General features: G+C 58.0%; 99 protein-coding genes, 1 tRNA gene, 1 CRISPR repeat array and 1 riboswitch (2 of these 102 running past the window's edge). Of the genes, 50 read left to right on the top strand and 50 right to left on the bottom strand.

Annotation, left to right across the window (positions count from 1 at the left end):
- Positions 1-250, bottom strand: the 5' end (the start) of a protein-coding gene (locus tag GBCGDNIH1_RS21270; RefSeq protein WP_050748553.1) for a GspE/PulE family protein. Its footprint begins 1517 nt before the window's first position; 250 of the gene's 1767 nt are visible here — the first part of the coding sequence; the start codon lies at positions 248-250; its stop codon lies off the left edge, out of view.
- Positions 251-365: 115 nt separating this feature from the next.
- Complete coding sequence (locus GBCGDNIH1_RS21265) at positions 366-2066, bottom strand: ArnT family glycosyltransferase (RefSeq protein WP_011632457.1); 1701 nt, start codon at positions 2064-2066, stop codon at positions 366-368.
- A gap of 122 nt (positions 2067-2188) precedes the next feature.
- Between GBCGDNIH1_RS21265 and GBCGDNIH1_RS21260 the strand changes: the two genes are divergently transcribed.
- From GBCGDNIH1_RS21260 to atzF, 11 genes are all read left to right on the top strand, one after another.
- On the top strand, positions 2189-3511 hold the full coding sequence (locus GBCGDNIH1_RS21260; protein WP_043454260.1) for an RsmB/NOP family class I SAM-dependent RNA methyltransferase: 1323 nt from the start codon (positions 2189-2191) through the stop codon (positions 3509-3511).
- 134 nt (positions 3512-3645) lie between these two features.
- Positions 3646-5364, top strand: a complete 1719-nt coding sequence (locus GBCGDNIH1_RS21255; RefSeq protein ID WP_011632455.1) for a heparinase II/III family protein — start codon at positions 3646-3648, stop codon at positions 5362-5364.
- Positions 5365-5374: 10 nt separating this feature from the next.
- The gene (locus GBCGDNIH1_RS21250) at positions 5375-6490 is read left to right on the top strand and encodes a glycosyltransferase family 4 protein (protein ID WP_011632454.1); all 1116 of its coding nucleotides are present in this window, start codon (positions 5375-5377) and stop codon (positions 6488-6490) included.
- Positions 6491-6772: 282 nt separating this feature from the next.
- Positions 6773-9133: an ATP-dependent Clp protease ATP-binding subunit ClpA gene (gene clpA / locus GBCGDNIH1_RS21245; RefSeq protein WP_025287135.1), complete on the top strand. Its 2361-nt coding sequence runs from the start codon at positions 6773-6775 to the stop codon at positions 9131-9133.
- Between the two features lie 286 nt (positions 9134-9419).
- Positions 9420-9533: riboswitch (guanidine-I (ykkC/yxkD leader) on the top strand.
- 110 nt (positions 9534-9643) lie between these two features.
- Positions 9644-10717, top strand: coding sequence for a putative urea ABC transporter substrate-binding protein (locus GBCGDNIH1_RS21240; RefSeq protein ID WP_011632452.1), 1074 nt, complete (start codon positions 9644-9646; stop codon positions 10715-10717).
- Between the two features lie 29 nt (positions 10718-10746).
- On the top strand, positions 10747-11574 hold the full coding sequence (locus tag GBCGDNIH1_RS21235) for an ABC transporter permease (protein WP_043452964.1): 828 nt from the start codon (positions 10747-10749) through the stop codon (positions 11572-11574).
- Positions 11571-12368 (top strand): ABC transporter ATP-binding protein, encoded by a 798-nt coding sequence (locus tag GBCGDNIH1_RS21230; protein WP_011632450.1) that lies wholly within the window; start codon positions 11571-11573, stop codon positions 12366-12368. Before GBCGDNIH1_RS21235 ends, GBCGDNIH1_RS21230 begins: the two co-directional genes overlap by 4 nt.
- Before the next feature lie 100 nt (positions 12369-12468).
- Positions 12469-13203: an urea amidolyase associated protein UAAP1 gene (locus GBCGDNIH1_RS21225; RefSeq protein ID WP_011632449.1), complete on the top strand. Its 735-nt coding sequence runs from the start codon at positions 12469-12471 to the stop codon at positions 13201-13203.
- Between the two features lie 3 nt (positions 13204-13206).
- Positions 13207-13851 (top strand): urea amidolyase associated protein UAAP2, encoded by a 645-nt coding sequence (locus GBCGDNIH1_RS21220; RefSeq protein ID WP_011632448.1) that lies wholly within the window; start codon positions 13207-13209, stop codon positions 13849-13851.
- A 16-nt stretch (positions 13852-13867) separates the two neighbouring features.
- Positions 13868-17461, top strand: a complete 3594-nt coding sequence (gene uca, locus GBCGDNIH1_RS21215) for an urea carboxylase (RefSeq protein WP_011632447.1) — start codon at positions 13868-13870, stop codon at positions 17459-17461.
- 1 nt (position 17462) lies between these two features.
- The gene (gene atzF, locus GBCGDNIH1_RS21210) at positions 17463-19241 is read left to right on the top strand and encodes an allophanate hydrolase (protein WP_011632446.1); all 1779 of its coding nucleotides are present in this window, start codon (positions 17463-17465) and stop codon (positions 19239-19241) included.
- 126 nt (positions 19242-19367) lie between these two features.
- Here the strand turns inward: atzF and GBCGDNIH1_RS21205 are convergent, their stop codons facing one another.
- Genes GBCGDNIH1_RS21205 through GBCGDNIH1_RS21195 form a run of 3 tightly spaced genes read right to left on the bottom strand, consistent with a single transcriptional unit; the run spans position 19368 to position 22117 of the window.
- A complete protein-coding gene (locus tag GBCGDNIH1_RS21205) occupies positions 19368-20279 on the bottom strand; it encodes a polyphosphate kinase 2 family protein (RefSeq protein WP_011632445.1) in 912 nt (303 codons plus the stop codon).
- Positions 20276-21034 (bottom strand): SDR family NAD(P)-dependent oxidoreductase, encoded by a 759-nt coding sequence (locus GBCGDNIH1_RS21200; protein WP_011632444.1) that lies wholly within the window; start codon positions 21032-21034, stop codon positions 20276-20278. The genes GBCGDNIH1_RS21205 and GBCGDNIH1_RS21200 overlap by 4 nt, the downstream gene beginning before the upstream one ends.
- A 36-nt stretch (positions 21035-21070) precedes the next feature.
- A complete protein-coding gene (locus GBCGDNIH1_RS21195) occupies positions 21071-22117 on the bottom strand; it encodes an endonuclease/exonuclease/phosphatase family protein (RefSeq protein WP_050748457.1) in 1047 nt (348 codons plus the stop codon).
- A 259-nt stretch (positions 22118-22376) separates the two neighbouring features.
- Here GBCGDNIH1_RS21195 and GBCGDNIH1_RS21190 point away from each other — a divergent pair, with 259 nt between their 5' ends.
- On the top strand, positions 22377-23624 hold the full coding sequence (locus GBCGDNIH1_RS21190) for a porin (protein ID WP_025318681.1): 1248 nt from the start codon (positions 22377-22379) through the stop codon (positions 23622-23624).
- A 64-nt stretch (positions 23625-23688) separates the two neighbouring features.
- On the opposite strand, the gene GBCGDNIH1_RS21185 is transcribed toward GBCGDNIH1_RS21190, so the two are convergent.
- From GBCGDNIH1_RS21185 to GBCGDNIH1_RS21175, 3 genes are all read right to left on the bottom strand, one after another.
- Positions 23689-24843: a GNAT family N-acetyltransferase gene (locus GBCGDNIH1_RS21185; protein WP_050748456.1), complete on the bottom strand. Its 1155-nt coding sequence runs from the start codon at positions 24841-24843 to the stop codon at positions 23689-23691.
- Positions 24844-24936: 93 nt separating this feature from the next.
- Positions 24937-25401, bottom strand: a complete 465-nt coding sequence (locus GBCGDNIH1_RS21180; protein ID WP_011632440.1) for a RidA family protein — start codon at positions 25399-25401, stop codon at positions 24937-24939.
- A 110-nt stretch (positions 25402-25511) separates the two neighbouring features.
- Positions 25512-27140 carry a hypothetical protein gene (locus tag GBCGDNIH1_RS21175; RefSeq protein WP_025318683.1) on the bottom strand — a complete coding sequence of 543 codons (1629 nt, stop codon included), beginning with the start codon at positions 27138-27140 and terminating at the stop codon, positions 25512-25514.
- Positions 27141-27245: 105 nt separating this feature from the next.
- On the opposite strand from GBCGDNIH1_RS21175, the gene GBCGDNIH1_RS21170 reads away from it, so the two are divergent.
- The 14 genes from GBCGDNIH1_RS21170 to GBCGDNIH1_RS21105 all read left to right on the top strand — a co-directional run bounded on the left by GBCGDNIH1_RS21170 (position 27246) and on the right by GBCGDNIH1_RS21105 (position 43706).
- Complete coding sequence (locus GBCGDNIH1_RS21170) at positions 27246-27689, top strand: NADH:ubiquinone oxidoreductase subunit NDUFA12 (RefSeq protein ID WP_095206539.1); 444 nt, start codon at positions 27246-27248, stop codon at positions 27687-27689.
- A gap of 146 nt (positions 27690-27835) precedes the next feature.
- Entirely contained in the window at positions 27836-28384 is a 549-nt protein-coding gene (mlaD, locus tag GBCGDNIH1_RS21165; protein ID WP_011632437.1) for an outer membrane lipid asymmetry maintenance protein MlaD, read from the top strand.
- Positions 28385-28432: 48 nt separating this feature from the next.
- Positions 28433-28675: a hypothetical protein gene (locus tag GBCGDNIH1_RS21160; protein WP_011632436.1), complete on the top strand. Its 243-nt coding sequence runs from the start codon at positions 28433-28435 to the stop codon at positions 28673-28675.
- Positions 28665-29396: a DUF2155 domain-containing protein gene (locus tag GBCGDNIH1_RS21155; RefSeq protein WP_157692022.1), complete on the top strand. Its 732-nt coding sequence runs from the start codon at positions 28665-28667 to the stop codon at positions 29394-29396. The genes GBCGDNIH1_RS21160 and GBCGDNIH1_RS21155 overlap by 11 nt, the downstream gene beginning before the upstream one ends.
- Positions 29397-29507: 111 nt before the next feature.
- The gene (gene otsB, locus GBCGDNIH1_RS21150; RefSeq protein ID WP_011632434.1) at positions 29508-30266 is read left to right on the top strand and encodes a trehalose-phosphatase; all 759 of its coding nucleotides are present in this window, start codon (positions 29508-29510) and stop codon (positions 30264-30266) included.
- Positions 30263-31597, top strand: coding sequence for an alpha,alpha-trehalose-phosphate synthase (UDP-forming) (locus GBCGDNIH1_RS21145; RefSeq protein WP_011632433.1), 1335 nt, complete (start codon positions 30263-30265; stop codon positions 31595-31597). Before otsB ends, GBCGDNIH1_RS21145 begins: the two co-directional genes overlap by 4 nt.
- Positions 31598-31658: 61 nt before the next feature.
- Positions 31659-32297: an ANTAR domain-containing response regulator gene (locus GBCGDNIH1_RS21140; protein WP_011632432.1), complete on the top strand. Its 639-nt coding sequence runs from the start codon at positions 31659-31661 to the stop codon at positions 32295-32297.
- A 29-nt stretch (positions 32298-32326) separates the two neighbouring features.
- Positions 32327-33586 carry a CmpA/NrtA family ABC transporter substrate-binding protein gene (locus tag GBCGDNIH1_RS21135; protein WP_198353659.1) on the top strand — a complete coding sequence of 420 codons (1260 nt, stop codon included), beginning with the start codon at positions 32327-32329 and terminating at the stop codon, positions 33584-33586.
- Positions 33587-33923: 337 nt separating this feature from the next.
- Positions 33924-35168 (top strand): MFS transporter, encoded by a 1245-nt coding sequence (locus GBCGDNIH1_RS21130; protein WP_050748551.1) that lies wholly within the window; start codon positions 33924-33926, stop codon positions 35166-35168.
- 22 nt (positions 35169-35190) lie between these two features.
- Positions 35191-37659, top strand: coding sequence for a nitrite reductase large subunit NirB (nirB, locus tag GBCGDNIH1_RS21125; RefSeq protein WP_011632429.1), 2469 nt, complete (start codon positions 35191-35193; stop codon positions 37657-37659).
- Between the two features lie 6 nt (positions 37660-37665).
- The gene (nirD, locus tag GBCGDNIH1_RS21120) at positions 37666-38013 is read left to right on the top strand and encodes a nitrite reductase small subunit NirD (protein WP_011632428.1); all 348 of its coding nucleotides are present in this window, start codon (positions 37666-37668) and stop codon (positions 38011-38013) included.
- A complete protein-coding gene (locus tag GBCGDNIH1_RS21115) occupies positions 38010-40742 on the top strand; it encodes a nitrate reductase (RefSeq protein WP_011632427.1) in 2733 nt (910 codons plus the stop codon). Before nirD ends, GBCGDNIH1_RS21115 begins: the two co-directional genes overlap by 4 nt.
- Before the next feature lie 121 nt (positions 40743-40863).
- Positions 40864-42123: an HlyD family secretion protein gene (locus GBCGDNIH1_RS21110; RefSeq protein ID WP_011632426.1), complete on the top strand. Its 1260-nt coding sequence runs from the start codon at positions 40864-40866 to the stop codon at positions 42121-42123.
- Complete coding sequence (locus GBCGDNIH1_RS21105; RefSeq protein WP_011632425.1) at positions 42120-43706, top strand: DHA2 family efflux MFS transporter permease subunit; 1587 nt, start codon at positions 42120-42122, stop codon at positions 43704-43706. The genes GBCGDNIH1_RS21110 and GBCGDNIH1_RS21105 overlap by 4 nt, the downstream gene beginning before the upstream one ends.
- Positions 43707-43754: 48 nt before the next feature.
- Here the strand turns inward: GBCGDNIH1_RS21105 and hemF are convergent, their stop codons facing one another.
- Entirely contained in the window at positions 43755-44654 is a 900-nt protein-coding gene (gene hemF / locus GBCGDNIH1_RS21100) for an oxygen-dependent coproporphyrinogen oxidase (protein WP_011632424.1), read from the bottom strand.
- Positions 44655-44929: 275 nt separating this feature from the next.
- On the opposite strand from hemF, the gene GBCGDNIH1_RS21095 reads away from it, so the two are divergent.
- On the top strand, positions 44930-45817 hold the full coding sequence (locus tag GBCGDNIH1_RS21095) for an S-methyl-5'-thioadenosine phosphorylase (protein WP_025318694.1): 888 nt from the start codon (positions 44930-44932) through the stop codon (positions 45815-45817).
- A 64-nt stretch (positions 45818-45881) separates the two neighbouring features.
- Here GBCGDNIH1_RS21095 and GBCGDNIH1_RS24885 read toward each other — a convergent pair whose 3' ends face one another.
- The gene (locus tag GBCGDNIH1_RS24885) at positions 45882-46151 is read right to left on the bottom strand and encodes a hypothetical protein (protein WP_125911031.1); all 270 of its coding nucleotides are present in this window, start codon (positions 46149-46151) and stop codon (positions 45882-45884) included.
- 453 nt (positions 46152-46604) lie between these two features.
- Complete coding sequence (locus GBCGDNIH1_RS21085; RefSeq protein ID WP_011632421.1) at positions 46605-46757, bottom strand: DUF3309 family protein; 153 nt, start codon at positions 46755-46757, stop codon at positions 46605-46607.
- A gap of 172 nt (positions 46758-46929) precedes the next feature.
- Here GBCGDNIH1_RS21085 and GBCGDNIH1_RS21080 point away from each other — a divergent pair, with 172 nt between their 5' ends.
- A complete protein-coding gene (locus GBCGDNIH1_RS21080; RefSeq protein WP_043454224.1) occupies positions 46930-47136 on the top strand; it encodes a DUF4169 family protein in 207 nt (68 codons plus the stop codon).
- A gap of 33 nt (positions 47137-47169) precedes the next feature.
- Here GBCGDNIH1_RS21080 and GBCGDNIH1_RS21075 read toward each other — a convergent pair whose 3' ends face one another.
- The 10 genes from GBCGDNIH1_RS21075 to GBCGDNIH1_RS21030 form a co-directional block, all read right to left on the bottom strand.
- Entirely contained in the window at positions 47170-47646 is a 477-nt protein-coding gene (locus tag GBCGDNIH1_RS21075; RefSeq protein ID WP_025320251.1) for a YbaK/EbsC family protein, read from the bottom strand.
- A gap of 2 nt (positions 47647-47648) precedes the next feature.
- Complete coding sequence (locus tag GBCGDNIH1_RS21070) at positions 47649-48605, bottom strand: GDP-mannose 4,6-dehydratase (protein ID WP_025318697.1); 957 nt, start codon at positions 48603-48605, stop codon at positions 47649-47651.
- A 5-nt stretch (positions 48606-48610) separates the two neighbouring features.
- Positions 48611-49132 (bottom strand): RNA pyrophosphohydrolase, encoded by a 522-nt coding sequence (locus GBCGDNIH1_RS21065; protein WP_025318698.1) that lies wholly within the window; start codon positions 49130-49132, stop codon positions 48611-48613.
- A 17-nt stretch (positions 49133-49149) separates the two neighbouring features.
- Positions 49150-50565, bottom strand: a complete 1416-nt coding sequence (locus GBCGDNIH1_RS21060) for a S41 family peptidase (protein WP_011632416.1) — start codon at positions 50563-50565, stop codon at positions 49150-49152.
- A gap of 79 nt (positions 50566-50644) precedes the next feature.
- Entirely contained in the window at positions 50645-51937 is a 1293-nt protein-coding gene (locus GBCGDNIH1_RS21055) for a murein hydrolase activator EnvC family protein (RefSeq protein ID WP_050748454.1), read from the bottom strand.
- Positions 51938-52044: 107 nt separating this feature from the next.
- Complete coding sequence (gpmI, locus tag GBCGDNIH1_RS21050; RefSeq protein WP_043452960.1) at positions 52045-53583, bottom strand: 2,3-bisphosphoglycerate-independent phosphoglycerate mutase; 1539 nt, start codon at positions 53581-53583, stop codon at positions 52045-52047.
- Between the two features lie 103 nt (positions 53584-53686).
- A complete protein-coding gene (locus tag GBCGDNIH1_RS21045) occupies positions 53687-54160 on the bottom strand; it encodes a 23S rRNA (pseudouridine(1915)-N(3))-methyltransferase RlmH (protein WP_011632413.1) in 474 nt (157 codons plus the stop codon).
- A 40-nt stretch (positions 54161-54200) separates the two neighbouring features.
- Complete coding sequence (rsfS, locus tag GBCGDNIH1_RS21040; RefSeq protein WP_025318702.1) at positions 54201-54653, bottom strand: ribosome silencing factor; 453 nt, start codon at positions 54651-54653, stop codon at positions 54201-54203.
- Positions 54654-54823: 170 nt separating this feature from the next.
- Positions 54824-55510, bottom strand: a complete 687-nt coding sequence (locus GBCGDNIH1_RS21035; RefSeq protein ID WP_011632411.1) for a nicotinate-nucleotide adenylyltransferase — start codon at positions 55508-55510, stop codon at positions 54824-54826.
- A 3-nt stretch (positions 55511-55513) separates the two neighbouring features.
- The gene (locus GBCGDNIH1_RS21030; protein WP_050748453.1) at positions 55514-56779 is read right to left on the bottom strand and encodes a glutamate-5-semialdehyde dehydrogenase; all 1266 of its coding nucleotides are present in this window, start codon (positions 56777-56779) and stop codon (positions 55514-55516) included.
- Positions 56780-56976: 197 nt separating this feature from the next.
- Here GBCGDNIH1_RS21030 and GBCGDNIH1_RS21025 point away from each other — a divergent pair, with 197 nt between their 5' ends.
- Positions 56977-57165, top strand: coding sequence for a hypothetical protein (locus tag GBCGDNIH1_RS21025; protein ID WP_011632409.1), 189 nt, complete (start codon positions 56977-56979; stop codon positions 57163-57165).
- A 12-nt stretch (positions 57166-57177) separates the two neighbouring features.
- On the opposite strand, the gene proB is transcribed toward GBCGDNIH1_RS21025, so the two are convergent.
- The 4 genes from proB to rplU all read right to left on the bottom strand — a co-directional run bounded on the left by proB (position 57178) and on the right by rplU (position 60113).
- Entirely contained in the window at positions 57178-58323 is a 1146-nt protein-coding gene (gene proB, locus GBCGDNIH1_RS21020) for a glutamate 5-kinase (protein ID WP_011632408.1), read from the bottom strand.
- Entirely contained in the window at positions 58320-59351 is a 1032-nt protein-coding gene (gene obgE, locus GBCGDNIH1_RS21015; protein ID WP_011632407.1) for a GTPase ObgE, read from the bottom strand. The genes proB and obgE overlap by 4 nt, the downstream gene beginning before the upstream one ends.
- A 164-nt stretch (positions 59352-59515) precedes the next feature.
- Positions 59516-59785 (bottom strand): 50S ribosomal protein L27, encoded by a 270-nt coding sequence (gene rpmA, locus GBCGDNIH1_RS21010; RefSeq protein ID WP_011632406.1) that lies wholly within the window; start codon positions 59783-59785, stop codon positions 59516-59518.
- A 13-nt stretch (positions 59786-59798) separates the two neighbouring features.
- Positions 59799-60113, bottom strand: coding sequence for a 50S ribosomal protein L21 (gene rplU / locus GBCGDNIH1_RS21005; protein WP_025287092.1), 315 nt, complete (start codon positions 60111-60113; stop codon positions 59799-59801).
- Positions 60114-60460: 347 nt separating this feature from the next.
- Here rplU and GBCGDNIH1_RS21000 point away from each other — a divergent pair.
- Positions 60461-60551, top strand: a tRNA-Ser gene (locus GBCGDNIH1_RS21000).
- Positions 60552-60570: 19 nt separating this feature from the next.
- Positions 60571-62245: direct repeats of the CRISPR family, unit length 28 nt; unit sequence GGTCTATCTCCGCGCACGCGGAGGAACC.
- Positions 62246-62304: 59 nt separating this feature from the next.
- Here the strand turns inward: GBCGDNIH1_RS21000 and cas2e are convergent.
- From cas2e to GBCGDNIH1_RS20965, 8 genes are all read right to left on the bottom strand, one after another.
- Complete coding sequence (gene cas2e, locus GBCGDNIH1_RS20995) at positions 62305-62601, bottom strand: type I-E CRISPR-associated endoribonuclease Cas2e (RefSeq protein WP_011632401.1); 297 nt, start codon at positions 62599-62601, stop codon at positions 62305-62307.
- Positions 62598-63497, bottom strand: coding sequence for a type I-E CRISPR-associated endonuclease Cas1e (cas1e, locus tag GBCGDNIH1_RS20990; RefSeq protein ID WP_011632400.1), 900 nt, complete (start codon positions 63495-63497; stop codon positions 62598-62600). The genes cas2e and cas1e overlap by 4 nt, the downstream gene beginning before the upstream one ends.
- A 3-nt stretch (positions 63498-63500) precedes the next feature.
- Positions 63501-64244 (bottom strand): type I-E CRISPR-associated protein Cas6/Cse3/CasE, encoded by a 744-nt coding sequence (locus GBCGDNIH1_RS20985; protein WP_011632399.1) that lies wholly within the window; start codon positions 64242-64244, stop codon positions 63501-63503.
- Complete coding sequence (gene cas5e, locus GBCGDNIH1_RS20980) at positions 64244-64981, bottom strand: type I-E CRISPR-associated protein Cas5/CasD (RefSeq protein ID WP_232449638.1); 738 nt, start codon at positions 64979-64981, stop codon at positions 64244-64246. Before cas5e ends, GBCGDNIH1_RS20985 begins: the two co-directional genes overlap by 1 nt.
- The gene (gene cas7e / locus GBCGDNIH1_RS20975) at positions 64948-66108 is read right to left on the bottom strand and encodes a type I-E CRISPR-associated protein Cas7/Cse4/CasC (protein WP_011632397.1); all 1161 of its coding nucleotides are present in this window, start codon (positions 66106-66108) and stop codon (positions 64948-64950) included. The genes cas5e and cas7e overlap by 34 nt, the downstream gene beginning before the upstream one ends.
- Positions 66101-66673 carry a type I-E CRISPR-associated protein Cse2/CasB gene (casB, locus tag GBCGDNIH1_RS24880; RefSeq protein ID WP_011632396.1) on the bottom strand — a complete coding sequence of 191 codons (573 nt, stop codon included), beginning with the start codon at positions 66671-66673 and terminating at the stop codon, positions 66101-66103. The genes cas7e and casB overlap by 8 nt, the downstream gene beginning before the upstream one ends.
- Positions 66660-68225 carry a type I-E CRISPR-associated protein Cse1/CasA gene (casA, locus tag GBCGDNIH1_RS20970; protein WP_011632395.1) on the bottom strand — a complete coding sequence of 522 codons (1566 nt, stop codon included), beginning with the start codon at positions 68223-68225 and terminating at the stop codon, positions 66660-66662. Before casA ends, casB begins: the two co-directional genes overlap by 14 nt.
- Before the next feature lie 162 nt (positions 68226-68387).
- Complete coding sequence (locus tag GBCGDNIH1_RS20965; RefSeq protein ID WP_025318711.1) at positions 68388-70937, bottom strand: CRISPR-associated helicase/endonuclease Cas3; 2550 nt, start codon at positions 70935-70937, stop codon at positions 68388-68390.
- Positions 70938-71197: 260 nt separating this feature from the next.
- Between GBCGDNIH1_RS20965 and GBCGDNIH1_RS20960 the strand changes: the two genes are divergently transcribed.
- Complete coding sequence (locus GBCGDNIH1_RS20960) at positions 71198-71854, top strand: LysE family translocator (protein WP_011632393.1); 657 nt, start codon at positions 71198-71200, stop codon at positions 71852-71854.
- 12 nt (positions 71855-71866) lie between these two features.
- On the opposite strand, the gene GBCGDNIH1_RS20955 is transcribed toward GBCGDNIH1_RS20960, so the two are convergent.
- From GBCGDNIH1_RS20955 to GBCGDNIH1_RS20935, 5 genes are read right to left on the bottom strand one after another with little or no spacing between them, the layout of a single operon-like run.
- On the bottom strand, positions 71867-72613 hold the full coding sequence (locus tag GBCGDNIH1_RS20955) for a prepilin peptidase (RefSeq protein ID WP_011632392.1): 747 nt from the start codon (positions 72611-72613) through the stop codon (positions 71867-71869).
- A 28-nt stretch (positions 72614-72641) separates the two neighbouring features.
- Positions 72642-73073, bottom strand: a complete 432-nt coding sequence (locus GBCGDNIH1_RS20950) for a hypothetical protein (protein WP_011632391.1) — start codon at positions 73071-73073, stop codon at positions 72642-72644.
- Positions 73070-73864 (bottom strand): FAD:protein FMN transferase, encoded by a 795-nt coding sequence (locus GBCGDNIH1_RS20945; protein ID WP_011632390.1) that lies wholly within the window; start codon positions 73862-73864, stop codon positions 73070-73072. Before GBCGDNIH1_RS20945 ends, GBCGDNIH1_RS20950 begins: the two co-directional genes overlap by 4 nt.
- Entirely contained in the window at positions 73851-74384 is a 534-nt protein-coding gene (locus GBCGDNIH1_RS20940; RefSeq protein WP_011632389.1) for an FMN-binding protein, read from the bottom strand. Before GBCGDNIH1_RS20940 ends, GBCGDNIH1_RS20945 begins: the two co-directional genes overlap by 14 nt.
- Positions 74385-74427: 43 nt before the next feature.
- Complete coding sequence (locus GBCGDNIH1_RS20935; protein WP_011632388.1) at positions 74428-75318, bottom strand: DUF6662 family protein; 891 nt, start codon at positions 75316-75318, stop codon at positions 74428-74430.
- A 425-nt stretch (positions 75319-75743) separates the two neighbouring features.
- Here GBCGDNIH1_RS20935 and rpsP point away from each other — a divergent pair, with 425 nt between their 5' ends.
- The 8 genes from rpsP to katG all read left to right on the top strand — a co-directional run bounded on the left by rpsP (position 75744) and on the right by katG (position 84027).
- The gene (rpsP, locus tag GBCGDNIH1_RS20930; RefSeq protein ID WP_025318714.1) at positions 75744-76088 is read left to right on the top strand and encodes a 30S ribosomal protein S16; all 345 of its coding nucleotides are present in this window, start codon (positions 75744-75746) and stop codon (positions 76086-76088) included.
- A gap of 37 nt (positions 76089-76125) precedes the next feature.
- A complete protein-coding gene (rimM, locus tag GBCGDNIH1_RS20925; protein WP_011632386.1) occupies positions 76126-76686 on the top strand; it encodes a ribosome maturation factor RimM in 561 nt (186 codons plus the stop codon).
- The gene (trmD, locus tag GBCGDNIH1_RS20920) at positions 76683-77480 is read left to right on the top strand and encodes a tRNA (guanosine(37)-N1)-methyltransferase TrmD (RefSeq protein ID WP_011632385.1); all 798 of its coding nucleotides are present in this window, start codon (positions 76683-76685) and stop codon (positions 77478-77480) included. The genes rimM and trmD overlap by 4 nt, the downstream gene beginning before the upstream one ends.
- A 28-nt stretch (positions 77481-77508) precedes the next feature.
- Complete coding sequence (rplS, locus tag GBCGDNIH1_RS20915) at positions 77509-77898, top strand: 50S ribosomal protein L19 (RefSeq protein ID WP_011632384.1); 390 nt, start codon at positions 77509-77511, stop codon at positions 77896-77898.
- Positions 77899-78252: 354 nt separating this feature from the next.
- A complete protein-coding gene (gene leuC / locus GBCGDNIH1_RS20910) occupies positions 78253-79668 on the top strand; it encodes a 3-isopropylmalate dehydratase large subunit (RefSeq protein ID WP_011632382.1) in 1416 nt (471 codons plus the stop codon).
- On the top strand, positions 79668-80294 hold the full coding sequence (leuD, locus tag GBCGDNIH1_RS20905; protein WP_011632381.1) for a 3-isopropylmalate dehydratase small subunit: 627 nt from the start codon (positions 79668-79670) through the stop codon (positions 80292-80294). Before leuC ends, leuD begins: the two co-directional genes overlap by 1 nt.
- Positions 80295-80375: 81 nt before the next feature.
- A complete protein-coding gene (gene leuB, locus GBCGDNIH1_RS20900) occupies positions 80376-81485 on the top strand; it encodes a 3-isopropylmalate dehydrogenase (protein WP_025318718.1) in 1110 nt (369 codons plus the stop codon).
- 376 nt (positions 81486-81861) lie between these two features.
- Entirely contained in the window at positions 81862-84027 is a 2166-nt protein-coding gene (katG, locus tag GBCGDNIH1_RS20895; protein WP_172823015.1) for a catalase/peroxidase HPI, read from the top strand.
- Positions 84028-84119: 92 nt separating this feature from the next.
- On the opposite strand, the gene GBCGDNIH1_RS20890 is transcribed toward katG, so the two are convergent.
- Together GBCGDNIH1_RS20890 and hmpA are read right to left on the bottom strand one after the other, a co-directional pair.
- Complete coding sequence (locus GBCGDNIH1_RS20890) at positions 84120-84521, bottom strand: DUF3597 domain-containing protein (RefSeq protein WP_011632377.1); 402 nt, start codon at positions 84519-84521, stop codon at positions 84120-84122.
- 99 nt (positions 84522-84620) lie between these two features.
- The gene (hmpA, locus tag GBCGDNIH1_RS20885) at positions 84621-85847 is read right to left on the bottom strand and encodes an NO-inducible flavohemoprotein (RefSeq protein ID WP_011632376.1); all 1227 of its coding nucleotides are present in this window, start codon (positions 85845-85847) and stop codon (positions 84621-84623) included.
- Between the two features lie 133 nt (positions 85848-85980).
- Here hmpA and GBCGDNIH1_RS20880 point away from each other — a divergent pair, with 133 nt between their 5' ends.
- Positions 85981-86406 (top strand): RrF2 family transcriptional regulator, encoded by a 426-nt coding sequence (locus tag GBCGDNIH1_RS20880; RefSeq protein ID WP_011632375.1) that lies wholly within the window; start codon positions 85981-85983, stop codon positions 86404-86406.
- A gap of 74 nt (positions 86407-86480) precedes the next feature.
- Here GBCGDNIH1_RS20880 and grxD read toward each other — a convergent pair whose 3' ends face one another.
- From grxD to purC, 7 genes are all read right to left on the bottom strand, one after another.
- Positions 86481-86816 (bottom strand): Grx4 family monothiol glutaredoxin, encoded by a 336-nt coding sequence (gene grxD / locus GBCGDNIH1_RS20875; RefSeq protein ID WP_011632374.1) that lies wholly within the window; start codon positions 86814-86816, stop codon positions 86481-86483.
- 46 nt (positions 86817-86862) lie between these two features.
- Positions 86863-87096, bottom strand: a complete 234-nt coding sequence (locus GBCGDNIH1_RS20870) for a BolA family protein (protein WP_011632373.1) — start codon at positions 87094-87096, stop codon at positions 86863-86865.
- 39 nt (positions 87097-87135) lie between these two features.
- A complete protein-coding gene (gene purL, locus GBCGDNIH1_RS20865) occupies positions 87136-89310 on the bottom strand; it encodes a phosphoribosylformylglycinamidine synthase subunit PurL (protein WP_011632372.1) in 2175 nt (724 codons plus the stop codon).
- A gap of 106 nt (positions 89311-89416) precedes the next feature.
- Complete coding sequence (gene purQ / locus GBCGDNIH1_RS20860) at positions 89417-90112, bottom strand: phosphoribosylformylglycinamidine synthase subunit PurQ (RefSeq protein ID WP_025318723.1); 696 nt, start codon at positions 90110-90112, stop codon at positions 89417-89419.
- A gap of 10 nt (positions 90113-90122) precedes the next feature.
- A complete protein-coding gene (locus GBCGDNIH1_RS20855) occupies positions 90123-90467 on the bottom strand; it encodes a Rap1a/Tai family immunity protein (protein ID WP_011632370.1) in 345 nt (114 codons plus the stop codon).
- The gene (purS, locus tag GBCGDNIH1_RS20850) at positions 90464-90733 is read right to left on the bottom strand and encodes a phosphoribosylformylglycinamidine synthase subunit PurS (RefSeq protein WP_011632369.1); all 270 of its coding nucleotides are present in this window, start codon (positions 90731-90733) and stop codon (positions 90464-90466) included. Before purS ends, GBCGDNIH1_RS20855 begins: the two co-directional genes overlap by 4 nt.
- A gap of 2 nt (positions 90734-90735) precedes the next feature.
- Positions 90736-91500, bottom strand: a complete 765-nt coding sequence (gene purC, locus GBCGDNIH1_RS20845) for a phosphoribosylaminoimidazolesuccinocarboxamide synthase (RefSeq protein WP_025287067.1) — start codon at positions 91498-91500, stop codon at positions 90736-90738.
- Positions 91501-92188: 688 nt separating this feature from the next.
- On the opposite strand from purC, the gene GBCGDNIH1_RS20835 reads away from it, so the two are divergent.
- The 9 genes from GBCGDNIH1_RS20835 (at position 92189) to GBCGDNIH1_RS24870 (ending at position 112231) form a co-directional block, all read left to right on the top strand.
- Positions 92189-92866 (top strand): invasion associated locus B family protein, encoded by a 678-nt coding sequence (locus GBCGDNIH1_RS20835; protein ID WP_080504506.1) that lies wholly within the window; start codon positions 92189-92191, stop codon positions 92864-92866.
- A 52-nt stretch (positions 92867-92918) separates the two neighbouring features.
- On the top strand, positions 92919-94652 hold the full coding sequence (locus GBCGDNIH1_RS20830; RefSeq protein ID WP_050748451.1) for a ShlB/FhaC/HecB family hemolysin secretion/activation protein: 1734 nt from the start codon (positions 92919-92921) through the stop codon (positions 94650-94652).
- Complete coding sequence (locus tag GBCGDNIH1_RS20825; RefSeq protein ID WP_043452952.1) at positions 94616-106837, top strand: hemagglutinin repeat-containing protein; 12222 nt, start codon at positions 94616-94618, stop codon at positions 106835-106837. The genes GBCGDNIH1_RS20830 and GBCGDNIH1_RS20825 overlap by 37 nt, the downstream gene beginning before the upstream one ends.
- 1 nt (position 106838) lies before the next feature.
- A complete protein-coding gene (locus tag GBCGDNIH1_RS24875) occupies positions 106839-107246 on the top strand; it encodes a hypothetical protein (RefSeq protein ID WP_011632364.1) in 408 nt (135 codons plus the stop codon).
- 16 nt (positions 107247-107262) lie between these two features.
- On the top strand, positions 107263-109455 hold the full coding sequence (locus GBCGDNIH1_RS20820; RefSeq protein WP_011632363.1) for a hypothetical protein: 2193 nt from the start codon (positions 107263-107265) through the stop codon (positions 109453-109455).
- Complete coding sequence (locus tag GBCGDNIH1_RS20815) at positions 109452-109772, top strand: hypothetical protein (RefSeq protein ID WP_025318728.1); 321 nt, start codon at positions 109452-109454, stop codon at positions 109770-109772. Before GBCGDNIH1_RS20820 ends, GBCGDNIH1_RS20815 begins: the two co-directional genes overlap by 4 nt.
- Before the next feature lie 204 nt (positions 109773-109976).
- On the top strand, positions 109977-111389 hold the full coding sequence (locus GBCGDNIH1_RS20810; protein ID WP_011632362.1) for a hypothetical protein: 1413 nt from the start codon (positions 109977-109979) through the stop codon (positions 111387-111389).
- Between the two features lie 67 nt (positions 111390-111456).
- Positions 111457-111813, top strand: a complete 357-nt coding sequence (locus tag GBCGDNIH1_RS20805) for a hypothetical protein (protein ID WP_157692021.1) — start codon at positions 111457-111459, stop codon at positions 111811-111813.
- 166 nt (positions 111814-111979) lie between these two features.
- Complete coding sequence (locus GBCGDNIH1_RS24870) at positions 111980-112231, top strand: hypothetical protein (RefSeq protein ID WP_157692020.1); 252 nt, start codon at positions 111980-111982, stop codon at positions 112229-112231.
- Here the strand turns inward: GBCGDNIH1_RS24870 and GBCGDNIH1_RS20800 are convergent.
- Positions 112167-112889, bottom strand: coding sequence for an NRDE family protein (locus GBCGDNIH1_RS20800; protein ID WP_011632361.1), 723 nt, complete (start codon positions 112887-112889; stop codon positions 112167-112169). The two genes, GBCGDNIH1_RS24870 and GBCGDNIH1_RS20800, sit on opposite strands and share 65 nt — an antisense overlap.
- Positions 112890-112927: 38 nt before the next feature.
- Positions 112928-114259 carry an adenylosuccinate lyase gene (purB, locus tag GBCGDNIH1_RS20795; protein WP_025287060.1) on the bottom strand — a complete coding sequence of 444 codons (1332 nt, stop codon included), beginning with the start codon at positions 114257-114259 and terminating at the stop codon, positions 112928-112930.
- A 129-nt stretch (positions 114260-114388) separates the two neighbouring features.
- On the opposite strand from purB, the gene GBCGDNIH1_RS20790 reads away from it, so the two are divergent.
- Positions 114389-115069, top strand: a complete 681-nt coding sequence (locus tag GBCGDNIH1_RS20790) for a YjbE family putative metal transport protein (protein WP_025318730.1) — start codon at positions 114389-114391, stop codon at positions 115067-115069.
- Positions 115070-115096: 27 nt separating this feature from the next.
- Here the strand turns inward: GBCGDNIH1_RS20790 and GBCGDNIH1_RS20785 are convergent, their stop codons facing one another.
- A protein-coding gene (locus GBCGDNIH1_RS20785) for a sensor histidine kinase (RefSeq protein ID WP_011632358.1) crosses the window boundary here: on the bottom strand, positions 115097-115343 show its 3' end. 1319 nt of this gene lie beyond the right edge of the window; 247 of the gene's 1566 nt are visible here — the last part of the coding sequence; its start codon lies beyond the right edge, outside the window — the gene reads right to left on this strand; it ends in the stop codon at positions 115097-115099.

The raw sequence follows: 115343 nt of genomic DNA, 5'->3' as shown, positions 1-115343 counted from the left end.
GAAGCAGGGGAGCATTCAGCAGGGCCGCATAAGCCTCGGCCAGATCACGCTCGGTCACGAGACCGAGACGCTGCATCACGACGTCGCGCCGCTCCCCGGTTTCGCGCGCCAGAGAGGTGGCACGGCTGACTGATGCAGAATCGCAATGGCCCAGGGACAGAAGAAGACTGGTCAGACGATCCTGTATCGCGCCGGTATCGGAGAGACCGACATCGGACTGCCTGAACACCTGAGCCGTATCATGTTGCATGGTCATATCCGCTTCTGCGTCTGTGCAGAAAAACATCAGCGCCGAGCGTATGGCGGCCTGTCAATTCAGAGTTATACGCCCCCTGCTCAATAAACTCGATGATTGCTGAAGCTGGTCATTGAGTCGAGGCGGAACCAGTGCCTGATGCATAAAGATCAATCAAAATCCTTTTCCCGCGCGAGTAATTATATCCGGCCATGGAATATCGCAGATCGGGGCTGAGCCCCTGTGCGGTGGCTGCGGCGAGGAAGGCGTTCCCATCCGGGCGGGCAATGGCGGCAATGGCCTGCTTGTGCTTCGCCAGCCAGGCGGCAGCGCTGGCGGCATCGGGAGCAAAAAACGTGTCGGTTCCGGCCAGGAATCGCAGGCTCGGCTCATTATAGCCTGCGGTCACCAGATCGAGTGGCGCGTGTGCCCCGTAAAGCTCTGCTGTTTCGATCCGGGCGGCCCGAGTGATGGCGGGGCTGAGCCAGAGGGTGCGCAGGGAAGGTAATTCCAGTCCCAGCATGCTCCAGCCGACCAGCGGTGCGCAGATCAGCAGCAGGCGGATATTGCGATAGGGTGTCGCGTCACGCTGACGGCGCGGCAGCAGTCCGGTCCCCAGTGCCAGCAGCATGACCATAGTAAGAAAAGCAGGGATGCCCAGCAGATCCTGCCAGTGCAGTCCCGGCATGATGACGAAGGGCAGGGCGATCGCGGCTCCCCCCAGCAACAGGCAGGAAAGCACGAACAGGATTTTTGCCAGCCATTGCATCCAGCGCGGCACTGCCAGCGTCTCCGCTATGGCTTTGCCGCCCAGCAGGGCGAGGGCAGGCAGCATGGGCAGGATATAATGCGGCAGTTTGGTTGGTACGGCCTCGAAAACGATCCATGACGGGATGATCCAGGCCAGCAGGAAGCGCATCACCGGTTCTGACCGGTGACGCCATGATGCCGGCAGGGCCTGAAGCACCACCAATGATCCGGGAAACAGGGTGATGATCAGCAGCAGGAGATGAAGCCCTGGTGGCGCGCCATGGCTGTCATCACCGCTGCGTACCTTGCTGGCCAGTTCCCCGCCAATCGCCTGCGCAAAGAATTGTCCGTGACTGGCAATGCCGATGGCAATGAACCATGGCAGGATCAGCGCGATGGCCAGCGGCAGCCCCCATCGCCAGCGCAGCGCGGCAAGCCAACGCGTCTGCCCCGGAATGCGGCGATCGGTAATCAGCAGGGTCAGCACCGTCAGGGCGCTGACCATCGGGGTGATCGGTCCCTTGATCAGAATCCCCGCGGCCATGGCGATCCAGAACAGCGCGGCCTGAACCGACCCGAATCTGGTATCCTGATCGCCTTGTCTGGCGACCAGATAGGCACGCCCGAGCAGCCCTTGCGCAGCGAGTGTCGCGGCCAGCAGGGCGGCATCGGTTTTCGCCATATGCGTTTCGACCAGCAGAATGACCGAGGCGCCCAGAATCCACGCACCGAGGAAAGCCCCCTTTCGTCCGACCAGCCTGATTCCAAAGCCGTATGTCATCCACACGGCCAGCAATCCGCCCAGCAGGGAGGGAAGGCGGTAGGGCCAGATCGGATTTTCCTGCGCCAGCCCGGCCTGTTGAGCAGCTTTCGCAAAGGGCACCTGCAGCCAGTAAATGCCGATCGGCTTGCGGTTACGCGGTTCGGTGCCGTTCATGATGGTGACGTAATCACCGGTTTCGATCATCTGCCGGCTGGCCTGTGCGAAGCGGCTTTCGTCGCGGTCGGAGGGTGGCAGGGTGAAAAAACCCGGTATCCACGCGATCAGGCAGAACAGGGTCAGGAACAGGATCTGGCGCATAGACTACGAATTACCACACCTGCCACGCCGCACCACCCCGAGGTGGCCTGCGATCAAGGGGGTGTGATAAGGGACATGCGTATCGCGTGCTTGCCGGAAAGGGCCGGGCCGCGCAAAAAGCCATGATGACAATTCGTTCTCCTTCTTCTTCCCGTCGCCCATCGGCTCCCCCCGTCGCTATGGACCCGACCAGAGATGCTGCCTGCCGTCTGTTGAATGCGGTGCTGGAGCAGCACCGTTCGTTGGAAGAGGCGCTGAATGCCCTGCCGCCGATGGAGCCGCGCGACCGTGCTGCCGCCCATCGTCTCGCTGCGGCGACGTTGCGCCGTCTCGGCACCATTGATGCCGTGCTGGAGCCGTTTTTAAGACGGGAGCCGCCTGCGCCGGTGCGGGACATCCTGCGTCTGGGCGCAGCCGGGTTGCTGTTTCTGGACACGCCCCCCCATGCTGCGGTCGGGACGGCGGTTGATCTGGCGCGTCAGCTGCGGCTGGCACCTTTCACCGGCCTGATCAATGCGGTGCTGCGCAAGGTGGCAACGGGTGGGCAGGAGATGCTGAACGGGTTGGACTCCCCCCGGCTGGACACGCCCGGCTGGCTGTGGACCGCGTGGGGCCGCGATGCCCGCGCCATTGCTCTGGCGCATCAGACGGAGGCTCCGCTCGATCTGACCTTGCGTCCCGGGATCACGCCACCTGCCGAGGGGATTTTACTCCCGAACGGCACAATAAGGCTGCCCCCCGGTACCCGCGTCAGCATTCTGCCGGGCTTTGAGGAGGGAGCATTCTGGGTTCAGGATGCGGCTGCTTCCTTGCCGGCGCGCCTGCTGGCGGCGCGGGAAGGGGAGAAGATTGTCGATCTGTGCGCCGCACCGGGTGGCAAGACCGCACAACTCGCCATGAGCGGGGCGGAGGTGATCGCGGTGGAGCGTGAAGCGGTGCGTGTGCCGCGCCTGCGTGAAAACCTGGCCCGGCTGCGTCTGGATGTGCAGGTGGCGGTGGCTGATGCGGCGGAATGGACTCCGCCGGCCGGTTTCGTGCCGGATGCCATCCTGCTGGATGCGCCATGCAGTGCCACCGGAACCATCCGCCGTCATCCTGATGTGCCGCATCTGAAGCGTCAGCGGGATATCACCGCGCTGACGGCGCAACAGGACCGCCTGCTGGCTGCAGCCCTTGCCATGCTGCGTCCCGGCGGTCGCCTGATCTATGCGGTCTGCTCCATGCAGCCGGAAGAAGGCCGCCAACGGATCGAGCATGCGCTGAAAACGCTTCCGTCCGTGACTTTGTCGCCCTTCACGGTGGAGGAACTGGCCTTCCTGCCGGGGGCGCGCACGGCGGAAGGATATTTGCGCACCCATCCGGGACTTGCGTTTGCCGGACCGGAAGGCTCACCCCCGATAACAGGGATGGACGGGTTTTTTGCTGCACGCCTGACGGTGCGATAGAGACCGGATCGGTCAGCGAGGGCGCGTGGTGGAAAGATCAAACTTTACGTAGGTCCGAACCGGTCGGTTGTGTTGATGGCACTGCCGTCGTTACAAGCAGATATGCGCGCCAGTCACCGATTCGAATCGATTTCATGAGTCCGCCTCCTCCCGCCTCCCGATGGGTCAGGGGTGCGCGCCGTGCGGCGGCGCGGCTGCCGACATTGCGCCTGAGCCGTGCGCCCGATGCACCGCTTGTCATGGTCCGTGATCTGTGGCCGGGCGATGCGACACGCGGGGCAAGATTGCTGCGGGGCGAATACGAACACTCCGGTATAATCCGCAGCCTTCAGCCCGGCGCATGGGGGGATAGCGCCGGCACTGCCGAGTTGCGGGCAGCCATTCACGGATTCTCCTGGCTGCGGGATCTTCGTGCGCTCGGTACTGATGGTGCGCGCCTGAAGGCACGGAGCATGGTGGCTGACTGGATCGGTGCTTCCGCACTCGACAACATCGCCACGCGCCCTGATGTAACAGGGGCCAGGGTGATGGCCTGGTTGGGGCATTACGATTTTTTTGCAGCTTCCGCGGATGACAATTTCCGTCAGCGTATGATGGCGCGACTGGTGGCGGATGCGCGGGCGCTGGCGTTCGAAATCCCCCCCGAAACCGCCGATGCACGCGCCTTGACCGTGTTAAAGGGGCTGCTTGCCGCTGCTATCGCGCTGCCGGACAAAGGGAGCTATCTGGCGCGGGTGCTGAAATGGCTGCCGAAGGAACTGGACCGCCAGATTCTGCCCGATGGCAGCCATGTCGAGCGTTCTCCGTCCGCACATTACGCCGCGTTGCGTGATCTGGTGGAAATGCGCGGATTGCTGCAAAGCGCACGCGTGCCGGTGCCGAATATTTTGCTGCTGGCGATCGAGCGTCTGGGACCGGCCTTGCGGGTTCTGCGACATGGCGACGGCGGCCTGGCGCTGTTCAATGGCAGCCGGGAAGAGAATGCCAGTCTGATCGATCTTGTGCTGGCCCAGGCGGGGCGCGGCGCGCGGGCGACCCATGACATGCAGCATGGTGGTTGGCAGAGGCTTCAGGCCGGGCGCTCGGTCGTGATCGTCGATACCGGTCTGCCGGCGCGGCGGGGGCTGGACCGTCATGCGCATGCGGGCACGCTGGCCTTTGAATTTTCGTCCGGGCGCGATCGGATCATCACCAATTGCGGCGCTTTGCCCGCAGGCGGCCCGGAATGGCGGGAGGCAACCCGCGCCACCGCTGCCCATTCGACGCTGGTGATGGCCGATACCAGCTCCTCCGAAGTGACCGCGGATGGTCTGGGCCGTCGTCCCTCCCGCGTAACAGCAGAGCGTCTGGAGTCCGAGGGCGCCATCTGGCTGGAGGCGACCCATGATGGCTGGCGACAAAGCGCCGGTCTGGTGCATCGCCGCCATTTATACATGGCTGCCAACGGCGATGATGTGCGCGGCGAAGATAGTCTGGAAGGCGGTGAGCCGCGCCCCTATGTCCTGCGTTTTCATCTCCATCCGGCGGTGCATGCGATCCGCCAGACCCAGGCCATGGAGAATACGGGGGCAGAGGCCCGGACACAGTCTGTCGAACCGGCTGCGGTCGATGGAGCGGTGTCGGGTGAGGAGGCGATCACTGAAAAGCCGGCCGCCACGTTGCGGGATTCAATCCTGCTGCGTACCCCGCAGGCTGCATGGCTGATGCAGGTGGAGGGCGGCACCATCACGGTGGAAGAAAGCGTCTATCTCGGAGGTCAGATGCCGAGACAGGCCGAACAGGTCGTGATCTCCGTGCCTCCGGACGGCCCGCGCTGCGTCAAATGGGCCATCACCCGCAAGGCAAAAGAATGAGCGTCAGCGCTTGAAGATTCTGGAAATCACCAATGTCGACTTCGCGCTGCGGCATTTCATTCTTCCGGTGATGAGAGCGGCACGGGATCGGGGGCATGAGGTGGTGGGGGCCTGTGCGGATGGTCCGTTACTCTCCGCTGTCCGGGCGGAAGGCTTCCGGGTCGAGACGGTGCCGATGGTGCGGCGTATCTCACCGCAGGCCCAGTGGCGGGCATTTCGTGCTCTGGTGAGACTGATTCGTGCCGAGCAGCCCGATATGGTGCATGCCCATATGCCTATCAGTGGCTTTCTGGCGCGTCTGGCGGCGCGGGCCTGCGGTGTGCCCTGTATTGCCTACACATGCCATGGATTTTTGTTCAATCAGCCATCCCCTCTGCCGCGGCGTATCGTGTCCTGGGTCATGGAGGCGATTGCCGGACGGGTGACGCATGTATTCCTGACCGTTTCCACCGAAGAATCACGGGATGCTCGCCGTCTTTTGATCCATCGCCATGCCATCCCGGTCGGGAATGGGCGCGACCCGGCGGTATTCCGCCCTGATCCTGAAGCGCGCCGACGTATCAGGCAGGCGCTTGGTACACCGATGGATCGACCGGTGGTGATCGTCGTTTCCCGTCTGGTCCGTCACAAGGGGCATCTGGAACTGCTGGAGGCGATGCGCTCGGTTCCGGAGGCCGAGTTATGGGTGGTGGGGGAGCGTCTGTCCTCCGATCACGGGGAGGATCTGGAACCGGCTTTCCAGCAGGCCGCCGCGCCGGATGCGCTGGGGCCGAGGCTGCGCCGCCTGGGATACCGCGAGGATATTCCCGCGCTGCTGGCTGCTGCCGATATCTTCACCCTGCCAAGCTGGTTCGAGGGGCTGCCAATGTCTATCGTCGAGGCGATGCTCTGCGGTCTGCCGGTGGTGGCGACCTCGGTACGGGGCCCGAGAGAACAGGTCGTGGATGGTGAAACCGGTTTCCTGGTGCCGCCCCGCGCAGCGGCCCCTCTGGCGCAGGCTTTGACCAGGCTTGCAACATCCCCCGCCCTGTGTGCCCGGATGGGGATGGCAGGACGACAACGGGCGCTCGATCACTATGTCGAACAGATAGTCATCGGGCGGAGTCTCGATCTGCTGGGCCTGTAAAGAAGCAGGTTAGAGCCTATATCAGGCAGTGGTATGATGGTCTCCATCCTCCGTCCCTGAATCTTTTGTGACCAAAAACGGTAACAGATGCTGGACGGCACGAAGCAGGATGTGAAAAGCTCATATCCGGGCTGGGCTGCTGAGTCGTCCTGCCGGCTAGTTTTCCGGCACTGCAACCCAATATCCAGCTCATCGATGCCGCGCAAAGGAGCCTGCGCGGTGGACCGGATCGGTTTCCGGTCCCTGCCTGCGGCCCCCAGGATCAAGGAGCGTTGCCCATCCATGTTGTCCCGCAACCTTGAGCAGACGCTTCACCGGGCCTTGTCTCTGGCCAGTGAACGTCACCACGAATACGCAACCCTCGAACATCTTCTGCTGGGATTGGCGGAAGACGCCGACGCTGTCGCGGTCCTGCGTGCCTGCGGTGTCGATATAGACAAACTGCGCACGGATCTGACGGAATTTCTGGACAAGGATCTGTCCGGTCTGGCCAGTGAGCGTGCCAGCGATCCAAAACCGACGGCCGGTTTCCAGCGCGTGGTGCAGCGTGCCGCCATTCATGTCCAGTCCTCGGGCCGTGATGAAGTCACCGGCGCCAACGTGCTGGTCGCGCTGTTCAGCGAGCGTGAGAGTCATGCGGTCTATTTCCTGCAACTTCAGGATATGACCCGGCTGGATGCGGTGAATTTTATCAGCCATGGCATCGCCAAGGCGCCCGGCCGTTCACAGACCCGCCCCGTGCAGGGCTCGGCCAGCGGTAGCAATGGCGGGGGTGAACCCTCAGGACCTGAAAGCGAGCGCGAGGAAAAATCGAGCCGCCGTAAGGAGGACGCGCTGTCGACCTATTGCGTTGACCTGAACAAGAAGGCGCGGGCCGGCAAGATCGACCCCCTGATCGGACGTGATACGGAGATCGAGCGTACCATCCAGATCCTGTGCCGCCGTACCAAGAACAACCCGCTCTATGTCGGTGATCCCGGCGTGGGCAAGACGGCCATTGCCGAGGGACTGGCCAAGCGCATCGTTGAAAGCGATGTGCCGGAAGTTCTGCTCAACAGCACCATCTATGCGCTGGATATGGGGGCTCTGCTGGCGGGCACACGCTATCGTGGTGATTTCGAGGAGCGGCTGAAGGCGGTGGTCACCGAGCTGGAAAACCATCCAGGTGCGGTGCTGTTCATCGACGAAATCCATACCGTGATCGGTGCCGGGGCCACCAGTGGCGGGGCAATGGATGCTTCCAACCTGCTGAAACCAGCCCTTGCTTCCGGTGCTTTACGCTGCATCGGCAGCACGACCTATAAGGAATTTCGCAACTACTTTGAAAAAGACCGTGCGCTGGTGCGCCGTTTTCAGAAAATCGACGTCAATGAGCCGTCGGTGGAGGATGCGGTCAAGATTCTGCGCGGGCTGAAGACGAATTACGAGACTCACCACAAGGTCACCTACACCGAAGAAGCCATTCGTGGCGCGGTGGAGTTGGCCGCGAAATACATCCATGATCGCAAGCTGCCGGACAAGGCCATCGACGTGATCGACGAGGTCGGTGCCAGCCGCATGCTGTTGCCGGAGCACAAACGGCGCAAGACGGTGACGTTGCAGGATGTGGAGGACATTGTCGCCCGCATTGCCCGCATCCCACCCAAAAGCGTCAGTGCCGACGATAAGGAAACGCTGCGCACGCTGGAACGCGATCTGAAAGCGATGGTGTTCGGGCAGGATAAAGCAATCGAGGCTCTTTCTGCCGCCATCAAGCTCAGCCGTGCCGGTCTGCGCGATGCCGAGAAGCCGATCGGTAACTATCTGTTCTCCGGACCGACGGGCGTGGGTAAAACCGAGGTGGCGCGTCAGTTGGCGACGACGCTGGGCATAGAGCTGATTCGCTTCGACATGAGCGAATATATGGAGCGTCATAGTATCTCCCGTCTGATCGGTGCGCCGCCGGGCTATGTCGGGTTTGATCAGGGTGGTTTGCTGACGGATGCGATCGACCAGCATCCTCATGCGGTTCTGCTGCTGGATGAGGTCGAGAAAGCGCATCCCGATCTCTACAATATTCTGTTGCAGGTGATGGATCATGGAAAATTGACCGATCACAACGGCAAGATCGTCGATTTCCGTAACGTCATCCTGATTATGACCACTAATGCCGGTGCGTCCGATATGGCGAAAGAGGCCATCGGTTTCGGTCGTGAGGCACGTGTTGGCGAGGATGAGGACGCGGTCAAGCGTCTGTTTACGCCGGAATTCCGCAACCGTCTGGATGCCGTCATTCCATTCGGCAACCTGACCGCGGAAATTGTCGGTCGCGTGGTTGAGAAATTCGTGATGCAGCTCGAAGCCCAGCTGGCGGACCGCAATGTCACGATCGAACTGAACTCCGCCGCGAAGGAATGGCTGGCTGAGCGTGGCTATGACAGGCTGTACGGTGCGCGTCCATTGGCGCGCGTCATTCAGGAATACATCAAGAAGCCGCTGGCCGAGGAATTGTTGTTCGGCAAGCTGGTCAAAGGCGGTTCTGTCAAGGTCACGCTGAAAGACGATGCGCTTGAATTCGATATTGTCGAGGCCAGTGCACCAGCCTTGCCGAGACCGGATGCCAATGATGGCGGTGAGGAATTGGCGGCTGAAACAGCGGATTGATTGGTAAAAGCTGTGCATGAAATAAAAAACCCGGGTCAACAGATCCGGGTTTTTTTGTGCTTTACAGGGAAGTTTGAGAACGATCCAGCCACAGAAGACGAGTGTCTCCGGGGCGGTTGAGACCATAGCAGCTCGCTCTCCGCGAAGTTGGAATTTGAGCCTGTGGCACAAAAAGAAGGCATCTGTGCGCTTAGAAAACAAGCAGAAAGAGGCTTGCAGTGAGACGTGATCTTATGGAGGCCTTAAAATTCTACTGATCACGTGATTGGCATGCATCGTGCTAGGTAACGTATGCGACTAGGGTTCCGGCTGCCTGTGCAGTGACTGGTCCGAGAGTCGCAATCCGGTACCTCCTTTCAGGAAAGGGCTGGACACACGGCGGGATAAAAGCCCGGGAGGTTCAAGCCGAGGGGAACGGTTTCCGTTCCTGTCGGGCAGGCCTCTTTCTTGCCTTCCCGCAGAGCCATCGCTCCCCCCGGATAGACGAAACGTAGATCCGGAGTTCCGAAGATGGCCTTTTCCTTCAAGAACATGACGATTGCCGCCACGGCTCTGGCTTGTGCCGTGACCTTTACCGCCCCCGCAGAGGCAGCCGAAAAAACTGATTTCAGGATTGCATGGACCATTTATGCCGGCTGGATGCCGTGGCCCTATGCGCAAGAGGTTGGGATCGTCAAGAAATGGGCCGATCAATACGGTATCAAGATCACGCTTGTGCAGGTCAATGACTATGTTGAGTCGGTCAATCAATACACGGCTGGCAAGTTCGATGGCGTGACTGTCGCCAATATGGATGCCCTGACCATTCCCGCGGCTGGCGGTGTCGATACAACCGCCCTGCTGGTAGGGGACTATTCCAATGGCAATGACGGGGTGGTTCTGAAAAAGGCGAAATCACTGAAGGACATCAAAGGCCAGAAAATCAATCTGGTGGAGTTGTCCGTTTCTCATTACCTGCTGGCCCGCGCACTGGATTCAGTCAAACTATCAGAAAAGGACGTTAAAACCGTCAATACCTCTGATGCCGATATCGTTGGGGCTGCGGCCAGCCCGAATGTCACCGCCGTGGTGACCTGGAACCCGCAACTTTCGGAGGTGCTGAAGAACCCCGAAATGACCGAGGTTTTCGATTCCAGCAAGATCCCCGGCGAGATTATGGATCTGACCGTGGTCAACAGCCGGACTCTGAAAGACAATCCGAAGCTGGGCAAGGCTCTGGCGGGTGCCTGGTATGAAACCATGGCCCTGATGACCCGGAATGATGAGGCCGGCAAGGCCGCCCGCGCCGAGATGGCCAAACTGTCGGGTACCGATCTGCGTGGTTTCGAATCCCAGTTGAAAACCACTTTCCTGTATGCCGACCCCAAAGCCGCCGCGGCCTTTACGCGCAGCCCGGAGGCTTTCAAGGCCATGGATCTGGTACGGAGCTTCTCGTTCGAACACCACCTGCTGGGCGATGGCGCCCAGAGCAAGGATGCGGTCGGTATCAGCTTCCCCGGCGGCAAGGTGCTGGGCGACACGAACAACGTCAAGCTGCGCTTCGACGACACCTATGAGCAACTGGCGGCTGACGGCAAGCTGTAAGCATCGCCCGCCCCTGACGGAGAATGCTCATGGCGCGACGATTGCTCAACCGGCATCCCGGAAAAATAGCACGGTTCTATCTGGGATTACTGCCCTTCATTGTCCTGATTGTGCTTTATGCCGCCGCGTCAGCGATGCGGCTGGCCGATAATCCTGCCGACAAGCTTCTGCCCAGCTTCACCGCGCTGGGGGAAGGCATCGCGCGGGTGGCCTTCCGGGCCGATCCCCGCACCGGTTCCGTGCTGCTGTGGGCCGATACGGCTGCCAGTCTGATGCGGATCGGCATCGGCCTGACGGTCGCCACGCTCCTGGCGTTGCTGGTGGGTATCGCCAATGGCATCCTTCCTTATGTCAGGGCCGGGTTGTCGCCATTGGTGGCGGTCATTTCCATGATCCCGCCGATGGCGGTGCTCCCCATTCTGTTCATCATCTTCGGGCTGGACGAGTTGTCGAAGGTGGTGCTGATCGTCATCGGCGTGGCGCCATGTCTGATGCGCAACCTTCAGGCCCGCGTGCAGGAAATGCCGGGCGAGCAACTGATCAAGGCACAGACTCTCGGCGCATCGAGCTGGCAGATCATAGTACGAGTGGTTTTGCCGCAGATGCTGCCGCGCCTGATCGAGTCCGTGCGGCTGTCGCTGGGACCGGCCTGGCTGTTCCTGATCTCGGCCGAGGCGATCGCGGCGGATGTGGGCCTGGGTTATCGCATCTTTCTGGTCCGGCGTTACCTCGCCATGGATGTGATCCTGCCTTATGTCGCCTGGATCACCTTTCTGGCTCTGCTGTGTGATCTTGGCCTGCGCCTGCTGAACCGCACCCTGTTTCCATGGCTGGATGCCGGGCGGAGGAGCGCATGACCCACGTTTCCGTCTCCAATGTCTGGAAGGAATATGATGGCCAGGTGATCCTGGAAAAGGTCGATCTGGAAGTCGCATCCCACTCCTTCGTGTCCATTGTCGGCCCGTCCGGCTGCGGCAAATCGACCTTCCTGCGCATGTTGTTGAGTCAGGAAATCCCCAGCCGCGGTGAAATCCGTATCGATGGCGCGCCGCTGCCCCCTGAGCCGACCGAGGAGCGTGGCGTGGTGTTCCAGCGCTATTCCGTGTTCCCGCATCTGACGGTATTGCAGAACGTCGCTTTCGGGCTGGAGATGAAGGCCGCCCCTGTTCTGGGCCGCCTGTTCGGTGCCGGACGCCGTGCTCTGTTCGACCAGTGCCGTGAGATCATCACGGCTGTGGGGCTGGATCATGCGCGGGACAAATACCCGGCCCAGTTATCCGGTGGCATGCAGCAGCGTCTGGCGATTGCCCAGGCTTTGATCAAGAAGCCCAAGGTGCTGCTTCTGGACGAACCCTTCGGAGCGCTGGATCCAGGCATCCGTGCCGACATGCACGAGTTGATGCTGACCCTGTTCGAGGAAACCGGTCTCACTGTCTTCATGGTCACCCATGATCTGAAAGAGGCCTTTCATCTGGGCACCCGGTTGATCGCCTTTGATCACTACCGCACCCGCCCCGAAGAAAGAGGAGTTTATGGGGCGACGATCACCTTCGATCTGCCGCTGGAGCGGACCAGTTCGAAGCAGAAGACCGAAGCCATGAGCGTGTTGAAAAACAGGCTCGGCACCGCTGATGCAAGCGGCGATCACTAACTGATTTCACTCACTGATTTCACTCTGGCCTGCCGGGACGACCCGGCCAGAAGCAAAAGGCCCTGTTCGGCGGGACGACCTGCCGGGGAGACAGAGGATTATGAGTCAGGACGTTCTCTATCGGGATGTGATTCCCGGCGGCAAACACTGGTCCTTCACGCTCAAACGCGGCACCTTGCTGCGCCTGACCGATCTGGAGGGTGGGGCCAATGTCGGCATGCTGTTTTACAATCCCGCCAACCTGCTGGAGCGCTATAATGCGCCCGACAGCCTGAAGTGCCAGCACACCTTCAAGCTGACCCGCGGCAATTGCCTCTATTCCGATATGGGGCGGATTTTCTGCTCGATCATCGAGGATAGTCTGGGCTGGCACGACACGGTCTGCGGCAACAGCACCAGGTCCAGCGTCGCCCATAAATGGCAGCCTGTGGATTACCAGACCGGTCATAATGACTGGACCCAGAATGGCCATGACAGCTTTCTGGTGGAAGGCGCGAAATACGGTCTGGGGCGGCGCGATCTGGCCTCCAACGTGAACTGGTTCAGTAAGGTGGCTGTTGCCGCCGATGGAACTCTTCTTTTCGATGCCACCCATTCCAGACCGGGTGCGCATGTGACGCTGCGCTTCGAGATGGATACGCTTGTTCTGCTGCATACCTGTCCGCATCCGCTTAATCCGTCAGCCAGCTATCCCCGCCACCCGGTGGCCTATGAGCTTTTGCAAGCGGAGCCAGTCGCCGAGGATGATGCCTGCAAACATTTCCGTCCTGAAAATGAACGCGGTTTTGAAAACAATCGAATCTATCACCTGTGTTCTTGCGGATCGGAGGGCTGAACCATGATCAGGGAAAGCAATCTCGCCCCGGAAAACGCCAGCTATCGCAACACGGTCAAGGCCGGTGATTACTGGATGCATGTCGTCAAGGCCGGTCAGAATCTTCGCATTGTCGATCTGGAGGGCAATCAATCCGCCGACACCCTGTTCTTTTCGGCAAAAGATCCGTCTGAACGCTACTCAGCCGAGAATACCGTCCGTGAGCAGGGCAATGTCTATCTGACCACCGGCAGCAAGCTTTATTCCCAGGACGGCAATGTGATGCTGGAAATCACCGCCGATACCGTTGGCCGTCACGATACTCTGGGCGGGGCCTGTGCGACTGAATCCAACACAGTGCGCTATGCTCTGGACAAAAAGACCATGCATGCATGCCGTGATTCCTGGTTGCTGGCGGTGGCCGAGAACGATCATCTGGGCCTGACCAAGCGTGACATCGCCCACAACATCAATTTTTTCATGAATGTGCCGGTCACGCCCGAAGGCGGCCTGACCTTCGAGGATGGGCTGTCGGCACCCGGCAAATATGTCGAGATGATCGCGGCGATGGATGTGATCGTGCTGATCTCGAACTGCCCGCAGCTCAACAACCCCTGCAATGCCTACAACCCCACGCCCATCGAAGTGGTGGTGTGGGACGCGGCCTGACCAAAAGGGGTTTCCCATGTTCGATCATGTTCTGGTGGCCAACCGGGGTGCCATCGCCTGCCGCATTTTCCGCACGCTGAAAAAAATGGGTGTGGGCACGGTGGCCGTCTATTCCGAGGCCGATCGCCATTCCCGTCATCGCCTGATGGCCGATCAGTCGGTCTGCGTCGGTCCTGCACAGGTTTCCGCAAGCTATCTGGATATTGAGGCCATCATCGCCGCCTGCAAACAGACCGGCGCACAGGCGGTGCATCCCGGTTACGGTTTCCTGTCGGAGAATGCCGCTTTCGCCAATCGTCTGGCCGAGGAAGGCATCCGTTTCATCGGGCCGTCCCCGGAGCACATGCGCATCTTCGGGCTGAAGCATACCGCCCGGGAAGCCGCTCAGGCTTGCGGCGTGCCGCTTTTGCCCGGTACCGGTCTGCTGCCAGATTTGCAGGCCGCCCATGAAGCCGCCGGGGAGATCGGCTATCCTGTCATGATCAAGAGCACCGCGGGCGGCGGCGGCATCGGTCTGCAACTCTGCCGCAGCGCCGATGAACTGGGACCGCTGTTCGAAACGGTGCGCCGTCTGTCGGAAAGCAATTTCAAAGATGGCGGCATCTATCTTGAAAAATATGTCGCGCGCGCCCGGCATATCGAGGTGCAGATTTTCGGTGACGGTCAGGGCCATGTCGTGGCGCTTGGCGAACGTGACTGTTCACTGCAACGGCGCAATCAGAAAGTTGTCGAGGAAACACCGGCCCCCAATCTGCCCGCTGCTACCCGTGCCGCCATGATGGATGCGGCCATCAGGCTGGGTCGTCATGTCGCTTATGAATCCGCCGGAACGGTGGAATTCATTTATGATGATGCAGCCGACCAGTTCTATTTTCTGGAAGTGAATACCCGCCTTCAGGTCGAGCACGGCGTGACCGAGCAGGTTACCGGCGTGGATCTGGTGGAATGGATGGTGCGTCAGGCCGCGGGCGAGTTGTCCGTTCCGGAAGCGCCTGAGCCACGGGGGGCCTCGATTCAGGTGCGGCTGTATGCGGAGGATCCCGGTAAGGGGTTTCTGCCCAGTTCGGGCCGTCTGACCCATGTCGCCTTTCCTGCCGATGATGTCCGCGTGGATAGCTGGATCGAAAGCGGCACCGAGGTGACGCCTTATTATGATCCCATGCTGGCCAAGATCATCGTGACCGGTCAGGACCGTGCCGAAACCCTGAGTAAATTACAGGATGCTTTGGCCCATACCAGTGTTTACGGTATCGAGACCAATCTCGATTATCTGGCGGCCATCGCCGCATCCGGGATGCTGTCCTCCGGCAAGGTCAGCACGCGGGCGCTGGGGGATTTTCCCTATCAGCCCTCGACCATCGATGTGCTGGCCCCCGGCGCGCAAAGCAGCCTTCAGGATTGGCCGGGACGTCTTGGCTACTGGGATGTCGGCGTGCCGCCCAGTGGCCCGATGGATGCATTGTCTCACCGGCTGGTCAACCGTCTGCTGGGGAACCCGTCAGAAGCCGCCACTCTGGAAATCACCCTGACTGGTCCCACCCTGCGCTTCAACGCCCCCACGGAGATCGCTCTGGGCGGGGCTGAGATGGACGTGACGCTGGACGGGCAGCCCGTGCCCTTCTGGCAGGCGATCAGGGTCGATGCCGGGCAGGTATTGACCATCGCGGCCGCAAGGCAGGCGGGCAACCGTGCCTATCTGGCGGTCCGTCATGGCTTTGATGCTCCGGTTTATATGGGAAGCCGCGCTACCTTTGCTCTGGGTCGTTTCGGCGGTCACGGCGTTGGCTGTCTGCGTACCGGCGATGTGCTGCGTCTGAACAGAAGCGGTGCCGGTCCCGTCCATGAAGTACCGCTCGATCCGACCCTGCGGCCCGCCCTGACCCGCGAATGGCGGATCGGCGTGTTGATCGGCCCGCACGGTGCTCCGGATTTCTTCACGGAAACCGACATCGCCACCCTGTTCGAGGCCGAGTACGAGGTGCATTTCAACAGCGCGCGCACCGGCGTGCGGCTGATCGGCCCCAAACCCGACTGGGCCCGCACCGATGGGGGTGAGGCCGGGCTGCATCCCTCGAACATCCATGACAACGCCTATGCGGTTGGGGCGCTGGACTTCACCGGCGACATGCCGATCATTCTGGGGCCGGACGGTCCGTCACTGGGTGGCTTCGTCTGCCCGGTCACAGTGGCCTGCGCCGAATTATGGAAAATCGGCCAGTTGAAGCCGGGCGACAAGCTGCGTTTCGTTCGGCTCGATATCGACCAGGCCGATGCTCTGCGTCACGCGCAGGATGCGGCCCTGAAGACCTTGCGTGCTGTGACTGCGCCCGCCTTGGCCCCGCCAGCACCGGAAAGCCCGGTGCTGGCGCGTTTCCGTGAAGGCAACGAAGCCGTGCTGCTGCGTCAGTCGGGCGATGACAATCTGCTGGTGGAGTTCGGGCCGCTTGAACTGGATCTGAGCCTGCGTTTTCAGGCCCATGCCCTGATGGAGCGGCTGAAAGCGGAAAATCTGCCGGGACTGCTGGACCTGACACCGGGTATCCGTTCGCTTCAGGTTCATCTCGATCCCGACCGCCTGCCGATCGGCAGAATGCGTGGATTGCTGGCGGAGGCGATCGCCGATCTGCCGCCGGTCGATCAGATCAGCGTGCCGACCCGCACCATCCATATGCCGCTTTCCTGGGACGATGAATCGACCCGTCTGGCGATCCGCAAATATCAGGAGCTGGTGCGCCCCGACGCACCCTGGTGCCCGTCCAATATCGAGTTCATCCGCCGCATCAACGGGCTGGCCGATGAGCAGGCGGTCAAGGATGTGGTCTACAATGCCCGCTACCTGGTGCTGGGGCTGGGCGATGTCTATCTGGGCGCACCGGTGGCGACACCGCTGGATCCGCGTCACCGTCTGGTGACCACCAAATACAATCCGGCCCGCACCTGGACCCCTGAAAACGCGGTCGGGATCGGTGGGGCCTATATGTGCATCTATGGGATGGAAGGCCCCGGCGGCTATCAGTTCGTTGGACGTACAGTGCAGGTCTGGAACACCCATCGCCAGACCGCCAATTTCAGGGATGGCAAACCCTGGCTGCTGCGCTTCTTCGACCAGATACGCTTCTTCCCCGTCTCGGCACAGGAACTGGCCGAAGCCCGCGATGCCTTCCCCTATGGCGGTTACGCGCTGAAGACGGAAGAATCAGTATTCAGGCTGGCGGATTATCACCGCTTTCTGGCTGAGAATGCTGACAGCATCGCCGCCTTCAAATCCCGCCAGCAAGCCGCCTTCGAGGCCGAGCGTCAGCGTTGGAGGGAGCTTGGGTTGGCAGCCTATGTCTCCGAAGATGATGCGGCTGCCCCGCCTGAGGACGTTTCCGCCTTGCCGCCCGGTATGGCGACCGTGGACTCTCCCATTCCCGGCAATGTCTGGAAAGTGCTGGTTGAAACCGGCCACAAGGTTCAACCCGGACAGGCTGTGGCCATTCTTGAGTCCATGAAAATGGAAATGGAGGTCAAAGCCTCCGTCTCCGGTGTGGTGCGGGACGTGCTGTGCCAGACGGGTAAAACCGTACAGGCCGGGCAGCGTCTGCTGCTGATCGAGGAGGAAGCCTGACATGACGCTGAGCATGACCCTCGAAGGTATTCAGGCGTTTCTGGCGCAAGGCGGCACCATCGAGCAGGTAGTCACCGAGGCTTATGACCGCATCACGCGCTATGGCGACAAGGCGGTATGGATCGCCCTGCGCCCCCGCGAGGAGGTCTTGGCGGAAGCACGTGCCCTGGATGCTTCCCCCGCAACCGGGAAACCACTGTACGGTGTTCCTTTCGCCGTCAAAGACAATATCGACGTGGCCGGTTTGCCATGCTCGGCTGCCTGTCCGGCTTTTACCTATGAACCGGATAGGGACGCGACGGTTGTGGCGCGGCTGCGGGCAGCCGGAGCCATCGTTCTGGGCAAGACCAATCTGGATCAATTCGCCACCGGCCTTGTCGGCACACGCTCTCCCTTCGGGGCACCGCGTTGCGTGTTCGATCAGGATTATATCTCTGGCGGGTCCAGTTCGGGCTCTGCTGTCGCAGTGGCGGCAGGATTGGTGGCTTTCTCGCTGGGGACCGACACGGCTGGGTCCGGTCGGGTACCGGCAGCGTTCAACAATCTGGTCGGGGTGAAACCCACCAAAGGATTGCTCAGCACCAGTGGGGTCGTTCCGGCTTGTCGTTCCCTTGATTGTGTCACCGTCTTTGCTGCTTCGGTGGCGGAGGGAACACTGATCCGTCGGATCGCCGAGGGCTATGATGCGGCAGATCCTTACTCCCGTCCGTCGCAAAAGCGCAGACTGCCGCATGTCGGCCTCAGAGTAGGCGTTCCCCGACAGGATCAGCGGGAATTCTACGGCAATACCGCTTATGCCGCCCTTTATCAGCGTGCGCTGGATGAGATGATCTCCCTCGATGCAGAACTGGTCGAGATCGACTTCGCACCTTTCCGCGATGCTGCCAAACTGCTGTACGGTGGCCCATGGGTTGCGGAAAGGTTGGAGGCTGTCGGTGATCATCTTTCCCGGGCACCGGATTCTTTTGATCCGGTGGTACGGAGCATTGTCGAAACTGCGAAGACACTCTCGGCAGTGGATGCTTTCCGTGGCCAATACGAACTGGCAGCGCTGACTCAACAGGCCAATGCCCAATGGGCCAGGATGGATATACTGCTGCTGCCCACGGCTCCGACCATTCACAAGGTCGAGGCGGTGATGGCTGATCCTGTGCGCCTGAACAGCCAGTTGGGGCATTATACCAATTTCGTTAACCTGCTGGATTGTGCCGCCATTGCAGTGCCGGCGGGTTTCATCGAAACGGGGTTGCCTTTCGGTGTTACTCTGGTGGGGCCGGCTTTCAGCGACGATTCAATGGCCCTGATCGCCGACCGTCTCCATCGCCGACTGGAACCCGGCTATGGACAGGATCGTGCTTCTCTGCCTGATCCTGTGCTGGAGGAGACTAATCCGGAACAGATCGCGCTGGCTGTGGTCGGGGCCCATCTGTCCGGACAGCCGCTGCATTGGCAATTGACGGAACGCAATGCCACTCTGGTGGCACGGACCAGAACGGCGCCAGAGTACCGGCTTTATGCTCTGGCTGAGACCATTCCTCCCAAACCGGGGCTGGTCGCTGATCCGGACTTCACCGGGGATGGCATCGAAATCGAATTATGGAGCATGGATGCGGAAGCGTTCGGCACGTTTACGGCTTTGGTTCCGGCCCCATTGGCCATCGGTACTTTGCGTCTGGCCGATGGAACCTCTGTCAAAGGTTTCGTCTGTGAACCGGCCGGTCTGGTCGGAGCACAGGATATCACCCGCTTTGGCGGATGGCGTGCCTATTTGGCGCAGTAAGCTGTTATCTGATACAGGGCACCAGACAGACCGGCTGTCGCCCGAAGGCTGTTCATCAGACGTGGTGGTATTTCTGTTGTAGACGCCTACTACTATAGAATAAAAAACGCGTGCCATCTGGATCGCTTACTGAGTGGTGTCCGAGCGGTCTTCCAATGCTGCACGTCCTTCATCAAGGGCGGCTTTCTGTTCCTCATTCAGCACGGGCTGTTGCGGGTTAATTTCTTCCAGTGCTTCGATGATCGCCTCTTTCACCAGCAACCGGGCGATTGGTTTACTGTTGGCTGGAATGACGAACCATGGCGCGTCTGTTCTGGCCGTGCCGATGATCGCCTTTTCATAGGCCCGTTGGTAGGCGTTCCAGTATTGCCGTTCCTGTATGTCATCCACACTGAATTTCCAGTGTTTCGTCGGGTCGTCCAACCGGGCGAGCAAGCGCTTGCGCTGCTCTTCCTTCGAGATATGCAGGAAAAATTTGCGTACTACGATGCCCTGACGGCCGAGATAGGATTCGAAATGCCGAATGTCACGCAGACGGTTTTTCCAGAATGGTTTGCCGCGCAGGTCTTCCGGAATGCCGCTTTTATCCAGCAGGTGAGGGTGTACGCGGGTGACCAGTACCTCTTCATAATGGCTGCGATTGAAAATTCCGATCTCCCCGCGCTGTGGCAGCGAGAGTGAAACGCGCCAGAGAAAATCATGATGAATCGCTTCCGGGCCGGGCTGTTTGAAGGATCTGACCTGCACGCCTTGCGGGTTCACGCCGGACATGACGTGGCGGATCGTGCCATCCTTACCGCCGGTATCCATTGCCTGAAACACGCAAAGCAACCCGTATGACTGCGATGAATACAGCCTTTGCTGAAGGTCAGACAGGCATTCTGTCCGCTCCGTCAGGTAATCGGTGATTTCCTGACGGGACAGATCGATCTCCGGCTTACGATCCGGGTCGTGAGCGGCAAGCCTGAATTCCCTGCCATTATCAATCCGGCAGGTTGTGAGGAACTGCCGGACTGTTTCACTGATAGCGTCGCTCATGCTGTGCGCCGGTGCATGGCAAGGGGGCCGGAAGCCTGATCCACAGACATGATCTCCATGCGATTGATGCTCACATGGGGCGGTAACGTCAGCAGCCAGGCCACCGTTTCAGCAATGTCTTCGGACATCAGTGGGCGCATGCCATCGTACACGGCTGTTGCCTTGTCAACGTCCCCGTTGAAGCGGACCTGACTGAATTCTGAGCCAGAAGCGGCACCCGGTTCCAGATTGGTGACACGGATCCCGGTTCCGATCAGGTCGGCACGAAGATTGAGGCTGAACTGTTTTACAAAGGCTTTGGTCGCGCCATAGACGTTGCCGCCAGGATAGGGGTAGGTGCCGGCGATACTGCCGATATTGACTACCAACCCGTCATTCCGCGCCACCATGGCTGGCAGGATCGCGCGGGTCATGTGTATCAGCCCGCGCACATTGGTGGCCACCATCGTATCCCACTGTGCCAGATCGGTCTGATGAGCAGGCTCCAGTCCCAGCGCCAGCCCGGCATTATTAACCAGTACGTCAATCTGCCGCCATTCCTCTGGCAGGGCATCAGGCAGGGCGGCGGTGGCAATGGGATCGGTTACGTCCAAGCGGTAGGGTAGAACAGCTTCCCCCAGTTCAGCTTCCAGTGTCTCCAGCCGATCAACGCGACGGCCTGCGGCAATGACGCGGTGACCGTCCCGGACGGCACGACGGGTGATGGCCTCACCGAAGCCGGATGTGGCACCTGTCACGAGAAGCGTTTTGCTCATGGCCTTTATTATCTCCGTAGTCCGGTCGCTGTCTGTTTAGTGAGGCAGGGCAGGAATCAGCCGGATTGATACCGGGCAGTGATCGGATAATCCATCACTGCTGTCCGGTTGAATCAATTTCCCCGGAGGCATGCGCGTCCATGGAAGCTGATAACGCATCGCCTGACCCTCCGGTTTGGAGGTGGTGGCCGGGCCGTACGTCATGACACGCAGGCTTTCCGGGTCGATCCAGCTGCGTGCGACGCCCCCTGCCAGAATATGGTCGATAAAGGAGGCGCCATGGTGGCAGGGGTCGCGTCGGTTGACCGTCAACAGGGTGAGGGGAGCCACCTGTTCCATCTTTTGCAGCACATCATCACCGGGATGAAGCCAGCGATTGAAATCCCCGAGAATCAGGAAGGGAACGCCCTCCTGTTTTCGTTCTGCGATCCATCCGGTCAGCGGAATGGTCTGGGCTTGTAAGGTTGCGCAGGCTGGCCGCAGACTTTTGGCAAAAGCGTCCCGTCTGCATCCGGCTTTCAGATGTACGGCCAGCAGCCGCAGCCTGCCGCCACCGGAGGACGCTGGCAGATCCACCGTAATATCTGCTCCGCTGCGCAGGTGGTGGGCGGCATGGGGTCCATAGACATCCAGCCCCGACAGATCGGGGTTCGCTGTCACCATCAATCCACGCCGGACTGCAAAACCGACGCGCTGGGCGACCTTATCGCCGCTGAGATGAATCACATAGCGGTCGGGCGGGAACAGACGGCGCAAAATATCCGGGCTGGCCACTTCCTGCACGGCGATAATATCGGCATCCAGCAGGGTCGCATAATGGCTCAGGCGGCTGATATCCTTCTCTGTGCGATGCGGCGCATCCGGAGGCAGCGTCGCCTCGCTGCCAGGCTCAGTCAGCCAGTCCAGGTTCCAAGTCGCAATCTTCAGTCCGCCCGCCAATGGTGTTGTTACCGGAGAAGCCGGTTCTGCCGCTTCTCCCCTGGAAACAAGGGAAACGGTCGTTTGCTCATACAATGCCTTAAGAGAAGGCACCTGTTTGTAGAAAAGCCACGTAACCAGACAGAAACCTGATATCAGAAGCATTCGGAAGTGGAATGAACTATTTTTCATCATTTTCTGACTGAAGTGCCTAAATCACGATCTCATTAAGGCGGGATGGCGAGGGCAAAGCATTTTCTAACCGTGGTGTCATCTTACCACGAGCGCCTGATTCTGGCACGCCCAACGCTTGTTATGACTGTTGAATGATACGGAGGCAGGATGAGTTGTATTTTTGCAACAGTATATGGCACGACACCTGCAATGGAGGAATGCGACACGATTTCTTAAGGAGACTTCCTTCATGCGTCATGCTCTTGCATCCATTTTGCTGGCGTCGGCGAGCATTCTGGCTTCTGGTGCGGCTCAGACAGCCCAGGCGGCTCAGGCGGCAAAGTGGACCGACAGCATCAAACTGGATGCGCAGCTTGATGGCGGCTTTGTCATCAACGGGAATACGCCGGATAATGGCGTCAATTTCGGCCAGCTGTTCACCGATCGCTCCAATCAGGCCACGCTGAACCAAGCGGCCCTGACGCTGCATCGTGACATCGACAGCACCAGCAAAGGGTATGATTTCGGTTTCAACCTGCAGCTTATCTATGGTTCGGATGTGCGTTACCTGCCGTTCCTGGGTGAGTTCAACAAGATGACCAGCGACCGTTACAAGCTGGTGCCGTTGCAGGCCAACGTTGCCGTGCATACGCCGTGGCTGTTTAACGGTGGTATCGACTGGAAAATCGGCCAGTACATCTCTCCAGTCGGGTTTGAAACGATCGACCCGGCAACCACACCTTTCTATACTCACTCCTATACATTCAACTTCGCCGTGCCCTTCCAGCACACCGGCTTCCTCAGCGTGTCGCATGTCTCGCCGATGGTGGATGTCTATTTCGGCGTCAATACGGGTAATTTCACCACCTTCGGCGGTGGTGACAATAACAGCCGCCCCTCTGGTGTGTTCGGGTTCCAGTTAAACAATCTGATGAACGGAAAGCTCAGTATTCTGGCGCTGACCAATATCGGCCCGGAAACCGGCTCTCTTGCCGTTGGTCCTGAGGTGGCCAACAGTGCATTGCGTTTCTTCGACGATATCGTGATCGGGTATAAAGCGTCGGACAAAACAACCCTGACGCTGGAGCTGAATTATCTGCGGGATGAAGTGATCAATGCGGAATCTTTCAGCACGGTCGGCTATTATTCTCATGTCTTTAATGACCATTGGACCTTCAATGCGCGTGCTGAAGTGTTCCGCGACATGGATAACTACTTTATCACTGGTTTCAAGGAAGCCAATGGTGGATGGAAGTCGATCAAGGGCCTGTCTACACCTCTGATTACCTCTCCCGGTCCTGGCACCTATGGCGATTTGACGCTGGGTGTGACCTGGAAGCCGAATCTGCCGAAGCCGATTGCCGGCCTGATGCTCCGTCCTGAAGTGCGCTATGACCGGTCACTGAATGGTGCTGGTTCCTTCGTTTATAGTGACACCAACCCTGTTGGGCATAACGGTCAGTTCCTGTTCGCTGCGGATGCTATTCTGCAGTTCTGATCATTCCGGTCGTTTCGGAAAAGGCGGGCACTCCGGTGCTCGCCTTTTTTATGAAAAAGCTTGTTTAGCCATGCTCTTTCCGAAAAGGGGACAAGGTTGCCAGTGCCTCCATGTCTGCCTCCATGGCCGATTTTTCGGCCGCCAGATAGGAAGCGACGGCATCCGACAGACCACGATGGGCAATCCAGTGTGCGGAGTAAGTGGGAACAGGTAGATAACCGCGCTGGATTTTATGCTCGCCTTGTGCTCCGGCTTCGACACGGCTCAGCCCGTTGGCAATGGCGAAATCAAGGGCGCGATAATAGCATAATTCAAAATGCAGGAACGGGTATGATTCCCGGCAACCCCAGTTCCGCCCGTAAAGAGCATCCTCACCCATCAGATTGAGCGCGGCTCCAGCGAGACCATGATCCGATGACGCCGTCATCAGTATGACAGCATCTCCCAGACGTTCAGAGAGGGCGGTGAAGAATTCCCGGGTCAGATAGGCTCGTCCCCATTTGCGATCCACCGTATCCAGATAAAATGCGTAGAATGCATCCCAGTGCCATGGTTTGATGTCGTTACCGCGTAGCGTTTTGAACACCAGGCCTGCTTCATTGGCATCGCGCCTCTCCCGGCGGAGCTGCTTGCGTTTGCGGGATGATAACGCTCCCAGAAAATCGTCGAAGCTATGATAGCCGTTATTCTGCCAGTGATACTGGGTACCGAGCCGGGACAGAAAGCCTAGCTGTTCAAGCGCCTTTGCTTCTTCTTGTTGGCAGAAGGTGATATGCACGGAAGAGAGTTCCAGTGCCTGACATGTCTGTATCAGTGCTTCACCCAGCATGACGGGCAATAGACCGGGACGATGCAGTAGGCGAGGGCCAGGGACAGGGCTGAAGGGAACGCAGCTTTGCAGTTTGGGATAATATCGGCCCCCCGCCTGCTGGAAGGCTTCGGCCCAGCCCTGATCGAAAACATATTCACCGCGGCTATGTGATTTGGCGTAGAGCGGCACGATCCCCACAATATCACCCGCCGGATCGGCCAGGCTCAGATGCTGGGGGAGCCAGCCATTTCGGGGCGCGACCGAGCCGCTTTCCTCCAGTGCCATGAAAAAATCATGGCTGATGAAAGGATTGCGGCTCCCGGCGCAGGCATTCCATGCGGCGGCAGGGATGGAGGATGCACTGCTATGCAGGCAGGCGGTCAGATCCAGCGACGTTTCCGGCTCCATACGCTCATCCACTTGCGGAGCAGTTCATATGGCATGTTCGTACGCCGTGGAAACGCGTCCTTCCCGGCGCACGATATGAAAGCTGAGCGCAGGTCAGGCGATTTCGAACAGACCTTCAACCTCGACAATAGCATTCCCGGGCAGCGAGGGAACCCCGATCGTGGCACGTGCATGGCGGCCCAGATCGCCGAATACCTCGACCGCCATGTCGGAGGCACCGTTCATGACCAGCGCATGCTGGGTAAATTCAGGGGCGGCAGAGATAAAGCCACCCAGACGCACGACGCGGCGGACACGGTCCAGATCGCCACCGGTGGCGGCTTTCAGATGTACCAGCACGTTGATGAAGCATGTGCGGGCCGCTTCAACGGCATATTCGATGCTCTGTTCCGGCAGGCGCCCGGTATAGGCGATCTTGCCGTCTTTCGCCGGTACCTGCCCCGAAATCACGGCCAGAGAGCCGGTGACGACCCACGGCACATAATTCGCGATGGGGGCCATCGGCTCGGGCAGCACGATGCCGAGATCGGCGAGACGGCGTTCGATGGAATCGGCCATGGTGGTCTCCTCTGGCGATGCACTGTTTTCAGATAGCGTAGCACAGGACTTGTCTGCGTCTCTATGGCCCGCCTGTGCCCTCGTCCAGTGGCGGCCTGAAGTGCGGACCGTCAGCCATTGACCAGCCGAAGCCCGCGCCTGCGGGATCGGGCAGAGACTTTGCGCACGTCATGAGGAAGATCCAGCGGCAGCAGGGGAGAGATGGTATCTTCATCCTCATTCCGCCCTTCGACCACGGGGGCCGGGGTAACGGCCTGATGCGTATAGCTGGCGGCGAGGTGGCGTACGACATAGTCCGGGATGGAGGTCGCGCGATCCACCGACGGATCGCCCTCGACGGTGCCGGCCGGTCCGAAATCGGTCAGGGCCAGTGCCTCCACGAAGCGATCCAGTCTGACGCCATGTTGCAGGCCGATGCTGATGGCCTGTGCCAGACATTCAGTCAGCCCCCGTGCCGTGGGGCTATCCTTGGGCAGAGAGATGGAAATCTCCCCCAGTCGCCCATCTGCATATTCTCCCGTGCGGAGAAACACGGTGTGGCCGCCAACCGTTGCCCGCTGTGTATAGCCGCGCCGGCGTGCGGGCAGATCCTCGGCCTGAGCGGACCGGATCGGCGTGGTGGCGGCATCCTTGTCCGGTTCTGCTGCCGGACGGGCTTCCATCATATGGATGAAGGGTGCAACCGCATCATGCATGGCGATGCGGGCAGGGGTGTCGGCGGAAGGGAACACGCTCTCGCCCCGGATCAGCGCGGCTATGGCATCCTCGGCACGCAGGCCACGGGCCAGCAGCCAGTCCTGCGCGGATTCTGATAATGTGCCTTCGCTGGTCAATGGAGAAAAGCCGGGGGCAATGCCGCTGATACGCACACCCAGCAGGGACTCTACGATCTGCGGCGGCAGAATGGCGGTGGTGGCACGGTGCCTCAACCCGCCGAGCGGTGCGGTCTCGCAAGCCTGTCGTGCGGCTTCCGCCAGACCGGGCAGCGGACAGGAGGCAGGCAGATCGCGGGAGACGACACTGCTGGCGGCCTCTCCACCGCCCAGACTCCGTGCCAGAGTGGCGGAGGCGTGATCGGCACAGGCACGGATGAAGGCGGTCAGACAGCGGGCGGTATCTTGCGCTTCCTGACTGGCATAGGCCAGACCGGCCTTGTCGAGCAGTGCCGCCAGCCCGGTCGGGGTCACAGCGAGGCGGCGGGCGGAAGGAACCGCCAGCGTCAGCGCCAGCACGGCGTCGGAGACCGCCTGCCCCAATGCGGCGACATCCAGACCATCGGTCCGAGTATAGAAAGCAGGCAGATTGATCAGAAAGCTCGGCGGTGTCAGCGCATCTTCCTGCCCGGTCCAGAGCGAAACACCAGCCGTGCCGCGCCGGTCGCGCAGCATGGTGTGCAGGGAGGCCCCCAGCGTTTCATGCAGTCCTTCCCGGCAGGCGGCTTCGTCCAGTGGTGCGATCCAGCGATCAGCGGCCATCATGGCGTCGATACGGTGCCCGAACGGTGTGGGGCGTGCGGCACGGCCACGTTTCGGACGAGGGGAAGCCGCCAGTTCCGTGCACAGCGCCGCCAGAGCCGCAGCGGCCTCGTCAGCCCATGACACCGGTACGCGGATGGCACGCGGATCATCATCCGGGCTGGGCGCGGCCAGTACATCGCGCATGCGGATGCCATGCCAGATGGACTGGCCATGATCGGCATGACCGGCAGCCGGGACAGGGGAAGAAGGGCGCTTGTTCATACCCGTTATAGTAGGTCCGGCTCCGCTCGATCGGGAGTCTGTTTTGCGTTGGATAACGGGGATGAACACAAAATCCTGTGGGTAAGGGTGGGGACATCTTCGGGAATGTCGGGGGAAATTGTCTATGCGGCAACAGAGCGGGAAAGCCCGGTAAAGTCAGTGGACCAGCGCCAGGGAGCAGATTATAAAGACGCCATGAACTTCGACACATGGCTGTTCACAAAGCTCCGTGGCCGTCTGGTCGGCGAGGATTCCGCCGGGAATCGCTATTACGAGGATCGTAAGAAGCGCCCTGACCAGCCGCGCCGTCGTCGTTGGGTCGCCTATAAAGGCGTGCCGGAGGCAACCAAGGTGCCGCCGGAATGGCATGCCTGGCTGCATTTCATCACCGATGAGCCACTGCCGATGACCCATAAACCGTGGGTCCGCCCGCATCGCCCCAATCTGACCGGCACGCCATTGAGCTACCGGCCGCCGGGCCATGATTATAGCGGCGGCCAAAGAGCGCGCAGCAGCGGCGATTATGAGGCCTGGACGCCAGGTTCCTGATCCGGCTGTCCGAGGTGGCCGCCTTGGTTGACGCGGTCTCCCTTGACGGCCATCACCACCTTGATCAGTACAGCGAAGGACGCACCATGCGCCGTCGTGATGCGTTGTGACCGCAAATTGTCTGTCTGGCGTCGGGGAATGACTGCATGGCATCGCGTAACTCAGCCGAAATCATCGTCGGAGCTGCCATTCTGGCAGTGGCCGGAGGATTTCTGACCTATGCCATGGCCAATTCGGGCCGCACTTCCGTCAGTGGCTATCCGCTGACCGCGCAGTTCGAGAATATCACCGGCCTGACTGCCGGATCGGATGTGCGCATGGCCGGGGTCAAGATCGGGACGGTAGAAAAGACCTCCCTTAATTCTAAAACCTTTCAGGCTGTCGTGACCTTGCGGGTTCGTGACGATATCCATCTGCCAAAAGACAGTGCCGCCCAGATTCTGAGCGATGGATTGCTGGGGTCTCAATATCTCGGCCTGTCTCCCGGCGGGGATGAGCAGGTGATTCCGCCGGGTGGACAGATCACCATCACCACGCCCTCGGTCAGTCTGGAGGAGGAGCTGGGCAAATTCGTGTTCAGCGTGGGGGATCTTGTGGCCGAAATTAAAAAGAATCCGGCCATGCAAGGTAATCCCCCGCCGGTAAAGCAGCCTTCGGACCGGAAAGGCGGAGGGGCGATCAAGCCGCTGGAGTAATCATGATCCTGGTCATGTCGGATATGGCCCCGGAAAGGAGAGCCTTCAGTGGCTGTTGATCCTGACCCTGATCCAGTCTCCCAAGCGCTTCCTGATTGGACCGCACCGGACGGGGCGCCAGTCACGTGCGCAGAAAAACGCCGTGTTCTGGCGGAAAATCATAGGGAACTGGCGCAGGTGATGCAGGATGCTTATGAGGATGCCATCCTGATGGGGGTTGACCCCGACATGTTCAGGCGCAGCCTGCTGGATATGGTCCAAGCGTTGAAAAGCCCCCTTCATGACTCGTGACAAACGGATGCGTGCGTACCGGATGGCCGGTTGCATGGTGCTGGTACTCTGCATGGTGGCGGGGGGGCATGCCTATGCCCAGCCGACCTCGTTGCAGGATCGCCGACCCCTTCAGAAATCCCGACCCGGCAGCGCGCCGGTCGATTCCATGCCGCGTTACGATGATCCGAATGATACGGGTTTCAACGCAGGTACGACCGCCAGACCGGTCTCGCCGCCGGTCCCTTCCCCACAGATTGTGCCTCTGCCGGCGGATCCGGAGACGAGGCCCGACAGCCCTTCTTCCTCCGGCGAGGGAGATTTGCCCGATACGCCCGGCTCCCAGCCAGGCACCAAGCCGGATAATCCCACCGATAAAACGCCTGATGGGAATGCGGCTGGTGATGCCCAGCCTCCGGCTGCGGCGGCCAATCCGCTCTCGGCCTATCCCTGGCAGCCGGGCCATAGCGTACAGCTCCAGATTTTGGAAAAGCTGAGTGATCGCGTATCCCGTGTCACCCTCAAGGATGGAGATCGTCATACGATCGGTCATCTGACAGTTGTGATGCGCAACTGCCTGAAACATGCGGCAGAGGCGCCGCAGGATTTTGCCGCATGGCTCGACATCACCGCCGATACGGAGGGTGCACCACGCTTTTCCGGCTGGATGCTGGCAAAGGAGCCATGGGTGGCCGTGTATGAAAGCCCCCTGTACGATGTGCGTGTCATGCGCTGCGACTGATCGGAAGATGACCCGGCCCGGTATGAATCGGGCTTTCTTCAGATGCTGATTTTCACTCGGTATCAGAGGGGACAGACGCAACCCGTGGCTTTCTAAAGGGTTTGTTCAGGTATGATGTCCTTTCCACCTCTGGGCTGTTTTGCACTGTCCCATTCCGTTTCTGATTTTGATCCGCTTCCTCTTTTATCGCGGGCTGCCTTGTTTCTGGATATGGATGGCACCCTGCTGGACATTGCGCCGACACCGGATTCTGTGCAGGTGGAGGCCGGTTTACCCGAGGTGCTGAGCCGTCTGCATGATGATCTGGGCGGTGCCATCGCTGTCGTGACCGGCCGGCCGGTGGAGCAGGTGGAAGCCCTGTTTCCCGGCATTTTCACCGCCATTGCGGGGGAGCATGGGGGTGCGCTGTATCACCGCACAATGCAGACCACGGAGCGTGTGGCACTGGCAGACCTGCCGGTTGAATGGTTGCGGCAGGGTGAAGCTTTGGCGGCGCGTTTGCCGGGGGTTTTGCTGGAACGTAAGCAGCGCGGCTTCGTGCTGCATTTCCGTGCCGTGCCGGAGGCTGGCCCGCAGGTCGAGGCTGGCCTGCGCGGCGTCATGGCTGGTCATGAGGACCGTTTTACCCTGATGGCCGCGCATATGGCGTGGGAAGTGAAGCCGAAAGGGGCTGATAAGGGCACCGCGGTTCAGCATTTGATGCAACACGCCCCTTTCCGGGGCCGTGTGCCGGTTTTTATCGGTGATGACGTGACAGATGAGGATGGAATGGCGGCCTGTCGCGCCATGGGAGGTGCCGGTTTGCGGGTACAGGAAGCCTTCGGCGATGCAGCGGGCGTCCGCGCCTGGTTAAGGGAGGTGGTGCGGTGAGTCGGCTGATTCTGGTTTCCAATCGTGTCCCCCAGCCGAAAGAGCGTGGACAACTGGCCGGTGGCCTGGCCGTCGCATTGAAAGAAGCCATTGCCGGGCATGAAACCCTCTGGTTCGGCTGGTCCGGCAAGACCGTGGATCAACCCGTTCCCGACGTGCATCTGGAAGAAGCCAGGGGCGTTACTTACGCCACACTTGATCTCCAGACTGATGCGTATGAGGGATATTATCGCGGCTTTTCCAACGGGATGCTCTGGCCGCTGCTGCATAGCCGGATTGGACTCGGGGTGTTCAGCCGCTCCGACCTTTCTGCCTATATGGCTGTGAACGATGCTTTTGCGGCAGCGCTGAAACCATTGTTACGCCAGGATGATATCATCTGGATTCATGACTATCATCTCATCCCCCTTGGCGCGGCGCTGCGCAGGTTGGGTGTGAAAGCCCGGATCGGCTTTTTCCTCCACGTCCCTTTTCCTCCGATGGCGGTGTATTCGGCTCTGCCGCAAGGGGATCTGCTGTTACAGGCTTTCGGAGCCTATGATGTGATCGGTCTGCAAACCATCGAGGATGCGGGTCATCTGAATGAATGTCTGGCCATGGCAGGGGTGGCGCGCCGGGCGGATTCTTATCCGATCGGCATTGATCCCGCTGCGTTTGCCGCCACTGCACGTCGCGCCCAGAAAAGTCCGGAAGCGAGACGATTGAGGGAATCCATGGGTGATCGTGCCCTGATTCTGGGGGTGGACCGACTGGATTATTCCAAGGGTATTCCGCATCGCTTCCATGGCTATGCCCAGTTGCTGAAGCGGTTTCCCGAGCATCGTAACAACGTCACCTTTCTTCAGATCACGCCGGTTTCCCGCGGGGATGTCGCGGAGTACCGATCCCTGCGGAAGGAAATGGATGAACTGGTCGGCCGTATCAATGGCGAGCATGCGGAGTTCGACTGGGTACCGGTGCGGTATCTGACCAGAGCGGTGGCGCGCAATGTGCTGGCCGGATTTCACCGGGAAGCCAGGATTGGACTGGTGACGCCGCTGCGCGATGGCATGAATCTGGTCGCGAAAGAATATGTCGCGGCACAGGATGCCGATAATCCGGGCGCGCTGATCCTGTCGCGTTTCGCCGGAGCCGCCTCGGAGATGGAGGGGGCCATCATCATTAACCCCTATGATCCTGACGAAATTGCCGAGGCACTGCATATGGCGCTCGGGCTGGACCGGGAATCACGGCAGGCACGCTGGAAAACGATGATGTCGGCGGTACAGGCTTCCACTGCTGCGGCATGGGCCCACAGCTTTCTGCAGGATCTGGAAAACGCGCCGGCTTAGGGCTTAGGGACAGGCGTCTTCCCTCTGGCCACGAGACTGGGCGCATTGCATATAAGGCGGCATGCAGAAGCCGAGCCTATCCATTCTGGTCATAGACGAGGACCGTATCCGCGCCTCCATCATCGAGACAGGGCTGCGGGAAGGCGGCCATGATCGCGTCACTGTGCTGCATGACGTTGCCGCAGCGGCGGAAACAATTGCGGTTGCTGCGCCGGATGTCATCGTCATTGATCTCGGCAATCCTCAGCGTGATATGTTGGAGGAAATGTTTCGCCTTTCGCGCTCCGTACGCAGGCCGGTGGCGATGTTCGTGGACAGCTCCGACCAGGCTGGCATTGAGGCCGCGGTGGAGGCCGGTGTTTCGGCTTATGTGGTGGATGGCTTGCGGCAGGAACGCATCAAGCCGATTCTGGATATGGCGATCAGTCGTTTCAACGCTTATTCCCGCCTCCAGCGGGAGCTGGATGAGGCGCGGGGTGCGCTGGAAAGCCGTCGTCTGGTAGATAAGGCCAAGGCATTGCTGATGAAAAGCCGGGGATTGAGCGAGGATGCCGCTTATGCCCTGCTGCGCCGGACTGCGATGAACCAGAACCGCAAGATCGCAGATATTGCACACAGTCTGCTGACGGCTATCGATCTGCTCGATCCAGAGGCTGATGAACCGTCTGCCGTTTCAAAGAAAAAAGGGGCGGAGAAATGAGTGCCCTACCAGAGATTGATGCAGGATCCGTGAAGCATCATCAACAGGCCCCATACCGGATGACTGCCGGCTTCATGCCACTGCTGGACAGCGCTATTCTGATTGCTGCGCTGGAATGTGGATTTGCCGATCAGGAAGGCGTCAATCTGACTCTGGTAAGGGAGAATTCCTGGGCGAATATCCGCGACAGGATGGCGGTCGGACATTTTCAGGCGGCGCATATGCTTGCCCCCATGCCGATTGCCTGCAATCTGGGTCTGACACCATGGAACCAGAAGATCATCGTCCCGATGGCGCTGGGACTGGGTGGAAATGCAGTCACCGTCAGCGTTTCCCTGTGGCAGGCAATGCAGGATTCCGGAGTGGCAGCCAGTGGCGGGGATGTGTTCGACCCTGCCATGCAGGGGCGGGCGCTGGCTGCTGTGGTCGCGGATCGGGCGATGCGGGGACAGAAGAAACTCCGTTTCGCCGTCGTGCATGCCTATTCCGGGCATAATATCGAGCTGCGCTACTGGCTGGCAGCCTGTGGGATCATGCCGGACCGCGATATTGAAATCGTGGTTTTGTCGCCTCCTTTGATGGCGGATGCGCTGAGGGGCGGTGGGATCGACGGGTATTGCGTCGGCGAGCCGTGGAACACCGCCTCTGTTGTCGGGGGACATGGTCGGATCATCACCGTCAAGGCGGCTATCTGGCGTTCAAGTCCTGAAAAGGTGCTGGGTGTGCATGCCGGCTGGGCGCGTGAAAATCCTGAGGCTTTGACTGCTTTGTTACGGGCCATGACCAGAGCGGCGTTGTGGTGTGCCGACAGTGATCATCACGCCGATCTGGCCCGGATTCTTGCGCGGGAGACATATGTCGGTCAGCCGGCCATGTGGATGATGGCAGCGCTGGATGGAGAGATCGTGCCCGGCGGTCATGGCAGCCGGGCGGTGTCGGTGCCGGATTTCTTCGTGCCTTTTGCGCGGGCCGCTACATTCCCTTGGAAAAGCCATGCCATGTGGTTTTATGCACAACTGGCGCGCTGGAGCTATCTGGAACACAGCGCGGACAATGCAGTGATTGCCGCCAATACCTATTGTCCCGATCTGTATCGGGCGGCAGTCAGCGGATTGGGCTATCCGCTGCCGGGAGCCAATGCAAAGGTGGAGGGCGCGTTAACCAGGCCCACTCCGGTGGGGGCCAATCTGGCTGGTCTGACACTGGGACCGGACGGTTTCTTCGATGGCGAGCTGTTTGATCCGGATCATATCGAGGATTATATTGCGCGACAAAAGACTAAAATTTAATCAATTGCCTTTTTTTAAAGTTATAAAAGATAAAAATAAGGCATTTTTTGTCTTAAAAATAAAAATAGCGTTGCTTTTAGGCTAAAAACTGCGCGACATGGCAGGCATGGATTTGTATATTGGCTTCAAGACATGTGCTTGGCCAATGAAGGCAGGAAGCGCGGTCAGCGTCTAAAGGCGGACGCATCCAGGCAAAGACGCCGGAGAACGGAGGGGCCGTGTCCTGCTTTGCAGGCGCTGAGTCTTCTCCCTTGAGCGATTTTGTTTCATGGCGCAGCCGCCTGACGATTCCGGCACCATACCTGTCGGCGTAGCGGCTCCGTGATTGGAGAGCCAGATGACCAATGGAACTGCCTCCCTGCTTCCGGCCGAGCCGCGTGACGGTGCTTCGCGTGCGCTCTGGATGTCGACGTTTGCCTTCACCATCTGTTTTGCAGTCTGGACCATTTTCGCCATTATCGGTGTCAAGATCAGGCAGGAACTGCATCTGACCGAAACGCAGTTCGGCCTGCTGCTCGGCACACCCATTCTGACCGGTTCGTTGTCACGCCTGCTGCTGGGCATCTGGGCCAGCCGTTGGGGCGGGCGGGCGGTGTATGTTGCCGTTATGCTGACTGCTGCCGTTGCGACGCTGCTGCTGTCCTTTGCACATAGCTATGAAACTATGCTGCTGGCCGGGCTTGGAATTGGCATTGCCGGTGGTTCTTTCGCGGTGGGCGTGTCCTATGTCTCGCCCTTCTTCTCGCAGATGAAGCAGGGCACAGCACTGGGTATTTTCGGAGCCGGGAATGTCGGTGCGGCGGTCACGAAATTGCTGGCCCCGCTGGTTGTGGCGGGTTGGGGCTGGCGCGCTGTGCCGCCAGTCTGGGCGGTGGCGCTGGTGCTGACGGCGGGGGCTTTCTGGTTTCTTACTTCTGATGAGCCGCAGCGTGCTCAGCGCCGGGGCCGCTTCCGGGATGAATTCGCGCCGCTGCGTCATGTGCAGGTCTGGCGGTTCAGCCTTTATTATTTCTTTGCTTTCGGCGGGTTCGTCGCACTTGCGCTGTGGCTGCCGCGTTATCTGGTCGGCGTGTATGGCATGGATCTGGAAACGGCGGGTCTCGTGGCCGCATGTTATTCCATTCCCGGCAGCGTGTTCCGTGCGTATGGCGGTATTCTGTCTGACCGGATCGGTGCGCGTCGTGTGCTGTATGCGATGTTCGGTGTTGCTGCGCTGGCGACCCTGATCCTGTCCTTTCCTGCCCATGCAGGAGGAGGCGTCGCCGGGATTGGTCCCGTCATCTTCGTGATCGTTGCTTTCGTGCTCGGTTTCGTCATGAGCCTGGGTAAGGCCGCTGTCTACAAGCATGTGCCGAGCTATTATCCGGATTCCGTCGGTGCTGTTGGAGGTATCGTCGGCCTGATCGGTGGTCTGGGCGGATTCATCTTTCCGATCATCTTCGGTTTTCTGAAGGATCAGACAGGATCGTGGCAGAGCTGCTTTATGCTTCTGTTTGTTGTTGTTCTTGTCTCGATGATATGGATGCATGCTGCGATCCGGGCCATGCGCCGTCAGTCGATGATCCTGCAAGCTGCACAATAAGATTTTTGACTGGATCAGAATCATGACTGAAAAACTTGTCATCATCGGCAATGGCATGGCGCCAGGCCGTATGCTGGAACATCTGTTCGAACAGGCTTCGGATCGGTACGAAGTCACTATCTTCAATGCCGAGCCGCGGGTGAATTATGATCGTATCATGCTCTCGCCTGTTCTATCCGGTGAAAAAACCTATGAGCAGATCATTATCCATGGCGATGGCTGGTATATTGATCATGGTATCACCCTCTATAAGGGGCATAAGATCGTCGAGATCGACCGGGCGGCAAAAACCGTTACCTCTGATCATGGTGTTGTGGAATCCTATGATCGTCTGGTGATTGCAACCGGGTCCGTACCATTCATTCCGCCGATCCCTGGTCGTGATCTCGCGGGCGTGCTGACGTATCGCGATCTGGATGATGTGCAGGCGATGATGCTGGCGGCGCAGTCGAAAGCGGGTGTGCTGCCACGGGCGGTCGTACTGGGTGGTGGTCTGCTGGGGCTGGAGGCCGCGGCGGGTCTGCATGCACAGGGCATGGATGTCACGGTACTGCACCTTGCTCCAACGCTGATGGAACGGCAGCTGGACAGCGCTTCCGCCTATCTGCTGCAAAAAGCGATTGAATCAAAAGGTATTCATGTCATCACCGGCGCGAATACCAAAATCTTCAATCATGATGACAGCGGCCATGTACGCTCGGTCACGCTGGCGGACGGGACGGAGCTTCCGGCTGATCTGGTCGTGGTAGCGGCTGGTATCATTCCCAATGCATGGCTGGCGAAGCAGGCCGGGCTGGAAGTCGGGCGTGGGATCAAGGTCGATGCGACTATGCTGACTTCCGATCCTGACATTCTCGCTCTGGGAGAATGTGTCGAGGTCGATGGTCGTACCTATGGTCTGGTGGCACCTCTTTACGATATGGCGCGCGTGGCGGCTGCCGTTCTGGCTGGCCAGCCCACCAGCGGTTTTGTACACAGCGAAACGGCGACGAAGCTGAAAGTCACTGGTGTCGATCTGTTCTCGGTCGGTGATTTTGCCGATGGAGAGGATCGTGAGGAAATCGTTCTGCGCGATGCGGCGGCAGGTGTTTACAAGCGTGTCATTCTCCAGAACGAGCGCATCATCGGCACCGTCCTGTTCGGAGACACCTCCGATGGGGCATGGTTCAACGATCTGCGTAAGAAAGCGGCCAATATCAGCGAGATGCGCGATACGCTGATTTTTGGTCAGGCCTATCAGGGAGGCACCCCGCTGGACCCTACGGCGGCCGTTGCAGCCTTACCGGATGACGCAGAGATCTGCGGCTGCAACGGCGTATGCAAGGGCGTGATTGTGAGCGCCATTCAGACGAAAGGATTGACTACGCTCGACGATGTGCGGGCGCATACGAAAGCATCGGCATCCTGCGGTTCCTGCACCGGTCTGGTGGAGCAGGTGATGACATTGACGCTGGGGGATGCCTATCAGCCTGCGGCGGTACAGCCTGTCTGTGGCTGCACCACGCTGGGGCATGATGATGTGCGCCGCCTGATCCGCGCGAAGGGTCTGAAGACCATCCCCGCCGTGATGCAGGAGCTGGAGTGGAAAACATCCTGCGGCTGCTCCAAATGCCGTCCTGCACTGAATTATTATCTGGTCTGTGAATGGCCTGATGAATATGCCGATGATTACCAGTCACGCTTCGTCAACGAGCGTGTGCATGCCAATATCCAGAAAGACGGTACCTATTCCGTGGTGCCGCGCATGTGGGGCGGCATGACCAGTGCTGCGGAGTTGCGGGCGATTGCCGATGTGGTCGATAAATTTGCTATTCCGGCGGTGAAGGTCACGGGTGGTCAGCGTATCGACATGCTGGGCATTCGTAAGGAAGATCTGCCTGCCGTCTGGTCTGATCTCGGCAAGGCGGGATTTGTCTCCGGCCATGCTTATGCGAAAGGTCTGCGCACGGTCAAAACCTGTGTCGGCTCCGATTGGTGCCGGTTCGGGACACAGGATTCAACCGGTTTCGGTATCCGCATCGAAAAATTCATGTGGGGGTCATGGACGCCTGCCAAAGTGAAGATGGCGGTCTCCGGTTGCCCGCGTAACTGTGCCGAGGCGACCTGCAAGGATGTCGGTGTCATCTGTGTGGATTCCGGATATGAAATCCACTTTGCCGGAGCCGCCGGCCTCGATATCCGTGGCACGGAAGTGCTTGGTCTGGTACCGGATGAAGACGAGGCGTTGGAAGTCATTGTCGCACTGGTGCAGATGTACCGGGAACAGGCGCGTTATCTGGAGCGCATCTACAAATGGACCAGGCGCGTCGGGATTCCTGAAATCCGCAAGCAGGTTCTGGAAGACAAGGAACGGCGTCGTCATTATTTCGAGCGTTTCGTGTTCTCCCAGAAATTCGCCCAGGTCGATCCATGGTCGGAGCGTGTGTCCGGCAAGGACAAGCATGAATTCAAACCGATGGCCTCCATCGGCATAATGAACGCGGCGGAGTAAGCGGTCATGACCTCACCTGAATGGATCGAAATCGGCGGGATCGAGGACGTTCCGCTGCGGGGTGCGCGCTGTGTGCAGACGCCGGTTGGAAAAATCGCCATTGTCCGCACCATGAATAACCGGGTGTTCGCTATTGGCGACACCTGTCCGCATCGCAACGGCCCGCTGAGTGAAGGGATCGTACATGATCATTCGATCACCTGTCCTTTGCACAACTGGGTTTTTTCTCTGGAGACCGGGCAGGCACAGGGTGCGGATGAAGGCAGCGTGCCGGTTTACAAGCTGCGTGAACACGAAGGTCGCCTGTTTCTGTCGGCAGATGCGCTGGCCATGCAGGCGAGTAAAGCCGCATGACCATTGCGCAGCAGGGGGAGGCATCCTTATCACGGAATTCTGTTGCCACGACCTGCCCTTATTGCGGGGTTGGATGCGGCGTGATCGTGGAGCAGGCGGAGGATGGCACACGCAGCGTGCGGGGCGATCCGAAGCATCCGGCGAATTTCGGCCGTCTCTGCTCAAAGGGGTCTGCCCTGATGGAGACGGTGGATCTGGACGGACGTTTGCTGCATCCCATGATCAACGGGCAGCAGGTGGGCTGGAATGAGGCGCTGGACCATGTGGCGCAAGGTTTCTCCCGCGCCATTGCCGAGCATGGTCCGGACAGCGTGGCGTTTTATGTTTCCGGCCAGTTTCTGACGGAAGATTACTATGTCGCCAACAAGCTGATGAAGGGTTTCATCGGTTCGGCGAATATCGACACCAATTCTCGTCTGTGCATGGCGTCTTCCGTGGCCGGGCATCGCCGTGCCTTCGGGACGGATACTGTGCCTGGACTGTATGAGGATCTGGAATGCGCGGATCTGGTGGTGCTGACCGGCTCCAACCTGGCCTGGTGTCACCCGGTGCTTTACCAGCGTCTGGCGGCGGCAAAGGCGGCACGGCCGGAGATGCGCGTGGTGCTGATTGATCCGCGCCGTACCATGACGGCGGATATTGCCGATCTGCATCTGCCGATCCGTCCTGATGGCGATACGGCGCTGTTTGCCGGTCTGCTGGCCTGGCTGGCCGCGGCAGGGCAGGTGAATGAGAGCTATGTCACGCGCCATACCTCCGGCTTTGCCGAGGCGCTGGCAGCGGCCTCCGCACTGGATCGCGATATGCTGGATCAGATGACGGGGCTGGAGGCCGCGGAGAGGGAGGCATTCTACACCCTGTTCACCACGACCGGGAAAACGGTGACGGTGTATAGCCAGGGCGTCAACCAGTCCTCCTGCGGCACTGACAAAGTGAGTGCCATCATCAATTGTCATCTGGCGACAGGGCGTATTGGCCGTCCCGGCATGGGTCCGTTCTCTGTCACCGGCCAGCCCAATGCGATGGGCGGGCGGGAGGTTGGCGGCCTGGCCAACATGCTGGCCGCGCATATGGAGATCGAGAATCCCGAGCATCGCGCTCTGGTCGGGCTGTTCTGGAATGCCCCCCGCATGCCGGAGAAAGCAGGGCTGAAAGCGGTCGATCTGTTCCACGCCGTGGCGGATGGCCGCATCAAGGCCCTGTGGATCATGGCCACCAACCCGGTGGATTCCATGCCGGATGCGGATGCGGTGCAGAAAGCCATTGCGGCCTGTCCCTTCGTCGTTGTCTCCGACGTGCTGGCGAGCACGGATACGATGCGCCACGCTCATGTAGCGCTGCCTGCGCTGGCATGGGGGGAGAAGGACGGCACCGTCACCAATTCCGAGCGCCGCATCTCCCGCCAGCGTGCTTTCCTGCCAGCCCCGGCCGAAGCGCGGGCAGATTGGCGCATCCTGTGTGATGTGGCGGCACGGATGGGGTTTGCAGAGGCTTTTTCCTACAGCAATGCCGCCGAAATTTTCGCCGAGCATGCCGCCCTGTCGGCACTGGGGAATGAGGGGCGGCGGGATTTCGATATCGGTGCGTTGGCCACTATCGGCAATGCGGATTTTGAGGCGCTGAAACCGGTCTTATGGCCTGCTTTGAAGGAAAACTCTTCCTTCAGAACAGTGGGGCAGGATGGTCGCTTCTTCGCCGATGGCCGTTTCTTTACCGAGGATCGCAAGGCCCGCTTCATCGCCGTCACGCCCTCTCTTCCGGTGCAAACGGATGCCGCGTGGCCACTGGTGCTGAATACCGGCCGTATCCGCGATCAGTGGCACACCATGACACGTACCGGCAAAAGCCCGCGCCTCTCTCAGCATCTGGCCGAGCCGTTCGTCGAAATCCATCCTGACGATGCGGCTCCGCTCGGTATCGCGGCGGCTGATCTGGTCTCTGTCCGGACCGCACTGGGCCGTATCGTGGTGAGGGCCTTACTGTCGCCACGGCAAAGAAAGGGAATGCTGTTCGTGCCGATGCACTGGACCGACCAGTTCGCTTCATGCGCCCGCGTGGATGCTCTGGTGCCGGACCTGATTGATCCGGTCTCCGGCCAGCCTGCCTCCAAGAATGTTGCGGCGCGGATCGAGCCTTATGCGCCGGCCTGTTATGGTTTCGCAGTGCTTCAGCAGCCTCCGGACTGGGAACAGATCGGACATGCGCCTGATTACTGGGCCATCAGCCGCTGTACGGGTGGATGGAGGCTGGAATGTGCCTTTACCGAGGCTCCGGCAGATATGGCAGGCTTTGCCGCTTCTCTTATCGGCAGAGCGCATGAAGACGGAGAAAACCTGTCCTATGTCGATGCCAGAACCGGTCAGGCCCGCTATGCCGCGTTTAACGGGGCACGCCTGACCGGTGCGCTCTATGTGGATCAGCAGCCTGTGGGTGTAGCGCGAGGCTGGGCGGCGGAGCAGTTGGAGGCAGATTTTACCGATCCCCTGCGCCGCTTCATCGTCATTGCAGGCAGGCCCGGCAAAGGCAGTGTGGATCGTGGCGCTATCGTCTGCTCCTGCTTTGGTGTGGGTGCCACACAGATCAAGACGGCGATCGCCGGCGGATGCCACACGGTGGACTCCGTTGGTCAGGCGCTTCAGGCGGGTACCAATTGCGGTTCCTGCCGGGCGGAGATCCGCATCCTGATCGAACGCCACGCAGCAGGCACGCCTGCAACGGTCGCTGCATAATCGCATTGCAGTCGTGCGAAAGGCCGGGAGGAGACTTCCGGCTTCCTTGCTTGCTGACCGAACCGTTCAGTTCTATGTCTGACGCAGTTTTGTTCGATCAAGTGCGTGAGGATGGCAATCCATGCCCGATGACGTGAACACGGCGTCAGACAGCCCGGCCCGGCAGGGTGGTTCCAATGCGCAACCCCAGGGGAGCCAACCCCAGGGCAGCCAGCCGCAGGGCCGCGCCACGAAAAAGCGCTCTCCCCTGGTGAGGGTGATTCTGATTCTGGCATTGCTGGGGATTGTCGCGGGCGGTGTGTATTACTGGTACACCCATCGCGATCTCGAAAGCACGGATGATGCTTACACATCAGGCCGGGCGGTGATGATCTCGCCGCAGGTGGCCGGTTATGTGGTCGATCTGAATGTTCGCGATAACCAGTTCGTTCATAAGGGTGAGGTGCTGGTCAGGCTCGATCCCCGGCCCTATCGGGCGGCGGTCGAAGTGGCGGAAGGTCAGTTGGCCATGGTTCGCGCCCAGCATGCGGCCACGCATTATCAGTTGGAGATTGCGAAGAAAAACTTCCCGGCCCAGCTGGATGCCGCGAAGGCGCAGAAGCAGCAGGCCGAGGCTCAGCTTTTTCGGGCGCAGACCGATTACCGGCGTCAGCACAGCGTGGCCCGCGCTGCGACGACACAGGAGGCGATTGATGCCTCCACCGCGTCGCTGCGTGCGGCGCAGGCCCAGCTTGCCTCGGCTCAGGCGGCGATCGAGCAGGCCATGCCGGTTGAGGCCAATATCAATGAAACCGGGCAGAGAGTGGATCAGCTGGCAGGTCAGATCAGGCAGGCTGAAGGGCAACTGGAACAGGCAAAGCTGAATCTTGAATACGCCACCATCGTTGCACCGCAGGATGGATGGGTGACGAAGCGGAATGTCGAGAAAGGCAATTTCCTCCAGACTGGCACACAGATCATGTCGCTGGTCTCACCGGAAATCTGGGTTGTGGCCAATTTCAAGGAAACGCAGCTCACCCGTATGCGGCCCGGCCAGAAAGTCCATATCAGCATTGATGCCTATCCATGGCTGAATCTGAAAGGCCATGTCGACAGCATCCAGCAGGGATCAGGCTCCCGCTTCACGGCCTTCCCGGCGGAGAACGCGACCGGCAATTTCGTGAAAATCGTGCAGCGCGTGCCGGTCAAGATCCGCATTGACCGCGGGATTGACCCATCCTTGCCAATTCCGCTGGGTCTGTCGGTAGAGCCGGTGGTGGATCTGTCCAGCACGCCGGAGAACAGCCCGCCCTTGCCCGAGAAAGCCCGTCCGGTCGGTCATATCCCGCCGGGCAATGCTGCTCCGGTGACGGCCCCCGTCAAGGTGCCGGAAGCACCATGAGCGGGGCGGCTGTAGCGGATCAGGCCGCAGGCTGGAAACCGCGTGCCAATCCGTGGCTGATTGCTATCGCCGTGACTTTGGCAGCGTTCATGGAGGTGCTGGATACCACCATCGTCAATGTCGCCCTGCCGCATATTGCCGGGGCGATGTCGGCCTCCAACGATGAAAGCACGTGGACGCTGACCTCCTACCTCGTGGCGAACAGCATCGTGTTGCCGATTTCAGGGTGGTTTGCGCGCATCATCGGGCGCAAACGATATTTCCTGATCTGCATTGCCATGTTCACGTTGGCGAGTTTTTTATGCGGTATTGCCGGCTCTCTGTGGCAGTTGATCCTGTTCCGGCTGATTCAGGGATTTTTTGGCGGTGGCCTTCAGCCCAGTCAGCAATCCATCGTGCTCGACACGTTTGAGCCTGCCAAACGCGGAGCGGCATTCGGTGTGGTGGCCATTGCAACAGTTCTGGCCCCTGTCATGGGGCCGACCGTTGGCGGGTGGTTGACGGATAATTTCTCCTGGCAATGGATTTTCCTGATTAACGTGCCGGTCGGCATTTTTACCTTCTTCGCTGTTGCGGCGCTGGTTGAAGATCCTCCCTGGCTGGAGCGTGAACAGAAAGGAGAACGCAGCGTCGATTATATCGGTCTGTCGCTCATCACGATCGGCTTCGGCTGCTTGCAGGTGGTGATGGATCGTGGAGAGGATCTCGACTGGTTCGGATCCGGGTTCATCCGGCTTTTCTCCTTGCTGGCTTTTCTCGGGCTGGTGGGGACGGTGTTCTGGCTGCTGCATGCCAAGAACCCGGTGGTGAATATCCGGGTGATGGCGGACCGGAATTTCGCGATCGGCTGTCTGACCATCTTCCTGATGGCGATGGTGCTGTATTCCAGTGCCGTGCTGCTGCCGCAACTGGTGCAGACCAGGCTTGGTTATACCGCCACATGGGCCGGTCTGATGCTGATGCCTGGGGCGCTGGTGGTGCCTATCCTGATCCCGTTTGTCGGGCGGATCATGAAATATGTGCAGACGCGCTTCGTCATCATGCTGGGCTTTGCCCTGCTGGGTCTGGCGTTGGTTTATTCGCACCATATCGCGCCGGACATCGATTTCCGGACGCTGATGATGATGCGGGCAGCCCAGACAGTCGGTCTGGCTTTCCTGTTCGTACCGATCAGTACTGTAACCTATATCACCCTGCCGAAAGAGCAGAATGCGGATGGCGCCGCATTGTTCACCATGTTCCGCAATCTCGCAGGCTCGATCGGTATTTCTGCCGCAACGGCGCTGGTGACCGAGCGTAGCCAGGTGCGGATGGCGCATCTTCAGCCGCATATGACACCGCTGGAGCAGCCTTATGTCGACTATCTTCAGCATGTGCAGCAGGGGCTGGTGAATCTCGGCACCAATGCGGGGGAGGCAATGCAGCAGGCCGCCGGTATTGCTTACCAGACTCTTCAGCAGCAGGCGGCGATTCTGGCGTATATGGATATTTTCGGTATGACCGCGATCCTGTCCTTTGCGACCATTCCGGTGTGTTTCCTCTTTTCCTCCACCAAGGGCGGTGGTGGTATGCCGGGACACTGAAGCGGGAAAGAAAAAGGCGGGGGATGATCCTCCGCCTTTTTCATTTGATCAGGGCCAGCGGACTTCCGGCGGCATGCTCATCAGGATCGCCTCGGTATTTCCACCGGTGCGCAGGCCGAACAGCGTGCCGCGATCATGCAGCAGGTTGAACTCCACATAGCGGCCGCGTCTGACCAGCTGGTGATGGCGCTCGGCCTCGGTCCATGGGCGCTCCATCCGGCGGCGCACGATGGCGGGATAGACATTCAGAAACGCCTCCCCGACATCGCGGGTAAAGTGGAAGTCTTCCTCGGCATTGCCGGTGTTGTGGTGATCGAAGAAAATACCGCCTACACCACGTGGCTCCCCCCGGTGCGGCAGGAAGAAATATTCGTCGCACCATTGCTTGAATTTCGGATACAGCGCCGGGTCATGCGCATCGCAGGCAGCGCGATAGGAAGCGTGGAAGCTTTCCCGGTCTTCCGCCGTTTCCGGTGTGTCCAGAAACATCGGCGTCAGATCGCCGCCACCGCCGAACCAGCCTTTGGTCGTTACCAGCATGCGGGTGTTCATGTGCACTGCCGGCACATGCGGGCTGCGCATATGCGCCACCAGACTGATCCCGCTGGCCCAGAAACGCGGATCATGCTCCGCGCCCGGAATCTGGCGTCGGAAATCCTCACTGAACTCTCCCCAGACGGTAGAGACGTTCACACCGACTTTCTCGAACACGCGGCCGCGCATGACACTCATCACCCCACCCCCGCCGGGGCTCCCATCAGAGGTAGGGCGGTCCCAGGGCTGCCGCTCGAACCGGCCCGGCGGCAGATCGCCGAACGGGGCGGCGGGGGGCAGATCATCCTCGATGGCTTCAAACGCGGCACAGATCCGGTCACGCAGGGATTCGAACCAGAGCCTTGCCGCCGATTTCAGATGTTCGTGGGGGGGGGCTGTAACGGTATCGGTCATGCTGGCAGCGTCCTCATATGCTCTGGATAATAGGCATCCGGCCTTCTTGCTCCCAAAGGGGTCGCATGGCGGAGAGCCGGCGGCAAGACGGTAGAATCACCTACGCAGGAGGAACTCTGCCCAGATTCTGAGCCACCACCCATTGTCTGCCCCCCTGTCGACAGAAGAGAATTTTTGCCGTGTGCGGTTGATTCCAGCGGCCTTTGCCCCCTAACACGAGGCGCACCGTGGCGGATACGCCCGGTATTACATCCTGCGGGACGGGGGGCATTATTATGGCAGAGCGTATTCAGCCGGTTATCGGCATCATCGGCGGCTCCGGGCTGTATGACATTGACGGTCTGGAGAACAAGGAATGGCGCCGGGTGGAGACCCCCTGGGGGCTGCCTTCGGATGATCTTCTGTTCGGCACTCTGGATGGCGTGCAATGCGTGTTCCTGCCCCGTCATGGCCGCGGGCATCGCCTCTCGCCGAGCCATCTGAACTACCGTGCCAATATAGATGCGATGAAGCGCGCCGGTTGTACCGATATTCTGTCTCTGTCCGCGGTCGGGAGCCTGAAAAAGAAGCTGCCGCCCGGACATTTTGTGATCGTCGATCAATTCATTGATCGCAGCTTTGCCCGTGAAAAAAGCTTTTTCGGTGATGGCTGTGTGGCCCATGTCTCTGTGGCTGATCCGGTCTGCCCGCGTATCGGCGATGTGGTGGAGCAGGCGGCAAAGCGCCTTTCGCTGCCTTATGCGCGTGGCGGCACCTATCTGGTCATGGAAGGGCCGCAATTCTCTACGCGGGCAGAGAGCGAGCTGTACCGGTCCTGGGGATGCAGCGTGATCGGCATGACCAACATGCCGGAAGCCAAACTCGCCCGTGAGGCGGAGATGTGTTACGCCACTGTCGCGATGGTGACCGATTATGATTGCTGGCATGAGGATCATGATCATGTCACGGTCGATGCGGTGATCCGTGTTCTGCGCGGCAATGCCGAAAAGGCGCGTGCGCTGGTGCAGGCGGTGGTGCCGGTGCTGGGGCAGGAGCGTGGGCCGTGTGAAGCCGGATGTGACCGTGCGCTGGATTTCGCGATCACCACACCGGAAGATCATCGGGATCCCGCCCTGATGGCAAAGCTGGATGCCGTCGCGGGTCGCATGCTCCGCGCTGCCTGAGCCGGAGACTGTTCGGAAAACTGGAAAAGGCCGGGGTGTATGCCCGGCCTTTTTTGTATGAAAATTACTTGCTGGCAGGTGGGGTTCTGGGGGTGCTTCCTGTTTCGTCATTGCCACCCTGTTTCAGGGAAGCCAGAGCAGCACGAAGCAGGGCCGGATTATCGGTCAGAGCTTTTTTCACCATCTTGTTGATAGTGGCCTGATCGGGAGCAGCTGCATTCCGCCGTGCATTTTGCGCATTCACGCTCTTCAGGATGTCTTCCTTGATGCTGGCTGCAAAATGCGAGACCTCCGAGTTCATGGCGGATCGAGGATCAACCATGTCCTGACTCATACTCCGGTGCTCACTGTTCAATGTTTCCATTTGGTGAGAAAGGCTGGAAATTTCATTATGCAGACTGTCGTAATTGGAAGACACCTCTCTCCTCAGATTGGAAATGGACTCAGATGTCTGATGGGACAGATCATCAACGCTCCGCTGGACAGATGCCAGATCACTATGGCTGACGGTGTCCTCTGCCCGCGCTATGCCCGGCAGGATGGGGAGCGATGAAAATGCTGCGGCTGCAAATGCCGCGAGACTGCGTGACGATATACGCATGGGTCATCCTGTTGAAAACGAAACGATGTGTTGTGCCTTCGTTTCATTTCGCCAGTATGTATGCCCTTACGGCAAAAACATGTCGGAGGCAGGGCGTGTTCATGGCAGCCCATCTATGATGCCGATGGCACCGCGCTGTTCGGAAGATGAACGGGCGCAGTGCCAATGCGGCAATCAGTCAAGCCGTCAGATCCGGCCCATCAGCAGCAGGATAATGACAACCAGCAGCACCAACCCCAGTCCTCCGGAAGGGAAGTAACCCCAGCCGGAGCTGTAGCCCCATGTCGGCAGCGCACCGACGAGAAGCAGGATCAGGATGATGAGGAGAATGGTGCTCATGGCGCGTATGTTCTTCCTTTTGCAGCCTGTTGGATCGTAATGACGACCGGATGTTGTGACGGGGATCCGTCATGCCTCAACGTAATGCCGCCATTTTCGTTGCGTGGCTGAAGTGTCATCGGCCATGAAATCGGTCAGAAATTTGGGGCCTGTGGGAAAAATGGGGCCTGATATGGCTGAGATCATCAATTTACGGACTGTCCGCAAACGGATGATGAAGGAGCAGAAAGCCGGGGAGGCAGCGCGCCGCCGTGTTCTGTTCGGACGCCCGGTCGCGGAAAAGGCCCGGGATGCGCAGCAGGAAGCGCGTCGTCAGGCCCTGCTGGATGGGGCAAGGCTGGCGTGCGATCCGCAAGGGACGGACGAGGATAGCGAATAACCCGCCCTGTCCTGATCACCCGCCCTGTCCTGATCAATCGACGTTGGGTGTTTCCGCGCAGACATCGACCCATTCCGCATTGGTCAGGATGGCCAGCCGTTCCGGAGCGATCCGTACTGCGCTGTTGGGGGAACCCGCCGCAGGCAGAACCTCTGCAAAGCCAAGAAGAGAGCGGTCACAATACACCGGCAGAGACTGACTCAGTCCAAAAGGGCAGACACCGCCGATCGGATGACCAGTCACCGGCTCCACGTCTTCCAACGGCAGCATACGCGGCTTGCCGCCAAAGCGGGTGCGTATCTTGCGGTTATCCAGCCGCGCATCGCCGCGTGCGACGAGAATAAGGGTCTGTCCTCCCACAAGGAATGCCAATGTTTTGGCGATCTGGCCTGGCTCTACACCGAAGGCTGCGGCGGCTTGTGCAACAGTTGCGGTGCTGTCCGGCATTTCCAGAATCTGGATGTCGGGAGCGTGAGCAGCCAGAAAAGCACGGACGCTGGCGAGGCTCATGATCACCCGTTGTCTGGAATGTGGTGATGCCGGTAATCGTCCAACAGATCGCCCAGCGTCTGTTCCAACGCAATACGAGGCACCCAACCCAGCACAGAGCGCGCCAGCGTGGCATTGCCTTCCGCATGGGGAATATCGGCGGGGCGGAGTCTGGACGGGTCTGTTTCGGTGCGGATGGAAGCCCGGCTCCGGCTCAGCAGCCGGTCCAGCAGATCACCAATCCGGTGGGAGGTACCGGAAGCGATATTGAAAATCGGCGCCTGTTTGCTGCCGGGGGGAACCAGCCGGTCGGCATGGGTCAGCATGTTGACATAGGCCGCGCAGACATCGCGCACATCCAGAAAATCGCGCCAGCTATCCAGATTGCCGACGGAGATGAGCGGAGGGCGCCGTCCGGCCTCGATGGCTGCAATCTGGGCGGCAAAGGCCGGCAGGACGAAATCCTCGCTCTGACCGGGGCCGGTATGGTTGAAAGGGCGGGCACGGATGACCCGCAGCCCTTCGCCGGCCAGCGCCCCCAGTGCCAGATCGGCAGCGGCCTTGGTCGCGCCATACAGGTTCATCGGCGCAGGGGGGGCGTTTTCATCGAGCGGAATACCGCTGCGGAACGAGGCTCCATACAGATCCGCCGTCGAGACATACAGCAGCACGCAGCCCGGCACATGCTTCAGGATCGCATTGGCCAGACCCAGTGAGCCATGGAGATTGACCTTCCATGCGGCATCCGGGTTCTGACGGACGATCACAGGTGCGGCAATGGCAGCGAGATGGATGCAGGCATCCGGCTGGAAAGCGGCGATGCGTGCCTCCAGCGCGACGGTATCGGTGATGTCGAAGCCGTCAGACAGACGCGGAGCATCGAACACGGCCTGCGGGAAAGACTGCCGTAATATCGGCAGCAGATGCGACCCGACAAACCCCCCGGAACCGGTGACCAGAATCCGGGCTATTCCCGTCATGGAGGTCAGGCCCATCCCTGCCCAAACCGTGCAAAGGATGCCGCCAGCGTGGCATAGACCGGGCGCTTGAATTCGGGCGCAAGGGCAGGAAGCTCTTCCAGCTTTGCCCAGCGCCAGGCGTCGAATTCGATATGCGGGTCGGCATCCAGACGAATATCAGCCTCCGTGCCGAGGAAACGCAGCGCGTACCAGCGTTGTCGCTGCCCACGAAACCGCCCGCCCAGCGCACGGCCAAGCAAATGATCGGGCAGATCATACGCGATCCAGTCCGGATGCTCGCCGATGATTTCAGCGTGATCGGTGCCGATTTCTTCTTTCAATTCCCGTAGCACGGCGGTGTGTGGATCCTCACCGGGATCAATGCCACCCTGCGGCATCTGCCACACTGTTTCCGAGACATGGGCCAGATCGGCGCGTCGTGCGACCAGCACGCGCCCGTCCGGCGCGAACAGGGCCGCGCCGACATTGGGGCGATAGGGAAGCCTCTCCCGCAAGGCGGAGAGTGCTTCCGGCGAGGTTTTCGTCATGACCGGCACAGACTCCTTCAGTTCGCCTTACCGGATTTGGCGTCGCCCGCATTGGAATCGCTGCTCTGGCCAGCTTTCTGTTGGGCCATCGCCTTTACCACCTCAATGGCTTCATGCAGCTGGAAATCGGTATCCGGCTTGGCGGGATCGAATTTCGGCCAGTTTTCCGGCGGCAGGGTCGGCACATTATGCACCATCGCGGGCATATCGGTGCGTGGCGCGGCCTTGTCGGTGGTGCCGCCGCTATTGGTGATGGCATGGTTCAGATCGGCCTCACGGTCGGGCAGGAAATGCGGCTCCTCGGTCCGGGTGAAAGCGACCGGCACGTCTGGCTGGATACCCAGACCCTGAATGGAGCGCCCGGAAGGTGTGTAGTAACGCGCGGTGGTCAGGCGCATCGCGCCGTTGCCCGGCAGCGGAATCACAGTCTGCACGGAGCCTTTGCCGAAGGTACGGGTACCGAGGATGATGGCGCGGTGATGGTCCTGCAACGCGCCGCTGACGATCTCGCTGGCAGAGGCGGACCCCCCATTTGTCAGCACCACCACCGGCAGACCGCCAGTAATGTCGCCTTCCTTGGCATTCCAGCGATTACTGTCTTCCGTATGACGGGCGCGGGTGGAAACGATCTCGCCATGGTTCAGGAAATCGTCGGAGACCGCGACCGCCTGATCCAGCAGACCGCCCGGATTGTTGCGCAGATCGAGGATGACGCCGCGCAGTTTGCCGCCTGCCTGCTTCTGGAGCTTGGTGAAGGCGGCACGCAGCGCTGGGTCGCTCTGCTCATTGAACTGGGTCAGCCGAATATAGGCGATGTTGCCTGCCTCCAGACGGTCTTTCACCACCTGAATATGGATGACTTCCCGCGTCAGGGTCACGTTGATGGGTTTGTCGACATTGGCGCGCTTGATGGTCAGCTTGATGCTGCTGCCCGGAGCACCACGCATTTTATCGACTGCCTCGTTCAGGGTCAGGCCCTGTACTGAATGGCCGTCAATGGTCAGGATCAGATCGCCTGCCTTGATTCCGGCGCGGCTGGCGGGGGTATCGTCGATCGGGCTGATGACTTTGACGAAGCCGTTATCCTGCGTCACTTCCAGCCCAAGCCCGCCGAATTCTCCATGCGTCTGGACCTGCATGTCACGGAATGCCTTGGCATTCATGTAGGAGCTGTGCGGATCGAGGCCGGTCAGCATGCCGTTGATGGCATTTTCGATCAGATCCTTATCCTTGACCGGCTCCACATACTCGGCCCGGATGCGCTCGAACACATCGCCGAACAGGGTCAGCAGGCGATAGGTGTCACTGCTGTCGCTTTCTTCCGCGAAGGCGGATGCGATTCCGGCATGCCGGGCAATGAGTGTCGATGCAGGCCCTGCACCGACGCCAGCAAGGAAGGCAGCGCCGATCATCAGGCCGGTGCGGAATTTCATGTCCGTGTTTCCTCTGGGCCACCCCTGCGCAGGGTCAGCCGTGATTCAGTCAGTCTCTGTGTGACAGCTTGCCGCGTCATCAGCGCCCTCGCAACCATGGGCGAGGGTCTATTGCCGAACCTTCATGTCTCAACTCCACATAAAGTTGGGGCCGGGCGGCTGCGGAGGCTGCCGGATCCCATCCTGCCATCTGCCCGATCGGCTCCCCCGGTGCTACATGCCGCCCCACGCTGGCATCCAGTTTTTCCATGCCTGCCAACACGAAATGATAGCGCCGCCCGCAATCCAGAATGACCAGCTGGCCATAGCTGCGGAATGGACCGGCAAAGACGACCCGCCCCTCACAGGGGGCCAGCACCCGGGCTTGCGGTGCGGTACTGAATGTCATGCCGGAAGCGCTGCCGCCAGCTTCTGACGGGGCACCGAAGGTACGCACCAGCGTACCCGCCACCGGCATGCCGCCGGTACCTGATCGACCGGAAGGAGGAGGGGAGGCAGTCTGTTCGCTCAAGCCTGGTCCTGCTGGTGCGGCGATTTCGGCCTCTTTTTGACGGGCCTGATCGGCGGCCTGCTGCTGTCTGGCCTTTTCGGCGCGTCTTGCTTCGGCGGCTGCTTTTGCTTCCTCCTGCCGGCGGGCTTCTTCCAGCCGGGCAATGACATCCCGCAGCGAATCGGCTTTCTGTGCCGAGGCTGCCGCCTGCTGTGCGGCCTCGGCGGCGGCATTGCGGGCGGAGCGGATTTCAGAGCGGATAGAGGCCAGTTTTTCATCCAGAGTGTGGGCCTCGGTTTTCTGCCGCGCCTGAGCCTCGGCCAGGGTGGACGCTTCTTTCCGGATGGAAGCGGCGAGTGCATCCACTTTGGCCCGTTCGGCACGCAAAGCCTGAGCGCTTTCTTCCAGCTGGCGGCTCAGCCCCTGCAACACCAACAGACCACGCAGGGCGCGTTCGGGCGGCTCCGGCACTGCCAGCAAGGTCTCCGCCGGATAAAGCGACAACCGTTCGATCAGCGGCAGCATCGGGGCGAGATCGGCGGCGCGGGCGGCAAGGGTTTTTTCTGCTGCCTGTCGTTGCCGGGCCAGATCGGCCATGCGATCCGCAATGGCGGCGACGGCTTCGTCGGCCTCACGGAGGTGTATGGCGGCAGCGGCGCGGGCCTCCGCGATTTTGGCCTCCTGCTGCGCGGCGATGGCGGCTTCCTGCTCGGCCCGTTTGCGGGCGGCCTCCTGCCTGGCGCGCTCATGCTCGGCACGGTTGAGCGCTGCCTGAGCCTGTTCCGGGCTGGCCGGGGAGGTGCCAGCGGGGGTGCCAGAGGGTGGGGCCGTATGGGCAGGGGAGCGCCGTTTTACCGCCAGAGCCGGCCCATACGGCATCATGGCGATTATGCAGGCCGTCACCAGGGCGGGCAGTATACCAGACCATTTCTGGTACCACCCCGCCCGGCAGGAGGCGAGGGCAGAGGCTGACTCTTTCCGGTCCTGCGTCAAGCCAGAAGAGACTGGCCCGTCATCTCGGGCGGCTGTGGCAGTTGCATCAGGTCCAGCAGGGTGGGCGCAATATCGGCAAGCTTGCCGCTGGTCAGGCGTCGCGTACCGATGGGTGCCGAGGAATCATACAGCAAAGCGGGCACAAGATTGGTGGTGTGCGCCGTGTGCGGGCCGCCTGTATCAGGGTCGCGCATCAATTCGCAATTGCCATGATCGGCGGTCACGAACAAGGCGCCTCCGACCGCCGTGATGGCGTCCACGATTCGGCCAAGTCCGGTATCCACCGTTTCCACAGCGCGGATCGCGGCTTCCAGACTGCCGGTGTGGCCGACCATATCAGGATTGGCGAAATTCAGCACGATCAGATCGTACTGCCCGCTGCCGATGGCGGTGACGGCTTTTTCAGTCAGCTCCGGCGCCGACATTTCCGGCTTCAGATCATAGGTCGCAACTTTGGGGGAGGGGACCATGATCCGATCCTCGTTCTCCAGTACTTCTTCCTCGCCGCCATTGAGGAAGTAGGTGACATGCGGGTATTTCTCGGTCTCCGCCATGCGTAGTTGCCGCTTGCCCGCCGCCGAGACGACATGACCCAGCAGATTGGTCATTTCCTGAAATGGAAACAGCGTCTGCATCAGGGATTCAAGCTCGGTGCTGTAGCGTGTCATGCCCAGCGCGCCGGAGAAATGCAGGAAGCGGGGACGCTCAAAGCCCTGAAACGCAGGGTCGAGCAGCGCGGTCAGCAATTCCCGTACCCGGTCGGAACGAAAATTGAAGCAGAGCAAGCCATCGCCGTCTTTCATTCCGGCATAGTCACCGAATACGGCCGGCCGGATGAATTCATCGGAGAATTCGCGGGCATAGGCGTCGGTAATGGCGTCACACGGATCGCTGTAGCGCTCGCCTTCGGCGTCGACCATCATGCGATAGGCTTTTTCGACCCGGTCCCAGCGATTGTCGCGATCCATGGCGTAAAATCGTCCGCACAGCGTGGCCAGTGTGGCGCCTTCCGGCAGGGCGGGCAGAAATTTGGTCAGGAAGCGTCGGGCCGAGGCGGGTGGCGTGTCGCGCCCATCGGTAAAGGCATGCACCGCCACGCGAATGCCGGCCCGCGTCAGAATCTGCGCCAGAGCGGCGCCGTGATCCTGATGCGCGTGCACACCACCATCGGAGACGAGGCCAAACAGATGGCAGGTGCCCCCTGATTGACGCAGGGCCGTGATGAAATCGCGCAGGGCGGGCAGATCGTTGACGCTGCCATCCTGCAGCGCGGCATCAATCCTCGGCAGTTCCTGCATGACCACCCGGCCTGCGCCGATATTCATGTGCCCGACTTCGGAATTGCCCATCTGCCCATCCGGCAGACCGACATCAAGGCCGGATGTACGCAGGAACGTGGTCGGTGCACTGTTCCACAGCCGATCAAACGCGGGAGTACGGGCAAGCCGGATCGCATTGTCATTCCGCTCTTCACGCCAGCCCCACCCGTCGAGAATAACGAGCATGACAGGTCTGGGCGGCGGCGATGCTGACATCGGTTCGGTCTCCGGCTCTGCAGGAGGGGTAGCGGAGGCAGGCTGTCGCTTCAAGGGCAGCCAGTTATCAATATCGGGCGTGTTGATCAGTGGGGCATCGTCATTATCCGGATGGCCGCCCTGTGCGATGGTAGGGGTGATTGGTGGCGATGGCCTGCGCCCGGTAGAGCTGTTCCGCCAGCAGAGGCCGCACCAGCAGATGAGGCCAGGTCATCGGCCCGAGTGACAGCACATGATCGGCCCGATCCAGCACCGGCTGCTCCAGACCTTCCGCCCCGCCGATCATGAAGCAGACAGGCAATGGTTGTTCCCGCCAGCGCCGGGCGAGCGTGGCCAAAGCCTCACTGTCATGGGCGCGGCCGCCCAGATCCATGGCGACCACAATGCAGGCGGGGGGGAGGGCTGCCAGCAGGGCGGATGTTTCCCGCCGGCGGATTTCAGCGGTGCTGCCGCGCGCTTCCGCGATTTCCGTTACCGTCAGGGCTGGGCGCAATCGTGCGGCGTAGCGCTGGAACAGCGCTTCTTCCTCACTGCCGCGCATGCGTCCGACCGCAATGATCCGCCAGGGCGCTGTCATGGCACCAGGAGCCGCTGGTCAGGGATGGGAGGATGCCGGATCAGGCATCGCTCTCTGCATCATCCAGTTCCGCGCTCCACATTTTTTCAAGCCTGTACAGCGCACGCGCCTCCGGTTTGAACAGATGGACCACGATGTCGCCGGCGTCGATCAGCACCCAGTCGGAGCCGCCCGCACCTTCGACCGGTACGCGCCCGACTCCGGCATCGCGCAGCTTCTGTTGCAGATGCATGGCCATGGCGGAAATCTGACGATCCGCCAGCCCGGTGGCGATGATCATACGATCCGTGAAGGCGGCGCGTCCGGCAAGGTCGAGGGTCATAATGTCCTCGGCCTTGTCGTCCTCCAGACTTTCGATGATCACGGCCTGGATGGCGTCCAGTCTTTCCCTGGCCGCAACGGCCTGATCCTTTGCTTCCGGCGCTTTCGCGGCAGCGGCACGGGGGCCGGCGGCAGCAGCTTTTTTGCGGGGGGAACCGGGGCTGACCGCCATGTTCGGGGCCGTCACCGTGCGGGGGCTGGTGCGGCGGCTCTTGGATGATTCGGTACCATCCGTGATTGGCTTGCGGGCGATGGTCTTGGACTCCAGGCTGGTGACGCTGTTTACCGGATGGTCTCTACCAGAACTGCATGGCCTCGGCCATTGACGCACTCGAATGGGGCCTATCTGCTTTCCGCCGGGCCACTTTCCGCCCGCGCTGTCGAGGGTAGGCCGGTCAGGGTGTGGTTGAAGCCCGCCCGGATCTGGGTGGCGGAGAGCGGACTTTGCGGGAGACGCAGCATCATCCAGGCCGGGGGCGGCAGATCGGCCAGCAAAGGTGCCTCCCGCTCCGGACGCCGATAGCGGCGCAGGACGCTGGCCGCTTGTCCGGACAAGGCGCGTGCGGTGTAGCCTGGGCGAGGGTGAACGGCGAAAGGCCAGTCGGCGGCAATCCCACGCCAGTCCCGCCAGCGCGGGAACCCGGTCAGATTATCTGCGCCCATCAGCCAGACAAAGCGGGCGCATGGAAACAGGGTGCGCAATCTGGCAAGTGTATCGGCGGTGTAGCGTGTGCCGAGACGGCTTTCGATGGTTGTGGCAATGATATGGCGTCCATCAGCAATGGCCCGGGCAGAAGCAAGCCGGGCCGCCAGCGGTGCCATATCCTCCCCGGATTTGAGCGGATTGCCGGGGGAGACCATCAGCCACACCTGATGCAGTCGTAGCTTCTGCCGGAAATGCCGGGCAATCAACGCATGTCCGGCATGGGCTGGATTGAACGATCCACCGAGCAACCCGATCCGTATGCGCCGACGATCCCCGAATCTTGGTAATGGATCGGTCACGGGTGTGGAAGAAAAATGCGGCAAGGATCAGGGTCTGATCTGGCCGTTACCAAGCACCAGATATCGGTAGGTGGTCAGCTGCTCCGGCCCGACCGGGCCGCGTGCATGGATACGTCCGGTGGCAATCCCGATTTCGGCTCCAAACCCGAATTCTCCACCATCGCAGAACTGGGTGGAGGCATTCCACATGGCAACCGCCGATTGCACATGGGACAGAAAATACTCTGCTGCCGCCTCATCTTCGGTGATGATGGCCTCAGTATGTTCGCTGCCATGGCGGGCGATGTGAGCCAGGGCTGCGTCAATTCCATCCACGACCTTGATGGACAGAATGGCATCCAGCCATTCCGTATCGAAATCCGCATCACTGGCAGCAGGTAAACCCGGCATAATCGCACGCGCAGCGTCATCCGCGCGGAAAGTGCAGCCGAGGGCCGACAGATCCTCGACCAGAACCGGCAGTAGAGATCCCGCAATAGCCGCATCAATCAAAAGGGTTTCGGTCGCACCACAGATTCCGGTGCGTCGCATTTTTGCATTCGCCAGTATGGAACGGGCTTTTTCACGATCGGCTGCCTTATGGATATAGGTGTGACACAGCCCTTCCGCATGCGCCAGAACGGGAACTCTGGCCTCTTTCTGCACACGCTCGACCAGCGATTTGCCGCCGCGTGGAATAATGAGGTCCAGTACCTGATTGCCTGCCAGCATCGCCGCGACATAAGCACGGTCGGTGTCGGGAGCAATCTGCACGGCCTCTTCCGGTAATCCCGCCTTGCGCAGGCCGGCCTGCATGGCCTTATGAATGGCGCGTGCGCTATGCTGACTTTCGGACCCGCCGCGCAGCAGCACAGCATTGCCTGATTTAATGGCGATGCCTGCCGCGTCCGCCCCGACATTCGGGCGGCTTTCGTAAATCATACCGATCACGCCGATCGGCGCCGCAATACGACGGATCCGCAGTCCGTTCGGGCGTTCCCATTCCGACAACACGCGGGAGAGCGGGTCAGGAAGATCGGCAATCTGTTCCAGCCCGTCAGCCATAGCGGCAACGCGCGATCTGGTCAGGGTTAAACGGTCACGGAACGCAGCGCTGGCATTGGAGCGTTCAAGGTCAATGGCATTGGCAGCCAGTATGGCGGCTTCCTCATCACGCAGAGCCGATGCCGCCTGACGAAGAGCATTCTGCCTTGCCTCATGTGGCACCCGGGCCAGCACGGAAGAAGCCATGCGTGCAGAGCGGCCTGCTTGTGCGATCCATTGCTGTGCTGTTTCCGATACGCCATCAAGCATTGCTTCAAGTTCCGTTATGCAACGACTGGTTATATTCAGCTCATTTTTTTGTTCGGTTGCAAGAATGCACAGCAAAACAATGCGAGGATTTAATTAGCGCTCGGGCCGGAAAGCAACCATGCTGTCTGACCAGAAGACACAGGCTGACGCCCTATCGTTCATGATACTGCGCACAAGCCTGACAAACGGAGGCGCTGATGGCCATGCATACAAAAAGTCTGGATGAAGAGCATGTTTATGAAACGGCACTCTATACCCTCCGCAATGTCGAAAAGCTGCTTGCATTTCTTCCCGTGCCTTTGACACGAGAGCTGATACAGGCGGCCTTGATGGCGTTGAAGGAGGAATGTGTCGTGGAATCGAAGGAGATCATGGAATATCACTGATAATTGATCTGATCATATCAGAACAAGATCATCCCGATGGACCAGTTCGTCCCGGCCACGCCAGCCGAGGATGGATTCGATATCCTCCGAGCGTCGTCCGACAATTCGGGAGGCGTCCCTGCTGGCATAGGCGGACAGGCCCCTTGCCAGCACAGTGCCATCAAGTCCTTGTACCAGCACGGGGTCACCGCGCTCAAATCGGCCATCGACAGAGACGACTCCGGCTGGCAGCAGGGAGCCACCCCGCAGGAGTGCGCGGCGGGCACCGTCATCAACTGTCAGTGTGCCCATCGGTTGCAGGCTGCCGGCAATCCAGCGTTTGCGGGCCGTGCGCCCCTCTGGCAGCGGCAGGAACCATGTGCAGCGCGCCCCCTCCGCCAGTGCACGGAGCGGATGATCGGTATGCCCCAGCGCAATCGCCATGGCGCATCCGGCCCCGGTTGCAATGCGGGCCGCGGTCAGCTTGGTCCGCATGCCGCCGCTGGAATAACCGGGGGGAGGCTCTCCGCCCATGGCCTCGATCTCCGGCGTGATGGCCCGGACCACCGGCAGATGGCTGGCTTCTGGATCACGCCGTGGATCAGCCGTATAAAGCCCGTCTATGTCCGACAGCAGGACCAATTGATCGGCCTGCACCATTTCGGCCACGCGGGCGGCCAGACGGTCATTGTCGCCAAAGCGGATTTCCGCTGTGGCCACGCTGTCATTCTCGTTGATGACCGGCACACACCCCATGCCCAGCAGGGCCGATAGCGTGGCGCGGGCATTGAGGTAACGGCGGCGATCCTCGGTATCGCCGAGCGTCAGCAGAAGCTGGGCGGCGGTCATGCCCTCCGCGGAGAGCGCCTCGCTCCATGCCTGTGCCAGACGGATCTGGCCGACCGAAGCAGCCGCCTGTTTTTCCTCCAGACGCAGCCGGGGCTGAGTGAGTTTCAGTGCCTGTCGTGCCAGCGCTATGGCCCCGGATGAGACCACGATCACCTGCACACCCTGACGGCGCAGCATGGCAATATCCGCAGCGACCCCCCGCAGCCACTCGATGCGGGGAGTGGCGGCCTTGCTATCCACCACCAGAGCACTGCCCAGCTTGATGACTAGACGGCGCGCAGTGGTCAGCCGGGGCAGGGCTTCATCCTGCTCATGACCGCTACCGCTCATGCGGAGGTGCCGGACATGGCTTTCCTGCGCTCTTCCCGCGACTGTGCAACATAGGTCATAACCTGTCGCAGCAGAGGTTGTACGCCTTCCCCTGTCACGCCGGAGATAACGGTTACGGTCTGTCCGCTGGCTTTGGCAAGGGCGGAGCGGCGGGCAGAGGCTTCGCGCGGGGTCATGCCGTCGCATTTATTCAGGACGATGATTTCCGGCTTTTCGGTCAGGCCACCACCATAGCCTTCCATTTCCTCCCGCACGGTACGCCACGCCTTGACCACATCCCCAGCAGCGCCATCGATCAGATGGATCAGCACGGCGCAGCGCTCCACATGGCCCAGAAAGCGGTCGCCCAGCCCGGCTCCTTCATGGGCGCCCTCGATCAGACCGGGAATATCGGCCAGCACAAATTCTTCCTGAAGCGACAGCCGCACCACGCCAAGCTGAGGATGCAGGGTGGTGAACGGATAATCGGCGATTTTCGGTCTGGCGGCGGAGACAACAGACAGGAAGGTGGATTTGCCGGCATTGGGCAGTCCGACCAGCCCGGCATCGGCGATCAGTTTCAGCCGCAGCCAGACCCAGCGTTCCTCGCCCGGCCAGCCTTTATCGGCGCGACGAGGGGCGCGGTTGGTGGAGGATTTGAAATGGGCATTGCCATGCCCTCCATCCCCGCCACGGCACAGGGTGATGCGCTTGCCCGGCACGTCCAGATCGGCAATCAGCGTTTCCCTGTCATCTTCCAGAATCTGGGTTCCGACCGGCACCTTGATCAGCACATCCGGGGCGGCGGCACCGGTCCGGTCGGAACCAGCTCCGTTGCCGCCTTTCGGTGCGCGGAAATGCTGGGTGTAGCGAAAATCGATCAGCGTATTCAGATTGGCCACGGCCTCGACAATAATGTCGCCGCCACGGCCACCATTGCCGCCGTCAGGGCCCCCGAACTCGATATATTTCTCGCGCCGGAAGGCAATGACGCCGTCACCGCCATCGCCTGATTTGACGTAGATTTTGGCCTGATCGAGAAATTTCATCGGTGTGCGGCTCGTCTGCCAAAGGGGGCCAAAGGGGAAGGTAGGGGGCTGCCACGCATAGTGCCTGAAGGGCCATACGAGGCGACGCAAAAAGGGGCCAGCTTGCGCCGGCCCCTTTGATCTGCTTCCCCCTGACCGGATGGCCGTGGAGGGAGGGCGGCGCTTTACTCGGCAGCGATCGCCAGCGGAGTCACCGCAACCTGCACGCGGCCTTCGGCGCGGCGCAGGAACTTCACATGCCCGTCGGTCAGCGCGAACAGGGTGTGGTCACGACCAACGCCGACATTCGGGCCGGCCTGAACCTTCGTGCCGCGCTGGCGGACGATGATGTTACCGGCCACGACGCTTTCGCCACCGAATTTCTTGACACCCAGGCGACGACCTTCCGTATCGCGCCCGTTGCGGGATGAACCGCCTGCCTTTTTATGTGCCATGGATCAAACCTCCTCAGGCCGCGACGATATCGCCGACGCGCAGCACAGTGACGTGCTGGCGATGGCCATTCTTGCGGCGGCTGTTCTGCCGGCGGCGCTTCTTGAACACCACAATTTTATCAAGGCGATCCTGGGCGATCACTGTCGCCGTGACGCTGGCGCCGGCCACAACGGGCGCACCGATCGTCAGATTGCCTTCCCCGCCCACTGCGAGCACGTCCGTGAAGGTGATGGTGCTGCCCGGCTCGGCCTCAAGCTTTTCCACCTTCAGCACGGCGTTCGGGGTAACACGGTATTGCTTTCCGCCAGTGCGGATAACTGCGAACATCGCTTCTGGTCCCAAATGCTGGCTCCGCGACGACGGAGCCATCCCGTCAACGCCGAGCGGCCTCCGAACACCCCGACAAGCGGGAGGCACGGCGGCCGAGAGGCGCGGGTTATACCGGTCATACGCCACAAGTCAAACATTCCTTGCGGCATGGCTCCCATTTTCATGAAATATCTGCCGTGCCGGCAGCCCGAAGGAGGTGTTTGCTCAGCGGGTATAGGGGCTTCTCGCTTGCCGTGGCTTCGATTCGGGCTCGGGCTGGATGGAACCGGGCCGGAAGGTAAGGGGGCATCTTTCTGCTACAGCCTCTTGGCGCGGGCTTTCGCCTGCTCTAAGAGACCCCGAACGGAGAGGTGACCGAGTGGCCGAAGGTGACGGTCTCGAAAACCGTTGTGCCCCTAAAGGGTACCGTGGGTTCGAATCCCACCCTCTCCGCCATCTCGCAGACATTGCCGAGAATCTATCTCCGCGCACGCGGAGGAACCTCGACGGTGCGGCGCTGACTTTCCAGCGATCAGGGTCTATCTCCGCGCACGCGGAGGAACCTGATGTAACTGAGTGAGAACTATATTCGGGTCGGGTCTATCTCCGCGCACGCGGAGGAACCGTGTTCGGCAAGGGCGGCAAAACGCGCGTGGTGGGTCTATCTCCGCGCACGCGGAGGAACCTTGGGCCAGAACGCGCAGAGTGAGCAGACGCAGGGTCTATCTCCGCGCACGCGGAGGAACCCTTTACAGGGGCAGGTCGGGCGCGATTGAAAAAGGTCTATCTCCGCGCACGCGGAGGAACCGATCGTAGCACTGCCCCAGCCAGCTGAAGACCAGGTCTATCTCCGCGCACGCGGAGGAACCTGCTCTTTTTAAAGACAGAGATTTTTCTCTGGCGGTCTATCTCCGCGCACGCGGAGGAACCCATGCAAAAATGGCAAAAATCCGGGGGAACCGGGGTCTATCTCCGCGCACGCGGAGGAACCGCGCTTCCGAAGCTCCGCACCGATTTTGATAAAGGTCTATCTCCGCGCACGCGGAGGAACCCGATACAGAACAGTACTGGAACAGGGGCGGTAAGGTCTATCTCCGCGCACGCGGAGGAACCCGAGGGCCTCCATAGGTGCATCATTCTGCATGGGGTCTATCTCCGCGCACGCGGAGGAACCGGGCCTATTTCTGGCGGCCATTGAATGGCGATCGGTCTATCTCCGCGCACGCGGAGGAACCCAGAGAAACAACGGCGTCCACCACAGCGGGAATGGTCTATCTCCGCGCACGCGGAGGAACCGAAGAGCATGCGATCTCGGCCGAGGATATCCAGGGTCTATCTCCGCGCACGCGGAGGAACCACACTGGCGTTTGACGCAGCGTCTGTTCGGACGGGTCTATCTCCGCGCACGCGGAGGAACCAACAGGCGCTGTCGCTCACTATGAGCGCAGCGAGGTCTATCTCCGCGCACGCGGAGGAACCTGTCTACGGCGTGGCGGGCGCGAACGTGTGGGGGGTCTATCTCCGCGCACGCGGAGGAACCGCTCAATGTGCGGTCAGCCGAAGTGGCAGCCACGGTCTATCTCCGCGCACGCGGAGGAACCGCGAAATGCGGGCCGCTGAAGCCGATGAAACTCGGTCTATCTCCGCGCACGCGGAGGAACCTTGACCACCAGGCGATAGAGACGGCCAGCCGCGGGTCTATCTCCGCGCACGCGGAGGAACCGGCATTGTGGCGTGTCGTCGCGGCACGGTCTCGGGTCTATCTCCGCGCACGCGGAGGAACCTGGCCGAGGCAGAAAATCTAAAAACGTTCACAGGGTCTATCTCCGCGCACGCGGAGGAACCTCCCGTGGACTGCTGTCGGAAAACCCGGCGGGGGGTCTATCTCCGCGCACGCGGAGGAACCTAATCAGCAGCAGGATTTAATAGATATGCGCAGGGTCTATCTCCGCGCACGCGGAGGAACCCTTAATAAACTCATCCGCCAAATTAGCAGACAAGGTCTATCTCCGCGCACGCGGAGGAACCGCAATTACCGCGGAACAGGATGCCGGAGCAATGGGTCTATCTCCGCGCACGCGGAGGAACCGGGGGTAACGCCCTCTGGCGGCCTGGTGGAAAGGGTCTATCTCCGCGCACGCGGAGGAACCTCTTACCTATAACACATTGATACTTATTGACAATATTAAAGAACGATATGTTTCTAAAATTAACTTTTCCGAACGAGCAGCACCCCGTCGGCATCGACAATCTCCTTGGGAGCGTCGCCAAGGGTGCGGATTGCCATGCCTCCGGGGGATTTGGCATCGGGCCATGCCAGCACGATAGCACCACGGCGCAGTTCGGAATGCCATTCCGACAGCACCGCCCAGGTGCGCTCACGCACCGCCGAGGATAGTTGGGGAGACAGATAAACGCCAGCAGAAAGCTCCAGCATGATCGAGGTCAGATAGCCGCGATAGCGTGCTTCCACATCTCTTGTAATGACCAGAGTGGCTGGCATCATTCATCATCCTCGAGAAATGGGATGGCCTCCGTTTCTTTTTCGAAAAGTTGTTTGAGTCGCTCGATCATTTTTGGAATGACGGAGCGTTCTGCCAGAACGCGTCCAGTCTGGCGTCGGGTGAGACGTTCGATATTTTCATGACCCCGTTCGGCCAACTTCGCTGCAGCGAAAGCGGTTGGGATGGTTACGGTGTCCCGAAACAGATCGGAAATATCAAGCACCAGAGACTGGCCAGGGTCTTCATGGATAAAGCCCAGCTGAGGAATGGCCCCCACTGCCGCGCATGCAATGGCAGCTGCGGCTTCCATTGCTGTGGCGGCGTGGTTCAGGGCTTGATTGGGCAGATCGGCGGCAGTCGGATTGGCACGATCATAGCGTCGGCCATGCCATACAATACCGGCACGTTGCGCAGCGAGGCGGTAAATCTCCTTCATCCGGGCACCTTCGATTCCACGCAGCACGGTGATATCCCGATGGGGCAACACTTCGCCAAGGCGCCATGCATACATGCGCCGGGCGACATCTACCCGTTTTTTGGGGTCCGCCCACAGGATTGCCTGTCGCCGTGCCACAGCCGAGCGATCAGGCCCCAGTGGAGGCGCTGTATAAAGCCTCACCCCATCCTCTCCCACCGCTGCCAGAGCAGTATCGGCACGCGCGAGAAGACGGAGCGCATCATGGCTGACGGTCGAGCCGGGACCGAGCAGGATCATCGAGATACTCTGCACGGGAATACCGTATTCGCCGCTGGGCAAGGTCTCGTCTTCCTCCGGCCCGCGCAGGAAGGCGAGAGTGCCATCTCGTGCCACCAACTGCCCTCGCGCCAGATACAGCAGGCCGGCACGGTCCGCGTGAGGAATACGGGAGGAGTGAAGTCCCAGCCTTCCCTTCAGCATCGATCAGCGATCCGGCGGAAGAGCATCCGGTGGGCGCAGCATCATCATGCCATACCCATAAGCGCTGTGTCTGCCAATGCCTTTTCGAAGGGCTTCAGAAAATTGCGCGGGATCACCAATAATCATCGTGCCGTGAATCGTTGCATCAGGCCCCTCGATACCGTTCCCGTTGCGCAGTACGCGCCGACGCTGGAAATGCGCCAGTCGTGCCGTTTCCAGCGTGGCCCATGGCATACGCTCCGCCAGCCATTCGCGATAAACCATCTCGCGGGTGCGATTGGCGCTTTTCATACCGGTTTTGTCGTCAGCGTGATTATGCAGCGCCTCTGCAAGGAAAGCGTCACGTTCCTGCATTTTTTCGCTTTCCTGGTCGTGCTGTTTGGCAGAGCGACGGACCGGCCTTATTCTGACATCGAAGCCGATCCGCTGCCCCGGTTTTGCGTCTGGCATGGCCTTGCTGCGCAGACGCTCCAGAGAGATAACTTCCGTCATGTCCGGCGTGATCGAGAAACGCGCCTGTTCCACCAGTGTCGTCGCGTCCTGATTGGCGTAGGCGTAAAGGGACCAGTTGGCCTGTTCCGGCGTAAACACACGAAAGGGTTGAAGCATCTGTCTGCCAAATAATTGCGTCAGCAGATGATGCAGCACCGCATCGTTATCCTGAGTGCCTTTCGGACCGAAGCCACGATCCCTGGCCCAACGCGCAAAGGAGCGAGCCTCAATCGGCAGATGGATCAGATGTAGCATCAGCGTCGTGTAACGGGGGTAATCCGTTCCTCCTCAACGCGTCGCGTGCCGCCATGCAGCCCGCTGCGCCAGTTACGTCGGTCGGCGAGACTCTTTCCCTTGCCGGGGGCAGCAGACCATTGCGCACGCAACAGACCCTCGCCGGGGATTGCGATCAGTGCTGCTCTGGCATCTTCGGCTTCTACCCATCTGTTTTCTTCCTGGGCAGCGAGCACATAATCTGCCGGCAGACACGGCTTGCGCCCGAAAAACAGCGGGCGGGCCGGTTTCAGCAGCGCTTTGGCAATATCATCCAGCGTCGGAGCTTCTTCAGCATGGGTAAGATGCAGCACAACAGTCATTTGCATATCCGCGTGATAATCGCGCTGGCGGATATGGGTGCTGGCTTCTGCGTTCGAGGCACCGTCGCGTCCTTCGACACGACCGCGTGTCGTCCAGCCGCGATCATTGCTGCCGAGCAGGGCGGTCTGAAAATCCGTCATCCGCCCGAGCAGTGGTTCCTGTTCGCGTCTGGCCCCGAACACGATCCGTTCCTGCAACCGGTCGAGCTGCGTGGTGTCGGTACGATCAAGGCCGAGCGCATTGGCCAGCAGCCCGGTGACTGCCGACAAAGCCGGAAAATCGCGTGTTACACCGCGTGAATCGATGGTCGTCCCGCCGAAGCTTGCAAGCGGTGCGCGCCATTGCAACACCAGCCAGCGCATCATGCGGCTTTCAGGATGGTATCGCGCACCCATTGCATCAGCTCCGGCAGAGACGTGCGGCTGACATTTTTGATGCCCGGATCGTTGCTCAATGACAGAAGACGTCTGTCTTCCCCGGTTTGGTAGGCTTCATCAAAGGCTTTGAGCTTTTGATGGAGTTTATCTTCTGCATCTTTAACGGTTGGCTCGGCCGGATCACGGAATGCTTCGGCCAGAGAACGCGGCTGACGGTCCCCAGCCTCCACCAGCATGGTGGTGGCATAGCCATAGGGTGCGGTGGAGCCGAGTTTCGCACCGGGCGAGACCGTAGCGATCTGGCCGATCAGACAGGCTGTCACTTCAGCCGCCATCTTGCGATCAGCAGCAAGCCAGTTGCTTGCAGCAACACCGGTCAGGTTGGAGACCAGGGTCGGAACATCTATCACGACATAACCGTAAAACAGGCCGGAGGTCAGTTCGGTCGAACCGATATGGTCGGCCCCGGTATCCTCGACGCCTGCCAGATCATCGACGACGGCGAAATAGTCGCTTTCCGTCTGTTCAGCATGTGTGGTGAAAGCATGGGCCACATGCACTGGCGCATCGATGTTCGCTTCGGGATCGGAGGTCACCATACGCCCGAACAAAGCAGACGTCAGGCCACCGGGAAGAGATACGGAATCCCGCATAGCCTTCATTGTATTTTGAAATAATTTGTCTTTTGTGAAATCTTCTGCAGCGGCTTTGGCAGATTTTGGATCGGTGGCAGAGGTCGCAATACGGGTAAACTGCTCGGCCAGATAACGTAGTTCGGGTGCGCCAAACAGAAGAGGCTGGCGGCTACTTTTGTCATCGGCGCCTTTCTTCCCATAGACAGCAGCTTGAAAAGCAGGTTCGATCGCATTCAGAATGTTGACGTCAACGGTTCCTTGAAGGGGCTCACGCAGCCGCTTCGTCACCAGATCGCGCGAGCGAACAGCTTCTTCCGCGCCTTCAATCCGATGGAGAGAAAAAGTACCTTCATCCATCCTCCAGTGCCGTTTCAGACATTGTGAGGAAATGCGGGTTCGCACAGCACTGCCATAGGGAAGGCGCTTGGCCAGCCCGCTATCATCGCGGTTCAGCAGAGAAGCCGTGTAGCTATGCAGACTGTGAATCTGAAGGAAACGTGGCTCAGGCATTGGCCTTCTCTTTCTCTTTTACGTCGGAAGCGTGATAATAATCTTTAGCCAGTTTGCGCAGTGGATTATTGGTGGCACGTGGATCATGATGCTCTTGCACAAGTAACTGTGCGATATCGTTCATGTTGAAACGTGCGCGCGCGGCTGACAGTACGTGAACCAACCTCATGACCATCTCCCGCCTTTGTACGAACGGGGCGTTTAGAAGACCAGTAAACCGTTTTTCAGAAACGTTAGCATCAGAAAGGGCTTGTCCCAGTGAGATGTCACTATTATGGGCGCTTAATTTGAAGTCTTCCTTGTTTCCTGAGCGTATAAGTGGCTGCCCGGTTGGTGTCAGCCGTGCAATGGCAATCATCACCCATTCCCAGGCTTGATCATTATACTTGCGATCTTGATCAAGTTTCTGGCTATAAAAAATTCTCCAGAACTCTGGACATCCATGGCCCGGAATCGCTCGCCGGAGGGACGCCAGATTGCCGGGAGGCAATCTGGCCAATGCAAGGGAAAGTTTGGAGATAAGCGGATCACTATCCTGCTCGGTCTGGTTTTTACTGTCTGACATCAGCCGCTTCTTTCGGAGGAAAAATCGAGGTGCGGTCGTTTACAAAAGGGCTTTTCTGAGTCCACAGCATACCATGAAATGCACGGGGCGCGCGAACACGCGCTCGCCAGCGGTTTTGAACGGGGCAGGCGATAGACTCCGATGCGTCAATAAGCAGGCGTTCTGCATAGCGGATCAAGTGTCGCAGATAAGGTATCTTAGTGTTCTCACCTTCTTCGAAACGTTGCTGGATTGTCGTAAAGAAATAGGCGTCGGCCTCGGCTTCCAGACGATCTGTATAAGGGGCCGCACAACCATAATCATCTTTTGACGGTTTTTTATTCGCGCCGCCAATAGATACGATAGCGCAGCCCTGCCTCAAAGCGGATGCGATATAAGCAATCTCTTTCTCCTGTTTATCAGCGATTTCCGCCAATTGAAGCCGTTTGGTTTCATCATTCATGGCATCGACGATATGTCGGTGTGTTGGAATGATGCGCTCGTGAAAACCCTCTGTTTTGCCTTGGCCGCGTACCATACCACGAGCCACAAGTATCATGTCTGTTTCATCGGGTAGCAACTGCATCGATTGGGGCAGTCGTGCAGCCCGTTGCTTCTTTTCCCCGAACAAAAGTCTGCATAATACCCGGTAAGAAAAACCTCGTGCATCCAGAGAAAAAGATTTTCCTTCGCTGTCATATACTGGTGCCCAGAAATCTCCAGTGATTCCATTGCAGGCCTTGGCCTCGATACGCGCGACCGAGGAGCCAACAGCAAGCGCGACAATGGGCTGATCAGCCCCTTTAATCAGACGAACCCGGCGGCAGATTTCGATAAACCATGGATCGAGTTGATCGAGTGATAGACTGGTCTTGCCATCCCAGGGTTCCAACCAAAGGAGCGCAAGGCCCTCATCATCATAATCCCGATACATGTCGAGCAGCTTGCCCCGTCCGGCCAACATGGCGCGTATATCGCGGCGAAGGTGAGCGCCAATTCCTCCTTTTGGAGGTGCCAGGCCGAGAAAGGGGCGAGCAGAGAACCCGCCATTCATGCGGGCAATTCCATATTTTGTGGCCCCGCTATAACCCTGCATTGTTTGCAGGCTGACCAGAGCAAAAACCCATTCATCAAGCCCGGCTTCAACAGCGACTTCAGCCTTCAGATCAAAATTTTTTGCGGTGATCAGAATATCCAGCGCATCCGGTGTATAAACTGTGTTCTTCAGTACTTCGCGCTTCCCCTCAGGAACCGGGGGCTGAAGAAAGGCAGGCTTTGAGAGATCCTCAACAATCAATGACCATGGTTCCTCGGCCTGATTGGTCAGGTCAAGGAGCAGGTCTTTCCATTCTCCCTCTGTTTCGGGAATGGCGCTTTGATCGGCATGATGCAGCGCAATGGCCCCAAGCGCTGCCAGGAACATATGCCATGCATGTTGCTGATGCGGACGCAGGCCAGTAAAATTGTCCACTTTGTCCAGCATCAATGCGGCCAGAGCACCCGGCAGGGTCAGAACATGAGTTTCAGTTCTGGTAACAACACGAAAAACAGGATGAGATAGAAGACAATACATTCATTCAACCTGAATGAGGAGGATATGAGGTTAGCCAAAACGACTGAAAGACAAGCCATTTAACAATGGGAAAGCTTATTTTTTTTAAACGAATTTATCATTGCGAATACAACTGTGAATTAAAATTTTGTCAATATAGAACACTGTCATTTTGGCTTCTTTTTAGGTGCTATAAGACCGTGTCAGCCCAAACCTGCTGTAGCTTAATCCGGCAGATTCGAACACAAGCTGTTCCGATGATGGCTGTATCCATTCGGCTCCGGTTGCAGTTGCAACACTGGCGTCAACCCAATGTCCGGGTACGAAGATCTGCGATACTTTTTCTCCGAATGGTCCCCTTGTATCCGGCGCAAAAAGCAGTGCGGTACGGTCAGCACCAAGGCGGGTGACAATATTCGTATCATTCGGGAAACAGTCATCAATGCTGCCATCGAAGGCGCGTGTACAGTCGACCAGGTTCATGCGCCCGATTGTACCCTGTGCGCTGCGTCCTCCTACGACAGCGTTACGCGCTTGAGTCCAGGCTGGACCCAGTTGTTGAGCCAGTGCTGTAAGGGTTTGCGGATCGGTGCCTGTTTCTACCAGTCGTCGATTGTCCTGTGGAATTGTCCAGACCATTCCATCATTGATCATGCGTCGCACCGATTCCAGCCCGGTGATGTCGGTGTAAACGCCGCCTCCATCGCGGCTGATCCCCAGACCGAAGCGGAGCAGATTAATCTCTGGAGATAATATTTCCGGTATCAGCACAACGCATCGGGCGTTTCTGAACGCATCGGGCCGGTCATGACGACCGGCATGACGATGCAACCGCCCGATACGTTGCAGCAATACGTCGATCGGACACAGATCGGTGATCATAAAGTCGGCATCGATATCAAGGCTTTGTTCTACTGTCTGGCTGCCGCAGACGATCCGGCCGCCGGGAACGGAGTGCTTGCCCATCGCTTGCTCAACCGCATGATCCAGCAGAAGGCGGTCCTCGGCGGCAAATCGGCTGTGGTGGGGACAGCGTATCCCGTTGACCGATAACGTGGGGGCATGGGCATCCAGCGCCTCAATCGCCCGCTGTGTCGCAATCACCTGATCGACTGTATTACGGATTACCAGCACGCGCGCGCCTTGTCGTGCCGCTTCCAGCGCCATGCCTGCAATGGCGTGTGGGTCTGCAATCAGGGGAGCCGCGTTAACGGAAACCGCCTTCTGATATTCTGTCAGGTCAATGCCGAGATGAATTTCCTGTTTTCGTCTTTCTTCTCCTTCAGCCCAGCTCAGGGATGGATAAGGCGCATGTACTGGGCTGTGCGAATCTGTTTTTCTCTTTTTCCTGGCGCCCAGCAGGCTGGCGCGTGTAGCCGAGCCAAGCGTTGCTGACATCAGTAATGCGTGGCCGCCATGGGCCACATGATTCTGCACGATCCGGTCCATGACCGCGCTCATATAGCTATCCGAAGCATGCACTTCGTCGATGACCAGATAGCTGCGGGCGAGGGCGGCACTGCGAAAATGCGACCATTTCACCTGCAAGCCCGCCAGCATGACCTGATCAACCGTACCCACGGCAACTGGTGCGGCCAGAAAACGGCGTGAGGTTTCGGCAGCCCATCGTGCCTGCTTCTGTGCTTCGTCCGGATTGTCGGCCCATTCCACGCGATAGCCGGGCAGGGCCCAGCCTTCAGAAGTCCCGGCCTTCATGTATCCGGGCAGGGCCAGAAAGCATTCGCCTCCGAAGGCTGCCTGTACGGCATGATTGATCCGTCGATGAAGTTGTGCTGCGGCTGCGCGCGTTGGTACGGCAAAATACAGCCCATCCACCAACCCTGCCCTGAACAGGCGCAGGAAGCGCAGAAAAGCGGCCTCGGTCTTGCCGGAGCCGGTTTCGGATTCCAGTGCGGCAAGGCGTATGTCCAGAGACAGCTCCAGCAAAGCCTGTTGCATCGGGCGCAGTTTCGTCCCTTCCGCCCAGCCGAAAAGCTGCCATGGCTCAACCGGTTTCAGCGCCTGACGCAGTCGTGACACGTCCATGTTGATATTGCGCAGGACATCTGCCGCCTTTGTGGCGGTGCGTATCGTGCGATCAAGGGGAAAATCACATTCGCGTGATCCAATCTGATCGGCCAGTGCTACCAGGCCGGCAAAAAAATGCTGAAGCTCGGTATGATGCGGCAGGTGAGGGCCGGGACCAAAAGCATCAGGGTACCGGGTACGGCAGGCTTGCCCGATTGCCCTTGCGGCCTCGGTCGGATTGTACCCTGTCCGGGCTGCCCAGTCTGCTTGCACCGGCTCCTGACCCACGACCATGATCGGCCTGCCATGATGTGCCAGTGCCGCCAGAAACAGGCTGCGCATGGCTTCGCCCCATTGGCTCAGATCTTCCCGCAAACCGAGCGCATCTTGTAGCCCCGCTTCTTTTCTCCAGAGTACATGATAGCCTTCCAGCAGATGGCCTTTTCTGGCTTTTGTCAGGATTTTCCCCTGAAAACCACTGCTGAGTTTTCCAATATCGTGTAAAAAAGCCAGCGCGCATAGACGCTGTATGGTGACGCGATCCGGCTCCTTTTCGATGATGGTGGCCAGGCGAGCACGATAGAGCGGCAGATTGAGCAGGGCCTCAAAACAGTCGCCGACATCCCCGAGATGCGTGATCAGGGGTAACCAGCAATCCGGTTCCGCAAATTTGGCCCAAGGAAAAGGGGGAAGCGCAATCGGCATGAGCGGGCCCTGTGATGATGCCAAAGCCAGATAGCAAAATGATACAGTACCGGATCATTATTGGGCTGGTTGTGTCATGTGGCAACGGAGGGGGAGGAAAAGAAACGAATCAAATCCTCGTGACTGACGGTTATGCAGATTATCCTTAGTCAGAAAGATTTTTTCCCGACTGAGCTGCTTTGTTATGAAGACATGGATCGGCTGAAATTCTTTCTGATAGGAAAGCTGCTTTCCCGGCAGTCCGATGGAGCAGACGGATCATGGATGCATTTTCGGCCATCATACGTTTTTCTGCGGCGGCGGCTCTGCTGACGGTCACACCGGGGCTGGATACGGCTCTGGTTGTGCGGACTGGAACTGTCGAGGGGCCACGTCAGGCTGTTCTGGCCGGTGCAGGCATTTCGGCAGGGGTGTTGAGCTGGGGGGTGATCACGGCGCTTGGACTTGGTGCACTGCTGGCGGCGTCTGAAAATGCTTATCGTGTGGTACAGATGGCCGGTGCGTTTTATCTGGCCTGGCTTGGCGTGACCATGCTGCGCCGGGTGTTTGCGGGCGGTGGGTTCCCGATTATGCTGCCGGCAGGGCAGGGGCGCTTGGCGGCAAATCCCAACTGGTTTCTGCGCGGGATGATGACCAATCTGCTCAATCCCAAGGTCGGTGTTTTCTATGTCAGTTTTCTGCCGCAGTTTCTGCCGCAGTTTCTGCCGCCAGAGCTTCCGGCTGTTTCGTTCGGCGCGCTGCTATCCGGTATTCACGCCTTCATGGGGCTGGTGTTTTTCTCTGCCGTAGCGGTGGCGACCGTTCCGTTGCAGCGTTTGTTGACGCATCCAGCGACATCCCGCGTGCTGGATGGCATCACGGGCACGGTGATGATTGGTTTTGCGGCGCGGTTGATAATGGAAAAGCGGTCTTTGTAGAGGCTGTCCGGGCTATTCCATGTCCTGAAACATCAACAGGCGGACGATCCAGATCGCGGCGGCCAGAGCGGGGCCAAAGGGGATGGCAGCATGTGGGCTGAATGAACTGCCTCGTGAGGCTCGGATGGCGGCATGGATCAACCCGCCCAGCGCAGCCAGCAACAAGATACCGGGCAGGGCGGTCAGTCCGGTCCATGCTGCCCCGGCGGCGAAAAGTTTGGCATCTCCGGCCCCCAACCCCTCCCGTCCGCGCAGCAGGCGATACAGCACGCCGAGTGCCGTCAGGGTACCATATGCCATCGCGATCCCTGTTACGCGTGGCCAGAGCAAGGTGGCAGGATCAAGCCATATTGCTTCCCCCATCCCGAGGAGAATGAGCGGGAGGGTCAGCACATCCGGAAGCCGCCAGTGCCGCAAATCAATGCAGGCCAGCGCCAGCAGCGCCCAGCCGAGTATGCAGTCCCCTGCCAGAAAGGGATTATTGATGCCGCGTGCGACGCAGGCGCAGACGGCCACTGCGAGGGCGGCACACTCGATCATCGGATGAAACGGATCGATAGGACTGCCACACTGCCGACATCGTCCACGTAGCCAGAGGAAGCTCAGCAGCGGGATCATCTGGGCGGGTGACAGAGGATGGCCGCAGTGTTCACAGCGGGAGCGACCGAAAACAATACCATGACCATCAGGCCAGCGCCTGATCAGCACCCCGAGAAAACTGCCGATAAAGGGCGCGATCAGTAAAAGCAGCCAGCCCATGCGACAGACCCTTTACTGCGTGGTAAAATCAGGATGCTCGTTGCTTGTGACGATGGATCAGGAATGCTGGCAGCAACAGAAGTCCAATTCCCCAGTGCAGGATCGAAGCCCATGCCCGCACCGTTTCATCACCCATATAGTAAAGGCAGTATCCCGTTATCGCCAGCAGCAGAAAAGCCGCGGTGATGATTGCTCCGCTGACTCTGTTGTGGCGGCCGCGCCAGCGTGGAGCGATATGGGTGCCCCACAGCAATCCTCCTACCCACAGCGCGGCCATTGCGCAGGCGCCATGGATGCTCAGGCAGAGGGGCGTGATCGTGGCGGGTATAAAAGGCGTTGTAGCGTCCGGTGAAATGACATCATGAAGGATCAGCCACGCCACACCGCTCAGCCAGAGGCCAAGCCCGGATATGTAGACCGCATATCGGCGCCGGGTTGGGAGTGAGGGGCGTTTTGTCATGATGAGGGGATGCTGCTCCAGCATGACCCATCATGGAGGTAAGCGGTAGCGCCGCAGGCTTTCAGCAGCGGCGGGGCTATTTTCATATCGGCAAGGACAATTTTGGTCAGGGCATCGGCATCCATGCAGGACGGCGCTGCAACACTGACGAACAGGTCGGGGGCTGGCTGTCTGGTCTGCCCGTGCAGATGCTCGGGTTTTCCGGTTTGTTCTTTTGTCAGTGCCGGGTCACTGGAAGCCAGGGCACCGTCAGAGAGGGTGATGCAGGCGGCTTGAGCTGCCCAGCCAGGCCGAAGAGCCACGGTTTCCTCCCGCAGACCGGAGACACGAAGATCGCCACCCGCCTCGACGACTGCACTGCTGGCCCCGCGAGCGGCCAGCACGGCAGTGGCACGATCGACCGCGTATCCTTTGGCAATGCCCGATAGATCGACCCGCAATGGGCGCAGTATCTGTACACCATCACGATCAAGGTCTATATGCTTCCAGCATGCATCCTGGCAGCATGCTGCAACGGGATCGAACACTCCTTCACTGCGCGCTGCCCAATCCAGGGCAACACGCAGACAGTCGCGTGTGCGTGTATCAATGACAATGTGCTCGCCCTGTTTGGCTGCGGCAATGCGGCCAAGATCGCTGCTGCTGCTTTGAAAACTCATCAGCGCATGGATCATGGCTATTTCCGCGAAGGCATCGCTGATGGCAGCATCGGGATCGGTCATGCCTGTTGCCGTGATCCGGACGATGGTGCCGAGCAGCGGGCGGGCGCGTCTGCGTTCATTGCCGGCCATTATTGTAGAGAACAGCATAGGTTGTCAGAAGCCGCCTGACGCCATCGGTGATATGGCGTGCGGACAAGGTGCCGCCGGAGATGTTGCGGATATCTTTCTCCAGTGTCAGCGGGGAATCGAGTGTCTTGCCGACAAATTGCTGCCGCCAAGATGCATCCTTGATCTGGCCACCATAAGTCTCGCGGTAATCCATGATTTCGATGTCACGCACAGCACCGTTTTTATCAATCGCGACAGCATAGGTAATGTATTCATGCTTGCCGGTGACCTGGTCAACCATCAGCGCGCCACCATCAGGTGCCCGCCAGAGTTTGACTTTATGATGCTCCACGTTGGTGTTGCTTCTGTTCTCGATTTCCTGCTTCTGAGCATCGGTCATTTTCCGGAAATCTTCGGTCAGTGTCTGACCGGGAAACATCAGCGCCTGCACCTGGGCAACGGTAAAATATGTTTCTGCATAGGCTGCGCATCCGATGATTGCAGCCGGTACAGAAGCCAGAAGAAAAAAACGATTTTTCATAGGTCGATTTATCCCGGATAACGTCTGTCAGACAAAAGGTGGCTCAGAAAGGAAGGCCCAGCTTCAAAGTCACTTCATCCCGTTCATGGCTGCGCAAAAACAGGCTTTCGCCGATCGGTGTTCCGTTGTCGTTGTAACCCGGATTGCCTGCGACCTGATGCATCCACCCGAGATTGGCCCATACATGTTGGCCACCATAATGAAGGACAGGCCCGATCCAAAAAACGGTATGTTCATGTTTCTGGAAATTACCATATTCGTTGTGATTGCGCCCCTCTATTCCGGCAAACCAGCTTGGAGCAAAACGGTAAGTCACGCCGATTTCGTTATTCCAGTCCAGTTCGCTGTTGCGCTCCGGATCGTTTGCAAATTTAATTGTCTCGAATTCAAGAACGAGATTATAGCCGATGATCAAACGATCATCGAGAAAGTTCTTCTGTATAATCAGTCTGGTCTCGATTTCGGCTGTGCTGTCATAGGTCAGACCATTATGCAGATCATGAAACATCAATTCTGGTTCAAAATAGAGCGCCATTCCCCATCCATGTTTGGTTTCGTAAGGGCTAAATAAGCGATAGATGAATTCGGCTGCAATACTTTGCACAGTAAAATTGTGCCGTGTAAAACCTGTTTCTCCGTCTGGATCGTCATCATCCGGCGCGCCTTTGGCGTTCATCAGCAGGGTATTGAAATATCCTGCGACCTGAAGTTTGTCGGTGATGCCATATTCCAGTTCGGTACGAAAATCAGTGCCGTTATACTGCCCGAATGCACGACCGGAACGATTTCTGACCGTTTCCTCAACCTCGAATGTTCCTTTCGGCATTGTATCGGTCAGATACACGCGTGAGAAAAGGCCTTCCCCCGCTTGGGCTTTTGATAACATGCCTAAAAATAAAATTATTATGATAGCGTAAAGAAAGTGCCGGAACATTATTACCCCGTGCCCTGTGCGGTAGTTATAAAACAGCCGGGGGCATATACGATAATGATAGTGAGTCGCAATATTAAAAGGAAGAGAATCATATTACGTAATTGTAATATTTAGGATGAAATGAATTTATAGAAAGGTTGATATTGTTGCGTATCGTTAATTATTTTTTGCCTTTTGTCTTCTGATGAGGCTGCTCAGGTGAACCGCCCGTATAGGAATGGGTGGTCCTTATACATGCAGGGTGGAGGTTCATGACCGCCTTGCATGAAGCGCGGGGCGAGGCAGGTCGCTTTACTTGACCTGTGTCGATCGGTTCCGCTAGAGAGACCACCGATTGTCCGAATTGGGCACCGCCGCTCCGCGAGGGTTCGCGCAGCGGCGCGTTTTCGTTTGGATGCAGTTCAGAGCCACGTGGGAGTGACCCGATGGGCCTCAAGATTCGCCTTGCCCGTGCCGGCGCCAAGAAGCGTCCGTACTATCATATCGTCGTTGCCGACAGCCGCGCCCCGCGCGATGGCCGCTTCATCGAGAAGCTGGGCAGCTATAACCCGATGCTCCCCGCCGAGCATGCCGAGCGCGTCCGCCTGTTCGAGGACCGCATCATGCATTGGCTGACCGAGGGTGCCATCGCCACCGACCGCGTCGCCCGCTTCCTGGGGAAGGCCGGTCTGACCAAGATGCCGACCTGGAATGAGCAGCCGAAGCAGGCAGCGCCGAAGAAGAAGGCGCAGGAACGTGCGAAGGCCGCTGCGGCTGCCGCCGCTTCCTGATCCGGTTCGTCCGTCCTTTTAAATCCGGTTTGTCCGAATGTCGCGCGATCTCATCCTGCTGGGCGTGATCGGTCGCCCCCACGGGGTGCGCGGCCTGGTGCATGTCGTCAGCTACACGGCCGATCCCGACGATCTGACCGCGTATGGCTTGCTGCATGACGAGGCCGGGCGGCAGATCATGCTGGACTGGCGCGCGGACGGGTTGGCCGGCATCACCATTGACGGTGTGCCGGTGCAGGACCGTTCCGCGGCGGAGCGTCTGACCAATACGCGTCTTTTCATCAACCGGGACGCCTTGCCGCCGGTGGAGGACGAGGATGATTTTTACCTCGTCGATCTCATCGGTCTGGAGGCCCGGCTGGTGGCGGATGAGACGCTGTTGGGTCAAGTTGCGCAGGTGCATGATTACGGCGCGGGCGCAAGCCTGGAGATCACCCGCTCCGGCGGTGCCTCCCTGCTGGTGCCGTTCACGCGGGCCGCTGTGCCGGTGGTGGATATTGCCGCCGGCCGGGTGCTGATCGACCCGCCGCAGGAAGAAAACGCTCCGGAATTCGGCCGGAATGAGCTGGGTCACGATGATGGGGGAGAGGCGGCATGAGCGCAGTTTCCTCTCATCATGAGGCCCTTCCTTCCTCTCCCTGGCGTGCCAGCGTGCTGACGCTGTTTCCGGAGATGTTTCCCGGCTCTCTCGGCCTGTCTCTGGCCGGGCGGGCATTGCGGGACGGAGTGTGGGCGCTGCAGGCGGAGGATATCCGCGCCCATGCGTCAGACCGGCATCGGACGGTGGACGATACGCCTTTTGGCGGTGGTGCTGGCATGGTCATGCGGCCGGATGTGCTGGATGCCGCGCTCTCGGCGGTCAGGATGGAGGGGGATACGCGCCCCTTTCTGTGCATGACCCCGCGTGGACGCCCCCTGACGCAGGCGCGGGTGCGCACTCTGGCCTCCGGGCCGGGATGCATCCTGCTTTGCGGCCGTTATGAGGGGATCGACCAGCGCGTCCTTGATGCCCATGCGGCAGAGGAGGTCAGTATCGGCGACTATGTGCTGTCGGGCGGTGAGCCTGCGGCGCTGGTGCTGCTTGATGCCTGCATCCGTCTGTTGCCCGGTGTGATGGGGGCCGCCAGCAGTGCGGAGGAGGAAAGCTTCTCCGCCGGATTGCTGGAATATCCGCATTACACCAGACCCGCCGAATGGCAGGGCCGGCGCGTGCCTGATGTCCTGCTTTCCGGCCACCATGCCGAGGTTGCCGCCTGGCGGCAGCGTCAGGCGGAAACCGTGACCAGGGAACGGCGCCCGGATTTATGGACGGCTTACCGGCTGGGCGATGCCGCATCGCCACATGCCTCTTATCCTGAAGATAATGTTGCGCGCGGTGGCGGCTCGCCCTAATCACCGCATCCAGAGAAGGATCCAAGTCATGAACATCATCCAGACCTTCGAGGCGGAACAGATTGCCCGTCTCGTCAGCGAACGTCCCGTTCCCGAATTCGTGCCCGGCGACACGCTGCGCGTGCTCGTGAAGGTCGTCGAAGGTGAGCGTACCCGTACCCAGGCGTTTGAAGGCGTGTGCATCGCCCGTTCGAACCGTGGCGTGAACAGCAACTTCACCATCCGCAAGATCAGCTATGGCGAGGGTGTGGAACGCGTGTTCCCGCTGTACTCCCCCACCATTGCGGAAATTCAGGTGGTGCGTCGCGGCGATGTGCGTCGTGCAAAGCTGTATTACCTGCGTGGACGCTCCGGCAAGTCCGCCCGTATCGCCGAAAAGGCGCGCTCCACCACGACCGAAACCGCAGCCGCCGAGTAATTAATCGGCGCTCCTGCTTCCATCCCCGGTTTTGCCGGGTGATGGAGGCGGGATGCGGGGACTGTCTGGATGGGGGGCTGGAATGAGGCCGCGCAAGGCAGGGGGCGAACATGGCAAGGCGGGGGCCTTACCATGTCGCTGCGGCATTCTTACGCTGCATTATTCCGTGCTGTCATGCCGGAAACGCTGAAGAGGGGACACGATTCGGCGGTTGCACCGCACGAGCCGTGTCCCCTTTTATGCAGGCGCTGTTGATGAAGTGCCCTGTTGGCGGATCTTTTTCGCTGCAACAGGGTGATGTGCTTATTCGGGATGTGCCGGATCGTGGTTCGGCCACCCTGACCGGAGGCTCGCATGAAGCGGACGCTGTTCGACAAGATCTGGGATGCCCATGTGGTGGATCGTCTGGAGGATGGCACTTGCATCCTCTATATCGACCGTCACCTTGTGCATGAAGTGACGTCGCCTCAGGCGTTTGAGGGCCTTCGTATGGCTGGCCGCCTGGTGCGCCGTCCGGATGCCACTATTGCCGTGGTCGATCACAACGTTCCCACCAGCGACCGCCGTGCCGGTATTCAGGAGCCGGAAAGCCGTTTGCAGGTTGAAACGCTTCAGAAGAACGTGGCCGAGTTTGGCGTGCCCTATTTCGATCTGCTGGATGTGCGGCAGGGTATCGTCCATGTGGTAGGACCGGAGCAGGGGATTTCCCTGCCGGGCTTCACCATCGTTTGCGGTGACAGCCACACCTCCACCCATGGCGCGCTGGGCGCACTGGCTTTCGGCATCGGCACCAGCGAGGTGGAGCATGTGCTGGCCACCCAGACCCTGTTACAGAAGCCTGCGAAGAATATGCTGGTCGAGGTGCGGGGCAAGATGCCGCCCGGCACCACGGCGAAGGACATGATTCTGGCGATCATCGGCAAGATCGGCACGGCGGGTGGCAATGGCCATGTGATTGAATATGCCGGGGAGGCGGTGCGGGCGCTGGATATGGCGGGCCGCATGACCATCTGCAACATGTCGATCGAGGCCGGTGCCCGTGCGGGTCTGGTGGCACCTGATGATGTGACCTTTGAATGGCTGCGTGGCCGCCCCTTTGCACCCCAGGGCGAGGATTTCGATCGTGCGGTGGAATACTGGCGCTCTCTGGCCAGCGATGAAGGCGCGCATTACGATCGCGTCGTAGTGCTGGAAGCCTCCGAGATCGTGCCGATGGTGACATGGGGCACCAGCCCGGAAGACGTGGTGCGCATTGACGGCACTGTGCCTGACCCTGACCGTGCGACCGATGAAGCGCGCCGTACCCAGATGCGCCGTATGCTCGACTACATGGATCTGAAGCCCGGTGCGTCTATTGCTGATCTGCCGGTCGATGTCGTGTTTATCGGCAGCTGTACCAACAGCCGGATCGAAGATTTGCGTTCCGCCGCTGCCATCGCCCGTGGCCGGCATGTTGCGGACGGCGTACGTGCCCTGGTCGTCCCCGGTTCCGGCATTGTGCGGCAGCAGGCCGAGCAGGAAGGGCTGGACCGGATTTTCCTGGAGGCCGGTTTCGAATGGCGGGAGCCGGGCTGCTCCATGTGCCTGGGCATGAACCCGGACAAGCTGACGCCCGGCCAGCGTTGCGCCAGCACCTCCAACCGTAATTTCGAGGGGCGGCAGGGGCCGGGTGGACGCACACATCTTCTGTCTCCCGCCATGGCCGCTGCTGCCGCCGTTACCGGCAAGCTGACTGATGTGCGCACCCTGAATGTCGAGGAGACCGTCTGATGGATAAGTTCACCGTCCTGACGGCCATTGCTGCACCGCTGCCGGTCGCCAATGTCGATACCGACAAGATCATCCCGGCCCGCTTTCTGAAAACCATCAAGCGCACTGGCCTTGGCACGCATCTGTTCGATGCGATGCGCTACATTGATGGTCAGGAAAACCCTGATTTCGTGCTGAACCGGGAGCCTTACCGTCAGGCGCAGATCCTGGTCACGCATGAGAATTTCGGCTGCGGCTCCTCCCGCGAGCATGCCCCATGGGCTTTGCTGGATTTCGGCATACGCTGTGTGATTGCGCCGGATTTTGCAGATATTTTCTATAATAACAGCTTCAAGAACGGCATTTTGCCGATCCGTCTGCCACGCGATATCTGTGATCGCCTGATGGATGATGCCGGAAATGGTGCCAATTCCCGCCTGACCGTCGATCTGGAGCGTCAGGTGGTGGTGCGTCCGAACGGTGAGGAAATCCCGTTCGAGATTGATCCTTTCCGCCGTCATCTGTTGCTGAACGGTCTGGACGATATCGGCCAGACCCTGCAACGCCGCGAGGCGATCGACCGGTTTGAGGAAAACCGGACCGTAACCCAGCCCTGGTTTCCCCGGATTACGCTGCCTGCCAACTGAGTGCCGGCGGCTTCATACGAGTTTGCTGCTGATGGCGCCCCGCTTTTTCGAAAGCGGGCGCTTTTGCGAAGGACGGATCACATGACGACTGCCCGTAAGTTGCTGCTGCTGCCCGGTGACGGTGTCGGCCCGGAAGTGATGCAGCAGGTAAGGCGTATCATCGACTGGCTGGAAGCGAAGCGCGGCATCCGCTTCGATCTGTCCGAAGGTCTGGTTGGCGGCGCTGCGATTGACGCGCAGGGTACGCCTCTGGCTGATGAAACACTGGCGGCCGCGAAAGCGGCTGATGCGGTTCTGTTCGGCTCCGTCGGTGGTCCGCAATGGGACAAGCTCGGCTTCGACATGCGCCCGGAGATTGCTATTCTGCGTTTACGGTCGGAGCTGGGCCTGTTCGCTAATCTGCGTCCGGCCAAGGTATTCGACGCACTGGTGGATGCCAGCACGCTGAAGGCGGATGTGGTGCGCGGTCTGGACATCATGATTGTCCGTGAAAGCACGGGCGGCGTTTACTTCGGTGAGCCGCGAGGCATCGAGACCCTGCCGGACGGCACGAAGCGCGGCTTCAACACCGAGACCTATTCGACCATGGAAATCCAGCGCGTCGCCCGTGTGGCGTTCGATCTGGCCCGTGCGCGCGACAACCGCGTCACCAGTGTCGAAAAATGCAACGTGATGGAAAGCGGCCTGCTCTGGCGTCAGGTGGTGACGGAGTTGCATGCCGCCGAATATGCTGATGTTACCCTGTCGCACATGCTGGCCGATAACTGTGCCATGCAGCTGGCGCGCAATCCGCGTCAGTTCGATGTGATCCTGACCGGCAATCTGTTCGGAGATATTCTCTCGGACCTCGCTTCCATGCTGACCGGCAGCCTCGGCATGTTGCCCTCCGCGACGCTCGGTGCACGGGATGCGGATGGTCGTCGCCCGGCGCTGTATGAGCCGATCCATGGCAGTGCACCCGATATCGCCGGAAAAGGCATTGCCAATCCATTGGGGCAGATTCTCAGCTTCTCCATGTTGCTGCGTTATTCCTTCGATCTGCATGCAGAGGCCGATCTGATCGAGCAGGCTTGCAGCACGGTCTTAAACCGCAACGTGCGGACCGCCGATATTGCCGGTTCCGGTATGGCTTCGGTCAGCACCCGGACAATGGGTGATAATATCCTTGCCGCGCTGGATGAGGCACTCTGAGCGTTTCCTGCTGGCAGTGCTGGATGGCTAAAAGCCGTCTCCTGCGGGAGGCGGCTTTTTTGTGGGTAGCAACCTGCAATAACTGCCATTTTCCGGGAAATAGGAGGCTTTTTTATTGCAAGGTCTGAATAAACACTCTGCGATCCGTTTGATATAATTGATAATTCCGGGCGTGTATTGCTTTGATAGGCTCAGCCGATCCTGACGGTAGCAAGAATCTATTATCCCTGCGCCACCGGGTTCTGCATCTTCCTGACACGTGAAAGGGACGCCGTTCAGAAGTCCCCATTTATATCAGGAAGGATCAAGCTGCATGCACCGGACAATCAGAAGCGTTGCTGCCGTTCTGACAGTCGTTCTCTCTGCCACCATACCCATGGTTCCAGCCTGGAGTGATGGTGAGCCGCGTTCCATCCAGTTCTGGTGGCCGGATCATCTCGATCTGTCTCCCCTGCGCCAGCATGCGGCAGAGTCTGATCCGCTGGGAGCCAACTTCAATTATATCAAGGCGTTTCAGACCCTTGATCTTGGTGCGGTCAAAAAGGATATCGCCGTTCTGCTGAAAACGCCGCAGGATTGGTGGCCGGCGGATTATGGTAATTACGGACCTTTCTTCATCCGCATGGCATGGCATGGTGCGGGCACCTATCGCACCTATGACGGTCGTGGCGGTGCCAGTGGTGCCCAGCAGCGTTTCGAGCCGCTGAACAGCTGGCCGGACAACGCCAATCTGGATAAAGCCCGCCGCCTGCTCTGGCCGATCAAGAAGAAATACGGCGAGAAGCTCTCATGGGGTGATCTGATGGTGCTGACGGGCAATGTCGCGCTGGAAACCATGGGCTTCAAGACTTATGGCTTTGCAGGTGGTCGTACTGATGACTGGGAGCCTGACCTGATCTACTGGGGTTCCGGTGCAAAGTTCATGTCCAACAATCGTGACAAGAACGGCAAGCTGGAAAAGCCGCTGGCGGCGACCCAGATGGGGCTGATCTACGTCAACCCGGAGGGGCCGAACGGTGTTCCCGATCCGGTTGCCGCCGCGCGGGATATTCGTGAGGCATTCGGCGGTATGGCGATGGATGATGAGGAAACCGTCGCCCTGATCGCGGGGGGCCACACATTCGGAAAGGCCCATGGTGCGGCCTCACCCAGCAAATGCGTTGGTCCTGCACCGGCAGCAGCGGGGATCGAGGAGCAGGGGCTAGGCTGGAAAAATAAATGTGGCACCGGCAAAGGCCCTGATGCGATCACCAGTGGCCTGGAAGGCGCATGGTCGGCTGATCCGGTGAATTTCACATCACAATATCTCGATAATCTGTTCGGTTTTGACTGGGTGCTGACGAAAAGCCCCGGCGGCGCCGTCCAGTGGAAGCCGAAAGATGCTTCGGCGGATCAGCTGGTTCCTGACGCCTTTGATGCCTCCAAGCGTCATCCGCCGATGATGTTCACGACCGACATCGCGTTGAAAACCGATCCATCCTATCGCAAGATTGCGCTCAGTTTTCAGAAAGATCCTGAGAAATTCAAGGCCGCCTTTGCCCGTGCCTGGTTCAAGCTGGTGCACCGCGATATGGGACCGCGTTCGCGCTATTTCGGTCCTGAAGTGCCAAAGGAAGATCTGCTGTGGCAGGATCCGTTGCCGGCGATCACCTACAAGGCGGTCGATGAAGCCGATATTACCGATCTGAAGCAGAAAATTCTGGCCTCCGGCCTCACGGTTCCGGAACTGGTGCGCACGGCATGGGGATCGGCGGCATCGTTCCGCGGCACGGACAAGCGCGGGGGTGCCAATGGTGCCCGTATCCGTCTGGCTCCTGAAAAAGACTGGCCGGTCAATGATCCGCAGGAACTGAAGAAAGTTCTCGACAAGCTTGAAAGCATTCAGACTGCTTTCAACGATGGCAATCATGATGGCAAAAAAATATCTCTCGCTGATCTGATCGTGCTGGGCGGCAATGTCGGGGTTGAGGAAGCCGCGAAGAAAGCGGGCTATCCGGTGACGGTACCCTTCGCGCCGGGCCGGGTCGATGCGGTGCAGGCGCAGACCGATGTGAAATCTTTTGCCGTGCTGGAGCCGACCGCAGATGGATTCCGCAATTACTATGCGTCGTCCAACCAGCTTTCTCCGGCGGAGATGCTGGTGACGCGGGCCAGCATGCTCAATCTGACCGTGCCGGAAATGACGGTTCTGGTTGGGGGGATGCGGGTGCTGGATGCCAATGAAGGCCACTCACAACTCGGTGTGTTGACCGATCATCCGGGTGTGTTGAGCAATGATTTCTTTGTCAATCTGCTCGATATGTCCACGAAATGGTCAAAAGCTGCGGATACGGCTGGCGTGTATGAAGGGCATGATCGCAAGACCGATGCCTTGCGCTGGAAAGGCAGCACGGTGGATTTGATCTTTGGTTCGAATTCCGAGCTGCGCGCCGTGGCGGAAGTGTATGCTTCCGACGATGCGAAAGAAAAATTCGTGCGTGACTTCGTTGCTGCCTGGAACAAGGTGATGACGCTCGATCGTTTTGATCTTCAGCGTCAGTAAAACGCTTCCTCCGTTTCGTCCCGGCAGGAAAAGGGCGCTGGCAGAGATCCTGCCAGCGCCCTGATGCTGTTTGAAGAGAAAGATCTTGCGTCTCAGCCGGGCCATTTCCCGCCATGAGCAGCCAGCTTCTGCACCACCGCCTGATGGAGGGCGATATTCTGTTCTGCACTGCCGGTTTCTCCGGCATGGACGTTGAGTTCCCCGGCCAGCGTCTGGCGGGCTTGCAGGCTGGAATCCAGCCCCAGAAGCTTCAGCAAATCGACGATTGAGCTTTGCCAGTTCAGGCCCTGGCCATTCTGTTCTGCCAATCGGGAGAGCGTAGCCCCGATATCGACCGATTGCAGGGAAGAATCCGTGCCGGAAATGGCACCGGGTGAGGCGGTAGAAGCCTCACCCGGTGCAGGCTGGGCCGATGCGGGCTCGGCTTTGGCTCCCGAGACAAGGTTGCCAGCATAGTGAACAATCTTGTCGACGATCGAGTCAAAAAGAGACATGTCTGTGGCTCCGGTTCATAAAAACCCGGACTGACAGCGCCCTTACCGTCTCGCTGGTTGCAGATTCCCCCGCATGAATATGACCGGCACACGCAGATGTTATGCGGCCTGAAGGCTGATAGTAGGGCCGAACAACTCATGATGTACTCTCTCCGCAGGCACACCGGCTGCATCCAGCCCGGTCAGCATGTCATGCAGGAACTGACGCGGGCCACACACATAGAGATCGGCATCCATCAGAGGCATATGGGTTGAAAGCCATGCCATCAGCCACTGGGCAGTCATCCTGCCTTTTTGATCATAGGCCACGCCCTGCTCATCGGTTGCAAGCGGGCGGGAATAGAAGGTCGTGACCGTCATGCGGTCCTTATGTTTCTCTGCCAGCGCATTCAACGCGGTCCCCATGGCGTGGGTCTTGCTGTTCTGGGTGCAATGAATGAAATGCACCGGCACCGGGCAGTGACGTGCGGCAAGGCTTTCAGCCATGCTGACCATGGGCGTCAGCCCGACCCCGGCCGAGACCAGAATCACGGGCCGTGTCTGGTTTTCCGGCAACACGAAATCACCTGCCGGCGGGGTGGCAAGCAGGGTATCGCCGACCTTCATCTGATCGTGCAGAAAAGCGGATGCTCCACCGCCGGACGCCTCACGTTTGACGGAAAGGCGATAGTATTTGCCATTGGGAGCACAGGAAATGGTGTAGTTGCGCTTCAGCGGAGGGGCCCCCGCAGGGGACAGCGTGACCGTCAGATACTGACCGGGCCGATGCCGCAGCACCGGGCCGCCATCGGTCGGGCGAAGGATAAAGGAAGTAATGAATTCGCTTTCTCTGATCTTGTCGGCAATGATGAAAGGTCTCCAGCCGGTCCATCCGCCCTCGGCCCTCGCGGCAGCCTCCCTCAGGTCTTTTTCCCGCTCGATCAGGACGTTGGCAAGAAACCAGTAAGCCTCCCCCCACGCGTCCAGGATCTCCGGCGTTGCGGCATCACCGAGCACATCGCTGATTGCTCCAAGCAGGGCTTCGGCAACAAAGTGATAGTGTTCGGGCAGGATATGCGCACCGACATGTTTTTCGGCAATACGCTCCACGGCTGGGCCAAGCACCTCAAGAGTGTCGATATTCCGGGCATAGGCAAGGATTGCGCCCGCGAGAGCCTCCGGCTGCATACCATTGGATTGATTGGATTGATTGAACAGGGCGGCAATCTCCCTGTTCTGGAACAGCCGCGCATACATGGCCCGGGTAATAGCAATGCCATATTCAGCGAGAGCAGGAATCGTAGCCTTGATCAGGGCGGTGGTGGCATCACCGAGTGGGGAGGGCATGGTGCCTGTTCCTTTTTAGTGTATTCTGAACAACAGTTTTTTAAAGGTATATAAAATGCATCTTTAAGTCCATAAAAAATGGATATAAAAACCGCATCTTCTATTTTTACTATATTTGTGAAAATTCAACTTTATGAAATTTACAAGATATACGGATTATGCTATTCGCGTAATGATTTATCTGAGCGTCAATCAGGATCGTGTTGTACAGATCGCAGAAATTGCACGCGTTTATGATATTTCCCACAACCATCTGATGAAGGTAGTACAGGGTCTGGTCTCGGCCGGGTTAGTATCTTCGGTGCGGGGGCGTAGCGGAGGCTTACTCCTTGGTCGACCGGCAGATCAGATCACGGTGGGTGAGCTGGTGCGCCGTACTGAGGATGGCTTTCATCTTGTGGAGTGTGCCGATTGTGCCGCGCGTCCGGGCTGTCAGGCCCCTTCTATACTGGCCGAGGCAACAAAAGCGTTTCTGGCGGTCCTTGACCGCTACACTCTCTCTGATGTGGTGAGAGATAAAAGCATAGCCCATGCAGCCTTTAATCTGCGGGTCATGTAGCATGATACTTCACGAAAAAAGCCGGAGTACAGGCTCCGGCTTTCATATCGTATCCTGACCCCGTCCGGGTAAGTTCAGGCGGCAGCCTTATGGGGAATGCCCTTTTCACTGAGCAGGGCCTGCAATTCGCCGCTTTGGAACATTTCCATTACGATGTCGCAGCCACCGATGAACTCTCCCTTGATGTAGAGCTGCGGAATGGTCGGCCAGTTGGAGAAGGCCTTGATGCCTTCGCGCAGCGCCTGATCTTCCAGCACATTGGCGGTTTTATAGGGCACTTCAAGATGGTTCAGAATCTGCGTCACCCGGGCGGAGAAGCCGCATTGCGGAAACATCGCCGTGCCCTTCATGTAGAGCATGACCGGGTTCTCATTGATATCCGCCTGAATGCGGCTGGCTGTATCGCTCATCGGCTCGTCCTTAGTTGGCTCGTCAAGAGGAAATAAAAAGGGGTTTTCAGGCGGGCGCGCTAGTCTGAAGCGCCAGAGCATGCAGCACGCCTCCCATTCGGCCTTGCAGGGCCTGATAGACGATCTGATGCTGCTGCACCCGGCTTTTACCCCGGAATGTCTCGCTGATGACCGTGGCGGCGTAATGATCGCCATCCCCGGCCAGATCCTCGATCGTGACCTGTGCATCCGGCAGCGCCGCCTTGATCAGGGCCTCGATTTCTCCAACCGACATGGCCATAGCAATTCTCTCCTTCGCGGGGCTTGAATGGCAGGACGTTCAGCGCTGCGCCATCAGCGCAGGCAGGAACGCCTCATGACGTTCGCGCAGGGTAGCAACGGATATGGGGGTACAACCCGGCACTTGCAAATCCGTCCCTTCGGCACGTCCGATCAGGCTGGCTGGCACATTGGCTGCTTTCGCCGCATCCAACACGGCCGCGCTATAGGTGGTGGCGATGATATAGCGGGCCTGATCCTCACCATACCAGAAGACATGATCGCCTTCCCCGCTCAGCACGGCACCGGTATGGCCGGCGATGGCCATTTCGGCGATGGCCACCAGCAAACCGCCATCCGACAGATCGTGGCAGGCAGCGACCTTGCCCTGATGGATCAGGCTGCGGACCAGATCGCCATGGCGACGCTCCGCTGCCAGATCGACGGCGGGGGGCGGTCCGTCCTCACGGCCCGCGATTTCGCGCAGCCACAGACTCTGGCCGAGCGTGGTACCGCCCGTGCCGATCAGCACCAGGTCAAGGCCCGGACGCAGGGAAAGGCCGGTGGCGGTTTCAGCATTATCCAGCACCCCAAGGCCGCCAATGGCCGGGGTCGGCAGAATACCGGTGCCTTCAGTCTCGTTGTAGAGGCTGACATTGCCGCTGACGACCGGGAAATCCAGCGTCAGACAGGCTTCGCGCATGCCACGGATGGCGGCGGCGAACTGGCCCATAATTTCGGGCTTTTGCGGGTTGCCGAAATTCATGTTGTCGGTAATGGCCAGCGGATGCGCACCCACCGCGGTCAGGTTGCGCCATGTTTCCGCCACGGCTTGCGCACCCCCCACTTCAGGATCGGCAAAGCAGTAGCGCGGCGTGCAATCGGTGGTCAGCGCCAGGGCGCGCTCCGTGCCATCCAGCCGCACCACGGCGGCATCGGCAGCGCCCGGACGGCGCACGGTCTGGCCGCCGACGGTGCTGTCGTACTGATCCCAGATCCAGCGGCGGGAGGCGATGTCAGGCGAGCCGATCAGCGTCAGCAGGGCTGATGCGATCCCGACCGGATCGGCGACCTCGCCCAGCGGCGCACGCTTCGGTGTTTCCACGGTCGGACGCTGATAGAGGGGGGCCTGTTCCGCCAGCGGATCGAGCGGAATATCGGCTTCCACCACGCCCTGATGCTTCACGACGATGTGCCCGGTATCGGTCAGGTGGCCGATGACGGCGAAATCCAGCTCCCATTTTTCGAAAATGGCACGGGCCACATCCTGCCGGTCGGGGCGCAGGATCATCAGCATGCGTTCCTGACTTTCGGAGAGCATCATTTCATAGGCGTTCATGCCTTCCTCGCGCTGCGGCACGGCATCGAGGTCGAGTTCGATGCCGACCCCGCCCTTGCCCGCCATTTCGACGGAGGAGGAGGTCAGGCCAGCCGCGCCCATATCCTGAATGGCGATGATGGCGTCGGTGGCCATCAGCTCCAGACAGGCTTCGATCAGCAGCTTTTCGGTGAATGGATCGCCGACCTGCACGGTGGGACGTTTTTCCTCGGAATCCGCGCCGAACTCCGTGCTGGCCATGGTTGCGCCATGGATGCCGTCGCGCCCGGTCTTGGAGCCGACATAGATCACCGGATTGCCGACACCCGCCGCGGCGGAGAGGAAGATGCGATCCTTCGGCGCAATGCCCACGGTCATGGCATTGACCAGCGGATTGCCGTTATAGGAGGGGTGGAAATTGACCTCTCCCCCCACGGTCGGCACGCCGACACAGTTGCCATAGCCGCCAATGCCGCGCACCACGCCGTCGATGATCCGTTTCGTGGCCGGATGATCCGGGCTGCCGAAGCGCAGCGCGTTCAGGTTGGCCACCGGACGTGCGCCCATGGTGAACACATCACGCAGAATGCCGCCCACACCCGTCGCCGCGCCCTGATAAGGCTCGATAAAGCTGGGATGATTATGGCTTTCCATCTTGAAGATGGCGGCCAGCCCGTCGCCGATATCGACCACGCCGGCATTCTCGCCGGGGCCGTGAATGACCCAGGGGGCCTTGGTCGGCAATTGCTTCAGCCAGTGGCGGGAGGATTTGTAGGAGCAGTGCTCCGACCACATCACGCTGAAAATGCCGAGCTCGGTAAAGCTCGGGGTGCGGCCCATGATGTCCAGCACGCGCTGGTATTCGGCGGCGTCGAGGCCGAATTCCTGGGCCAGGGACAGGGTGACGTCTCGGGTCATGCAGCAGCCTCGGTGCCGGGCGCGCTGGCCTGCGGGAAGCGGCGCGCGCGGATGGTAGGAAAATATCGGAGTGGATGGCCCACCGGAAGGGAGCCGCTCCGCCCCCTCATGCCGCGAGCGATGCGGCGATACTGTCGAACAGTGGTTTGCCGTCCACGCCGCCCATCAGCGGGTCCACCAGGTTTTCCGGGTGGGGCATCAGGCCGAGCACGCGCAAATTCTCGCTGTAGATACCGGCGATGGAGCGGGCACTGCCATTGAGATTGGCGTCCGGGGTTGCTTCCCCCGTTGCATCGACATAGCGGAACGCGACACGTCCTTCGCCTTCCAGCCGGTCGAGCGTATCGTCATCGGCGAAGAAATTGCCGTCGCCATGCGCCATGGGGGAGCGGAAGATGTCTCCCTTCTGCCAGCGTGAGGTAAAGGGCGTTGCGGCCCGCTCCACCCGCAAATGGCAGTCCATCGACAGGAAGCGCAGGGAAGCGTTACGCAGCAGCGCGCCGGGCAGCATGTGCGCTTCAGTGAGGATCTGGAAACCATTGCAGACCCCCAGCACATGGCCTCCACGCTCGGCAAAGGCGCGGATTTCGGCCATGATGGGGGAGAGGGCGGCCATGGCCCCGCTACGCAGATAGTCACCATGGCTGAACCCGCCCGGCAGCACGACCAAATCGAGCCCGGCGGGCAGGGAGGTATCGCGGTGCCACAGCCGCGCCGGCGCATGGCCGGTGACACGTTCCAGCGCGATCGCCATATCGCGGTCGCGATTCGTGCCGGGGAAAATGACGATGCCGGCTTTCATGCGCATTGGCTCACTTGCAGGGGAAGCTTTCCGTCAGGGCCTGTTTCACCCACGGGGCGGCGGCTTCGGTGGGGTTTTCCTTATGGGCTTTCAACCAGTCCAGCACGCGGGCCTTGACCTGCGGCAGATGGGCTTCGGCAGGGATGCACACTTGTTTCGCATCGCTGGCGGCGTCGGCGATTCCGGCGATATAGCCGGTGCAGTCGCGCTCGTTTTTTGCGCTGAGGCAGGAGTCCAGCAAGACTTTCCGCTTCAGAAAATCGGCGTGCGCCGGGGTTGAAAAGCCCGACAGGCCGATCGTGACGGCCGTGCAGGCAAGAATGCCACCGAACAAAATAGCCGGAAAACGGCTCATGACTTGATCTCCACGCGAAAGCTTTCGATCACGGTGTTGGCCAGCAGCTTGCGGGCCATATCCTCCGCGGTCTGACGGGCGCGTTCGGGATCGGTCTCGGCCAGTTCAAGTTCGATCACGCGCCCGATGCGGACTTCGCCGACGCCGGAGAAACCCAGCGTCTGAAGAGCATGGCCGACGGCCTTGCCCTGTGGGTCCAGCACGCCGTTCTTCAGGGTGACGGTGACCACGGCCTTGGTGGGATGGCTCATTGCTGTATCGCTCATTGTTACTGCATGGTCTCCGGACCCTTCATGTCCCGGCTGCCGGCTTCCGGCAGGATACCCAGGCGCTTGGCCACTTCCTGATAGGCTTCCTCGACCCCGCCCAGATCGCGGCGGAAACGGTCCTTGTCCATTTTCTCGTTGGTCTTGGCATCCCAGAGGCGGCAATTATCGGGGCTGATCTCATCGGCCAGCACGATGCGCATTTCCTCATTTTCCCACAGGCGGCCGAATTCCAGCTTGAAATCGACCAGCAGAATCCCGACGCCCAGAAACAGGCCGGAGAGAAAATCGTTCACGCGCAGGGTCAGGGAGACGATATCATCCATATCGGTGGTACTGGCCCAGCCGAACGCGGTGATATGCTCTTCGGCGACCATGGGGTCGTTCAGCGCATCGTTTTTGTAATAATATTCCAGGATAGAGCGCGGCAGGCGAGTGCCTTCCGGGATCCCGAGGCGGCTGGAGATGCTGCCGGCGGCGACATTGCGCACGACGACTTCCAGCGGGATGATCTCGACCTCGCGGATCAACTGCTCCCGCATGTTGAGGCGGCGGACGAAATGGGTCGGGATGCCGATCTCACCCAGACGCTGCATCAGATATTCGCTGATCCGGTTATTCAGCACGCCTTTCCCGGTAATGATGCCTTTTTTGGCTCCATTCCCGGCGGTGGCATCGTCCTTGAAATATTGCACGAGCGTGCCCGGTTCGGGCCCCTCGAACAGGATTTTGGCCTTGCCCTCATAGAGCTGGCGTCGGCGTGCCATGGCATGACTTTCAGCGACGGTGTGACGAACCACGCCCCCCGAACCGGGCGACGCGCGCCGGGTATAGCAGCATGCAGGGCATCGGGAAACATCTGTAACGCCCTGTTCCTGTGTCATCGCCATGCGTATCATGGCTTCCTGCGGTTCGGGCGGCGGGGGATGGTGCGGTTGTTCATCTGCCTATGATTTGTTCTTGCTCATGATGGTCAGGCCGGTGGTAAGGCAAGGTCAGGGTATTTCATGTCCGGTGGATAGTCTGATCCTGCTCCGTTTAGCACAAATCATGCTGACAGGTCATGTGCCCGGCCTGGACCTATTGTAGGTTTAATAGGTGCTTCGGTGCAGTGATGAGCAGCTTCTAAAGTGACGATACGGTCGATTTGGCAGGCATGCTTTATGCAGTGACACTTATGTCGATCAGGCCAGTCATCATGGTGTGATGAGGATCATCACCGCGAACGGCGGCAGCTATAGGCTCAGTTTTGGCAATGATGGCATAGCGGCTTGTATGTTTCTCGCGGAGCGAAATGCGGTCGAATCTAAATTATAAGATTTTTCTTGTTATTTTTAGACAGATTATGAGCAATATAAATAGTAATAGAAAGTAAATAAATTTAATTTAAAATACAAAACTTGATTATTTTCTTATCATATCATAATTCGCAAAACAAAATGTTTGAGAAGTGAAATGATACAGAAAATTAGATTCATTGCGATATTGGCTTTATGGGGAATGCTTTTGCCATTATCCCTTCTGGCCCAATCTAATCAGATAAAATCTCCCTCTGATTCTGTGGCTCCTGCATCGCCTGCTGCGCCATCGCCTTCTTCTGCCCTACCCCATGTGGTGGCCCAGATTTTTGGTGACTGGATCTATCGTTGTCAGGCCCCGGCGGATACAGCAAACAAAAATCAGCATCCTGTTTGCGAGATTGCTCAGCAGATGTTGCTCAAGCAGGGAGAAAAGCTGGTTCCCATCATGACACTTGCCTTAATGGCAGAAGCGCCAGGAAAGCCTTATACTGCGACCGTGGTTGCACCATTGGGTGTGCAGTTAAAATCTGCCCTGACTTTGTCAGTTGATGGAGGACATACAACTGCCCTTGATTATCAGTTCTGTGATAGCCGGGGTTGTTTTGCACGATCTATGATGTCTCCATCGTTTTTGTCGCAGTTGAAGCATGGCAAGCAGGGGCATATCCACATTGTCATGAGCAATGGACGTGGTGTGACGCTGAATTTTGTCATGAACGGGGTGGCGGAAGCATTGGCAGCCTTTGAGAGTGGGAAGGCGCCGGTGCCTGTTTCTGCTGATTCATCTGCCAATACTGCCGCAGCATCTTCTGCGCAGGTTACCAAACCATAAGACTTGAAATTCCTGCTTTTCTTGAACTGTGCTTGAAAAGGGTTGCTGTATCATGGCGCCTTGTTACCAGAGGCTGGCCGTATTTCTGGCCATGAGCTTCTTGTCAGTGTACTCGACCAACACGCAGGCACAAATTGTTCAAAATGGATCTTCTCAGCTTATCAGCAATACGCTCGACCAGCAGCAGAGAGGGAGAGCGCAGGATCGTGAACGGGAGTTGCAGCGTATCGCGCCGCCGGATGGGGACGTAGAACTGCGTGTTCCATCGGCTGCCGTTCCATCGGGGGGAAATTGCATACAGGTCAGCCGGATTGAAGTAAAAGGGGCTGATCATCTTCCGCCATGGCAGCAGCAGGCGCTGGCTGCCCCTTTTACACAAAAATGTCTATCTTTGGTTGAGCTTGATAAGCTGATCAATGCGTTTAACAAAGCTTACATTGATTCCGGATTTGTAACGTCCAGAGCTTATTTACCACAACAGGATTTATCATCCGGTACTGTCAGGATCGTGGCTGTGGAAGGCCAAGTTAACAGCTTTATTTTTAAAGGACAAAAATCTTCGTGGCACGAAAAGGGAGCGTTTCAAGATCTTTCTGGAAACATCCTTAATTTGAGAGATCTGGAGCAGGGTCTGGAGCAGATGAACCGTCTGCCCAGCTGGGATGCCCGGATGCATATTGAGCCTGGTAAAAAAACCGGTACCAGCATTGTGGTGATAGAAACCCCTCATAATGGCTGGCTGCATGGTGCCGCGTGGGTCGATAATTATGGACAGCAGTGGACTGGGCGGAATACTGGTCATCTGTTGTTACGTGCTGATGATCCTTTCGGTATGCTTGATATCTGGTCTGTGGAGTATGATCATTCCGTATTTCCACTTCAGCATTCGCGTAACAGTAGTTACGCAGCGTTTGATGTTTCCATTCCCTATGGATACTGGACAGCTTTTCTTGATTGGCGTTACGCCAGCTATACCTATCCTTTGGTAGCGCATAGTGACACTTTCAAGCTGGCTGGTGATACACTTACCTGGAAGGCAGGCTTGAGCCGTGTATTGACACGGGGACAAATCAGCAAAACGACCCTGGAATTTTCCTATGAGCTTAAGCAGGTCAAGTCCAGTATAAATGATGTTCAGTTATTTACTGCCAGTGAAGACTTGGCTGCCCTCTCAGCCAGACTCAGTTACAGCCAGCGGATGTGGGGTGGGCAATATTTTCTGACAATAGGTTTGCAGGGAGGTCTTCCAGGTCTGGGGACATCTCTGGAAATTAAAAATCCAACTGATACCGATCCACATGCTGTCTATATCAGGCCAAGCATTGATATCGACATTTACCAGCCGCTTCCATTACGTGCCCGCCTGCACAGTTTTATACATGCAGATTATGCAAATGCGCATCTATATTCTCAACAAGCTTTACAGATTGGTGGCATTTATACAGTCAGAGGCTTCGTCAATGTCAGCCTGATCGGTGATCATGGTTCTTATGTACGTAACGACATTACATGGAACCTGCCGCGTACAGGTTTAAAAAACGTTGATATACTAAGCGGAAAAATAGAAGCCTATATAGGGCTTGATGCGGGTTGGGCAGAGTCAAATGCTGCATTGTCACAGACTAACCAGTCGCTTGTCCGTGGTGGAGTGGCTGGGGCGGCATTCGGCTTTCGAAGTCTGAGTGGTCCAGTATTTTGGGATGTTTCGGCACAGCATGCGCTTGCAGAAGGGCCTCTTGGTCATGATGGATGGGTCTGCGCGTTTCAGGCTGGAGTAAAATTCTGATGAATAACCGACACATCAGAAAAACAGGCGATAAAATGAATTTTTCTATTTTTGTGCTGTTGTCAATTTTGACAGAATTTTCTTCGCATGTAGCCGGGATTGGTCGGCGTTTTATCGCATTCTGTCTTAGTATTGTGCTTGTACTTGAACCGGTTATGGCGGATGCTCAGCGCATCGTGGTTGATGCCGGTGCTGGTGGCGCGTTGCCGACACTGGATACAACTGCCAATGGTGTTGCGCAGTTGAATGTCGCAACACCTAATGCAGCAGGATTGTCTCATAACCATTTCACTGAGTTTGGTGTGGCACCTTCAGGTTTGATCCTGAATAATGCAACAACAGCCACGTCAACCCAGTTGGGAGGGATTGTATACGGTAATTCGAATTTACAGGGCCGTTCTGCAAAGATTATTTTAAATGAAGTCACAGGGAATGCCGCTTCCCAACTGAATGGATTTACCGAAGTCGCGGGCGCTTCAGCTGCTGTGGTACTGGCAAATCCTAATGGTATTACCTGCTCAGGCTGCGGTTTTATAAATACACCCCGTGTGACACTTTCTACAGGCACTCCTTCTCTTGGAGCAGATGGATCTCTGAAAGATCTGTCGGTAAGAGAAGGGACAATAGCTTTTGTCGGTAAAGGTGGTAATTTTACAGAGGTCCCAGTTCTTGATATCGTCAGCAGGCGTGTAACGGTCAACGGTCCTGTCCACGGGCAGGCTATTTTGCTGACGGCTGGTCAAGTCAACTATGCCTATCCTTCAGGAACGGCAACAGCAGCCTCGGATGGTTCTCTTGCGCCGCAATTTGCAATTGATACAGCGGCGATGGGAGGAATGTATGCCAATCGGATTCTGATGACTGTTACAGAGGCAGGAGCAGGGGTTCGAATTGACGGCAAAATGGCTGCCAATGCAAGCGATCTGATCCTGACGGCAAACGGTCAGCTTGTTTTAAAAGGATCTTTGTCCGCAGCGGGTAATATTGCAATCTCTACACAAGGTATTGATGCATCGCCTGCCGCCAGCATCCAATCAGGTGGTAATGTTCAACTGAACCAGAATGGGTTGTTGAATAATGCAGGTCTTATCGCTTCAACGAAAGAGTCTGTTTCAATCGAGGCAACTTCTTTTAATAACAACGGTACAGTGCAGTCATATAAAAAGGCGAATTTTCAGGTTGCACAGAAAGCCAGTAATGTTTCTGGTGGAAAAATAATTACAAATGCCGGTGATCTGGTTTTCTCGGTTGGTAGTCTCAGTAATGCAGGAACAATTGTATCTGGTTCAGGCTCATTGCAGGTCCAGTCAACAGGGGATGTATCCAACAATGGTGGAGTTCTGGCAGCTGATACGGGATTGACAGGTCATATTAACGGAGTGCTCGACAATACAGGTGGTCAGCTTGCTTCTGCATCTGGTGCAGTGATACTGGATGGAGGTTCAAACAATCTTCCCCTAACGGCAGTCGTTAATACAAATGGCCTCATTCAGGCACGGAATGGGGATATCAGGTTGGAGACGCAATCCTATGCTGATGCAGGCAAAGGTATAGCGACTGCGTCAGGATGGATGGCGCTGCTTTCAACAGAAGCGGTGTCAATTCAGGGACAGGTTATTGGCGGCTCCGGTTTAGTATTGAGCGCAGGTGGTCCGTTGCTCAATGCCGGTATGTTGGGTGCACAGGCCGGCTCTGTGACCATCAAGTCCGGTGATATAATGAACACAGGCAAGATTGATGCTGCCTCTGATAAGCTGGCCATAGCAGCGAGTTCGCTTGGTAATGCTGGTAAGATCAGTGCAGCCGGCACCACTATTGTGGACGTAAAAGGTGCTCTGAATAATAGCGGCTATATTGAATCTGGATCTGATTTACATATTGCTGCAAATGCATTGGCCAGTAATGGATCGATTATTAGTAATAATGGTTTTTTAAATATAAAATCCTCTTCTTCATCTAGTAATGCTGGCGGGATATTGCGAGGACAAGCCGGTGTTTCGCTGATGAGCAGCGATACGTTCGATAACACAAATGGACAGATTGTGGCAGTATCCGACAGACTGCTCTTGAATGTGGCTGGTCTGTTGAATAATAGCAACGGTATCATTAAGGCGGATGCAGGCGCTATTTCTCTTACAGCGTTGTCTCTGGCAAATAGTGGCCAGATTGAATCGTCTGATGGCCAAACATTGATGCTGTCCGGCCTCCTGAGCAATAAATCATCTGGTCTGATCAGGTCACAGAAGGAAGCTTTGTCTGTATCAGCTGGTTCTGTGAACAATGCAGGACAAGTGACTGCTCCGAATTCTTTATTGACACTGTATACGGCTGGCACCTTCAATAATGCAGGCGGCGGTCTGAATGGTCAGACTGGTGTGACCCTGAAAAGTGGAGGTGATTTCAATAATACAGGCGGCAAGCTTGAGGCGAAGTCTGGAGACGTCAGCGTTCATGCTTCTTCCTATACAGATGGTGGGAGTGGTCTGATCACTGGGTCTGGCCAGGTATCGCTGGATACGGTCGCTGGATTTTCCGTTGGAGTAAAGGGTGAGATAACCGGTGATACAGGTCTGCAGCTGACGGCTGGCGGCGCGCTAAGTAATAATGGTGTGATCGGTTCTCATAGTGGATCGGTAAAGATTATTGCCGGGGCAAGCGTTAACAACGGCCAAATTGCTTCTGCTGCAGGCACTATTTCTCTTACAGCGTTGTCTTTGGTAAATAGTGGTCAGGTTGAATCATCTGATGGCCAAACATTGATGCTGTCCGGCCTACTGAACAATGAATCATCTGGTCTGATCAGGTCACAGAAGGAAGCTTTGTCTGTATCAGCTGGCTCTGTGAACAACGCGGGACAAGTAATTGCTCCAAACTCTTTATTGACGCTGTATACGTCTGGAACCTTCAATAATGCAGGGGGAACGTTGGGTGGTCAGACTGGTGTGGCCCTGAACAGTGGAGGTGATTTCAATAATACAGGCGGCAAGCTTGAGGCGAAGTCTGGAAACGTCAGCGTTCATGCTTCTTCCTATACAGATGTTGGGGGGGGTCTGCTCAGTGGATCTGGCCAGGTATCGCTGGATGCGGTCGCTGGATTTTCCGTTGGAGCAAAGGGTGAGATAACCGGTGGTACAGGTTTGCAGCTGACGGCTGGCGGCGCGCTGAATAATAATGGCATGATCGGAGCACGTGCTGGCAATGTATCTTTTTCTATTGGTAAAACTGTTACCAATACAGGTTCAGTCATAGCCGAAACGGGATTATTAGGACTGACCGCAGATGCATTGAGGAACAGTGGAAAATTATCTGGTGCACAGGGCGATATATTCCAGATCGCCGGTGTGCTTGATAATACGAATGGTCTTGTCATTGCAGAGCACGGGAATATTTTAATCGGCGGAATGCATTCAGGAAGTGCAACAGCGCAGATTATCAATAATGGTGTTGGCATAGTTGAAGGTATTCCGACAGGGGGTGTCATTGCTGCACGCCAGGGAACTCTAACCCTTAATACCGGTACATTTGTTGGAAATGGGGCGTTGTTTTCAGCGCAGGACATGGTGCTGTTTGTCAGTGGAGATATTACCAATGCTGGCCAGATTGCAGCGGGACCTCTGACACTGCAGACCGGTGGTATATTGAAAAATGAGGGCACTATTGAGGCTGCCAGCGGCAACTTGATCGTTTCAGCAGCGTCTCTCATCAATCATGGAACGATAGGAACACAATCAGGAAAGTTTGACCTGAAATCAGGGGCAATCATGAATAAAGGTATCATGATTGCCGTCTCCAATGATGTGTCGTTGAATGCGCAGTCTCTGCTCAATAGTGGTCAGATCGCTGCTGGTAAAGCAGCTGATATAAGTGTGGCTGATAAAATTGAAAATGCTGGTTCTGGTCAGATTGCAGCATTGGGAGGAAACCTTCAGTTTAATGCAGCCTCTCTTTCCAATACGGCAACAGGAAACAGTACTGGTCTGCTGAGTACGGGTCTCATTATCGGGAAAATCTCTGGAAATATCAGCAATACCGGAATGATTTATGGAGTGTCCGGAGTAACTCTGTCTATTGGTGGTACTCTAGATAACAGCAATGGTTCTGTAACTGCCCAGACCGGCAATATAATTTTGAAGGGCCTGACAGGTTCCGTCACGGCTGCCATACTCAACAACGGGGGACAAATACAAGCCTCTGACGGTGATATCAATATTGCGGCTGCCTCGTATAGTGATAATGCGAGTAGTATCGTTAGTGCCAAGCATACATTGGATTTCTCGGTGTCTGGCCTGGTTTCTGTGCAGGGTAATGTCAGTGGTGGGACCTTTGCCCTTTCTGCCGGAGAGATAATCAATAGCGGCATGGTGGGGGCTTTGCAGGGGCCGGTTACCATCTGGGCAGGTAATATAACGAACGATGGATTGGTGCAGGCGGCAGCGGGTGATATCACTTTGCAGGCCACAGCCTTGGCGAATAAAGGACAGATTGTTGCAAGTGGTCAGCAAGTGCTGGCCGTGTCTAATATGCTTAGTAATACTGGGAGTGGATTGATTTCCGCCAAAGGTGGAAATCTTACAATATCTGCCGGGACATTTAATAATACAGCTGGCATAGTGAAGGAAATGCCAACCGGTTTGGCAGCTCTTGGTATATTGTCTTCCATGGTGAAAGGTGATGCTACCAACTCGGGTCTGTTTTATGGACAGAGCGGGGTATTGTTTGGGGCAGGAGGAACTCTTCACAATGATGGAGGGATTGTGGCCTCAGACAAAGGCGACATTACCTTGCGGGGGCTTGCAGGTAATACCACCATGGCAGCCATTACGAATAATGGTGGTAGTATACAGGCGAATGCTGGAGCTGTTTCTATCATAACAGGCAGTTATTCTGCGGATTCTGCTGGTCAAATCAGCGCTGGGACAGCATTGAGTATGAATGCTGATGGTCCCGTTGTTACAGCTGGTCCGTTGGCTGGTGGTTCGAATGGTTTGAATCTGAATACATCCGGCCTGTTGACTATTATGACGGGTGCTACGATTGGGTCCAAATCTGGACTGGTAAGTTTGATAGCCAGGGATCTAGATAATCAAGGTAGTCTTGTTGCACAGAATGGCAGCTTGAATCTTGTGGCTTCAGGTAGTTTAAATAATAACAGTTCTATAACAGCAAGTGGAATTCTTAATCTGGATATTGGCGGTCTGTTTTCAAATAACGCTCCCGGAACAATTGGCTCAGTCAATGATACAGTCACGGTGCATGCTGGAATTTTTAATAACTCTGGCGCCTTATCATCAGGTACAGGGCTATTCATAACTGATTCTGACAATGTAACCAATACAGGAACCATTCTGGGTAAGACTGGATTGGTCATGAATGTTGCGGGAATTGTTGAAAACAAGGGAATAATTGGTACTACGACAGGTGATATTTGGTTGGCCGGCATTGGAAATGCTGCAATGGGAGGCCTCATCAACTCTGCAGGCAATATCCAGGCTAATGCCGGTAATATCACTATTAATACAGGCTCGTATTATGACGAAGGCCTTGGCCAGGTAAGGAGTAGCCAGTCGGTTGCGCTGCTCACTGAAAAATCTGTCTCTATCGGTGCAGATGGTGCACTTGTCGGCGGTCAGAATTTGCTGATCACAGCCGGCGACAGTGTGGTGAATGGTGGATTGATCGGGGCGAAAGATGGCAGCGTCAGCGTGACGGCAAAGGGGGCGGTCGTCAATAACAAAAATATTCAAAGCGAAGGGACATCAAAAATGATGCTGGAAGCAGCATCATTGAACAATAATGGATCCATTATTTCTTCTTCAGGTGGTTCTGTACAAGTCTCTGGCAAGCTGAATAATTCTAAAGAGGCAAATCTGGTTGCGGTGCAGAGCGATCTCACTATCAGCGCGGGATCACTTGTTAATAATGGTTCTATGGGAGCAGGGGGTGTACTCAATGCAACCCTTTCTGAAGATCTGTCTAATTCCGGGATGATGGTTGGCAAAACCGGTGCTACAGTGCAGATTGATGGTACATTGAGCAATGCAGGAGGTAGTATTATTGCTCTTGCTGGCTCTCTTACGATCAAAGGTTTGCTCAATTTTTCAATCGGGCTCCTTAGCAATGCAAATGGCAGTATTCAGGCAGGTGATGGTGATCTGATAATCAATGCCGCTGCTCAATCGGGGTTGGGAAAGATCAGTGCTGCAAATAATCTGTTCTTGAATTTAAAAGGTGATTTCAAGGCAGAAGACTTTGCAGGGGTTGCATCTGGCAAGGATATATCTCTTGATGTTGATGGTGCGCTGAGCATCTCTTCCGGTCAAAGCATTGGTGCGAACGCACAACTTTCCATATCTGCAAATTCCTTGATCAATGCAGGTGGCCTTTTTGGCACAACAGACATGAATCTGTTGATTAAAGGTGATATTTCCAATACTGGATTGATATATGGTTCTACGGGGCTGAATATTGGCCTGGATGGTACCCTGTCTAATAATCAGGGTGCCCTTATCGCAGAAAATGGCAATCTGACGATTGGTGGCAGGAATGCTGGAAGTTCTGCAAGCGCCTTATTGAATCACTCTGGACTTATTCAGGCAGCCTCTTCAAATGGTAATGTGACTATTGATGCTCAGAGCATTACGAATGATGTGGCTGGTGGTGTGACGCAGACATCAGGGATTATTTTTCAAAAACTTTACGCAGCCAATCAAACGCCACCGGCGGTAGATCTCAGTAATTTCAAATCATCATCTGATATCAGTCAATATTGGACAAATGTTAAACACGTGTACGTGCCCAATCCTATTGGGGCAGGTGGTGTCTGGTTTGCGCTTTATGATCAAAGTGCACAATCCGGGATACTTGTTGAAGGAACTGGTGCGAGCTACGTACGGAATGCTGCAGCGGCTTTGATCAGTGCAGGTGGAAACCTGACAATCAATTCCAGCAACGGTATCACAAATGATGCCAGCCATCTTTCGGCGGGTGGAGATATCAACCTGACGGGAGGCAGCCTGAATAATATTGGCTATCAGGGAAGTGTTAAATATACGACGACCTGTACGGGTAATGACAGCTGTCGTTCGGCCTTACCGCTTGTTGATCCGTTACCCTCAAATATTCCGATGCCTGGGTGGGTTATTGGTGCGGGTCATCCCGTTGTAGCGGCAGACTGGTTTAATGCTGCAGGACAGAGCGTCACCGGCTCCATTATTGCTGGTGGGAATATCAGCGGCGATTTCACCGGGACAATTACCAACGAGACAAAAATTGCTCAGGCCATGCCATCGCAGATGCTGGGATTTGGCGGGTCAATACCATTGCCATCGACGGCAGCAGCACCGGCTGGCTCTAATGGTGCCGGGAGCTTCATCTCTAATGGCAATGGAGGGCTGGGGTCGATGGCGACTTTGCCGGGCGGTCTGTCTTCCACGACTGGAGGCCTGCCGAGCGGAACAGTTTCCTATACGGTGCCGGGTGCCTCGAATTCGTTGACGCCTACACAGGGAGGGGGCGGTGTTTCTGCTGGTAATCTGTCCATGCAGGGGGCCGGATCTGTCGGAGGCACAGCTTCTTACTTGCCAGGCATAAATCAGGGCGCAGGGAGCTGGGGAAGTAATGGCAATGCAGTCGTTATCAAGCAAGGTGCGTCGTCTTCGGCTACAACGCCTCAATTCCAGCCTGTCTCCACGAAAAATACTGCGTCCTCTTCTTCTGCGACGCAGTCTTCGTTCAGCAGTGTTGACGGCCCGAGCACGGCGCAGATCATTGCCTCTGTGGCGGGGGGTAACGCTTTGTTTATCCCCAATCCTTCTCCACAGGCACAATATCTGATTGAAACGAATCCGAACTATTCGACATTCAAGGGTTTCTACGGTTCCCAGTATCTGCTTGACCGCTTGGGCGTAAACTCACAGACAACGCCTCCTTTTCTGGGAGATGCGTATTTTGACACGCGTTATATTGCCCAGCAGGTATCGGATGCCACAGGCCGTGCGACGCTGAGTGCGGCATATAGCACGCAGCAGGCACAAATGGTTGCACTGCTGAACAATGCGGCCAGCCAGTCTCACTCACTTGGATTGCAATTCGGTGTTGATTTGACACCGGAGCAGGTCGCGGCACTGGATGATGATATTGTCTGGTATGTTCCGCGGACTGTGAATGGAAAAATAGTTCTGGTTCCTCAGCTTTATCTTGCTTCCGCCAGCCGGGATAAGGTGCTTACTGATGGTGCGGTGCTGGCCGGTAAAGATGTTACACTGAAAGCGGCAGGTCTTTATAACTCCGGCACGGTCTCGGCATCGAACAATCTTTTAATTTCTGTAACCGGCGACATCATCAATAATGGCGGCACGCTGAAAGCGGGGAATGACATTCTGCTTCAGGCGGGTGGCACGATACTCAGCACCAGCACGACACAAAGCTGGCAGACGATGGGTGGCTCTATTGAATCCCTGAACCGTGTTGCCTCCATTGTTTCCGGTGGCAATCTGACGATGAAAGCCGGGCAGGATATTGTTTCGGCAGGAAGTGTGTTCGGGGCCGGTGGTTCTCTTGAACTTTCAGCGGGTCGCAATGTTGCTTTGGGAAGCCTGGCATTGTCGACCAAGGATGACTCTTCCTTTGGTGGCGTAAACCGTCAATTCAATCTGACGGAAAATCTCGGCACTACTCTCAGCGCAGGTAAAAACTCCATCATTTTGGCCAAAAATTCTCTGAGTCTGACAGGTGTCAAGCTGTCATCTGGCGGAGATGTGACCCTGATTGGAGGTCAATCGCTTTCTCTCGGCGCCTCGACGAATACGTTGTCGAGCACGATCTCGGGCAGCGAAAGCGGTTTTGGTAACAGCAGCGGTTTCAGTGGTCTGCATGATGTAACATTGCAGATCGGCTCGTCGATCAATGCGGGCGGCAATATGACCCTTGCTGCGGGTGATGGCGGGATTACGCTGAATGGCAGCAGTGCTAAGGCAGGCGGTGCACTGGATGCAATCACGACGGGCAGCATCACGCTGAACGCGGTGACGAGCAGCGAGACGCGAGAGGCATCAAGCAGCCATACGGGCCTGATCGATGGCCGTTCGCAAACGGTCGGCTCGTATGACGAGCATGTTCAGGGCAGCACGCTTTCGGGCGGCAGCGGTCTTTCTCTTCTGGCTGTTGGCTCGATCACCGGGACGGGGGCGAACCTTCTGAGCGATCATGGGCCTGTCAGCCTTCAGACAAAGAACGGCGATATCTCTCTGCTTTCCGCATCGGAGCGTCATGACAGCTTTGCCTCGTATAGTGAGAGCGGGGTTTCGTTTGGTAGCTCCGGGATGGATTATCACCATAACACGGTGTCGACGCGGACGGAGGCGGTTCTGTCTGTCGGCAGCACGGTGTCCGGCGATACGGTTTCGATCCAGTCGGGGAAAAATCTGACAATTGTGGGTTCGGGCGTTGTCGGCACGGGGAATGTCACGCTTGGTGCTGTAGGCGATATCTCGATCCGGAGCGCAGAGCAGACGCTGAGCATCACGGATAATCAGAACGAGAAGAAAGCCGGTGTTTTCAGCATGGGTAACAGCATGCTGCCTGTGGGTGTCGGCGTCGGTCTTCAGCAGAACAGCAACACGACGACGATAAAGCAGGTGACGAATGTCGCGAGCACGGTCGGTTCTCTGTCCGGTGATCTGACGGTTCATTCCGGTGGCGCGGTGACGTTGCAGGATGCGCATCTGTCATCCGGCGGTGACATGGCGATCATCGGCAAGAGTGTCACGTTTGATGTATCGCATGACACAACGACGCAGACACAAACACAGAAGTCCAATTTCTCCGGTTTGACGGCATCGTTGAGCGGCGTGGTCGGGAACGCCTACACCGCTGCGGCGGTTGCTGCGTCGGACCGTCCGTCGGATGCGCGTCTGCAGGCTCTGGAAGCCGGGCAGGCCGGGTATGCCAGCTATCAGGCGTATAAGGCGGTTGATGCAGCCACGTCTTCGGGCAGTAACGGTCAGCTGTTGCAGGTCGATGTCATGGTCGGCGGCTCAGGCAGTAAAGCCAATGATCGTTATTTCAGCAGCACGGCACAGGGAAGTGTCGCGGTTGCCGGTGGCAATCTGTCCGTTGTGTCGACCGATGGCGACATCACGGCGCGTGGCGCGACCATGAAGGCGGGCGGGAACGCGGCGTTTGTCTCGACCGGAAACATCATTTTTCAGTCAGGGGAGAACAGCACGCAATACAGCAACGACAATGTCTCGAAATCCGCTGCTGTCGGTGTGTATGCGGGGATCGGCACGCAAAGCACGGGCTATGGTGTTGAGGGCAGCGCGAGCTGGTCTCAGGGTGGCACTGTTGCCAGCAGCACGACGCCTGTGAACACGGTGGTGGCGGCTGGGAACACGCTTGTGCTGGTCAGCGGAAAAGACACAAAACTGGAAGGGGCTGATGCTTCTGGGAACAAAATCGTTGCGAGCATCGGCGGTGATCTGATCCTGAAAAGCATGCAGGCCACCGCGAGCGGCAACAGCAGCCAGGCCGGCGGCTCGGTAAATGTGCAGATCGGGATAACGGGCACCAGCGGCGGCTCTGCTTCTGTTGCGGCTTCGAATATCAACAATGGCTACGCTTCTGTTGTTTCCCAGACGGGGCTTTTTGCGGGGAAGGGTGGTCTGAACGTGACCGTTGGCGGCAATACATCGCTGACCGGTGCGGTGATCTCCAGCCTTGCGCCTGCGAATGATAACACTCTGAACACCGGCACGCTGACGGTCAGCAATCTGGATAATCACCGGGATAACTCTGCCGTCTCGATGACTGCGAGCGCGTCAAGCAGCGGAACGGGCAGTGGCGGCGGTGTCGCCCAAACCAGCGATAGTGCACACAGCACAACCCTGTCCGCGATCACCAGCAATGTCGGTGTGACGGTGCGGAACGGCTCTGTTCCATCGAATCTGCTGCGTCCGGATCAGCTGACGGCGAACACGTCACTCGGCACAGTCACTGGCGGTATCGCGGTGAATGGCGGCACGGCGCTGCAAACCACGAACGGGTTGCAGAACAAGTTCGATCCGCAGCAGACGCGTAATGATCTCGCTTTCAATCAGGGATTAGCAACGCTTTTTGGTCAGGTCGCCAATGAAGCTGCCGGTGCCCAAATCCGCAATGCGGGATGGAAGGAAGACAGTGCGGAAGCCTTGGCGCTGCATGCTGTGATCGGTGCTGCGCAGGGTGCCATCGCAGGAAGCGGCAGTGCAGGCAGTATTCTGGCTGGCGGGCTTGGCGCAGCGGCTGGAACGTATTCCTCGGCGCAATTACAGCGCTATTTGTGGCAGGATTATCTGCAAGGTGGTGCGATCCGTCCTGATAGCCCGGCTGGCCATGTCGTCATCCTCATGGCGAGTGCGGCTATTGGATCTGGTATAGGGGCGCTGACCGGCGCAGGCATGGGCGGTGCAGGGATCGGTGCGGTCCTGGGTGGTTCCGCAGCAGCCAGCTCTACACTCTACAATCAGGAGGAGCCTCTTGATGAAGAGGTCAATCGCCCTGTTGGTCCGAATGGTGAGCCTCTGACGGAAGAGGAAATCCTCGACGCACATAACTTCAACTTTGCTGCCAGAGAACTTGCGAAGATTGATCCTGAGAACCCTGCGCTGAAAATGCTGATACCACAGAATTATGTGCCGACCCGTGAAGATGTGGTGCGGATGCAGCAGGCGCTGGCAGAGGCAAGGAACATTAAGTCCCTCAATACAACAGCGGATGGTTTGCAGGAGCTGATCAAGAATGCGCCCGTTGGTACGGAAAACCTTTCTGCGGCCGATCAGGCAAATTTCAATGCCGAGAATAAGGTTGCCGCAGAGGCTTTGCCGGAAATTGGCAATCAAAATAATCAAGTGAAAACAATTGATGAATTGATAGGAGGCTTGAAGCCTACACGAAATACTGGCGGAAAAACGACGCAGTATGATAAATCAGGTGGCTTTGATCAGGCACTTGCTGATTTTCTTTCTTTAGGATTAAAAAATGTAAGGGTCATACATAAGGGTGATGTAAGTGCAGTGTATGTTGGTCAATTAAGTGATGGTACAAATGTTATTGTTCGACCATATAGTTCTGATCGAATAGAAGGGCATGTTAGCCGCCCGACTTTAGAGGTTCAGTATAAAAATAACTATATAAAGTTGAGATATTAATATGCCTAAAAAACGTATTCATAGACGCTTTCCATCTTCAATAAAAATTGAAAAATCTATTGATTTTGTTGGTTTGTATTATGACAATGAAGGATTTCGTGTTCATATTTCAGATTTTTCTAAAGAAAAATCTGAAATATTTGTAATTAATTTTGGTGCAATGGTATTGGCTCATAGATGTATGGATGAAGGAAAATATTTATCTTTAGAAGCTATTGCTGATGTATATGATTATCCTGATAGTCCAATTGTTATTGTAGAAAATTCTGATTTTTTAGAATGGTTTCATAATGAATCTTTAAATTTATATATAAAAGATACAATATTTCATGTAATGATACTTACGCAAGATGATTGGATAGATGTTTTGTGCCTAAATCTTCCAAAAATAAACATTATTTATTCTTAAATAATTTATTCAATTTTTGGCCTCTGTGGCGGCTTCGAATATCAACAATGACTACGCTTCTGTTGTTTCCCAGACGGGGCTTTTTGCTGGGAAGGGTGGTCTGAACGTAACCGTTGGCGGCAATACATCGCTGACCGGTGCGGTGATCTCCAGCCTTGCGCCTGCGAATGATAACACTCTGAACACCGGCACGCTGACGGTCAGCAATCTGGATAATCACCGGGATAACTCTGCCGTCTCGATGACTGCCAGCGCGTCAAGCAGCGGAACGGGCAGTGGCGGCGGTGTCGCCCAAACCAGCGATAGTGCACACAGCACAACCCTGTCCGCGATCACCAGCAATGTCGGTGTGACGGTGCGGAACGGCTCTGTTCCATCGAATCTGCTGCGTCCGGATCAGCTGACGGCGAACACGTCACTCGGCACAGTCACTGGCGGTATCGCGGTGAATGGCGGCACGGCGCTGCAAACCACGAACGGGTTGCAGAACAAGTTCGATCCGCAGCAGACGCGTAATGATCTCACGGTTCAGAACGGCTTTACCCAACTCGGCATGATGGTAAGCGGCGAGGTTGCGAAATCTTATCGCGACAAAGCCGATCGTGATGTTCAGGCGGCCTCTGAGAAGCTTGAGAAAGACCGGCGTAATGGCGCTGATTCCAGCACGCTTGCGGCGGATGAGTCTGATCTGAAGAACAAGCAGGCTACGGCTGATTTCTGGTCCGGCTACGGCTCCGGCCTGATGCATATGGTGGTGGCAGGCACTGGTGCCGCGCTGGGCGGCGGGAACGTCGCGGGGGCGATGGCGGGCAGTGCGGCGGGTGATGCGGCCTCTGGCGCTCTCTCCGGCTTTACCGGTCAGGTAACGGCTGATCTCCCTGCCTGGCTGCGTCCGATCGCGACGAACATCGTGACATCAACCGTGAGCGGTGTCGCCGGTGGGATTGCCGGCAGCGCGGTTGGCGGTAGCGGTGGCACGCTCAGTGGTGCCGGTGCGGCGATGAGCGCGGATCAGTTCAACCGGCAACTGCATCCGGTTGAACTGGACCGGATCAGGCAGCTTGCGAACGGTGATCCTGAGCGGGAGGCGGCTCTGACGGCTGCGGCCTGTGCTTTGGTGAAATGCTACGCGGAGTATGCTGAGGGCAGTCAGGAATACATATTCTGGAAAAGCATTGCGGATGTTGGTGCCTCTTCCGGTTATGCGGATCTGCGCAATCAGTTGAGTTCGCAGACTGCATTTTTTCAGGGAGGGAGTGCCCCTGGGCATAGTCCTTCTGCGGAACAGGCACTTTTTGGTTATTCCGCGTCTGATGCTGCAATTGACGCGTTGAGTGCGTTTGATTCCGGTCACGGCCAGGTTCTCACGAAAGGGATGGCTACCTTGCAGGTCGCCGGTGGATATACGGCTGCGGTGACGGGTCGTGCGCTGACGATCAGCGGTATCACCAGCTGCGCGGCAAGCTTTGGCAGTGGCTGTATGGTTGCTGCCGGTGGCATTGTTCTGAGTGGTTGGGCTGCTGATCAGGTAGCGGCTGGCCTGATGACGATCAGCGGTCATCCGACGGGGACTTTCGGCGCACAGGCTCTGGTTTCTGTCTTTGGGATGTCTCCGGGGGCCGCGGAGCTTCTGTATGGCATGGCCGGAGGAGCCGCGGCTTCTGCTGCCGGCTCAGCACGGCAGATACCCGGAACCGTGATCGTGAAAGACGGCGAGATGACCGTCGTCGGGCAGCCGGGTGTGCAGGTGAAGGGGTATGGAAGTGTAACCGGTCCGTTTACCTACAATACTGTGGAGAATCCTGGACCGTTAGCAAGCCTGCCAGGCAATCCAGCCGCAAACTTCATGAGTGGAAAATATAATTCTACCGTATTGACGGATGACATCGTATTATATCGTGCAGGAGATGCTGGCGCACCTCTTGGTCAATGGTTTACGAGGGAGCCCCCCTCATCGGTACCTCAAGTCAGGATTGATTCGGCTGTGAAGCCGCAGTGGATTGATCCTAAAACTGGCGTTCTTACGGGCGTATCCAATATCAATACTGTCTACGCTGTAAAAATTCCCAAGGGAACGACAATTTATGAGGGGCCGGTCGGTAATCAAGGTGGAGTATATTTAGGAGGATATAACAAAGATCAGATCTTTATTCAAACACCATGGAATATAGAAGGCGTCCAAGTTCTTGGATCGACTCCGATAAAATGAAAGAAATTGTAGATAAACGTGCCGCTACGGTTCTTGTGTTGCTTGAGGAGCTAGAGAGCATTCTCAATGCTAAAAACGAACGAAACTGGTTGCGTGGAATTCAGGCTGCAATAGCTGAATTGCAGAAGAAAGAGGGGAGAGCAGATTCAGAGGGGTTTGAGAATGCGCGATCGATCTACCTAACCATGATCGCTGGTGGCCGGGGATTCTCGGAGTATTTCATCTGGGATAATGATGAAGATGGCCGTTTTGCAGCAAACGCCAAGCTTGATCAGATTCGTGAACGTTTATGGGTGTTGTTTAATGCTGTGGTCTGAATTTAAAATTGTCTGAGCAAAATAGCTTACTTTGAAGGAAAATTTTATTTCCACATTTTTTTGGAGCCCAAAGTTTGCATTGTCTCCTTATTTTTCTTTAGGCAGCCGGGATAAAGTGCTTACTGATGGTACGGTAATGTTCTGAACACCGGCACGCTGACGGTCAGCAATCTGGATAATCACCGGGATAACTCTGCCGTCTCGATGACTGCCAGCGCGTCAAGCAGCGGAACGGGCAGTGGCGGCGGTGTCGCCCAAACCAGCGATAGTGCACACAGCACAACCCTGTCCGCGATCACCAGCAATGTCGGTGTGACGGTGCGGAACGGCTCTGTTCCATCGAATCTGCTGCGTCCGGATCAGCTGACGGCGAACACGTCACTCGGCACAGTCACTGGCGGTATCGCGGTGAATGGCGGCACGGCGCTGCAAACCACGAACGGGTTGCAGAACAAGTTCGATCCGCAGCAGACGCGTAATGACCTCGCTTTCAATCAGGGATTAGCAACGCTTTTTGGTCAGGTCGCCAATGAAGCTGCCGGTGCCCAAATCCGCAATGCGGGATGGAAGGAAGACAGTGCGGAAGCCTTGGCGCTGCATGCTGTGATCGGTGCCGCGCAGGGTGCCATCGCAGGAAGCGGCAGTGCAGGCAGTATTCTGGCTGGCGGGCTTGGCGCAGCGGCTGGAACGTATTCCTCGGCGCAATTACAGCGCTATTTGTGGCAGGATTATCTGCAAGGTGGTGCGATCCGTCCTGATAGCCCGGCTGGCCATGTCGTCATCCTCATGGCGAGTGCGGCTATTGGATCTGGTATAGGGGCGCTGACCGGCGCAGGCATGGGCGGTGCAGGGATCGGTGCGGTCCTGGGTGGTTCCGCAGCAGCCAGCTCTACACTCTACAATCAGGAGGAGCCTCTTGATGAAGAGGTCAATCGCCCTGTTGGTCCGAATGGTGAGCCTCTGACGGAAGAGGAAATCCTCGACACGCATAACTTCAACTTTGCTGCCAGAGAACTTGCGAAGATTGATCCTGAGAACCCTGCGCTGAAAATGCTGATACCACAGAATTATGTGCCGACCCGTGAAGATGTGGTGCGGATGCAGCAGGCGCTGGCAGAGGCAAGGAACATTAAGTCCCTCAATACAACAGCGGATGGTTTGCAGGAGCTGATCAAGAATGCTTCCGTTGGTACGGAAAACCTTTCTGCTGCCGATCAGGCGACTTTGGATGCCAGAAAAGCATTGTTGGAAACACTCTCTAATCGGAGTGGTGGTTTATCGAATTTATTCAGACTGAATGGTGATTTTGTCGGTACACCTAGTGGTGGGGCCGGCAGTCCACGTGAAATGCCTGCCAGTGCGAACCCTGATCAAACGGCTGAGCAGTTTGCGTTCAATGCATTCAACGGTAGAATACCGACAAGTTTTAAGCCAATTCCGGGTAAGCCGGGGGCATGGGTTGCGGAATTCAGTGATGGCAGTGCTGTAACCTTTCGTCGAGCTGGGCAAGCAGGGCGGGATACACTGTCGACGACAGCCACTGTTGAGATCAATGATCCTGTGGTAAAGGGATTAAATTCAAATAGGATTCTAAAGTTAAAATTTCCTCGTGAGTAGAATGATGTGTGATCAAAAAATTCTCCAAGCTTACCAAGATGATATTTATATGTTGAGCATTACGGAGATGGCTACTTATAGTATTCTTCCTGAAATAGAATTGTATGATCAGATTACAGGCGAATCGACATGGAAGGATAGGGTGATTGGTTTTGTCGAAGCCTCTTGTAAAACTGGCATAGCAGATATTGATACTGGAACAGAAATATCTATATGGCAGGCTATAGAGAATATAAAGAATACCGATAAAGATCGTGATAGAGGTACTGATAAAGATAATGATAGAATTGCAGCCTGGTATGGCTATCAATTATACTCTACTGCATATGGTAAAGAATTAATAAAGGGTTTTAATATAGGGGGGCTAAAGAGGCCCCTTTCCCCATCATTTGTGGGATGGGCAAAGTTGTATATGTTAAAATAAAGAAATAAAATAATGCCGCCCGGGCGCGCGGAGTTGAACTAAATACGGGCAGCATATCATCCTGCTCTCGATCGAGAATACCCTATTATAATTTGCGCACAATACACGCGGCTCAGCAGCGAGAACGTCACGAAATCCGCTGCCTTACGGCTTTACCCAACTCGGCATGATGGTCAGCGGCGAGGTTGCGAAATCTTATCGCGACAAAGCCGATCGTGATGTTCAGGCGGCCTCTGAGAAGCTTGAGAAAGATCGGCGTAATGGCGCTGATTCCAGCACGCTTGCGGCGGATGCGGATGGTTTTAAGCGTGCACAGCAAGTTTCTGAATTTGGGGCAGGCTACGACTATTTTATCAGCGTATCTTTACAGGCCTGTATTTGGTTGTATGCGGATTACCCGGAGCAAATTGCCAGATGAGATCGTTGTTGGAGGAAACACCCAGCAAAGAACTGCAGACAGTGCCATATCCATTTTTTTCAGGTAGGCAAATGCGGCTTTCGTGGGGGGCGTCCTGGTTGGCCATGATTGCGGGCCATGCACCCCAGTCGGGCAGAGAGGGAGCAGCAATTGTCTGGAAAATCGGTAGGAAGCGTGCTGCGCGGGGGCTGGGAGTATGATGCGGATCATGAGCGGTGAACATGTTGATTCCCGCTTTTAGTGGGATAACTTCTGGTTTCCCGGGCAAACTTTTGCCGATCAGGCAGAAGGCATGGCTCCGATCGGCCACCACCAGATGAAAGCCGCGCCACGCACCTGCATCCAGTTGGGCGATTGCCTGCACGGCTTCCTCTGCACTGCGATAGTGCAGAGCGAGAATGGGAAGATCTCCCCGGCTTCGTTTGCCAGCAACAGGGCCGAGCGTGCCGGTGCGATTGAGCACGGCGGCCACCACGCCCTGATCGTTGATAGCCATCCATGTCCCGCCCGCCACGGTATCCAGTCCACCTGTGACCGCCATATCCGGCCAATGCCGGGCAGGAGGCAGCCAGGGACGCGCCAGTCGTTCATCCCGGTTGGCGGCGATCAACAGCGGCCAGTCCGTACCGGGACGGTGGAGAAGGACCAGAGTGCACATGCCCGGCCTCCTTCAGCCGCCCCTTTTATACCTCAGGTTCAGCCGAACAGGCGGGCGAACACGGTATCAACATGTTTCAGATGCATCGATGGGTCCATGGCCGCGTCGATCTGCTCGGCGGTGATGCGACCTGCTACTTCAGGATCGGCCAGCAGGTTGTCGCGGAAGCCTCGCGCATCTGGCAGGCCGAGCTTGGTCCATGTCGCCATCGCATTGCGCTGGACAATACGATACGCATCTTCGCGCAGGATGCCGGCACGGGTGAGGGCCAATAGAACCTCCCCGCTGTGCACCACACCGCCGAGACTCTCCAGATTGCTGCTCATCTGATCGGGGTAGACGGTCAGCTTTGCCATCATGCCCGCGAGACGGGCCAGCGCGAAATCAAGCGTGACCGTCGCATCGGGGCCGATGGCGCGCTCCACGGATGAGTGGCTGATATCCCGCTCATGCCACAGCGCCACGTTTTCCAGCGCCGGAACCGCGGCGGCCCGCACCACGCGGGCGAGGCCGGTCAGGTTCTCGCTCAGCACCGGATTGCGCTTATGCGGCATCGCGGAGGAGCCTTTCTGGCCGGCATGGAAGAATTCCTCAGCCTCCCGCACCTCACTGCGCTGAAGGTGGCGGACCTCGATCGCCAGTCGCTCGATCCCGCTGGCGATCACTGCCAGCGTGCAGAAGAACGCGGCATGGCGGTCACGGGGGATGACCTGGGTGGAGACCGGTTCCACGCTCAATCCCAGCTTCTCGGCTACATAGGCCTCGATACGGGGGTCGAGATGCGCGTAGGTGCCGACCGCGCCGCTGATTGCGCAGGTGGCGATTTCCGCGCGGGCCTGCTCCAGCCGCTTCCGGTTGCGGGCGAATTCGGCATAATGCCCGGCGAGTTTCAGGCCGAAGCTGGTCGGCTCCGCATGAATGCCGTGGCTGCGACCGATAGTGGGGGTGTATTTGAACTCGATCGCCCGCGCTTTCAGCGCCGCCAGAACCTCGTCCAGATCAGCCAGCAGGATGTCGGCGGCCTGTGTCATCTGTACAGACAGGCAGGTGTCCAGAACGTCGCTGGAGGTCATGCCTTGATGTACGAAGCGGCTATCGGGACCGATCCCTTCGGCCAGCCAGGTGAGGAAGGCGATCACGTCATGCCGGGTTTCGGCCTCGATCGCGTCGATCCGGTCCAGATCGGCCTGGGTGATGGTGGCGACCTTGACGTTGCCGCGCTCGCGGATGGTGCGGGCAGCCTCTTCCGGGATCATACCGGTTTGTGCCATGGCCTCGGCGGCCAGTGCCTCGATCTCGAACCAGATGCGGTAACGGTTTTCCGGCGCCCAGATGGCGGCCATGATGGGGCGGGTATAGCGGGGAACCATGATCGGGATCTCGTCTTCCAAAGCGGGCGGAGAGGAAGGTAGAAACCCGCCTGCACCGTTTTGGCAACCCCTGTCGTGTGGGCGGGGGAACAGGCCGGGCCTTTAACCCGGTAGAGGATGGAAAAGATAATGGACTCTCTCTTTCCGGACGGACTGGTTTTCAGCCCTGCGGTGATCAAATTTTTTCAGGTCGTGTTCATTGATGTGGCCCTGGCGGGTGATAATGCGCTGCTGGTGGGGCTGGCTGTGGCAGGACTGCCGGCCGAGCAGCGGCGTAAAGCGGTGTTCTGGGGCATTGCCATTGCAACAGGTATCCGTGTCGCGGCGGGTTTGCTGGCGTTGCAGCTTCTGGAAATCATCGGCTTGACGCTTGCTGGTGGCTTGCTGCTGCTCTGGGTTTGCTGGCGCATGTATAGGGAATTGCGCCGTCAGGAACCGCATCTCGAACTATCCCCTCCGACCAAAACCATGCGACAGGCGATGACGCAGATTGTGCTCGCCGATCTTTCCATGAGCCTCGATAATGTTCTGGCCGTGGCTGGTGCGGCAGAGGGGCACCCTTATATCTTGATGGCGGGTTTGGTGCTGTCGGTGGTGCTGATGGGGGTAGTGGCCAATGCGCTGGCGAATCTGCTGTCCCGTTATCGCTGGATCGCGTGGGTCGGGCTGGCAGTGGTGCTGTATGTCGCGCTGAAAATGATCTGGGATGGTGTGCAGGAATTCAGCGATACCGAGGCCGGCGTACCAGGCTGGGTACCGATGTGGCTGCGTCACGGCATCGGCCGGTTGCATCAGCTGGTGGCAGGATGAGGTGGATTTCCCGACCGTGGGGCAGGCTTATGGCGGTGTGGTCGGGGGCTGTATCGGGAGTGTCTCTTGAGAGCGCGGAAAGGCTGATGGGTTTCCGCGCGGTTCTTCCTCCCGGTTGGAGGAGGCATGGTAAAGTACGGATTCCCGCGGGCAGCGTAGTGTGGCAATGCAGCCGACCGGCATGCCATGTTTGCGCCTGTGATGGGCCATATCATTGAGATCCGCCAGTGTGAAGCTGAAGCCGTGCAGGGAGGCTACGGCTGCGACCAGACTG

The organism is Granulibacter bethesdensis CGDNIH1 (genome assembly GCF_000014285.2).
Lineage (GTDB): Bacteria > Pseudomonadota > Alphaproteobacteria > Acetobacterales > Acetobacteraceae > Granulibacter > Granulibacter bethesdensis.
Note: the sequence above shows the minus strand (reverse complement) of the source record. Positions and strands in the feature narration are given on the sequence as shown.

Bases quoted from the DNA above. Each gene is read 5' to 3' on its own strand.
- GBCGDNIH1_RS21265 (WP_011632457.1), bottom strand. From the start codon at position 2,066: ATGCGCCAGATCCTGTTCCTGACCCTGTTCTGCCTGATCGCGTGGATA.
- GBCGDNIH1_RS21260 (WP_043454260.1), top strand. From the start codon at position 2,189: ATGATGACAATTCGTTCTCCTTCTTCTTCCCGTCGCCCATCGGCTCCC.
- GBCGDNIH1_RS21255 (WP_011632455.1), top strand. From the start codon at position 3,646: ATGAGTCCGCCTCCTCCCGCCTCCCGATGGGTCAGGGGTGCGCGCCGT.
- clpA (WP_025287135.1), top strand. From the start codon at position 6,773: ATGTTGTCCCGCAACCTTGAGCAGACGCTTCACCGGGCCTTGTCTCTG.
- GBCGDNIH1_RS21240 (WP_011632452.1), top strand. From the start codon at position 9,644: ATGGCCTTTTCCTTCAAGAACATGACGATTGCCGCCACGGCTCTGGCT.
- GBCGDNIH1_RS21235 (WP_043452964.1), top strand. From the start codon at position 10,747: ATGGCGCGACGATTGCTCAACCGGCATCCCGGAAAAATAGCACGGTTC.
- GBCGDNIH1_RS21230 (WP_011632450.1), top strand. From the start codon at position 11,571: ATGACCCACGTTTCCGTCTCCAATGTCTGGAAGGAATATGATGGCCAG.
- GBCGDNIH1_RS21225 (WP_011632449.1), top strand. From the start codon at position 12,469: ATGAGTCAGGACGTTCTCTATCGGGATGTGATTCCCGGCGGCAAACAC.
- GBCGDNIH1_RS21220 (WP_011632448.1), top strand. From the start codon at position 13,207: ATGATCAGGGAAAGCAATCTCGCCCCGGAAAACGCCAGCTATCGCAAC.
- uca (WP_011632447.1), top strand. From the start codon at position 13,868: ATGTTCGATCATGTTCTGGTGGCCAACCGGGGTGCCATCGCCTGCCGC.
- atzF (WP_011632446.1), top strand. From the start codon at position 17,463: ATGACGCTGAGCATGACCCTCGAAGGTATTCAGGCGTTTCTGGCGCAA.
- GBCGDNIH1_RS21205 (WP_011632445.1), bottom strand. From the start codon at position 20,279: ATGAGCGACGCTATCAGTGAAACAGTCCGGCAGTTCCTCACAACCTGC.
- GBCGDNIH1_RS21200 (WP_011632444.1), bottom strand. From the start codon at position 21,034: ATGAGCAAAACGCTTCTCGTGACAGGTGCCACATCCGGCTTCGGTGAG.
- GBCGDNIH1_RS21195 (WP_050748457.1), bottom strand. From the start codon at position 22,117: ATGCTTCTGATATCAGGTTTCTGTCTGGTTACGTGGCTTTTCTACAAA.
- GBCGDNIH1_RS21190 (WP_025318681.1), top strand. From the start codon at position 22,377: ATGCGTCATGCTCTTGCATCCATTTTGCTGGCGTCGGCGAGCATTCTG.
- GBCGDNIH1_RS21185 (WP_050748456.1), bottom strand. From the start codon at position 24,843: ATGGAGCCGGAAACGTCGCTGGATCTGACCGCCTGCCTGCATAGCAGT.
- GBCGDNIH1_RS21180 (WP_011632440.1), bottom strand. From the start codon at position 25,401: ATGGCCGATTCCATCGAACGCCGTCTCGCCGATCTCGGCATCGTGCTG.
- GBCGDNIH1_RS21175 (WP_025318683.1), bottom strand. From the start codon at position 27,140: ATGAACAAGCGCCCTTCTTCCCCTGTCCCGGCTGCCGGTCATGCCGAT.
- GBCGDNIH1_RS21170 (WP_095206539.1), top strand. From the start codon at position 27,246: ATGTCGGGGGAAATTGTCTATGCGGCAACAGAGCGGGAAAGCCCGGTA.
- mlaD (WP_011632437.1), top strand. From the start codon at position 27,836: ATGGCATCGCGTAACTCAGCCGAAATCATCGTCGGAGCTGCCATTCTG.
- GBCGDNIH1_RS21155 (WP_157692022.1), top strand. From the start codon at position 28,665: ATGACTCGTGACAAACGGATGCGTGCGTACCGGATGGCCGGTTGCATG.
- otsB (WP_011632434.1), top strand. From the start codon at position 29,508: ATGATGTCCTTTCCACCTCTGGGCTGTTTTGCACTGTCCCATTCCGTT.
- GBCGDNIH1_RS21140 (WP_011632432.1), top strand. From the start codon at position 31,659: ATGCAGAAGCCGAGCCTATCCATTCTGGTCATAGACGAGGACCGTATC.
- GBCGDNIH1_RS21130 (WP_050748551.1), top strand. From the start codon at position 33,924: ATGACCAATGGAACTGCCTCCCTGCTTCCGGCCGAGCCGCGTGACGGT.
- nirB (WP_011632429.1), top strand. From the start codon at position 35,191: ATGACTGAAAAACTTGTCATCATCGGCAATGGCATGGCGCCAGGCCGT.
- nirD (WP_011632428.1), top strand. From the start codon at position 37,666: ATGACCTCACCTGAATGGATCGAAATCGGCGGGATCGAGGACGTTCCG.
- GBCGDNIH1_RS21115 (WP_011632427.1), top strand. From the start codon at position 38,010: ATGACCATTGCGCAGCAGGGGGAGGCATCCTTATCACGGAATTCTGTT.
- GBCGDNIH1_RS21110 (WP_011632426.1), top strand. From the start codon at position 40,864: ATGCCCGATGACGTGAACACGGCGTCAGACAGCCCGGCCCGGCAGGGT.
- GBCGDNIH1_RS21105 (WP_011632425.1), top strand. From the start codon at position 42,120: ATGAGCGGGGCGGCTGTAGCGGATCAGGCCGCAGGCTGGAAACCGCGT.
- hemF (WP_011632424.1), bottom strand. From the start codon at position 44,654: ATGACCGATACCGTTACAGCCCCCCCCCACGAACATCTGAAATCGGCG.
- GBCGDNIH1_RS21095 (WP_025318694.1), top strand. From the start codon at position 44,930: ATGGCAGAGCGTATTCAGCCGGTTATCGGCATCATCGGCGGCTCCGGG.
- GBCGDNIH1_RS24885 (WP_125911031.1), bottom strand. From the start codon at position 46,151: ATGAGTCAGGACATGGTTGATCCTCGATCCGCCATGAACTCGGAGGTC.
- GBCGDNIH1_RS21085 (WP_011632421.1), bottom strand. From the start codon at position 46,757: ATGAGCACCATTCTCCTCATCATCCTGATCCTGCTTCTCGTCGGTGCG.
- GBCGDNIH1_RS21080 (WP_043454224.1), top strand. From the start codon at position 46,930: ATGGCTGAGATCATCAATTTACGGACTGTCCGCAAACGGATGATGAAG.
- GBCGDNIH1_RS21075 (WP_025320251.1), bottom strand. From the start codon at position 47,646: ATGAGCCTCGCCAGCGTCCGTGCTTTTCTGGCTGCTCACGCTCCCGAC.
- GBCGDNIH1_RS21070 (WP_025318697.1), bottom strand. From the start codon at position 48,605: ATGACGGGAATAGCCCGGATTCTGGTCACCGGTTCCGGGGGGTTTGTC.
- GBCGDNIH1_RS21065 (WP_025318698.1), bottom strand. From the start codon at position 49,132: ATGACGAAAACCTCGCCGGAAGCACTCTCCGCCTTGCGGGAGAGGCTT.
- GBCGDNIH1_RS21060 (WP_011632416.1), bottom strand. From the start codon at position 50,565: ATGAAATTCCGCACCGGCCTGATGATCGGCGCTGCCTTCCTTGCTGGC.
- GBCGDNIH1_RS21055 (WP_050748454.1), bottom strand. From the start codon at position 51,937: ATGATGCCGTATGGGCCGGCTCTGGCGGTAAAACGGCGCTCCCCTGCC.
- gpmI (WP_043452960.1), bottom strand. From the start codon at position 53,583: ATGTCAGCATCGCCGCCGCCCAGACCTGTCATGCTCGTTATTCTCGAC.
- GBCGDNIH1_RS21045 (WP_011632413.1), bottom strand. From the start codon at position 54,160: ATGACAGCGCCCTGGCGGATCATTGCGGTCGGACGCATGCGCGGCAGT.
- rsfS (WP_025318702.1), bottom strand. From the start codon at position 54,653: ATGGCGGTCAGCCCCGGTTCCCCCCGCAAAAAAGCTGCTGCCGCCGGC.
- GBCGDNIH1_RS21030 (WP_050748453.1), bottom strand. From the start codon at position 56,779: ATGCTTGATGGCGTATCGGAAACAGCACAGCAATGGATCGCACAAGCA.
- GBCGDNIH1_RS21025 (WP_011632409.1), top strand. From the start codon at position 56,977: ATGGCCATGCATACAAAAAGTCTGGATGAAGAGCATGTTTATGAAACG.
- proB (WP_011632408.1), bottom strand. From the start codon at position 58,323: ATGAGCGGTAGCGGTCATGAGCAGGATGAAGCCCTGCCCCGGCTGACC.
- obgE (WP_011632407.1), bottom strand. From the start codon at position 59,351: ATGAAATTTCTCGATCAGGCCAAAATCTACGTCAAATCAGGCGATGGC.
- rpmA (WP_011632406.1), bottom strand. From the start codon at position 59,785: ATGGCACATAAAAAGGCAGGCGGTTCATCCCGCAACGGGCGCGATACG.
- rplU (WP_025287092.1), bottom strand. From the start codon at position 60,113: ATGTTCGCAGTTATCCGCACTGGCGGAAAGCAATACCGTGTTACCCCG.
- cas2e (WP_011632401.1), bottom strand. From the start codon at position 62,601: ATGATGCCAGCCACTCTGGTCATTACAAGAGATGTGGAAGCACGCTAT.
- cas1e (WP_011632400.1), bottom strand. From the start codon at position 63,497: ATGCTGAAGGGAAGGCTGGGACTTCACTCCTCCCGTATTCCTCACGCG.
- GBCGDNIH1_RS20985 (WP_011632399.1), bottom strand. From the start codon at position 64,244: ATGCTACATCTGATCCATCTGCCGATTGAGGCTCGCTCCTTTGCGCGT.
- cas5e (WP_232449638.1), bottom strand. From the start codon at position 64,981: ATGGGTGCGCGATACCATCCTGAAAGCCGCATGATGCGCTGGCTGGTG.
- cas7e (WP_011632397.1), bottom strand. From the start codon at position 66,108: ATGCCTGAGCCACGTTTCCTTCAGATTCACAGTCTGCATAGCTACACG.
- casB (WP_011632396.1), bottom strand. From the start codon at position 66,673: ATGTCAGACAGTAAAAACCAGACCGAGCAGGATAGTGATCCGCTTATC.
- casA (WP_011632395.1), bottom strand. From the start codon at position 68,225: ATGTATTGTCTTCTATCTCATCCTGTTTTTCGTGTTGTTACCAGAACT.
- GBCGDNIH1_RS20965 (WP_025318711.1), bottom strand. From the start codon at position 70,937: ATGCCGATTGCGCTTCCCCCTTTTCCTTGGGCCAAATTTGCGGAACCG.
- GBCGDNIH1_RS20960 (WP_011632393.1), top strand. From the start codon at position 71,198: ATGGATGCATTTTCGGCCATCATACGTTTTTCTGCGGCGGCGGCTCTG.
- GBCGDNIH1_RS20955 (WP_011632392.1), bottom strand. From the start codon at position 72,613: ATGGGCTGGCTGCTTTTACTGATCGCGCCCTTTATCGGCAGTTTTCTC.
- GBCGDNIH1_RS20950 (WP_011632391.1), bottom strand. From the start codon at position 73,073: ATGACAAAACGCCCCTCACTCCCAACCCGGCGCCGATATGCGGTCTAC.
- GBCGDNIH1_RS20945 (WP_011632390.1), bottom strand. From the start codon at position 73,864: ATGGCCGGCAATGAACGCAGACGCGCCCGCCCGCTGCTCGGCACCATC.
- GBCGDNIH1_RS20940 (WP_011632389.1), bottom strand. From the start codon at position 74,384: ATGAAAAATCGTTTTTTTCTTCTGGCTTCTGTACCGGCTGCAATCATC.
- GBCGDNIH1_RS20935 (WP_011632388.1), bottom strand. From the start codon at position 75,318: ATGTTCCGGCACTTTCTTTACGCTATCATAATAATTTTATTTTTAGGC.
- rpsP (WP_025318714.1), top strand. From the start codon at position 75,744: ATGGGCCTCAAGATTCGCCTTGCCCGTGCCGGCGCCAAGAAGCGTCCG.
- rimM (WP_011632386.1), top strand. From the start codon at position 76,126: ATGTCGCGCGATCTCATCCTGCTGGGCGTGATCGGTCGCCCCCACGGG.
- trmD (WP_011632385.1), top strand. From the start codon at position 76,683: ATGAGCGCAGTTTCCTCTCATCATGAGGCCCTTCCTTCCTCTCCCTGG.
- rplS (WP_011632384.1), top strand. From the start codon at position 77,509: ATGAACATCATCCAGACCTTCGAGGCGGAACAGATTGCCCGTCTCGTC.
- leuC (WP_011632382.1), top strand. From the start codon at position 78,253: ATGAAGCGGACGCTGTTCGACAAGATCTGGGATGCCCATGTGGTGGAT.
- leuD (WP_011632381.1), top strand. From the start codon at position 79,668: ATGGATAAGTTCACCGTCCTGACGGCCATTGCTGCACCGCTGCCGGTC.
- leuB (WP_025318718.1), top strand. From the start codon at position 80,376: ATGACGACTGCCCGTAAGTTGCTGCTGCTGCCCGGTGACGGTGTCGGC.
- katG (WP_172823015.1), top strand. From the start codon at position 81,862: ATGGTTCCAGCCTGGAGTGATGGTGAGCCGCGTTCCATCCAGTTCTGG.
- GBCGDNIH1_RS20890 (WP_011632377.1), bottom strand. From the start codon at position 84,521: ATGTCTCTTTTTGACTCGATCGTCGACAAGATTGTTCACTATGCTGGC.
- hmpA (WP_011632376.1), bottom strand. From the start codon at position 85,847: ATGCCCTCCCCACTCGGTGATGCCACCACCGCCCTGATCAAGGCTACG.
- GBCGDNIH1_RS20880 (WP_011632375.1), top strand. From the start codon at position 85,981: ATGAAATTTACAAGATATACGGATTATGCTATTCGCGTAATGATTTAT.
- grxD (WP_011632374.1), bottom strand. From the start codon at position 86,816: ATGAGCGATACAGCCAGCCGCATTCAGGCGGATATCAATGAGAACCCG.
- GBCGDNIH1_RS20870 (WP_011632373.1), bottom strand. From the start codon at position 87,096: ATGGCCATGTCGGTTGGAGAAATCGAGGCCCTGATCAAGGCGGCGCTG.
- purL (WP_011632372.1), bottom strand. From the start codon at position 89,310: ATGACCCGAGACGTCACCCTGTCCCTGGCCCAGGAATTCGGCCTCGAC.
- purQ (WP_025318723.1), bottom strand. From the start codon at position 90,112: ATGAAAGCCGGCATCGTCATTTTCCCCGGCACGAATCGCGACCGCGAT.
- GBCGDNIH1_RS20855 (WP_011632370.1), bottom strand. From the start codon at position 90,467: ATGAGCCGTTTTCCGGCTATTTTGTTCGGTGGCATTCTTGCCTGCACG.
- purS (WP_011632369.1), bottom strand. From the start codon at position 90,733: ATGAGCGATACAGCAATGAGCCATCCCACCAAGGCCGTGGTCACCGTC.
- purC (WP_025287067.1), bottom strand. From the start codon at position 91,500: ATGGCACGCCGACGCCAGCTCTATGAGGGCAAGGCCAAAATCCTGTTC.
- GBCGDNIH1_RS20835 (WP_080504506.1), top strand. From the start codon at position 92,189: ATGATACAGAAAATTAGATTCATTGCGATATTGGCTTTATGGGGAATG.
- GBCGDNIH1_RS20830 (WP_050748451.1), top strand. From the start codon at position 92,919: ATGGCGCCTTGTTACCAGAGGCTGGCCGTATTTCTGGCCATGAGCTTC.
- GBCGDNIH1_RS20825 (WP_043452952.1), top strand. From the start codon at position 94,616: ATGGGTCTGCGCGTTTCAGGCTGGAGTAAAATTCTGATGAATAACCGA.
- GBCGDNIH1_RS24875 (WP_011632364.1), top strand. From the start codon at position 106,839: ATGCCTAAAAAACGTATTCATAGACGCTTTCCATCTTCAATAAAAATT.
- GBCGDNIH1_RS20815 (WP_025318728.1), top strand. From the start codon at position 109,452: ATGAAAGAAATTGTAGATAAACGTGCCGCTACGGTTCTTGTGTTGCTT.
- GBCGDNIH1_RS20810 (WP_011632362.1), top strand. From the start codon at position 109,977: ATGACTGCCAGCGCGTCAAGCAGCGGAACGGGCAGTGGCGGCGGTGTC.
- GBCGDNIH1_RS20805 (WP_157692021.1), top strand. From the start codon at position 111,457: ATGGCTACTTATAGTATTCTTCCTGAAATAGAATTGTATGATCAGATT.
- GBCGDNIH1_RS24870 (WP_157692020.1), top strand. From the start codon at position 111,980: ATGATGGTCAGCGGCGAGGTTGCGAAATCTTATCGCGACAAAGCCGAT.
- GBCGDNIH1_RS20800 (WP_011632361.1), bottom strand. From the start codon at position 112,889: ATGTGCACTCTGGTCCTTCTCCACCGTCCCGGTACGGACTGGCCGCTG.
- purB (WP_025287060.1), bottom strand. From the start codon at position 114,259: ATGGTTCCCCGCTATACCCGCCCCATCATGGCCGCCATCTGGGCGCCG.
- GBCGDNIH1_RS20790 (WP_025318730.1), top strand. From the start codon at position 114,389: ATGGACTCTCTCTTTCCGGACGGACTGGTTTTCAGCCCTGCGGTGATC.